Here is a 115,343-nt window from a genome sequence, read left to right on the forward strand (position 1 = left end):
CGGGTGCCGCGCCCCTTGTCCTGGTAGTTGCGCACCGCGTGCGCCATCTCCTTGCCGGAGAACTCGGCGTTGTACGTGTCGACCGGCGGGAAGTGCGTGAAGATGCGGGTGCCGTCGATGCCCTCCCACCAGAACGTGTGGTGCGGCAGCTTGTTGGTCTGGTTCCAGGACAGTTTCTGAGTCAGGAACCATTCGTTGCCCGCGAGCTTGGCCAGCTGCGGGTAGCAGGCGTTGTAGCCGAAGGAGTCCGGCAGCCACACGCCCTTGGTCTCGATGCCGAACTCGTCCAGGAAGAACCGCTTGCCGTGGACCAGCTGGCGCGCGAGCGCCTCGCCGCCCGGCAGGTTGCCGTCCGCCTCCACCCACATGCCACCGACAGGCGCCCACTGACCGTTCCTGACGGCCTCCTGGATGCGGGTCCAGACGCGCGGATAGTTGTCGCGGACCCACGCGTACTGCTGCGCCTGCGAGCACGCGAAGATGAACTCCGGGTACTCCGCCGCCAGTGCCGTCACATTCGAGAAGGTGCGGGCCGTCTTGCGCTTGGTCTCGCGGAGCGGCCACAGCCACGCGCTGTCGATATGGGCGTGGCCGACGGCGGAGAGGGTGTGGGCGCTGGCGTGCGCGGGCCGCTCCAGGGCGGGCCGCAGCAGCTCCCGTACGTCCGCGGCTGTCCCCGAGATGTCGTCCAGCGCCAGGGCGTCCAGCGCACGATCGATGGTGTGCATGATCTCGTGGCGGCGCGGGTCGTGTCCGTCGAGTTCCAGCATCAGCTCGCGCAGCACTTGCAGATCGAGGGAGAGGTGCCACACCTCCTCGTCCAGTACGGCGAGATCGGCGCGGGCGAAGGTGTAGAGGGGCGCCTTGCCCGCCGTCGTCCTGTCGCCGAGCGGGGTCGGGCGGAAGCCGTGGGCCAGGATGTCCGGGTTCGACGCCGCCTCGACCAGATAGTCGATCCGCTCGCCGCCCGCCGCGGGGTTGGCGACGGGAACGTACTGGTTCCGCGGATTGACGGCCTTCAGTGGGCTGCCGTCCGCGGTGTGCACCAGCGCCTCGGCCTGAAAGCCGGGACCGGAGCCGGTGAACCCGAGGTCGAAGACCGCCTCGACGCGGCTCCCCGCCCACGCGGCGGGGACTTCGCCGCGCACCCGGAACCAGGTTGTGCCCCAGGGCGGGCCCCACGGGGTGCCCATCGCGAAGGGCGCGTACGTCTGCGCGGCGGCCTCCGCGAAGGGCACCGGTTCGTCGGGAGCCTCCCAGGCCTCGACCTCGCAGGGGAGGAAAGCGGCGTGGACGGCGGGCTGGATGCGCTGGCTCAGGACGCGCTCGACGCGCTCCTCGATGCGGCGGCGTTCGTCGTGCATATGCGGCTCCTGCCTCAGATGAGCGAGAGTGGGATGGGCACTGACTGCGAGTCGAGGACCGTCAGCCTCATACCCCGACCACCCTCACTCCCACTCAGCCGGCACCCACGCACGCTACCGGGATTGACCGCAGTGCGCCGGGCATCGGCCGGGCGGTGAAGCGATGGAGTCAGGGGCCGGTCAGCCGGTGCGCCAAGTCCGGGTAGTTGATGACCAGGCCGTCCGCGTCGAACTCCACATCGCTGCGGTAGTCGCCCGACGCGAACCGGACGAGCCCGCCGCGTTCGGTGCGCGCGAGGTGGGTGTACGTCTGTGCTGACGGGTGCACCGTCAGGTCGGGCACCGAGACCCAGGCCGTCAGGAAGGTCCGCTCACCGGGCGTCAGATGGAGTCCGTGGCGCAGCAGCGGCATGGTGTTGGTGAGCGGGGAGAGCGCGATATCGCAGTCGAGTGCGCCGTCGACGTCGGGCAGCGGATCTCCGTCGGCTGTCCACCGGCCGTGGCCGTCGTGGAGCAGGCGGAGTTCGGACGAACCTGTGGTGGTCGCGGCGCGGATGCGCAGCTCACGGGTGACATAGTGCTCGCCGGTTTCGAGTTCGTACGAGATCCAGTGCGGGGCGGGCACGGTGGCGACGGCGCGCCCGCGGGCCTGCAGGGTCGTGCCACGGAGCTCGATCCAGGAGGTCTCGTACCCCTGGCTGTCGGTGACCGCCCAGGTAAGGACATGTGAGGTGACCATGTGCCCACCCAACAGGACGCGGACGCGACCGGCGGGCCGCCAGGAGGCGGCCCGCCGGTCGGTTCACCGAGTCGAGTCAGAAGTTCCAGACTGATGAGACTCTTGGAAGACTCTTAGAAGATGGAGACTCCGTAGGCGCTCAGCGCCTCAGGGACCGGCTGGAAGAACGTGGTGCCGCCGGAGGAGCAGTTGCCGCTGCCGCCGGAGGTGAGGCCAAGCGCGACGCTTCCGGCGAACATGGCGCCGCCGCTGTCGCCCGGCTCGGCGCAGACGTTGGTCTGGATCATGCCGTAGACGACGTCGCCGCTGCCGTAGTTGACCGTGGCGTTGAGGCCGGTGACCCGACCGCTGCGCAGGCCCGTGGTGGAGCCGCTGCGCTGGACGGACTGGCCGACGGTGGCGTTGCCGGCGGACGTGATGTCACGGTATGAGCCGTTGTAGAGGGAGACCCGGCCGTCCGCGGCCGAGGCGGTGGTGTGGCGGATGATTCCGTAGTCATTGTTCGGGAAGCTGGTACCGGCCCTGGTGCCCAGCGACGCGGTGGTGGTGGAGTTGGTGTACCAGGCGGAGGCGATGTTGGTGCAGTGGCCCGCGGTGAGCGCGTAGTACGTGGATCCGCTGCGGACGTTGAACCCGAGCGAGCAGCGTCCGCCGCCGCCGGCGTAGATGGCCTGGCCGCCCGCGATCAGCTTGTTGATCTTGCCGTTGGTGCGCTCGATTTCCAGGGAGCCGGCGCGAGCGCCCGCGGCCTTCTTGATCGTGGCGATCTCGGCGGCCGAGACGGTGGTGTCCGCCGTGACGACGAGCTTGCCCGTGGCCTGGTCCGTGTACCAGGCGGTGCCGGCGACATCCGCTTCGAGTACGGCGTCGCCGACCTCGGCCAGCTGGGCGGTGGTGGCCCGTGCGCTGGGGCTTGATTCGGCCATGGCGGTCGGGGCGGCAAGCGCGGTGACGGTCAGGAGAGTGGATGCGACGGCGATCAGCCGCGCACGTCTCGAGACGCCGCCGAGGGGGGAGAGGCGCTTGATGTTCACTACATCCTCCGGTGGGGGATACGGGAGCCCGCTGGGTGGACGGGCCCGTCATGGCGCGACTGCCGGGGTTGCGACGGTGTGGGTTGTGACGGTGTGGGTTTGCCGTCATGACCCTGACAATCGTGCTGGGGGAATCCTGGCTTCGTACGGAGGTTGCAGCAAGATCGCCTTTCGGCCGGTCTACGCGCGTCCAGCGTGGGTGTGTGAAGGCGTATGCCGGCCGGGTGCCGATGCCGGGCGTGCGGCGGCGGTGAGGGACGGTTTACTGAGGTGCTGTCAGTTATGCACGAATCAGGAGTGCCGGAGTGGGACCTGTGGGGCTGGGGAGGTCCGTACCGGCGTGAACTTCGCCATCTGCGCTGTTCAGGTGCGGCGGCAGGCGGGCGGTGCGTCAACCCGGTCCGATGCGGGCCGGTGCATGCCTATCCGGGCGCGGGAGTGGTTCCCGCACACAGGAAACCGTGGCCCCGGACGTTGTGCGCGGGTCGCCCAGTGGCGGTGCGGCACCCGGCCGAGGCATCCGATGGCCCCTCAACGGCCCGCGTCCCGCCGTGTTATGTGCCGTTCGCCACCGTTCGCCCACCGCGCCCGGGTGGCTGGTTTTCGCCCTACGGTCGTACGGCCGACCGGCTGCTCACCAGCCGCGGGCCTCGCGCACCAGACGGTCACGGACCAGCGTCAGGTGCGGGTTGTCCGACGTGCCCGGACGCTGAACCAGATAGCCGGTGTTGATCGGCGGGTCGTCGGGCGTGAGCAGCTCCACGAGCGTGCCCGCCGCGAGCTCGCCCGCGCAGAGATAGCGGGGGAGCACACTGATCCCCGCCCCGGCGGTGACCGCCGAGAGCACCCCGCGCAGATCCGGCACGGTCAGCGCCGCCTGACCGCTCAGCCGCCTGCCGAACACATGGCGCCAGTACCGGCGGGCGATGGGCAGATCCTCGGCGTACGTCACCAGGGGTACGGCCCGCAGTGCGGCGGGGCCGTCCGCTCCGACCCGGTCCGGGCCGCCGATCCGCTCCGCCCACCGAGGCGAGGCGACCAGCACGAACTCCTCGTCCATCAGCGGTACGGCGGTGAGCGAGCGCCCACGCGGGCGGCTGGTGGAGATCACCAGGTCGTAATGGCCGGCGCGCAGGCCGTCGAGGAGCTCGTCGGTGAGACCCGTCGTCACGCGCAGCCGCACCCCCTGCTCGATCAGGGGCGCGAGGGCGGGCACCGCGCGTACGCAGAGCAGCTCGGCCGGGCCCGCGAGGTGCACGGGATCGGCGGCGGCCCCCTCGCCGGGCGCGCCGCGGTCGGCGACCGCCGCCAGAGCGTCCAGCGGGGCGGCGATCCGGTCCGCGAGGTCGTCGGCGACCGAGGTCGGAGCGACACCGCGCGGCAGCCGCTCGAAGAGCTCGCGCCCCAACTGCCGCTCCAGAGAACGGATCTGGTGGGTGACCGTGGGCTGCGACAGCGACAGCAGCCGGCTGGCCGCGGTGAAGGATCCGGCCCGGTGCACAGCGAGGAACGTCCTCAGCAGCGTGAGGTCCAGCGGACCTTTCGAGGCCGCCTCCGGGCCACCGGGCAACCCATTGCCTTTCCTATGGCTCATGATGAAGAGCCTATTGGATACCAATGGCAAAGCGGTCTAGGTTCAAGGGCATCGGCGAAGAGTTACCGAACAGAGAGTTGTTGTGAGATGGCGAAGATCCTTTTTGTGGTGACCGGCGCGGACCACTGGACGCTGGCCGACGGCAGCCGGCACCCGACCGGCTTCTGGGCCGAGGAGGTAGTGGCCCCCTACCGGGCGCTCACCGAGGCGGGACACGCCATAGTCGTCGCGACCCCGGGCGGCGTCGTACCGACCGTGGACCCCGGCAGCCTCGCACCCGAGGTGAACGGCGGCCAGGAGAACGCCGACGCGATCAGCGCGGAGCTCGCCGAGATCGCGGCCCTGCGGAAGCCGCTCAAGCTGACGGACGCCGACCTCGCCGACTACGCCGCGGTCTACCTCCCCGGCGGCCACGCTCCGCTGGAGGACCTCGCCGTCGACGCCGAATCCGGCAGGCTGCTCACCGCGGCCCTCGACTCCGGCAAGCCCCTCGGCGTCGTCTGCCACGGCTCGGCGGCGCTGCTCGCCGCGGTGCGCGAGGACGGCACCTCGCCGTTCGCGGGCTACCGGCTGACCGGCTTCACCAACGTCGAGGAGACCCAGGCGGGCTTCGCGCCCAAGGCGAAGTGGCTTCTTCAGGACCGCCTCGTCGCGATGGGCGCGGACTTCCAGGAGGGCGCGCCGTGGGCCCCGCACGTGGTCGTCGACCGCAACCTGTTCACCGGCCAGAACCCGGGCTCGTCCGCCGCGCTCGCCGCGGAGCTGGTCAAGGCGATCGGCTGACAACGGTCACTGGCTGACAGCGCGTCGGTCCCTCGCCAGGGCTCCGCCCCCTGCTACCTGGCGAAAGCGTCCAGAATGCGCTCGGCCGCGAGCGTCGCCGTCAACTCCCCGTCCCGGACCAGTTGTTCCAGACGGGGAGCGAGCGCCCGCACCTCGGGATGCCCGCGCAGCCGGTCCCGCAGCGCGTCGTGGACCATCGTCCAGGCCCAGTCGACCTGCTGGTCGCGGCGCTTGGCGGCGAGCGAGCCGGTCGAGGCGAGGAGCGCCCGGTGCTGCTCAAGACGCTCCCAGATCACGTCGAGCCCGCTGCCCTCGCGAGCGCTGCAGCACAGGACCGGCGGCGTCCACGCGGCGTCCGCCGCATGCATCAGACGCAGCGCGCCCGCGAGCTCGCGGGCGGCGGAGCGGGCGTCGCGCTCGTGCGGCCCGTCCGCCTTGTTCACCGCGATCACATCGGCCAGCTCCAGCACACCCTTCTTGATGCCCTGGAGCTGATCGCCGGTCCTGGCGAGGGTGAGGAACAGGAAGGAGTCCACCATGTTCGCGACGGCGGTCTCCGACTGGCCGACCCCGACCGTCTCCACGAGCACCACGTCGTAGCCCGCGGCCTCCATCACCATCATGGTCTCGCGGGTCGCCTTGGCCACCCCGCCCAGCGTCCCCGAGGTGGGCGACGGCCGTACGAACGCCGCCGGGTCCACGGCCAGCCGCTCCATCCGGGTCTTGTCGCCGAGGATGGAGCCGCCGGTACGCGTCGAGGACGGGTCCACGGCGAGCACCGCGACCCGGTGGCCGAGCCCCGTGAGCATCGTGCCGAGCGCGTCGATGAAGGTCGACTTGCCGACGCCGGGCACCCCGCTGATGCCCACCCGCCGCGCCTCACCGGCGTACGGCAGCAGCTCGGTCAGCAGCCGCTGCGCGAGGGCACGGTGATCGGCGCGGGTGGACTCGACGAGCGTGATGGCACGGGCGATGTACGCCCGCGAACCCTCACGTACGCCCTGGACATAGCGGTCGATGTCGACCGTGGGTGGGGGCACCGTCTCACCGCTCGTGGCCGAGCGAGGCGGCCAGGGTCCGCACCAGATCCCGCGCCGCGTCCGGGATCACCGTGCCGGGCGGGAAGACCGCGGCGGCACCGGCCTCCCGCAGCGTCTGGACGTCCTGCGGCGGGATCACCCCGCCCACCACGATCATGATGTCCTCGCGTCCCTCGGCGGCCAGTTCCTCGCGCAGCGCGGGCACCAGCGTGAGATGCCCGGCGGCCAGCGAGGACACGCCGACGATGTGCACATCCGCCTCGACCGCCTGCCGGGCGACCTCGCCCGGAGTCTGGAACAGCGGGCCGACATCCACGTCGAAGCCGAGGTCGGCGAAGGCGGTCGCGATCACCTTCTGGCCGCGGTCGTGGCCGTCCTGGCCCATCTTCGCGACCAGGATGCGCGGGCGGCGGCCCTCCGCCTCCTCGAACTCCCCGACCAGCGCGCGGGTGGCCGCCACCGCCGGGGACGTGCCTGCCTCGTTCCGGTACACCCCGGAGATCGTACGGATCTGACCCGAGTGGCGCCCGTACACCTTCTCCAGAGCGTCGGAGATCTCGCCGACGGTCGCCATGGCGCGCGCCGCGTTCACCGCCAGCGCGAGCAGGTTGCCGTCCACCCCGCTGCCCTCGCCAGAGCGTGCGGAAGCGGTCAGGGCGCGCAGCGCGTCCTGGCAGGCCGCCTCGTCGCGCTCCGCGCGCAGCCGCCTGAGCTTCTCGATCTGCTGGGTGCGCACCGAGGAGTTGTCGACCTTGAGCACATCGATCCGCTCGTCGGTCTCGACCCGGTACTTGTTCACGCCGATCACCGGCTGCCGCCCGGAGTCGATGCGCGCCTGCGTACGGGCCGCTGCCTCCTCGATCCGCAGCTTGGGGATTCCGGCGTCGATGGCGCGGGCCATGCCGCCCGCCGCCTCGACCTCCTCGATGTGCTGCCAGGCGCGGCGGGCCAGATCGTGCGTCAGCTTCTCGACGTACGCGCTGCCGCCCCACGGGTCGATGACCCGGCAGGTCCCGGACTCCTGCTGGAGCAGCAGCTGAGTGTTGCGGGCGATGCGCGCGGAGAAGTCGGTCGGCAGGGCCAGCGCCTCGTCCAGCGCGTTGGTGTGCAGCGACTGGGTGTGCCCCTGGGTGGCGGCCATGGCCTCCACGCAGGTGCGGGTGACGTTGTTGAACACGTCCTGGGCCGTCAGCGACCAGCCCGAGGTCTGGCAATGGGTGCGCAACGACAGCGACTTGGGGTTCTTCGGCTCGAAGGACCTGACCAGCTTCGCCCACAGCAGCCGCGCCGCCCGCAGCTTCGCCACCTCCATGAAGAAGTTCATGCCGATGCCCCAGAAGAAGGAGAGCCGCGGTGCGAACGCGTCCACATCGAGCCCCGCGCCCAGACCCGCCCGCAGATACTCCATCCCGTCGGCGAGGGTGTACGCCAGCTCCAGATCGGCCGTGGCCCCGGCCTCCTGGATGTGGTAGCCGGAGATGGAGATGGAGTTGTAGCGGGGCATCTTCTGCGAGGTGTACCGGAAGATGTCCGAGATGATCCGCATCGAGGGTCCTGGCGGATAGATATAGGTGTTGCGGACCATGAACTCCTTGAGGATGTCGTTCTGGATGGTCCCGGCCAGCTTCTCCGGCGGTACGCCCTGCTCCTCGGCGGCCACGATGTACAGCGCCAGAACGGGCAGCACGGCCCCGTTCATCGTCATCGACACGCTCATCCGGTCCAGCGGAATGCCGTCGAACAACTGCCGCATGTCGTAGATGGAGTCGATGGCCACACCCGCCATGCCGACGTCGCCCGTGACCCGCGGATGGTCGCTGTCGTAACCGCGGTGCGTCGGCAGGTCGAAGGCGACCGACAGGCCCTTCTGACCGGCGGCGAGGTTGCGCCGGTAGAAGGCGTTGGACTCCTCGGCGGTGGAGAACCCGGCGTACTGACGGATGGTCCACGGCTGGTTGACGTACATCGTCGGGTACGGGCCGCGCAGATACGGCGCGATCCCCGGGTACGTGTCGAGGAAGTCCACACCGGCCAGGTCCTGCCCGGTGTACAGCGGCTTGACGGGAATGCCCTCAGGCGTGTCCCACACCAGCTCGGCGTCGTCCTTGCCGGTGTTCGCCTTGACGGCCGTACGCCACTGTTCCTCGGCGACCCCGCCCGTGCCCGCGGGCCCGAGCTCGATTCCTGAGAAGTCGGGGATTGTCCCGGGGATTGTGCCGGGGATTGCCATCACGCCACTCCGATGTGGTCGAGTACGGAGGTGAGGACGGCGACCGCGTCGCCGCCCGCGACGAGGAACCCGTCGACACCGGCCCGTTCGTACGTCTCACGCCGCTCGCCGGGCCGCCCCGCGAGATACACCCGCAGCGCACCGGCCGCCTTGAGCGCCTCGGCCACCGGCGCCGCCTGATCGGCATACAGAGCGTCGCTGGAACAGAGGCACGCCACGCTCGCCCCACTGGCGGTGAACGCCGCGGCGGCCGAGGCGGCGTCGACCGAGACCGGTTCGTGGACCGGTTCGATGCCGCCCGCCGCGAAGAGGTTGGCGGCGAACGCCGCGCGCGCGGTGTGCGCGGCGGCCGGGCCCAGAGCCGCGAGGAAGACCCGCGGCCGGGCGCCGGTGGCCACCAGACGCGCGTCCGAACGGGCCCGCAGCACCTCGTACGCCTCGTCGCGGCGCACCCGACCGAGACCGCCGGACGGTACGGCGGGCGCGGGGTCGCGCTCCACCGGCGCCTGGGCGAGCAGCGGGAACTCGCTCACACCGGTGACCACCTCGCGCCGCGTGGCCAGGTCCTTCTTACGGCTCTCCCAGGTCGCGCCGATCCGCTCGGACACGAGCCCGCCGCGCAGCGCGGCCTCCTGGCCCCCGGCGCGCTCCAGCTCCTGGAACCAGGCCCACGCCGCGTGCGCGAGCTCGTCGGTGAGCCGCTCCACGTACCAGGAACCGCCCGCGGGGTCGATGACCCGGCCCACATGCGACTCCTCGACCAGGATCGTCGAGGTGTTGCGAGCGATCCGGCGGGCGAAGGAGTCCGGCAGCCCCAGCGCGTGATCGAAGGGCAGTACGGTCACGGCGTCGGCGCCGCCCACGCCCGCCGCGAGCGAGGCGACCGTCGTACGCAGCATGTTCACCCAGGGGTCGCGGCGGCTCATCATCACCGCGGACGTCACCGCGTGCTGGCGCTGCGCCCCGGCGGCGGGCTCCGCGCCGCAGGCCTCGGCGACCCGCGCCCACACCCGGCGCGCGGCCCGCAGTTTCGCGATCGTCAGGAACTGGTCGGCGGTGGCCGCGTACCGGAACTCCAGCTGCCCGCAGGCCGCCGCCACGGACAGGCCCGCGGCGGAGAGGTCCCGCAGCAGCGCGACGCCGGTGGCCAGCGAGCAGCCCAGCTCCTGGGCCGCCGACGCGCCGGCCTCGTGGTACGGCAGCGCGTCGACGGTCAGCGCCCGCAGGCCGGGGTACTCCCGGTGGCAGAGCACCGCGAGTTCGGTGGCCGCGGACGTGTGCGCGGCGAGGTCCCCGTACCGGCCGGTGCGCGCGGAGTGCCCCAGCGGGTCGGCGCCGAGGTTGCCGAGCGCCGCCTCCGGAGCCACGCCCCGCTCCCCGTACAGGCGCAGCAACTCCCGCGCGGCGGCGTCGAATTCGCCGCCCGCGTCGAGTACGACGGGGGCCAGGTCGAGCAGGACGCCGTCCAGGGCCGTGGCCAGCCCGGAGACCGGTATCCCGGCCGGGCCGAGGGACAGCCAGATCGAGGTGACCCCGTTCTCCAGGTCCGCGAGCACGGCTTCGTTCGTACGCACGGGATCGGGCCGGTCGTGGCGCTGGCGTACGTCCCAGCCGGAGACCGCGCCGCCCTCGGGCCTGCCGCCCCGGGTGAACGGAGCGAAGCCCGGATACCCGGCGTCGTCGGAGTCGGAGTCGGCTTCGGCGTTGGCCGTGCTGTCGCCCGCGGTGTAGAGCGGACGGGCGGTGAGCCCGTCGTCCAGGGCAGTGGACAGCACGTCCTCGGCCGCCGAGTCCGGGACGTCCTTGCCCGCTTTGCGCAGTACACCGGCCACCAGGGCCTGCCACTGCTCATGGGTCGCATCCGGGAATTCGGCGGCCAGTGAGAACCCGTCATAGGGGAGGACCGTCATGCTCGGATGTTAGGTCAAGCGCTCAATGGTTCAGCAGGGGACCCGGTTGTGACCTTCCACTCCCGGATCCGCTGTTGATCCTTCGCGCGCGATGCCCTATCCGGATCCGGAACCGTCAACTGAGCCTGTCGGCGGAAAACTGAGCCCCTCCCGAAAGCCGGCGCCCCCGACAAGAGCCGGAACGGGTTTGCCCGGCGACCAGCGCGGCCGGCACGACCAGCCCGCCGACCGCCTGCACCGCGCTGAGCTCCTGGTCGAGGACGAGCCATCCGGGCGCGCGCCGTGGGCGGCGGGCCTTCCACGAGCAGGGCGGCCGCGCCTCGGCCGGCAGGACGAGCAGGCTGACGCCCGCCGCACCCACGATGCCGGCGAGCACGGTACGCCGGGTCAGCCGCTCACCGCCCAGCCCGAAGGCGAGCCCCGCGACCAGCAGGGGCGAAGAACGCCCCGACATTGAGCGCGCCCAGCACCAGCGAGCGCCACCACCAGATCCCCCTGCGGCAGGCGGCGGGTGACGGCGACGAGTACAAGGCCCGCGGGAAGGGCGCGTACGGCCGCCGCCGAACGCGACACGTTCGCGGAGGCGCTGCGCAATCTGCTGGAATCCCTCGGCGACACCGCGGACTGACCGGCCCGCGCCCGCACGCGATACGTTGACTGCCATGTGCTGGAGCGCGACGGCCGACCTCGTGGCGGGCGCCTCCATCTCCGCGATCGGGACGCTCTGCGTCGCCCGCGTACGCCGGGCCCGCGAACTGCCGCTCGCGGCACTGCCATTGCTCCTCGGCGCCCACCAGATGATCGAGTCCGAGGTCTGGCGCACCGGCGGCGGCTCCGGCCCCGCCACCATGGCCTGGGCGGTCATCGCCCTGCCCCTGCTGCCGGTCTGGGTGCCCCTGGGCGTGCTGCTCGCCGTGGACCCGCGGATCCGGCGCGGGCTGCTGCTCCCGTCCGCCGCCGGGCTCGCCACCGCCGCCGCACTCGCGTACTGCCTCGCCACCGGCTCCGTGACGGCGGAAATCCGCGGCCACACCCTCGGCTATGTCCTCGACCTCCCGCTGTTGCCGCTGATCATCGCGGGGTATCTGCTGGCCACCGTCGGTTCTCTGCTGCTCGCCGGTGATCCGGTGCTGCGGCTCCTCGGCGTCCTGGCCGGGGTCGGGTCGGCGGTGTGCGCGGCGCTGTGGCGGCTGGAGTTCGTCTCCACGTGGTGCGCCCTCGCGGCGGTGGTCTCCGTGGTGATGCTCGGCTGGACGGGGCGGCCCGCCCTCTCCAGCCCCGCCGGCGATTGAGGCGCGGGGTGCGGGGCGGAGCCCCGTACCGCCCTTCGGGCGGGTGTCCTCAATCGCCGGACGGGTTCTAAAGAGCCCCGCCGGCGATCGAGGAGCGGGGTCCGGGACAGCGCCCCGGCTACGCGACGTGGGTCAGACGTTGGGCACCTTGAGCTTGTCCCAGCTCGTCTTGCCCGGAATGCCGTCCGCGTCACTGCCCGAGTAGCCCAGCTTCCGCTGCCACGCGGCGTACGACTTGCGGTCCGCGTCCGACCAGTCCGGGCTCGGCCCGACCTCGTACCGTCCACAGCCCTCGGCCACGAGTCTCTTGCCCATCGCCGTGACGATCGGACTCTTCCGTCCGTCCCGGAAGAACGCTGTCCCCGGGAATGGCTCGAATTTGACCGGCGGCTTCGGCGCGGGTGGCTTGGAAGGGCCGCTCGGCTTGCCCGTCAGACGCTCCTTGATCCGGGTGCGCATCGCATCCATCGTGAACCCGCGCGGATCGATCTTCCCCGGCTGCCACTCCTTGTGCCCGATCACCGAGCGGTAGGACCAGCCGTGCGCCCGGCAGATCGCCGCCGACGCCTTTTCGATGGCCTCCAGCTGAGCTGCTGGCCACGGGTCCTTTCCATCGCCCATGTTGACGCATTCGAAGCCGTAGAAATGACGGTTGCCGTCGGTGTTGGCCTCGTTGTCGGTGGGCAGCGCCGCTTCGTTGATCACGGCGCGCAGCACCTCGTCATCCCCGAGTCCGGCGTGGTTGGCCCGGCCGTTGCCGACCAGATGCACCGAGCCGTCTTTTGCTATGACCCCGTGGCACAGCGGCCCAGGCAGGCTCGAGTGGCCGTTGTAGCAGATGTCCACGGAGTTCTGGGTTCCCGAGGTCACCGTGTGATGGATCATCACTCCGTGCATCGGACCCCACGGACCTTTGTGGTTGCGGTTGTGTGTGCGCCAGCTGCGGTGCTCGACGACGTGCAGCCCTTCGTCACGGAGGACTTTCAGCAGCGTGGAGGCGGTAAGAGGCGTTGCCATCAGTGGTGCTCCTTCCCAGGTGGTGCGTCAGTTCTCAAGCGGCCCTGCGTCGTCCTGCCCTCCGCCCTGTGCGTCCGGACCGGCGGCCGGTGGCGCGGCGTCGGCCCTCTCCGCCGCCGTGGCTTCCGCCTCGGCTGAGGCCTCGGCGGCCAGCGCCTCCTCGTCCGCGGCCGGGATCCCCGCGGCCAGTTGACCAAACGTCATACGTAGATCCACGGCCGAACCCTCACCCAGCACCCACGCCAGTGGCGCGTAATGGACCTGGATTCCGGCCGGAGCCTGGAGCAGCGGCCGGCGCGCCGCGTCTGTCGGCCACTCGACACTGCCTGTCGCCGTACGTGCCGGAACAGTCCAGAAGTCGCCAGATCGGTACGACTTGCCCGGCTCGAAAAAGACGAACACGCCGTCCTCCAGCGGCAGCCAGCCGCCCTCCTCGATCCGGACCGCGCCACCCCGCAGCTTCGGCGCGCCCGGCTTCGTACGACCGGGCCGTCCCGCGTGCCGGGAACCCGTCCGGTGGTCCCATCGCCGCAGGAACGGGTGGAGCGCGGGGCGCCGCCCGACCGACGGATCCGGCTCGCCGGAGAGCCGCACCCGGCGGCCCGGCAGGTCGAGCTCCTCGACACGCAGCAGCGGCAGCGGCTCGCCGCGGCTGGTGTAGGCGGTGTCCACGAACTCCACCCAGTCGCCGACGTTCAGATCAAGCTTGTCGTCGCTCCCCAGCGAGGCCAGCTCCACCCACGTACCGTCGAGTTCGTCGACAGGGAAGGTCACCGAACCGTTCTCCCTGGACCACTTGAACGTCGCGTCCTTCGCCGTGCCGCCCTCGTGGATCTCCACCCGGTACATCTGGTTCTCCGGGCCCCGGTAGCGGGCGTCCGGCTTCACCAGGCACGGGTCCTCGTCCGCGTGGTCCGGGCGTTCGCTGCGCGCCGCCATCCGCGCGCTCGAGGCCTGCGCCGCCGCCCACTGCCCGAACGCCACGCGGACCTGGTCCTTGGTCGCCCCGTCCGCCACCTCCAGCCGCGCGCCCGCCAGCGGCAGCACCTGCCAGACGACTTTCAGCCGCGCCGCCGTGTCGGGCATCGCCGAACCGAGCGCGACCTCACGCAGCAGCGGGTCCTCGGCCGCGGTCACCGAGCGCTCCCACACCTTCAGATACGCCAGATACGGGAACTGGGCGGGCAGCCGGTCGCCGGGCCGCTCCGGGTCCCGATAGCCGTCCGGCTGATCCCAGTACGTCCAGGTGACAGGCGAGGCCGGGGCCGCGGGGGCCGCGGGAGCGTCGCTGTCCTCGGCCGTGTGCCCGTCCTCGGCCACCGGGACGCCCGGCCCCGGACGCGCCGCGTCGACCAGGATGCCGTCCACGTAGTAACGGCCGCCGCCGATGGACAGATCGTCCAGTTCCCGGCCGCCGCCCACAAAGGCCAGCGCGAAGCCGGTCGCACCGGCCGGGCCGCCGTGCTGCCCGATCAGGTCGGCCGCGGTCGTACGGGTCTGGAGCAGCTGGATCGCGGCCTGCTCATTGGCGTCCGCGTCGAGCTGGACGCGGCCCTGCTGTGCGATCACCGCCGAGTAGTGCCGGTCCGGCCGGAAGGTGATGCGGGAGATGTCTGCGTGCATGGGAAGGGGTCCCCCTCGTTCGGTGTTCGGTGTCAGTGGGTGTCAGGTGACGGGGATGATCCCGGTGTCCGTACCGGCCGGGGTGTACTCGGCCAGCCGGGCCCGCAGGCTGTCCTCGCGCTGCGGCTGGTAGAGGTCGTGGAAGACGCCCAGCTCGGCGCCGTCCTCGGCGCCGCGCCTGATCTCCTCGGCGCAGCCCGCGGCCAACTGCCCGTACGCGGGTGTGCCGTACCGCTCGCTGGTGAACACGGGCCGCACCAGCCGCGCGTCCTCGCTCCCCACCAGATCCGGCTGACAGCGATGGCGGCGCGGCGTCCGCGATCCCGGCTCCACATACGAGAACCGCACACATCCGATGCCCCGCCTGGCCACCCGGAGCCGCCCGGCGAAGATGCTGTTCTCGGCGATCCGGACCGCGTGGACATGGATTTCGCCGATGACGGTGGTGCGGTGCGCGTGCAGTACGGCATGCGCGTGGCGGCAGTCCGGCGCGGACAGCGCGGCCCGGTCGCGGCCGGTGGCGTCCAGGACGCTGTCGCGGATGTGGACGGGCAGCGGGTCGTGGTTCACCTCGTCGCCGATCACCTCGATGGTGCCGAGGATGGACCGCTCGATCGACACGCACGCGGTGGTGCGTTCCAGTACCAGGCTCGGTTCGTCGGGGGAGCGCGGCTCGCACTCCGGCTCCAGTGACCAGCCCGGTACGAGCGTGCAGTGGCGCAGCACGACCGCCCCGACCGGTCCTGACACATGCAGCCCGCGCCCCGTGACCAGCAGACCGTCCAGCACGATCCGCGGAGGGTCTCCCGCACAGTCCTCCCGTGCGCGGATGTTGAGCGCGTCGGGCCGGTTGCTGTACCAGTCGAGCAGCCGGATCACCGGCCGGGTGCCCTCGGCGGCGCGCAGCTCCAGGCGGTCGCCCGGATCCAGCTCGAAGTCCAGCTGTTCCTGATATGCGCCACTGTGCGTGATCTCGATGATGCCGTCGGGACCGCAGTGCCCCGCCCGCCGGTCGCGCTGCCAGTCGCCGTACGCGTCCATGATCCGCTGATACGTCTGGCCGGGACCGACCCGGTACACCGTCTGAGCCGTCGGCGTCTCACGGTCACGCGGATACTCGCCGCCGCCCGTGTCGTCGCCGAACGCGTAGTGGTAGGTGACCCACACGCCCTGCCGCGGCGCCGAGCGCGCGCCGAACGCGATCCGGCCGAGCGCCGGATCGACGGCGATCTGCCCGCGCTTCGGCCTATAGCGCCAGTCCGTCAGATCCGTCACCACCAGGTCCGACAGCTCCACCGGCTCGTCCTGGCCGTCGCGCCAGATGGTGAAACTCTTGCCCGGACCGTAGTAGTCCGCGAGCCGGTCGGCGAGCTGCCTGCGCCGGATGTACGCGGGGACGTTGTCGATCGTCGCGATGTGCGTCGTAGAGGGCTCCGGCACCGGCTTGGTCACCAGCGGGGTGTCATTGCCCAGAATCGAGAAGGTGTAGAGGTTGCGGGCCCGGTCGACGCAGTACGCGGGCGCCCTGGTCACGTGGTACGGCCGCAGCCGCCATACGAACAGCCCCACGCCGGCGGGGGAGTAGCCCCCCTGCGTACGCGCCGAACCCGCCCGCCGCACATTTACCGACTGCGCGACCGTGCCGAACGGACCGCCCGCCAGATCCAGCGCCGACCCCTCCCGTACGTCCACGAGGCGGCCCCGCTCCAGTCGGCGCGCGTTCGCCGCCCCGGCCCCTGCCCCCGGCCCGTACAGCTTGACCGGCTGCTGATGGGAGACCAGCCGGGAGAACTCCACTGCCCGCGAGGGCCAGCCCGCGATCTCCTGCGCCAGCTCCTCAAGGAGCGCCAGGGTGCCCTTGCGCCGCCGGTTGGCGACGGTCGCCGCGACATCGCGGCGCGGCGCCAGGGCCTCGGCGAGGCGACCGCGCGCACCGTCCCCCGGGCCACCGAGTCCATCGTGCCCATCGAGTCCCTTCGCCTGTACGCGTTCGTAGCCCGGCAGCGGCCGGTAGCCGACCAGATCGCCGAGGTACGGCAGCACCCAGGGCGCGGCCGTCTCCACGAACCAGTCCTCGTAGCTCTGCTCGACACCGTCCCGTACCAGATCGACCTGTTCGGCGATCACGGCGAGCAGCGCGCGCAGCGGTTCTCCGCCCTCGGCGTCCCGAAGGCGGTGCCACTGCGGGAGCAGCTCCGCGAGCCCGTCCGGTTCCCTGCTCGGGAAGCTCATGCGGTGACCTCCGTCAGAATCAGCGTGTCCGCGACATGCGGTGACAGCAGGGCGAGCTGGGCGGGGCGGATGCCGCGGAAGACGGACACCACCCGGCCCTTCTCCAGCCGCCGGGTATCGGTGATGTCCGGGTTCAGCCGCAGCAGTTCGGCCAGGGAGATCCCATGCCGTCCGGCGATCGCGGTGAGCGTCTGCCCGTCCGCGGCGGCGACCCGGTGCACGTCCTCGTCGTACGTGGCGAGCCGGGCGGGAACCCCGGTGCGCGGCTCGGTGAGCCGGCCCCCCAGTGCGGTCAGCTCGCCGGGGGTGACGGACGCCGGTACGCCGGTGAAGACGTCCACGTCCACGTAATCCACGCCGGGCACCGTGTGCGCGACCGCCAGCACCTCGGACAGGAACGCCGGACGGCCCAACTCCCGTTGCCCGCTGCCGAACGCCCGCAGCAGCGCCCGCCGCAGCCGGGGCTCGACCACCGTCCAGGTGTGGTCAGGGGCGACCTTCACCCGCGCCGCGAGGATCAGCAGCACCAGCTCACGTACATCGACCCGGACCGGCAGCCGTGAGTCGCCGTACTCGGCGAGCGAGGAGCGCAGCGCGCGCATCACGTCCGAGTCGTCGGCGATCGGGATGTCGTCCACGCCCGCGACCGTCACATGCAGCACCCGCCGCCGCCCGTCGAACACCTCGCGCGCCGCCGCCCGGCCGATGCCCGCCCGCGAGCGCGCGAAGTGCTCGTAGTCCGCCAGGGACACGAGCCGGTCGAACGCGGAGACGGAGAGCGGGATCGTACGGCGGGTCAGTCCGGGGCCGTCGGCGTCCGCGCCGCCCGTGGCGGGCAGCGGATTGGTGACCGCGGTGACGCCCAGCGGCCGGGTGACGGCCTGCGTGACGCGGTCCGCGCGGACGTTGGCGGCCCTGCCGGTGCCGAACCGGTAGCGGGCCCGGACGTTCTCGTGGCCGGTGGGCAGCCGTGCGCCGTGCACCCCGTCGCCGAAGGTCACGGTCGTACGCCCGTCCCCGGCCGTCCCCGAGACGTAGATTCGCTCGGTCGGGCCCCGCCCGGCCAGGCTGCCCACCTCGTGCCACAGCAGGCCGTCGACGCGCACCTCCAGGGTGGGCGTCGCACCCAGGGGGTTGTCGGCGGGCAGCCAGGTCAGCGGCCACTGCCAGAGCGCGAACGTCTGGTTGGTCCGGCCCGCATCGCCGCTGCCGATCGGCTCGTCCCGGCTCTCACCGTGTGTCGCCGCCACCACATTGCCCTGGACGCGGACCGTGTCACGGCGGTAGCGGTAGGCCAGGTCCGCGGTGAGCGTCAGCCGCGTATGGACATGGCCGCCGGGCAGCAGCGGATCGAGGTGCTGCTCCACCGAGGCGATCACGGCAGGCTCGGTGGCACGCACCCCCGCCGCATTCGGCACGTCGGTGCGCTCGCCCGACACGATCAGCTGCCGGCCGGGACGCAACCCGTCGTACAGCTCGGCGAGTTCGAGCACATTGCCGTGCACATCCTCGCCGAGCGGCTCGTCGGCCGGGCGCAGCGCCGCCCCGCCCGCGTGGATGGTGGCGTCCCGGATCGTGGAGAGCAGTACGTCGTGCTCGTCCAGCCACGGATCGGCGAGCGTCAGCTCGGTGCCCCGGCCCGTGATGCCGTAGTTGGTGTAGGCGGCGGTGCGTACGGCGGTGACCCGGGTGGTCACCGACCGGAGCTTCTTGTCGCCGGGGATGCCGTCCGGGCCCTCCCCGCCCTTGCGGGGCCGCTCGATCGCGACCCAGCTGCCGACGGTGACCGAGTCCTGCACGGTATCGAGCGACAGGACATGGCGGTTGGCATCCTCCGGCAGCGTCGCGACACCGACCTCGACATTCGCCGGCTCGCTGCCGACCGTGTAGCGCATGGTGACTTCGTATCCGTCGTGCTGGATCTGCCGGTACTCGCCGGGAGCCAGCCACCGTTCCAGCGGCGCGCCGTTCTGTACGGCGACCCGCACCCGGCCGTCGTCGGCGGGCCGCGACACGAACAGCTTCACGCTCGGCAGGCCGTCCAGCAGCTGGGCGGTCACCCCCGGATCCTGGGAATCGGTGGGTCGCCTGGCGAGCCAGCCCAGATCGTTGTCCTGGGCGGCGCGGGATTTCAGCATCACCCGGCCGGGCGGCAGGTCGAAGGTCAGCTCGGCGGGCAGCTGCTCCGACCGCTGCACCGAGGAGCCGGTCTCCGTGTGCTGGAACTCGGCGCGCACCGGCACCCTGCCCGCCGTGTCGAACACGATCCGCATGGTCGTCAGCGAGGAGCCGGTCAGCGGCCAGTCCGTCTGCCGTACGACCCGGCCACGGTCGTCCTGTACGGGCTTGAGCGGCGCCGTCGACCCGAACGGCGCGGCGGTCACCAGCAGCGCCTGCACCTCGCGCAGCAGCGACGGCACCGGCGGCACCGGCGGGGCCGCCTGCCGCCACGCCGCGTACATGCCGTCGGCGATCCGGGGATCCAGCGCGGACAGCAGCCGCGCCCCGAGATCGGAGCCCGGCGCGAAATACCGGGCAGCCGGGTCGTGGGTGCCGGACGGGGGCCTGCCCGCTCGGGTGCGCAACGCGGGCAGTACGGCGCCGAGCGCCCGCATGGCCGGAGCGTCCACGGCCGTCGGGTCGGGCTGCACGGGCTGGGAGGGTTCCAGGTCGGCCGCCCGCTCCATCAGCTCGCCGAGTACCGCCTCCAACTGCTCGAACCAGGCGGCGACCTCCTCGTACGCGGCGGCGACGGCCTGTGCCTCCGCGAGCCGCTCGTGCGGGTCGGCGAGCCGTCGTACCAACTGCGCCGGGGTCTTGATCCCGTCCAGATCCGCCCGCAGCCCGGCCAGCACCTGCGCGTCGAAATCCTCGATGAGCATGCTGATGGGGCGCGGGTTGGGGTTGTCGGGGGCGGGGTCACCCTCCTCGACCTCCCGGGCGTCCTTGGTGATCCACTCGCGTACTTCCGCGATCAGCTCGGCCAGCGAGGGGGGTGCGGACTGTGCCAGCCGGATGGCCGTCACCTCGTCGTCCCGGTCGATCCGGACGCGCGTCACCGGCAGCAACAGCCGCTGGGCCCCGGTCCCTTCGCTCGCCCCGAAGATGAACAGCAGCCTGTCCCCGGTCTGGAGCGAGGTGTCCGTCCCGGAGACGAGGAACTCGGACCGCTTGCGCAGATCGTCCGGGGTCAGCAGCGCGGGCCTGCGGCGGCGCACCGCCAGCTCGTTCCAGGCCCAGCGGGCGATCAGGTCCTCGCTGGTCTCGAAGGCCTGCGACTCCTCGTCCGAGGTGGTCGGCACGCTGTTGCTGCGCGCGCCGCGCGGGATCAGCACCGGCACGTCCTCGTCCCGAGGATCGCGGTCCAGGGTGTACGCGAGGTGCGTGCCTGCGGCGATGCCGGGCCGCGGGCGGTGCCCCACAAGACGCCCCAGCAGAACCAGCGACCGGTGTTCGTTGGCGGTCCGCAGATAGCCCTCGTCGGCGATCCGCTCGGAGTGGAAGGTGAGCAGGTCGCCGACCACCGCCCACGAGTCGAGCAGCCCGATCGCAGGGTCGTCGGGGGTACGGACGGTCAGCCCGCGCAGCGCCGGATGGGCGGGCGACGCGAGCCGGTCCAGCATCGCCGCCAGGAACGAGCCGTAGTCGCCCACCCGGTAGTCCAGGGCCGTGCGGCCCGGCGGGTTGTACAGGGCCTCGGGCGCGTGGCGCTCATCGTGACCACCACAGCCGCAACCACAGCTCATCGCATACCTCCGCCGAGCTTGATCGAGAGGCGGCCGTTCTCGGGCCGGTCGGGGTCGTTATCGCAACGCGCGATCTCCAGCGGGCCGAGCCGCAGCACGCCTGCCTCCAATGCCGTGTCATCCAGGTCATCCACGTCGTCCACGTCATCGGGCGGGCTGCCGTGGAAGAGCCGCCTCAGCCGGGTCACCCGTACGCTCTCCACGCCCTGTACGGCAGCCGCCGCGGCCACCAGACGGCTCAGCCGCACCGGTTCGCCGAAGGTCAGCGCGTCGGGGTGGAAGAACCCGAGCCGCCCGCCGGACAGCCGGCGGCTGCCCAGCAGCGCGTACAGCTCGGCCAGGATCTGCCCGTGCTGGTGACCGGGCGCCGCGCACACCGCGAGCGCTAGGTCCAGCGGCACGTGCCGGGCGGGGGAGACCACCAGGTCGTGCCCGATCCGGCGGTAGCTCTCCAGGGCGTACGCCACCGAGTCGAGCAGCTCGGGCGAGGGCTCGCCGTTGCCCAGCACGTCGACGGCGATATGCGCCTCCTGCACACTGCCGGTCCACCGGATCTCCGCCGACGCCCGCTGCACCCCCGGGAGCCCGGACGCCAGCTCCGCGTAGTCGGCGGCCGTGACCGCGCGCAGCCGCGAGCGCCTGAGGTCGAGCGGGGCCAGCTGGCGGACCTGCTCGATGGGCTCGGGCTCGGTGCCGCCGACGGCGGGCAGCGGATTGCGCACCCCAGCCACGGGCATCGGCTCGGCGGCGTCCGACGCGTCCGACGCGTCCGGTTCGCGGCAGAGCACCAAATGGTTGATGGCCTCCGCGCCGACATTGCCCGCCGTGCCGCCGCCGAGCCGGTAGTGCAGCTCCAGCCGGGCGCCCGGCCGAGGGCGCGCGCCGTGCCGCCCGTCCCCGAAGCGCAGCGCGATCCGGCCGTCGTCCTCCAGCTCGCCGACGAAGTGCCGGTCCCGCGGACCGCTGGCGAGCAGATCCCGCCGCGGTGTCCACGACTCGTCGCCGTCCATGACGCTCACCGCGGGCAGCGCGGCCCGCGGATCCTGTACGAGCGCGGTCGCCGGACCCCGCAGCACCGGCTCGTCCGGGTGCAACCCGGCCGCGTACGACGGACCCCAACTCTGCGCGATCTCCCAGGCGACACCGGCGTCGAGCACCGTGCCCGCACGCGCCCGCGCCGTCAGCACCTCGACGCGGCGCAGCTTCGCGGCCAGCAGCCGATCGGCGCGGTGCAGCAACTCCCGCAGCGCCCGCACCGGGTGCCTGCGCAGTTCCAGGCGCTCCAGCACCCACAGCCCGAACACCACGGCCAGTTCGGCGATCTCCGGGTCCGTGAGCCCGTCGCGGTCCCTGGCGCTGCGCCACAGCTCCACCAGACGCTGCCGGACCCGGCCGGGGACGGCGGCCAGCCTGTCCGCCTGCCCGGCCGAGACATGGCACGCCTGCGGGAACGGCACCGCCTGGACGACGGGCGAGCGCGGCAGCACCGGCCGGAAGCGCGCCGGAATGCCCGGGTAGACGGACTGCGCCAGCAGTGTCCCCAGCGCGTCGGCCTGCGCGTACGCGGTGGAGGGCACGACCTTCTCTCTTCGCCGGCCCGCGAGTTCCAGGCCGATTCCGGCGCGTACGGTCGGGTCCTCACCGACGACCGTGAACAGCTCCCGCACCTGATCAGCCGTCAGCAGCCGTCCGGAGCCGGTCTGCTCCAGCCGGGCGTTGATCAGATCCGCCGTCGGTCCCCCTGGGCCTGGAGGCCCGGGAGGTGCCCCCACCGCGTCGCGGTCCCAGCAGCCGAAGCCGGACGGCTCGCACGAACCGAGAACGGCCGGTGCGGGCGGCACGGTGACCGTCTCGGGCGTCGTACCGCAGACGGTCAGCGACCGGCCGTGGTCCACCAGCGCGACATTGCCGCGCGCCACACTCACATCCTCGACCGGCCCGCAGCCGGGGCCGCCGCGCGTGGACACACAGACGGGGAAGGCGAGCGCGTCCTCGTCCGCCCAGGTGACCTCCAGGACGGGCTGGTCAGCCAGCCGGTCCACGAGCGGGGTGACGGAGGTCAGACGTACGGCGTGGCGATGGGCCGGGTCGGCGTCACCGGGCGTACCGGACCGCGCCCCCCGCACCTCCTCGATCAGCAGCAGATCACCGGGCGACAGCTCCAGCGCCCTGGCCGCGCACTCCTCGTCCGTCCCCTGGTCCGCCCACTCGTCCCGCAGTGTCGCGCCGGTCGCCCCGGCGGGCAGCGAGCACACCTCGTCGCCCCAGGTCCAGAAGCGGATGGTGTTGTGCGCGGGCCGCAGCACCAGCGGTTCCGTGCCGACGACCGGTTCGAACACCTCCACCGACCCGCGCTCGTCCAGCGCGGCGAGGTCCCGGTCGTCGATGACCGTGCCGGGCGCGGGCCGGTCGCGCGGCCCCAGCCTGCGGATGTCGACGGCGGCGAAGCGGAACGTGCCGGGCGCCAGCGTCAGCGGCCGTACCGTCTCGACGGCGACGAACGCGCGGGCGTTGACACCGTCGTGCATCGGATAGTCGATGAGCCGCACATGACGGCGTACGGACACCCGGCGGCGGGCCGTGTCGAGGTACGCCTCCGTCGCCACCGCGTCCTGGTGGTAGCTGATCCGGTCGGCGGTGTGGGCGAGGAGCTCGACCAGGGTGGTGCCGAGGTCGGCGGCGTTGCGCTCGATCCAGTCGGGGGTGGTCAGCGCCAGCCGGTCCAGGATCAGTTGGCGGATCGTGTCGTAGTCGCGCGCCGTGTAGTCGATGACGGGCGCGGGGACCGGGCGGGGCGGGCAGCCGGGCTGCTCGTCCTCGCAGTCGAAGGGCGTGGGGCAGTCGGGCCGGAAGTCGAAGTCGGCTGAGAAATACCGCTGGTCGAAGCCCGGGAAGGGCTCGATACCCGGACGGCCGTACGGATCGGTGTCCACGACGGAGAGCCGGTAGCGGGACGTGTCTCCGGTGCGGTCGAGGGTGACGAAGAGCCGGTCGTCGAGTTCCGGATCCTCCTCGCGTTCGACGGACACCTCGACCGCTTCGATGCCGGTGATCCGGCGCCCGCCGTCGATGCGGACGTTCTGCGGGCACAGCCCGTGGGGGGCCTTGCCGAGGAAGGTGACGGTGAGGGTCAGCCCGTCGTCGCCGACCTCGACCGCGTCCACGCCACCGAGTCGCGCGGCCCGTACCTTCGCGCGCCTGCCGCTCTGAGTGCTCACTGCGCTCGCTGTGCTCATGCCGGTCCGCTCCCCTCGAACACCTCGTCGCGCCGGCTCCCGGTGGAACGCACCACATAGCGCAGATACACCCAGACCACGTTCTCCTCGCTCACCACGTCCAGGGTTTCCACCTCGATCAGCTCGCCCAGCCACCGCTGAAGCGAGGCCTGCACCGACAGCTCCAGCGCGGAGGCCAGTTCGGGGCTGTTGGGCGTGAAGACCAGGTCGAGCAGCCCGCAGCCGAAGTCGGGGCGCATCACGCGCTCGCCGGGGCTGGTGAACAGCAACTGCTCGATCAGGTCCCGTACATGCTCGTCGTAGGCGGCGTGCGCGGTGCGTCCCCGCCGGTCGGTCCGGAAGGGAAAGGCGATATCGGTACGGGTCCTCATCGGGACGACACCCCCCGGGCCGTCGCGCCGACGACCGGCGGGCCCTGCGGCAGCAGCGCGGCGCTGAAGCAGAGCGCGGAGGTGCTGTCGAGCAGCACCGGAGACCCGTCGATCAGCACGCTGTCACGGCCGGGGGTCCAGCGGACCGTGACACAGGGATGCGGTACGCGGTCGACGGTGTGGCGGCAGCCGCTGACGGTGAAGACGTCCGTGGCGGTGGGTACGGGCATGCCGTCGATCCGTACGCCGGACGACGGCGAGGAGGCGGGCGTGACCCGGCCGCCGTGCGGGCAGCTGATCGCCGACCCGCCGTTCACGAGATTCCCGGACAACACGACTTTCCCCGTTCCCTTGGTCGTTCGGTCGTTGTGCTCATCGCTTCCTCGGCACGATCAGACGGCCCTCGTTGATGGAGACCTCATCGCCGATCAGCACGATCGACGCTCCCTTGCCGTTGCCGATGGTCACGCCCTTCTCGTCGATCTGGACGTACGCCCCGCCCCTGGCCTCCAGCAGGATCCCCGTGCCGCCGGGCACGTCCGACATGACCAGCTTGTGCGCGCCCGGGGTCTGGATCACGACAGGCTGCGACGCGGGCAGTTCGGCCTCGGCCCGGGGCGGCAGCTCGGAGCTGTCGCCGTACCAGCACCCCGTCCAGACCGGGAAGCTGGGATCCCCCTGCTCGAACTCCATCCACACGCCCGCGCCGATCGCGGGGACGACGTACTGGCCTGCCTGCGGCCCGGTGAAGGGCAGACAGGGCAGCGCCCAGGTGGAGGCCTCCGGGCCGAGCACATCCGGGACCTCGGCGGTGATCCTGCCGATTCTGAGCGGATCTCTGTTGTCGGTCACCCGCCCCCGGAACTTGCCGAGAAACCGGTTGTTCGGTCCTGCAGCCATGCGGTCTTCTCCGGTCTTCCGTGCTTTTCTGTGCTCTTCACGGTCGTACGGTGGAGCTCCGGGCGATCAGCCCCTCGCGCGAGAGCGTGAAGTTCTGCTGATACGAGCCGGGCCTGATGTTGTGGGTGACGGACTTGACGTAGTAGTCGCCGTCGTACGTCACCCCGGCGCCGCGCACACCGACCAGCTCACGCGGCCGTAGTACGTATCCGTGGCGGTTGACGTCGAGCGACCCGGAGCCGGAGATCGCGTCGGCGGAGGTCGCGGCCCTGGCCAGGATCTCGGCCTGGGCCTGCTGCAGGGACTTCTTGGCGGTGCCCGAGAGCGTCTTCCGCTTGAGGGCGGGGCTGGCGCGTCTGCCCAGTGGCGGGCGCAGCGGGTCGATGTCGGGCTGGGGCAGCAGCCGCGCGTCGCGCGTCCGGGGATCCTGCCAGCGGGCCTGCGGCTCCTCGCGCGCCGTCCCGTCATAGGCGAACGTCAGCTGGTCGACGGTGGAGTTGACGTCCATGTTGACGTTGAGGGCGTGCTGCCGTCGCCCCAGCCGCATCTCGGGCCCCCAGTAGGCGGAGGACTGACCGATGCCGGGCCCGGGGTCGAGGTAGAAGGTGTAGCCGTTGGCCCGGGCCAGGTCGTTGACGTAACTCAGATCGGTCCCGGTCTGGTAGTCGACGCGCAGCTGCTCGCGGGGCGGCTGGTGCACCTGTTCCTGGCGCACCCGCGGGACGATGCCGTAGTCGGCGTACTTCGCCAGGATCCTTTTCACCCGCTCCCAGGGCGGCAGATTCGGATACCGGTCGGTCCGTTCCTCAAGGTCCATGAGGAGTGTCAGGTCTTCGCCGGTGACGGTGAGGGTGGTCTGGCCGGGCACATTGCTCGCACCGACCTCCTGCCGCACGATCAGCCCGTCGAGGATGACGGTCGGAGTCCCCTTGATCGAGGTGATGGCGATGACCCGCGTCTTGGGGTCGAAGAACCCCTCGGGCAGCAGCCGCCGGCTGAGCAGCCCCTTCTTGGTGAGGTCGAACGCCAGCTGGAAGCCGCTGCGCTCCCCGGCGGTCATGGTGATCTGCGCGGACAGCAGCGCTTCGGTCACCTCGGCGGGGACGGGGCGGGTGAGGTGAGGCCCCATGTGCAGGGTCAGATGTACGGGCCCGCTCCCGATCGGCTCATCAGCCATGACCGGACCCACCACCCGCCAACGGAACATCGATCTCCCGGCCCGGCTCGGCCGTGAGCTCGCGCGGGTCGAGGACGGGGTTCGCGTCCGCGATCTGCCACCACTGGCCCGGGTCGCCGAAGTAACGCTGCCCGAGGTGGTCGGGCCGCTCACCGCTGCTGACGGTGTGCGGCGTGGTGTCGTCGGCCTCGCTCGCCTGGTTGCCGATCGGCGGCAGCAACCGCCGTTTCGTGTACCGCACGTCGGTGCCGTCCGGCTGGGTGTGCACCCCGATCTCGGCGTCGTGGTAGCGACTGGTGCGCGGGTAGGGGTGCGAACCGGGGATCGCGTCCAGCACGCTCTGGCTCTCGCTCTCGTAAGGCTCCATCACGTCCTACAGCCCCGTCCCAGCCCGAGATCGGCCAGTCGCCCGCTTCGTGTGGCCCTGGCCAGCCGTTCTTTCTGTGCCAGATGCGCCAGATACAGGTCGGCCCCTCGATGCCCGGCGGGCAGATCGCTGACGCTGAGGACCTTCATGCCGATGGACAGCGCGGCCCGTATCGGATTGAGATGGACGTCGAACGCCGACTCGTTGATGGACAGTTCGGTGAGCCGTACGGGCATGACGCGCTTGCTGCCCCAGGTGAAGAGGGTCAGCGGCATCTCGATCGGGCTGATCTCGATGGTGCCCTTCTTGGTCTGCCGGGCCGCCTCGCGGAGTTTGTCGGTGGTGGGGTGCACCAGCATCTCCAGGGCGGCCAGTTCCGGGTGGATCCCGTCGGGCGCGGCGACCTCGAACTGATCGGTGGCGTCGATCTCGGCGGTGAACTTCCACGTCTCCTCGGCGGGGCCCTTGAGCCGCAGCGCCTCGTTTCTGTCCCCTCCGCTGCCGCCTCCGCCGGCGTCACCGCTGCCGCCGGCGGCCTGGGGCGCGAGGGAGCGTTCCAGGGTGTCGGGGTTGAACTGGAGGACGATGATCCGCTGAGGGGTGCCGCGTTCGGGGTCGACGACGACGATGCCGGAGCGGATGGGCTTGGGGATGTCGGCGTAGCGGGTCATGCGTCACCGAGCCCGGCTCGACGGTATACGGTCATGATCTTCTCCGCTTCCGCTCGTACGCGTTGGTCCGTGTCGTTCTCCGCCATCGTCTGGAGGACCGGGAACAGCTCCGGCCACTCCATATAGGCGGTGGTGCGGGTTGCCCCGGCTCGCACCATGGGGTTCTCATGCGCGAGGGCGCTCGCCAGCGGAGGCATGAACTCGGGGGAGTGGACCGGTGGCGCGCCCAGGCCCAGCCGGAAGACGCACTGCAGCAGCCTGCGCGGTTCGGTCTCCTCGTAGGGTTCAGCCAGGAGTTCGGGGATACGCCAGACATCCAGTTCCCGCTCCGCTTCGGCGAGCAGCCGCACGAGTTCCGCGCGGTCCGAGCCGTAGAAGAAGCAGCAGAATTCGCCGGAAGTGCGGTCACGGGTCACCTGGAACACGGTGTCCTCATCGACGGACCAGACCCTGGACTTCCTTCCTGTTCCACTGTCCTCCGTGGGCTCCTCGGGCCATCCGCGCTTTTCGGCGAAGCCGCTGGCCTCCGCCCAGTCGCGCTCTTTGAGCACGAGGCGGCGAGTACGTGTCGAGTCATTGGCCGGCATGGTTTCACCCTGTTCATGTGCGATGTGTGTGGGCAGCCGCCACCGGGGCGGTGTTGTCTCAGTTCAATCCGTGAGCGTCGAGGATCTCCTTTCGGAGCTTCGCGAACACATCCTTCCTGACCTTTTCCGGTGATACGTCGTCATCGAAATCGAATTTATAACCACTGAGGAACATCTTGATATAATTTGCCTCGCGCTCCGCGAGCTCCTCGCCGCCGATCAAGGGCTTCTTCTTGCGGTTCGGTGCGCCTTTGATCCCGGTCCTCTCCTTGGTCTGCTGTTTCTTGAGGTTTTTGACCTCGGTGCCGTCCTGGGCCGCGTCCAGGCGTTGCTCGTACTTCGCCTTCAAGTCCTTCAGCTGGTCGTCCCTGCTCTTGCCGGCGACCCAGGCGTCCTTGCTCGGAATCGCATTCTGCGCGCCGCCGGGAGCGACCGGATAGTCCTGAAGAGCGGATTTGAGCAGCCCCGTGTCGCCATTGGCGGACGCGCGCGCCAGCATCTTTGCCAGCATGGCCGAATAGACTCGTGATGATTCGTCCCGGCGCTTCTCACTGTAACTGGTGATCGTCATCAGAGTTCGCGCCTTGTTGCGCTCCACATCCCCCATCGTGCGGCCTACTTTGTCACCCCGGAAGAGCTTCAGATAGTTTTCTCCGTGCTGCTCCAGGTATGAATATCCGTGAACTCCTTCCGGGCTTGCCAGCTTCGTGTACGGCGGGGCGTCCCCCCTTTTCTGTCCTTCTTGGCGCATATGGGCCACGGTATTGACGCCGCCGGGCATCTCGTGCATTTTTACGCCGCCGCTCTCGCCTTCCCAGTCCAGGTCCCACTCGCCGGGAAGATCGTATTCCTTCTGTTGCCCCGTGGGTACCTTCTTTCCTGTCTCGGGGTCCTTCTTGAGTACGTCCTTCGTCCCTTTCCTGGCGCCGTGTTCCGGGAATTCGCCGCCCGATTGGAGGTCGTCCAGGTCCGCGATGACTTCGCTCATACGCGTCCCCTCGCTCACCTTTACCTGGCTCACCTTCCCGTTCTCCGGATCGCGGACAACCTCCGCCGGGCTGTTGCGGTTCGCCTTGTCGGCGGACTTGATCCGCACCTCGTCCGCGAGTTCCCGGACGAAGGCGAGCGCCTCGCGGGGCTCGATGGTGACCGTGGTGCCGGGGACGACGATCTTCGGTGGGCTGGCCCATGCCCGGACGGTGAACTTCCGGGCGCCTTCGGCCGCCACCCGGGACAGCCGGTACCAGGCCCGCATCGCACTGAGGGTGGCGTCGCGTAGGCGGGGCGGCACTCCTTTACGCAGCATGGCCTTGAGGATCGGACGCATACGGGCGACGGCTTTGGCCAGCCGGTCGTCGTGCCGCTGGTCCTTCTTCTGCTTGTTCTGGTCCTTCTGATTCTTCTGCTGCCTCTGGCGGTCCTTCTTGTGGTCGCGCAGATTGTCGCGCTTCTTCTTGAAGACGTTGCGCAGCTTCGACGCGCTGTTCTTCAGCGCCTTGCCGACCTTGCTCTTCTTGAGCTTCCTGCCCAGTGTCTTCGCCGCGTTGCGCACCTTCTTCAGAGCGGACTTGACGGCCGACTTGGCCTGGCCGAGGGCCTTCCCCGCCAGGGACTTCGGCTTCTTGGGCCTGGTGGGCTTCGGGCCCTCGATCTCCTTTTTCTTCTTGGGGGTATCGGGCGTACTGTCCTTTTCCTTCGCGGGACTGTCCTTCGCGGGACCCTGGCTCTTGTTGTCGGGTGTCTTGTCCTTCGGCTTCGGCGGGGCCTTCGGGTTCGGGGAGGGTTTCGCCTTCGGCTTGGGCGCCACGGGGGGCCTGCGCACTGCCTGCGTGGCATTGCGGATCGCGCCCCGCGCCTTGTTGACCGCCGAGCCCGCCGCTTTCTTCGCGCCCCCGCCCGTCTTTTTCAGGCCCTTCATGATCTTCTCGGACATGGCTTTGAGACGTTTGCCGATGCCCTTCGTCGCCGACTCCAGGCGGATCATCAGGAAGTTGGCGATGAAGTCCAGCAGCGCCACGATCCCCGCCGCGACCGCCTCCGCGAACAGGCAGGCCGCCGGGCCCGCCTTCACCGCCTTCAAGTACGCCCAGAACTTGCTGAACGCGGCCAGGATCGAGCTGATGCTCTGCCAGGCGGCCATCAGACCCTGAACGATCGTCAGGATCGCCCCCGCCGCGGGGACGATCATGGAGACGACCTTCTCGATGACGATCGAGGCGATCATCATCGGCAGCGACGCGATGATCGCGTCCCACGCCATCTTCCCGATCTGCTTGAGCGAGACGCAGCCCTTCACGAGAACATCGATCACGGCCTTGCCCAGGCCCAGAATGCCTTCGACCTTGGTGTCGAACCACCGTTTGACGCCCGTCTTGATCGCGCCCCAGAGGTGATCGGTGATGCCCGCCTTCGCCGAACTGCCCGCCTTGCTGATCCAGCCGCCCGGGTCCGGCGCGATGTCGGCGATCAGCGCCGCGAACTTGCCCAGCGCGTCGATCGCCGCCTGCGCGAACTTGATCGCCCCGAGAATGACCGCCTGGTAGATCTTGATGACGGCCTTGATGCCCGACTCAAGGACGTCGAGGAGTTTGTTCAGTCCTGCGGCCAAGGCGTCCAGCAGCGCGTTGACAGCCGCTTTCAATCCGTCCGCCAGCGCGTTGACCGCGGCGATCGCCTTGTCGCGCATGCCTTCGATCGCCTTGCGGAACTTGTCGCGCAGTTCGGGGAAAGCCGCGAGCAGCACGTCCCCGATGGCGATCAGCGCGTCCGCCAGCACGTTGATCGCCTTGATGGCGAGATCACGTACGAAGTCGATGGCCTTGTTGGCCCACTCCTTGAACGTGTCGATGATGCCGTTGACGAGACTGCGCGCGGCATCGAAGACCTTCGTAACCGCATCAAGAATGGCGTTGAAGGCGCTCTTCACCTTGTCGGCGACCCAGCCGAAGAAGCCCCCCGAGGGCTTCTCCTCCTCCTTCTTCTTCTCGGCCTCCTTCTCCGCCTTTTCACGTTCCGTGTCGATCTGCTGGTTGTCCTTCTCCTTCCGGTCGCTGACCTCCTTGTCCTTGTCGTCGCGGCCCTTGACGATTTCCTTGTTCTTCTCCGTGTGCTCCTTCTCGGAATTCTTGTCCGCGTCCTCGATCTTCTTGTCCTGCTCACCGCGCCAGCTCTCCCGCTCGCGCTGAGCCTCTTCCGCCGCACGGCCGCGCTCGGCCGTCTGCTTCTCCGCGTTCTGACTGACCTCGCGGTCGACCTCGTTCTGCTTCTCCTGCTTGGCCTGCTGCTCGCCCTGCTGCTGTTCCTTCTCCTTGGCGACCAGATCCCCCTGCGCCTGGCCCCCCGCGCCCTGGATCTCGCTGCCGCGCTCCTGCTTGGCGACCGCTCCGACGCCCGGCTTCGGCGCGGACGCCCGCAGGGCGCCGCCGCCGCCCTTGCCGCCGGCGCGGCCCGTGGCCGTGCCGGTCAGCTGCTCCCGGGGCGCGTCGGGGAAGATCTGGTCCTCGCCCATCGGCTTGGCCGCGTCGTCGCGACCCGTGCTCTGGATCGTGGACTGTTTCTCCTTGAGCGCCTCCGCCTGATCGTCCGTGCGCTTGGGGTCGCTCTCTCCCTCAAGCTTGATCTTGGGGGCGGGGCCCACCGTCTTGTTCCGCAGTTCCGGGTCGACGGTCGGGACCGCGTCGGCCGCCGCGTCGACGTTCTTCGCCTGCTCGTCGGTCAGCTCCCCGGCCACGGGCGCCGGCGGCGGGGGAGTACTGTCCGTGGGCTTCGGGCCCTGCGCCTTCTCGCTGCCCTTGGCCTGCTGCTTCTCGACCCGCTCCGCGGGCCCCAGCTTCTCGACATGCCCCGTCACCTGCTCGGCGGGCGCGGCGGCCTCGGGCGGGCCCGACTGCGTACGCGGCGCACCCGAAGGGCGCTCCCGCTTCGGGGGGTTGGCGTCCAGCCGCTGCTGTTCCTCGCCGATCTTCTTGTCCGCAGCGGTGTCCACACCGGGCATCGCGGCCAGCGCCTGGTCCGGAGCCAGCTTGCTCACCGTGGAGACGGCGGCCTTCGGGTCCTGCCCCGATACGTCCGGCGGCTCCGCCTTCTCCTCCTCCTTGACCGCAGCGCCGCCACCGCCGCCACCGCCGCCACAGCTGCCGCCGCCCTCGTCTTTCTCCGCGGCGGGCTCCGGCGGGGCACAGCCGCCGCCGTCCTTCTCCAACGACGCCTCCGGCTGGGCCTGAGCGCCCTCCGGGGCGGGAGCGCCGAACTTGCCAGGGCTTTCGGCCTGTTCGCCGACAGGGCCGACCGCCGCCTGCGCCGCGGACGGCGCGGCGCCCGGGCCCGCCGCGGTGGTCGGCCCGGCCGGCTCGCTGCCGCCGACCGTGCCGCGAGGCGCCGCGCCGGGCCCGGACTCCTTGGGGATACGGCTCCTGGGCCCGGCGGCCTCCCGCTCGGACCTGGGCGGCTCGGCGTCGCGCCGGGCGGCGGGCGAGGGATTACGGTCCTCGACGGGCGCCTTCTGCGTCTGCGCGCCCGCGGGGCGCCTCGCCGCCGGGCCGGGTGACGACGCGTCCGGGCTCTTGTCCGGACTCGTACCGGCGCCCCCAGACGTGGCGGCCGAGGCGTCCGGCGCGGTGCCCTGCTCCTGTTGCGCGCGCTCCTTCAGCTCCTGCTGTTCGTCCTGCGCGTCCTTGGCGTCCGGCTTCTCCCCGCCGTCCGCGGACTGCTCGTCCTCGTCCTCCTCCCGCCTGGCGTCGTCGTCGGTGTGCCGTTCCTGCTGCTCGGCCTCCGGCTCCTGCTGTTCCTTCTCCGTGGTCTCCGGGTCGGGACCGACCTCCTGGTCCGTCGGCTTGTCCGGCTGGAGGTCCTTGGCGCTGCGGTCCTGGGCCTCCGCGGCCGGACCGCCCTCGGGCTTCGGCGCCTCCCCCTCGACGGGACCCTCGTCCTCGCCCGGAGCCTTCGCCTCCGGGACCGCGGAGTCGTCGTCCTCCTCCTGAGACTCCTTCTCGCGTTCCTGCTCGACCCGTTCGGCCTTGGTGGGCGGCGGTGCCGGGAAAGACGGCAGCGAGGGCTCCGCCCCACCCGGTCTCACCTCATCGGCGGTCGGTACGGACGACACGTCCAGGTCGGTGTCCGGCAGATAGTCCTCGGGCTTCAGTTCGGCCTCGCCCTTCGCCCCACCGCCCTTGGCCTTCTCGCCCGCCGCGCCGCCGATCTCGTTGTCCGCGCCCGCCTCAAGACCGAGCGGCTTCTCCTCCTCGCGCGGTTCGTCCCCGTCCTCGTCCTTCTCGTGCAGGCCGTGCTCGGACAGCGCGCTGTCCCGCTGCTCCGCCCGCTCGTCCACCTTCTCCGGACGTACGGGACCGGGCTGCCCCTTCGCCTTCGGGTCGAGGTTCTCCCGCTTCGACCCGTCGGCGGGCTTCTTCGCGTCGTCCTTGCGCTTGCGCTTGTCCGCTCCGGGCGCATTGGCCTGCTCGGGGTCCTGCTCCTCCCGGTCGCGCTGCGCCTTGCGCTCCTCCTTCGCCTCCTCGGCGCCCTCCTGCTGCCCCTGCGCCCGTTCGTCGGCGGCCTTGTCGACCCGCTGCCGGTCCTGGTCCTGCTTCTCCTCTTCCTGCTGCTGCTCCTGCCTGGCCTGCTCGCGGGACTGGGCGCGCTCGTCCTCCTGCTCCTTGCGCCGGCCGGCCTCCGCCTGCTCGGCCGACGCGTCCGACCGCGCCCGGCTCTGCTCGCTGCCGCGCTTCTCGTCGCGGGCCCTGGCCTCCCGCCGCTCCTCGCGGGCGTCGTCGGCCTGCTTGCCCTTCGCCCCCCGCTCACCCTCTTCCTTCTGCTTCCACTGGGTACGTTCGACCCCCAGCTCCTCGAAGAGGTCGATCTCCGGCTCCGGCACCCCGGCCGACTGGAGGTCCTCCACCGGCAGGACCTCCGCCGTCTCGGCGAGGTCGAGCAGCCGGTCGTACTCGTTCGAGAGCAGCCGCACCTCCAGCCGGTCCAGCACCGATTCCCGCAGCCGCGGCGACATCCGGGCGAGTTGGAGGCGTACCCGGTGGGAGAGGTCCGCCGGGTCGCCGCGCAGCGAACGCAGTACGCCGTTCGCCAGCCGGTCCACCAGCGTCGCCGGGTCCAGCTGTTCCATACGGTGGCGGTCCGCGTCGACCGTCGCGTACCGCAGCCAGCCGGGCGCCGACCGGTCCGGCTCCACCTGAGGGGCCTGCTCCCCGTCCCGTACGAGCGCTCGCGCCGCCGACTCGGCCTCGCGCTCCATCGCCTGCTGCGGCAGGCTCACCGCACCCAGCTCGCGGCCCGCGCGCAACGCGCCCAGACCGTCCGGACTCTGCACGGTGTGCAGCAGCTCATGGGCCAGCAGCCGCTGCCCGTCCGCCGTGCCCGGCCGGTAGGCGCCCTCGCGGAAGAAGATGTCCTGGCCGACCGCGACCGCGTCCGCGCCCAGCAGCTCCGTCAGCGCTCCCGCGTCCCGGTCGGTGTGCAGCCGCACCTGGCTGAAGTCGTGGCCGAGCTGCTCCTCCAGCTCCCGCCGTACGCTCAGGTCCAGCGGCTGCCCGGCCCCGCTGACGATGTCCTTCGGCTCCGGCGTACGGGACGTGGCCCGGTCCTTGCGCTTGCGCCGTTTCGCCTCCTGCGTGGAACGGGCGTCCTGCGACGCCGCGTGCGAACTCATGCCGACCCCCCTCGCGTCGGTCCCGCCGCTGGGGTGTCGACCTGGCCCCGCCCCGAAAGGCCCGCGTGCACGGCGCGCGCGAGTGCCTCGCCCAGCCGCCGCGGCGAGGCGGTGGCGGGCAGCGGCGGCAGCCCGGAGAGCGCGTCCATCGCCCGGCCGCCCTCCGCGGCCAGCGGGACACCCCGTTCCCGTACGAGCCGGGTCAGTTCAGCCTGGAAGGCGGCCGACACCCGCTCGGAATTTTCGGGATTCAGCCGCTCGAAACCGTCGAGCACCAGCTCACCGATGTCCACGCGCACCGTGCGCGGCCCCTCGTTCACACCCATCCGTGGACCTCCGAGGGCGTCAAGGAGCGGTCCAGCTTGAGATATTCGGTACGCGCCGCCTCCAGCATGTGCCGCATCTGGAGCCGGTCGCCCTCCTCCGCCGCGAGGAACGCGCCCGACAGCGCGATATTGCGGATGGACCCGCCCGCCACCGTCAGCCGGGCCAGCAGCTCCGGATCGACGCCCTTCATCGGAGCCCGCGCGGGCAGCACCCGCCGCCAGATCTCGGCGCGCTCGCTCTCACCGGGGAAGGGGAAGTCCACCACGAAGCGGATCCGGCGCATGAACGCCGTGTCCAGCGCCTGCTTCATATTGGTGGTCAGGACCGCCAGACCGCGGTACGCCTCCATCCGCATCAGCAGATAGCTGACCTCCAGGTTCGCGTATCTGTCATGGCTGTCCTTGACCTCGCTGCGCTTGCCGAACAGCGCGTCCGCCTCGTCGAACAGCAACAGCGCGCCACCGCGCTCGGCCGCGTCGAACACCTTGCGCAGGTTCTTCTCGGTCTCGCCGATGTACTTGCTGACCACCTGGGACAGATCCACGATGAACAGATCAAGCCCCAGCTCCCGCGCCATCACCTCGGCGGCGAGCGTCTTGCCCGTGCCGGAGCTGCCCGCGAACAGCGCGGTGACGCCCAGGCCCCGGCGCAGCGTCGCGGCGAAGCCCCACTCCTGATAGACCGTGGCCCGCTGCCGTACATGCGCGACGATCTCGCGCAACACGCGCAACTGCCGCTCCGGCAGCACCAGATCGCCCCAGGACGCCTGCGGCTCGATCCGCCGGCCCAGTTCGTCCATGCCCATCCGGGCCTCGGTGAGCCCGGCCCGCCAGGCCAGCCCGGTGGCGTCCAGCTCCTCCTCATGGGGCAGATCCCGTACGACTGTGGCACCGGCGGACCTGATCAGATGCGGCGGCAGCGAGAACTGCTCGACCAGATCCTTCAGGTCGTCGTCCGACACCTCCGGTACACCCGCGAAGGCGTCCGCCCACACGCCGTACTGCTCTTCGGCGTCGAGCACCGGCACGGTCACCCGCTCCCCGCGCGGACGGGCGGTCTGGCGCGGATCGAGACTGGAGACGACGAGCGGCACGGCCGCGCTCTCGATGAACGCGTCGGTCGCCGCGGCCTGTTCCCGGTCCAGCTCGCCGACCTCCACCAGGAGCGCCGCGGGCAGCAGAATCGCCTCACGCTGCCAGAGCCGCGCCAGCCGGTCGCGCTCGGCCGGGTCGGTGGGCAGGTCGTCGGCGGCCGTCGCGTACAGGCCGAGCCCCGAGCGGCGGGCGGCCACGGCGGCGATGTCCGCGCGGGAGCGCAGATCGCCGCCGACCAGCTCGACGCGGAGCGGGGCGTACGGGCCACCGCCGCCCGACCAGCCCGCGGCGACCTTGCTCGCGGCGAGGTCGTACGAGGCGGGCAGGGAGTCGGGAACGGTCGTACGGCGCAGCAGTCCGTGCAGCCGGGAGTCCAGATACGGCGAACCGACCAGGAAGTGCAGGATGCGCTCGTCGAGCCGGAGCCGGGAGGTGGTCAGCCGCGTCTTGTCGTCCAGCTCGATCAGCCGCCAGCGGCGGAGCGGGGCGACGGGAGTGAGCGCGCTCCAGTGCGGGTCGGCGAGCGCGGCGAGCGCGAGCGAGAACGTGGGATGGGCGCGGTCGGGGTCACCGCTCGCGGCGGCGCAGCGCCCGGCGGCGGTGGGGTCCAGCTCCGCGGCGGCGGCGAGCAGAACCACGTCGCGCTCGAAGGGGCTGAGCCCGAAGCAGGCGACGAGCGCGTCGAGGGTCGCGGGCCCGGGGGAGGGGCGGGGCGGGGCGGTGAGCTCCGGAGCACCCGAGCGGGTGCGCGGCCGATCGGGGTTGGGGACACCTTGCGGCGCGCGGTCCGGTCCGCTCGCCGGTGGGGGTCCGTGGTCGGGTCCGCCGGCTGGTGGGTGTGGCTGTGCGGTCTGTGAGGTGCCGGTGTCTGCGGGCTTGTTGGCTGGGGCGGCTGTATCGCCTTGGGGCGTGTGGTTCGGCCTGTTCGCCGGCGGGCGTGGCTCACTGGTGCCGTCGGTCGCGGCGACTGCGTCCCCGTGCGGCCCACAGTCGGGCCCGCTCGCTGGTGGGTGCGGCCGTCCGGCCCGGGAAGCGCCGGTGCCTGCGGGCCCGTCGGCCGGGGCCGTTGCGTCGCCTTGGTGCGGGGTTCCGGCCGGTCCTGCCGCCGTGGGGCGTCGGTCGTCGCCACCGGACGACGGCTGCGCCCGGCGCGCGTGGGCGTCGATGCGGGCGAGGACCGAGCGTACGGCCGCGGCCAGCGCCCTGCCGTCCGCACCGGCGGTCTCCTCGTGCGTGGCCATGTCCTCACCCGCCCCCGTCTCGCGCACCGTGCCTCAGCTCTCCTTGCGGGTGCGGGCGGGCGCGGTCCGCTTGGCCGGGGCCTTCGCCGCAGCCTTCGCCGGACTCTTCGCGGTCACCGCGCGCTTCTTCGCGGGCGCGGCGGGCGCGGCGGGCTCGATCTCCGTCTGCGGCTCCGCCACCGGCGCCCCGGGCGCGCCGAACGGCAGGACCCGTACCGTCCGCTCCTGCACCGGCTTCGCCGGGACCGGCCGCTCGCGGCCCTCGATCAGGACCAGCGACGCCTGGTACGCCACGGACAGCGCGTACGGCGTCTGGTGGAGCATCCCCCAGAGCTTGGACGTCTCGTCGATATCCATCACCGTCGGCGTGAAGCGCACCTTCTGCGGCGACGCGGCCAGATCGCTGCCCCGCAGATACGGACGTTCGGCCGCGAGCTCGATCAACTCCGTCGGCAGCTCGGGGATTTCGTGCAGCGTGCGGATCACGCACCCGATGAGCCGCTGCCCGACCAGCTCCGCCTCCTCCCCGTACGCGCTGATCAGATAGTGCAGATCCAGCGCGGCTGCGGGGCGCTTGAGCAGCGTGCCGTCCGAGGCGCGCGTCGGCAGGTCGTTGTGGCGCATCGAGGCGTTCGGTGTGACCTGGTAGAGGAAGACGTTGATGGTCGGGTCGGTCGGCGGCTCGGCCGGTGGCTTACGGGTTTCCACCTTGACCGCGATGTCCATCTCGGGCCCGAGGTTGTTCGCGATCAGGAAAGCCAGAGCCTGGGTGACCGTCGCGAGGGCGAGTGCGTTGCTCATGGCGTCAGTCCCTCTTCTCGCCGCGCGACAGGTAGTCGTCCAGGGTCAGCGCGGGCGCGCGCCGCGCCGGCGCGGTGTCGGCGGCGGCGGGACGGCCCGCGCCGGGTGGCGGTGCCGCGCTCACTTCCAGTCGGCCGATCTGTACGTGTACGACGCGCTCCGCGGGCCGGGGCGCGCGCCGCCCCACCGAGCTCAGGGCCGCCCCCCGGGCGGTGGCGGCGTCCGCGCCCCGGGGCCGTGCCGGTGCGGCGACGGCCGGGGGTGCGGGCTCCGCGGCGCGCATCGCGGGCGCGGGGACGGCCCGCGCCGCGTCGGAGGCGGCGGGCGCGGGGGAGCGCCGCGCAGGACGCGGGCGGCCGGCGGCTGCCGGGTGTTCCACGTCGGACGATGCCGCAGCCGAGGGCGGCAGGGGTTCCGTACGGCGCACGGCCCCGTCGCCGGACCGCTCGGGCGCTCCGGCCGGTGGCGCCTCGGTGCGTACGACCGTGTGCCGGTCCGTCCGTACCTCGCGCTCGTAGCGGACGGGCTCGGCGGCCGGTGCGAAGGCAGGCCCCGACACGGACGGCACAAGGGCGGCGGGCTCGTCGGGCTCAGGCGGGCCGGTCCGCACCGCCTCGACCCGCTCGAACGGGCCGGGCAGCCGCGGCCGGACCCGTACCGCGCCATCGGCTGTCACCGGCACCGGCGTGTACCGGGCGAGCAGCCGGTCGAAGTAGTCAGGGTCAGGCATCCGCGCACAGCTCCAGGTAGTAGCGACGCCGCAGCGGGCTGAGCGCCAGAATCTCCGGCTCGCTCCACCCGTAGGCGGTGGCGAGCAGATGGACATCGAGCATCAAGTCCCGTGCCCAGGTGTCGAGTTCGGTCCACAGATAGGACGTGATGTCCAGCTCGGCCACGGTGGCCTCTCCGCACTCGGGGCAGCCGACGTTCAGCGTCACATCGGCTGCGGGGTCCGCCTCGGCCGCCGTCTCGGCGAGCCGCTGCCGCACCCGCTCCGGCAGCAGGGACGCCAGCCGCTCCGCCGGAACGGCCTGTCCGCCCCGTACGGCCGAAACCGTGCAGCGGGCGAAGAGCAGTCGACGGGCCTCGTCCGGATCGAGCGCCGTGTCGGCCGCCGCACCGACCGCCGCGAGGTCGGCGACGGTGGGGAGCCGGAACTCGACCACCCACTCGCCCTCCGCCACGCGAAGCGTCTCCGGTGTCCCCTCCGGTGTCCCCTCCGGTGTCCCGTCTGGTGTTTCCGCCCGGTCGCCCAGCCGCGTCGCGTCGAGGTCGAACTCCATGGCCTCACCGCACGACGCGCACTCGGCGCGTACCTGCATGCGCTCGCCGAACAGCGCCCGGCGCAGCGCGAACAGGTCCGCCTCCCGCGCGCCGACCGGCATGGACAGCAACTCCTCGGCGCCCGCGGCCGGGCGGGCCGCCCGGTGCAGCAGCAGGGACCTCCCCGCGTCGTGCTGTGCCAGCCCGGCCTCCCAGGTGGCGAGCAGCTCGGCGGGCCCCGTCGGCGTCATCGCTCATACCTCCGGCGTGCTCAGGCCGGGTGGGTGAACGAGGGCTCGACCGGCTCCTCCACCTCGTAGTCCCGCTCCCAGCCCTCGCATTCGAGCTTGACGCTCTGGATGGCGACCGCGTTGGCGTTGGCGTCCAGCTCACCGAGGACCTGGTACTCGCTCACCCAGGCGCGGTACAGCTTGTGCGAGACGGCCACCTGCCCGGCCTCGTTGAGGACCTGGATGATGATGTCCTTACGGAAGTCCCGCAGCGAGACCTCCGCGCCGAGCCCCGCGCCGACCTGCCACACCTTGTTGGCCCAGCGGTCGAACTCCGGATCGTGGGTGACGCCGCGTTCGAGCGTGACGCCCTCGAACTCGGAGCGGCCCGGCGACTTGCGCGGCGTGCTCGGGTCACCGCCGTGGCGGTGCTTGACCACCTCGGTAGTGCGCTTGAGAGGACTGATCTTGCTGATGCCCGCGACCGTTCGACCGTCCCACAGGACAAGGAACTTGAAATTCTTGTAGGGGTCAAAGCGATGGGCGTTTACTTGGAACTCAGCCATCGGTTTCCTTCGTGTTCCTTTACCTGGCCTACTTACCTGGCGTACTTATGAGAGGTCGAACTGTCCGGCGATCTGCTGGATCTTCACGATCACGAACTCCGCGGGCTTGACCGGCGCGATGCCGATCACGACATTGACCACTCCCGCCTCGATGTCGGCTTCGGTCGTGGTGTCCTTGTCGCACTTCACGAAGTACGCCTCACGCGGCGTGCCGCCCTTGAACGCGCCCTGCCGGAACAGGTCATTGAGATACGCCGATGCCTTCAGCCGGATCTGCTGCCACAGCTGCTCGGCGTTCGGCTCGAAAACGACCCACTGCAGACCGCGGTAGAGGCTCTCCTCGATATGCAGCGCGAGCCGCCGCACCGGCACGTATTTCCACTCGCTGTCGAGCGCGTCCGCGCCTTCGAGTGTGCGCGCACCCCATACCAGCGGACCGACCACCGGGAAGGTGCGCAGACAGTTCACGCCCAGCGGGTTGAGCAGACTGGTCTCCCGGTCGGTGAGTTTGACCGTCAGCGACCGCACACCGGCGAGCCGCGCCTCGGTCCCGGCGGGCGCTTTCCACACGCCGCGCTCGCCGTCCGTACGGGCGATGACGCCGGCGACGGCGCCCGAGGGCGGGAAGGCCCGCAGTCGCCCGGTCAGCGGGTCGGTCAGCTGAAGGTGCGGGTAGTAAAGACCGGCGTGATTGCTGCGTACGGGGTCGAACGCGCCGATCCCGGCCCGTGCGGCGTCCACGCTGCCCCAGACGGAGGGCGAGTCGACGAGCAGGAAGATCCGCCGCTCGCGACAGAGCTGCTCGGCCGCGGACAGCACGGTGACCATGTCCTCGGTCGATTCGTACGCCGAAAGCTCCGGCAGGGCCAGCAGGTTGACGTCGTCCACATCCCGCAGCGCCTGTACGCCGGTCTTGCCCGCCTCGCTGCCGATGAGGTCGCGCGGTCCGGGCGGGTCACCGTCCTTGCCGCCCGCCAGCGGGAAGACGGGCGGGTTGACCGACCCCTCAAGGCCCAGGTCGTTGGCGCACTCGCCGATGAAGCGGACCACGTCGTCGGGGTCGACGGACCCGGCGACGACCTGGACGCGGCGGCCGAAGGCGGTGACCTCGGCGCCCGCGTAGGCGTGCTTGCCCGGCGCGTCGGGCAGCGCGCGCAGCTTGCGCTCCAGCAGCAGGGCGAGCTCGGTGACCTGGACGGGGGGCTCGCCGTCGTGGTCGGGCTCGTAGAGCGTGAACTCCCGCTCCACGTCGCCGATCTTGACCTTCAGCTCGACGTTCAGGTCGGGAAGCTGGGCGGCGAAGGGCTTGGAGACCGTGCCGGACGGGTCGGGCCGGTCCTCAGCCAGGGCCTTCACGCGTACGAGGGAGGAGCCCGCGTTGACGACGGTCTCCACGAAGCGGCCGTGGCCCGCGTGCGTCGACAGGCCCGTGAAGGACTCGCGGGCGCCGCCGCGCGCGTCGAGGATCTGGAGGTTGAAGGTCTTGTCGGGGGCCGGGGTGTCGTGGTCGACGGCCACCCGCAGGCCCGAGCCCCAGACGCCCGGCTCCTTGGCGTGCACTTCGAGGACCGGGCACTCGCTGTGCCCCTCGGTGGACTGGAGTGTGACGCGGGCTTCCTCACCGGTGCCTGCCTTGGCCACGCGGACGATGACCGCGACGGTGCCGCCGTTGCCGAAGAACTGGTGCACCGCGTAGCCGACGGCGCTCTGCGAGGTGAGCCCGCCGAAGCGGCGCTCGAAGTCGGCGAAGCTGGTGACTCGCACGGGTTGATTGAGCGGACCCCGGCGGGTGTGCCCCACGAAAGCGGTCACCGAAGTGGTGACCGAGGCGATGGTTCGGACGCTGCTGGGAAGCTCTTCGATGTAAACGCCGGGATAGCCCATGTGCGTCGGCATTCCCCCTCCATTCCCTTCGCGCACCAAGAGATGAGGAGGAGAGGTGAAGGAACTCTGCGCATGCGTGCAGGCTGCTTGCGCGCTCCTTGCCGTATTCCCCCGTTGCATACCCCGTGCGATATCGGTCTCGCAGGACCGTCGGCCTGCGCCTGTACCTGAGGCCCCCGGTGCACGAGTGCCTCTATTGATGCATGAGTGCCTGGTTGCAGTCTGGTTCGCGGCCGAAGGCATGGTCAAGATGTCAATTCAGTCATCCGACGATCTTCCCCTGTGGAGATATCCGGTGGTGATATCGCGTGGTCACAGCGGTATCACCGATCGGATATGAAGGGGAATTCACCGTGGCTTCACCGAAAGCAGCCGGCCAGGGAAAGAATCAAGCCGATCGTGAGCTATTCCGGCGCGTCGCCTTGTGTTGATCGTGTTCAGGTTCGAACCAGCCGCCGCCGCCCGGTTGCTCGCTCGCGGGTTCGAAGGGTGACTCCAGTGGGCGCGTACGGGCGTCCGGGTCGATCCAGGTGACGGGCAGCGGATCGAGGAACCGCTCGGCGTGGGAGACGTATCCGCGCTGCTTCACCGACGGCGGCAGCGGATCGCGGATGAGCGAGCCGGGCGGCAGCCCGCGTTCGTGGAGCAGCTCGGCCGTCTCCTGTACGAACATCGCCGGTCCGCACAGATAGACGGACTCCTCAGGCCAGTCCCGGCGCGAACTCAAATGGTCGTGCAGCCGCTCCGCCGCCCTCACCTTGCCCTCGCCCCGCTCCTGGTACCACCAGTAGGCGCTGAGGCAGGGCTGCGCCCGCAGGAGTTCGACGAGCGAGTTCGCGTCGTAGAAATGGGCCTCGCCGCGTGCCACGACGTCGATACGGATGCGGGGCGCGGGCCTGCGCGCGAGTAATTCGCCGAGGACGGCCTTGACCGGGGCCCAACCCGTCCCGGCGGCGATCAGCGTGACGGCGGGGGTGCCGGGCGGCGGGGCGAGCGCGGAACCCGAGGCCGGGCCCAGCCGCAGGACCTGGCCGGGCGATGTGCCGTCACACAGCACCGTGGAGAGCAACCCGTCCGCGACCCGGCCGATATGGAATTCGAGTACGCCGCCACGGCCCGGGCGGGCGGCCACGGAGTAGGGCCGCCACACACCCGGTAGGCCGGGGTGCTCGATCGTGGCGTACTGGCCGGGCAGAGAGGGGAAGCCGGCGGACGGGAGGACGTGGATGACGGCCGTGTGGCCGCCGTGCAGCCGGTGCGAGAGGACTGTGGCGTCCCACCACGCGGGCTCGTCCGCGAGGACGGAGCTGTGTGCCCCGCCGGTCATGGCCGCCGCCATGACTCCGTACACGCGCAGCCATGCCTCCTCGGTCCGGTCGTCCCAGGAGCGCGCGCTGTGGTGGCGGATGGCGGCCACCAGGCTCTCGCCCACCGCGGCGTAGTCGGCGTCGCGGATGCCGAACTTGCGGTGGTCCCGGCCGAGCCGGGCGAGCCGGGCGGGGAGCCCGGGGTGGCCGAGCTGGTCCACGAACTGCACCAGCGCGGTGAACAGCCGTTCGTACTGGTCGTCCATCACCGCGGGGAAGAGCGGGCGCAGCCGCGGATGGTGGCTGAACAGGTGCGCGTAGAAGTAGCGGACGACGTGACCGGCGCGCCGTCCGACCCGTGCCAGGCTCGCTGTGACAACGGTTATGTCGCTTGTGTCGCTGTCCATCAAGTCCCCCGCGCGCCCTTGTGGTGCACCGGCCTGCCGCGCAGGGGGGAGCGGCGGGGCTGCGCGCAAGGTGAACGCGTGTCACAGTGCTGAGGGAGCGCACCGTACCAACTGGTGTGCGGGGTTGAGCTGTTGTGTGCGGAAGTTTGTTTTACGGCTTGCGTGCCGGAGACCTTAAAGGCCCTGCCAGGCGGGCTTGGCCGCGTACGTGGCGCGGAAGTAGTCGGCGAGCTTGAGGCGGGAGGCCGCCGCCTCGTCCACGACCACGGTGGCGTGCGGGTGGAGCTGCAGGGCGGAGGCGGGCACCAGCGCGGACAGCGGGCCCTCGACGGCGAGCGCGACCGCGTCGGCCTTGGCCTCGCCGGTGGCGAGCAGGACGAGGTGGCGGGCCTCCAGGATGGTGCCGATGCCCTGGGTGATGACGTGGTGCGGCACCTCGTCGATACCGTTGAAGAACCGGGCATTGTCCTGCCGGGTCCGCCGGGTCAGGGTTTTGATCCGGGTCCGCGAGGCGAGCGAGGAGCAGGGCTCGTTGAAACCTATGTGCCCGTCGGTGCCGATGCCCAGCAGCTGGAGGTCGACGCCGCCCGCTTCGGTGAGTGCGCGGTCGTAGGCGAGGCAGGCGGCGGCGATGTCCTCCGCGGTGCCGTCGGGGCCCATGAAGGAGGCGTCGGTCAGGCCGAGGGGTTCGAGGACCTCGCGCAGGACCACCGAGCGGTACGACTCGGGGTGGCCGGACGGCAGGCCGACGTACTCGTCCAGCTGGCAGACGCGGGCGCGGGACGCGTCCACTTCCGAGGCGCGCGCCTTGGCCGCGAGGGCGTGGTAGACGGGCAGCGGGGTCGAGCCTGTGGAGACGCCGAGGAGCGCGTCGGGCTTGCGTCGCAGCAGGTCGGCCACTGCTTCGGCGATGAGCTCGCCGCCGGCGGAGGAGTCCGGAACGATGACAACTTCCACGAAGATCCCTGTTCCCTGTCTCTGGCAGCGCCCATCCGAAGGCGCAAGTGGTGTAGACCAATCTACCGGGTGAGTGGCGGTGCTGTCAGAGGGGTTCAGAAGAGTTCAGAAGAGAGGGAGCTGGCCCGGAAAGTCGGATACGACGGCGCCGTCGAGCGTGGGCTGCAGCGCCGGGTCGTGGCGCGCGTACCGGCCCGCGACAACGGCGATTTCGCGGCGGCAGACGGGGCAGAGACGGCGGGGAGCGGACATGGGCCCAGTCTGCCAGGCGATCAGTGGTGAGCGTTCCCCGGTCATCGCTCCCCGGTCGGCGCAGCCCGGTCAGCGCTCTCCGGTCAGGCGGGCGAAGGTCACCACGTTTCCGTCGTACCCGGTCTTCTTCGTGTAGCCGCCGCCACAGGTGATCACCCGCAGTTCGGGGACCGGGCCGTCCGCGTACACCCGGCGCGCGGGGAAGTCGCGCTTGGCGAACAGCTCGACGCCGTAGACGGTGAACACCGCCGTACGGCCGTCCGCGCGCGGGATCTCGATGCGGCTGCCGCGCTTGACGGCGCCGAGCCCGTAGAAAACGGCCGGACCTGCGGTGTTGTCGACGTGGCCGACGATGACGGACGTGCCGCGCTCGCCCGGGGTGACCCCGCCCCGGTACCAGCCGGCGAGGTTGCCGCGGGTCAGCGGCGGGGCCTGAATCCAGCCGTCGGTGTCGAGGCCGACCTCGGTCAGAGGGGCGTCGACCGTGAGCGAAGGGATGGTGATCCGCCGGGGCGAGGACGGGGGCAGCGGGGCGGGCGCGGGCGGTTGGGGGGCGGTCGTGGCGTGCCGGGCGGCGAGGGCGGGGGCGGGCCGGGGCGGGCCGTCGGTGGAGTCGGCGGAGCCGGCGGATCCATTGCGCAGGAGGAACAGCCCGAGAAGAAGGACGCAGGCGAGGGTGAACCAGGCACCGCGCCTGTCGGACGTAGGCATGGGGCCGGGTCTCCGTCAGCCGCCGGCGTTGGCGTGCGTGCGGTGGCGCAGGAGAAGGACGACGGCACCGCCGAGCGCGCCCGCGACGAGTACGGAACCGGCGGCGAGCTGCGCCGGACTCAGCTCGGCGAGGCTGCCGCCGGCGCCTGCCTTGACGCCGCCGCCGGGCTTTGTCATGCCTGTCGTCGGACCTGTCACGGTGTGTGAGCCGGAGTCGGGTACGAGCCCGGGCTGGGGCGGGGGCTCCGGCTTGAACTCGGCCTCGGGTTTGGATTCGGGCTCGGATGCGGTGACGGGTCCTGAGTCGAGCTTGGAGCCGGGTACGTCGGGTACGTCGGGTACGGACTCGAGCGCGGGCTCGGATGCTGGCCCGGGTGCGGTCTCCGGCTCTTGCTCCGACTCGGATCCGGATACGGCTCCGGCGCTGGGCTCGGACTTGGAGCCGCCCGTGATGGCGAGGGCGCTGGTGCCCTTCTCACCCGCGCAGTCGAAAGTGACCTGGTGCTCCGCGCCCGGCTTGGCGTCCTCGGAGACCCGCGCCGTGGCGGGGCGGCCCGCGGAGAGGGTGACGGTGTCGAAAACATCCGAGGAGGCCGTCGCGGCCGTGGCCTCGCACTCGGTGGCGCTGAGGGTCACGGTGCCGCCGGGTGCGACCGTCGTGGGAGTGACGGTGAAACCGAAAGGCGTGACGGTGTTCCCCTCATCGGCGGCGAGGGCGGCCGGGGCGCCGAAGGTCAGCGCGGCGGTGCCGATCAGGGCGAGGGAGGCGACACTTGTCGCACGCATGGTCAGTACTCCGAGTTCCCGAGGCGCAGTCGCGGAGGAATACCGCGAAACGCGAGGAGTGCACCTCGCTGGAGTTGACGCTATGAGGGTCGATGGGCGTGTCGCATGCGGCGCGGGCGGCGGGAGCTCGGCGTGTCGCCACCCTGTGCCGCCGTGTCACGCGGGGTCGTGCCAGGTCACGCGGTATGGCCGGGCGCCCGGCCGATCCGTCGCGCAGGCAACGCCGAAGGGGTGACGGTGTCACCCCGGTTGCTCTGGTTGCCTTGCTTGCCGCGGGTGCCGGGGCTCAGTCCTCCGGGCTGAGCAGACCGCGCTCGTACGCCTTCGCCAGCCGCTGCGGCACCTGGTACACGGAGCCGTCGATCGTGACGGGGACGAGCTGCGGGGTAGTGGCCTTCCACTGGGCGCGGCGGTGGCGGGTGTTGCTGCGGGACATCTTGCGCTTGGGCACGGCCATGGGACCGGGAGCCTCCTCGGTAGGGGTGGGTACGAAGAGGAGGCTATATGAACATGGTTACCATTAACAATTGACGCAGCCTGGCGGTCCACTCCGGCGTCAGACTTTGCGGTAGTCGTACGCCTCCGATGCCGCCGCCTGGACCTCGTCCAGTCCGCCGCCCGCCGAGGCGGTCACCACCGCGGCCACCGCGCCCTCCACGAACGGCGCGTCCACCAGCCGCGCCCCGTCGGGGAGTTCGTCGCCCTCGGCCAGCAGCGCCTTGACCGTGAGCACGGCACTGCCCAGATCGACGAGTACGGCCACCCCGGCGCCCCTGTCGACCGAGGCGGCGGCGGCCGTGATCAGCTCCGAACTGGTGCCGAGGCCACCGTCGGGAGTGCCGCCCGCCGGGGCGACAGGCGCGGTCACGCCGCCGCCTGCGAGGGCCTTGGCGAGCTCGGCGACGGCCGAGGCCACCTCCTTGCTGTGCGAGACCAGCACGATCCCGACCAGCTTGTTTTCCGCGCTCATCCCGCCGTTCCCGCCGCCGCCGCGGTTTCGGCGAGTGCCGCGATCAGCAGCGCGGAGGAGGTCGCGCCCGGATCCTGGTGCCCGATGCTGCGCTCACCCAGATAGCTGGCCCTGCCCTTGCGCGCCTGCAACGGCACGGTCGCCAGCGCGCCCCGCTCGGCCGCCTCGCGAGCCGCCTCACACGCCGCCGCGAACGGTGCGGTGGCGGAGCCGAGCGCCTCGACCGCCGGCTCCAGCGCGTCCAGCATCGTCTTGTCCCCGGCGGCGGCGCCGCCGAGCTGCGCCACCGCGGTCACGCCCGCGCGCAGCGCCTCCGCGAAGGTCTCGGGCGTGACCTCGCCGTCCTCGCCGAGGGCTTTGCCTGTACGCCGCAGCAGCGTCCCGTACAGCGGGCCGGACGCGCCGCCCACCGTCGAGATCAACTGCCGTCCCGCCAGGATGAGTACGGCCCCGGGCGTCCCCGGCGACTCTTTCTCCAAGACCGCCGTCACCGCCGCGAACCCCCGCTGGAGGTTGCTGCCGTGGTCGGCATCCCCGATCGCCGCGTCCAGCTCGGTGAGGCGGTCGGCCGAGCGGTCCACACTGACCGCCGCGGTGGTCAGCCAGCGGCGGAAGAAGTCGGCGTCGAGCACATGAACTCCCTGTGGTGGGTGGTGGTGCCGTGACGGTCCAGGTCCAGCCCAGGCGAGGCCCGGTTCCAGGGCCGGCCTCAGCGACCCCAGCGGAGCGCGGCGGTCTGCACCGGCGCGTCCCACAGCCGCAACAACTCCTCATCGGCCTGGCACAGCGTCACCGAGCAGCCCGCCATGTCCAGCGAGGTCACATAGTTCCCGACGAGGGTACGGGCCACGGCCACCCCGCGCTCGGCGAGCACCCGATGCACCTCGGCGTTGAATCCGTACAGTTCCAGCAGTGGAGTCGCCCCCATGCCATTGACGAGTACGAGCACCGGGCCCGTGGGCGACAGGTCCTCCAGCACCACGTTGACCGTGTAGTCCGCGATCTCCCGCGATGTCATCATCGCCCGCCGCTCGCGCCCGGGCTCGCCGTGAATGCCGATGCCCAGCTCCAGTTCGCCGGGCGGAAGGTCGAAGGTCGGCGTGCCCTTCGCGGGTGTGGTGACGGCGCTCAGAGCGACACCGAAACTCCGGGAGCTCTCGTTCACCTGCCGGGCGATCGCCTCGACGCGTTCCAGCGGGGCGCCCTCCTCGGCCGCCGCGCCCGCGATCTTCTCCACGAACAGGGTCGCGCCGGTGCCGCGCCGGCCCGCCGTATAGAGGCTGTCGGTCACCGCGACATCGTCATTGACCAGGACCTTGGCGAGCCGGACCCCCTCGTCCTCGGCGAGCTCGGCGGCCATGTCGAAGTTGAGGACGTCGCCCGTGTAGTTCTTCACGATGAACAGCACGCCCTCGCCGCTGTCGACGGCGGTGGCAGCCCGCGTCATCTGGTCGGGGACGGGGCTGGTGAACACCTCGCCGGGGCAGGCGGCGGCGAGCATTCCGGGCCCGACGAACCCGCCGTGCATCGGCTCGTGCCCCGACCCGCCACCCGAGACCAGCGCCACTTTCCCGGCGACGGGCGCGTCACGCCGTACGATCACGCGGTTCTCGACATCCACGGCCAACTCGGGGTGCGCGGCGGCCATGCCGCGGAGCGCGTCCGCGACGACGGTCTCCGGTACGTTGATGAGCATCCTCAACGGTTCCTCCTGGGAAGCGGACCCTGCGGTCTATGGCGGCGTTCGGCGGCGTCTGACGGTGTCTGACGGTGTCCGGCGGGGCTGATACTGAGGAGCAATCCGATCCTGTCGTTGCTGGTGGCTCCGATGTCCAGTATCGAAGAGACACGCGCGATCGGGAAGCGACGCGTCGATCGGAGTGCCTTCGGTGTCGGCGCGGCACTGGTCTCCGAGGGGGACGAGTCCGGTGGTGCGGCCCGGGGGCGTCGGCCCGCGCGGGGGATTTGAGGTGACGGAGAGCGAGTGAAGGACGGAATAGTCTGGATCGCGGACGCATACGAGACGTACTGCCTGACGTGCGTACGCGGAGTCACCGGAACGGAACTGGTGACAGCCCTTGGCGGCGACCCTGCCCACGTCATCGACGCGGCGGCGGAGACCGACCTCCTCAGACTCGAGGACGACTGGGGTGGGGCCGCTCGCTTCGGCGAGGACAGCTCGTGGGCATGGGTGCTGGAGCGCTGGAGCGCAACCGGCCTGGACCGGCCGCGGCTGCTGGCACTGTCCTCGGGGACGGACGCCCTCGTCGTCCTGGAGCCCGGAGCTTCACCGCGGTGGTTCGTGCACGCCCGCGACGGGCGGACAGCCGCCGACTTCGAGCCGGGGGTCGAGCCCGACCAGTGGGCCGGACACGCCCGCGAGCCGATGGTGACCGCGCTCCGGGAGGCCGGAGCGCTGCGGCCTGACGGCACGGCGGTGGAGGACTGCGACGTACAGCGGTCTCTCCTGCGGGCGGTGGAGATCGCCTTCGGAGTCTCGCTGCCCCGCAACGCACTTCTCCACGGGGCCACTGCGGCCGTGCCGCTCGGCCACCCCTAGCCGGTCCGGCGTAACCCTCGTACGAGTTGACCCCGAACCGGGCCGGTGGTGCGGCGGCGACCAGGCGCCTTCATGTGTCTTCATGCCGGCGATCGCCTGCCGAGCAGCCTTGCTCGCGCGGTGCGCCGGGCGCAAGCTTAATAACATGGGTTCTTTGGACGGCCCTACGCTCATCACCTCCGTGCAGCGAGCCTTCCGCTTGATGGAAGCCGTAGGGGCACACGAGGGCGGCGCCCCGGCGAAGCAGCTGGCACGCGAGGCAGGGCTGCCCCTGGCCACCACCTATCACCTGCTGCGGACGCTGACCCACGACGGATACCTGCGGAAGCTGGACGACGGCGGGTTCGTGATCGGCGACAAGCTCCACCTGCTGCATGCCGGAAGCCGCGGGCAGGCGCTGCTCACCCGTATCCGTCCCACGCTCGCCGCTCTGCGGGACGAACTGTCCGCCGCCGCCTACCTGACCTTCTACGAGGACGGCGAAATCCGGGTCGCCGAGATCATCGACGGCCCCCGGGCACCACGCGTCGACCTCTGGGTGGGGTTCGAGGACGCCGGGCACGCCACCGCGCTGGGCAAGTGCGTGCTGCGCGAGCTGGACGACGAGTCCCGGAACGACTACCTCTCCCGGCACTCCCTTGCCGACCTGACACCCCGCACCATCACCCGCCGCTCCGAACTGCTCCGGCAGCTCGACGCGTCACACCCCGCGCCTGGCATCACGGACCTGGAGGAGTACTCCCTCGGTACGGTCTGCGTCGCGGTGCCCGTGTACAGCGGGGACAGGCTCGGCTCGCTCGGCGTCTCTCTCCCGGCAGACCGGCTCTCCCGCATCGACGAGGTCCGGGCCCGGCTGGTGCCGACAGCGAGCCGCGTGACCAGGGGCCTTTCGCTCACTATCTGAAAATCGTGTCCTTGCGGCCCTTGCCCGGTTACCTGTTCCCTGGGTAGGGACGAAACGGACATTCAGGCGTACGCGTCGTGAGCGGGAAAGAGTTGCGGAACAGGATATGTGCCACGCCCGGGATCATCAGCGCGACCATCGGCCGACGTGGCAGCCCGACAAGGGTTTCACCAAGCGCCGGTCCGGTTCTGGGTCCCGCGCCGCTGCGCACCTCGCCCCCGGCGTGCCCATACTGCTCATCTGTGCCGTAGCGCTGGTCGCCTTCATCAGCGGAGCCTCCGCGAGCTGGTTGCCGCTGCTCGCGGTCGGACCCGCGCTCGCCGCCGCCACCAGCAGGCCCTGGGGAGTCCTCCGCATCGGCTTCCTCGCCGCGGCGCTGGGAGCCGTGCTCGGGGCCCGGGGCGGTGCGCCGGGTCACGAGCAGTCGATCGCGCTGTCGGCGCTGGTGGCCGTCACCCTGGCGAGCGGCCTGGCCAGCGCGTTGCGTGACCGCCGCGAACGCGTACTGGCGGACGTCCGCTCGGTCGCAGAGGCCGCCCAGCACGCTCTCCTCGAGCCGGTGCCCCCGACGGTCGGCCAGTTCCAGGTGGCCGTCCGCTACAGCGCGGCCGCGGCGGAGGCCCGGATCGGCGGGGACCTCTACGCGCTGGTGCCCACTCCGTACGGGGTCAGGCTGATCGTCGGCGATGTGCGCGGCAAGGGGCTGCCCGCGGTGGGCACCGCCGCTCTGGTGGTCGGTGTCTTCCGCGAGGCCGCGTACGACGAGCCGGACCTTCTCGACGTCGTCGGCAGGATCGAGCGGAGCCTGGCGCGCAACCTGGGGCCCGACGACTTCGTCACGGCCGTGGTCGCCGGGTGCTCCGGGCCCGGGCGCATGGAGATCGTCAACTGCGGACACGCCCCGCCGCTGATGGTCCGCGATGGCGAGATCCTGGCCGTCGAGCCGACCCATCCGGCCCCGCCACTCGGGTTGCATGCCCTCACCGGCGAGGCCCCGACTCTCCAGATACTGTCCTTCGCCGACGGCGACCAGCTGCTCCTGTACACCGACGGTGTCACCGAGGCCCGCAACCACGGCCGTGAGTTCTACCCGCTCGCCGAGCGGATGGCGCGGCACGTGTCGGACCAGCCGTCCCATACCCTCGACGCGCTCCACGACGACCTGCTGGCGCATGTCGGCGGCCGGCTCGACGACGACGCGGCGCTGCTCCTGCTCCGGAAACCAGCGGTAGTCGGCTCGGCTTCCGGCCCTGAGGCCCCGGCCGCCCTCGCTGAGACGGCCGCTCGACCGGCACACTGAGTAGAGCGTTCGTTCTAGAGCTGTCACCTTGTGCAACGGCACGGCACGGCATCTCGCGCGGATGCCCTGGTGGCCCGCGGCGCGGTGCTCGCGCCGCATAGCCGCACCTACCCGCGTGCCGCCGGGGCGGCCGAGCAAGCCTCATCCGCGTTGCCGGGCCCTTCGAGGAAGGGCCCGGCAAAGATTGAGTCTGGTGCCACGCGGTGAGGTCACCGTGTCACCCTCGTCGGCTTGCCACCCCGCATCAACCGCGACCCTCTCGACGTCGCGCTGGAGGCGGACGATGTCGAGAGGGTCGCGGACTGAGGACGTCCAGGCCGGCCGGCGCGGGCCGGCCTGGACGTCGTGATCAGACGAGGTCGAACCGGTCGAGGTTCATCACCTTGTCCCACGCCGCGACGAAGTCGTTCACGAACTTCTCCTTCGCGTCATCGCTCGCGTAGACCTCCGCGAGCGCGCGCAGCTCGGAGTTGGACCCGAAGACGAGGTCGGCACGGCTGCCGGTCCACTTGACCTCGCCGGTGGCGGCGTCGCGACCCTCGAACGTGTTCGCGTCCTCGGACGTCGCCTTCCACGTTGTGCCCAGGTCGAGCAGGTTGACGAAGAAGTCGTTCGTCAGGGACCCGGGGGTCGTGGTGAAGGCGCCGAGCGGCGACTGCTGGTAGTTCGCGCCCAGGACGCGCAGGCCACCGACCAGGGCCGTCATCTCGGGGGCGCTCAGGGTCAGGAGATTCGCCCGGTCGGTCAGCAGGTACTCGGCCGGCAGCCGGTTGCCCTTCCCGAGGTAGTTGCGGAACCCGTCGGCGGTCGGCTCGAGCGCGGCGAACGACTCCACGTCGGTCTGCTCCTGCGACGCGTCGACGCGGCCCGGCGTGAAGGGGACCTGAACGCCGAAGCCGGCGTCCTTGGCGGCCTGCTCGACGGCGGCACCACCGGCGAGCACGATCAGGTCGGCGAGCGAGACCTGCTTGCCGCCGGTCCGGTCGGCGTTGAAGGTCTCCTTGATTCCCTCCAGGGTGCGCAGCACCGTGGCCAGCTGGTCGGGGTTGTTGACCTCCCACCCGCTCTGCGGCTGGAGGCGGATGCGCGCACCGTTGGCGCCGCCGCGCTTGTCGCTGCCGCGGAAGGACGAGGCCGACGCCCACGCGGTGGACACGAGCTGGGACACCGACAGGCCCGAGGCGAGGATCTGGCCCTTGAGGGAGGCGATGTCCTCGGCGTCGATGAGCTCGTGCGTCACCGCGGGGAGGGGGTCCTGCCACAGCAGCGTCTCGGCCGGAACCTCCGGGCCGAGGTAGCGCACGATCGGGCCCATGTCGCGGTGGGTCAGCTTGAACCACGCGCGGGCGAAGGCGTCGGCGAACGCGTCGGGGTTCTCCAGGAAGCGTCGCGAGATCTGCTCGTAGGCCGGGTCGATGCGGAGCGCGAGGTCGGTCGTCAGCATCGTCGGGGCCTGGCGCTTCGACGGGTCGTGGGCGTCGGGCACGGTGCCCACCCCGGCGCCGTCCTTCGGCCGCCACTGGTTGGCACCGGCGGGGCTCTGGAACAGCTCCCACTCGTAGCCGAACAGGATCTCGAAGAAGCTGTTGTCCCAGGTGATCGGGGTGTTCGTCCAGATACCCTCAAGACCACTGGTGATCGTGTCGCCACCCTTGCCGGTGCCGAAGGAGTTCTTCCAGCCGAGGCCCTGCTCCTCGATGGAGGCGGCCTCCGGGTCGGCGCCGACGCTGTCCGCCGGGCCCGCGCCGTGGGTCTTGCCGAAGGTGTGACCGCCCGCGATCAGGGCGACCGTCTCCTCGTCGTTCATCGCCATCCGGCGGAACGTCTCACGGATGTCGCGGGCCGCGGCGATCGGGTCCGGGTTGCCGTTCGGGCCCTCAGGGTTGACGTAGATGAGGCCCATCTGGACCGCGCCGAGGGGGTTCTCCAGTTCCCGGTCGCCGGTGTAGCGCTCGTCGCCGAGCCAGGTGGTCTCGGGACCCCAGTAGACGTCCTCGTCGGGCTCCCAGACGTCCGCGCGACCGCCGCCGAAGCCGAAGGTCTCGAAGCCCATCGACTCCAGGGCGACGTTGCCGGTGAGGATCATGAGGTCGGCCCACGAGATGCTCTGGCCGTACTTCTTCTTGACCGGCCACAGCAGGCGGCGGGCCTTGTCGAGGTTCCCGTTGTCCGGCCAGCTGTTGAGGGGGGCGAAGCGCTGCTGGCCGGCCCCGCCGCCGCCGCGGCCGTCGCTGATCCGGTAGGTGCCGGCGCTGTGCCACGCCATCCGGATCATGAACGGGCCGTAGTGGCCGAAGTCGGCGGGCCACCAGTCCTGCGAGGTCGTCAGCACCTCCGCGATGTCCCGCTTCACTGCCGCGAGGTCGAGGGTCTTGAACGCCTCGGCGTAGTCGAAGTCCTCGCCGAGCGGGTTGGCCACGGCGGGGTTCTTGGCGAGGATCTTCAGGTTGAGCCGCTCCGGCCACCACTGGCGGTTTCCGCCGCCCTGAGTCGGGTGCGGGGCGCGCCCGTGGGCGACTGGGCAGCCACCTCCGCCCTCCGTCTTCGCGTCTACGACGATTGCATCATGGTTCTCAGTCATGGGAATCCTTCCGGACCAGGCGGATCGCGGTGCTCAGAAACTGTGGGCGGTGGGACAGGCGGGGCACAGGCCCCAGTAGATGACCTCGGCCTCGTCGATCGAGAAGCCGTGGTCGTCGGACGCGGTCGGGCAGGGGGCTTCGCGGACCGCGAGTTGACGTCAATGACGACACAACGCGCCTCTCGAACCGGTCCAGGCTCCCGGCCGGTTCAGTGCGGCGTACGCATACCGCCGCGATGAGCGTGTCGAGGGCCTCACACGCGACTTGAAGGCAAAATGGCCCAGGCGATCGCGCCCCCCGGAGGTAATCGCCTCGACGCCGAGGGTGGTCACTGTCCCGGACGGTCTCGAGCAGCGCGACGCGGGCGGCCGTCACCCGCAAGCCGGCACCTCGCAGCTCTTTGGCGGCGGTTCCGTCACGTCCACGTCTCTGTCTCCTGCCGTACTGGAGTCTTCCTGTCCCTTGGCTCTCGCCGGAACTAATCCTACGATGGACAGAGTCCAAGTCAAGAAGGACATCAAACCCGTACCCAATCGGCACCCGGACGTCCACCGGTGAACTTCGCGTGTCCCACCGAACCTGAATGGGTGAACCGATATGAGTGACCTGCTGGAGCGACTGCGGGGGCGTGGCTGGCGGATGACCTCCCAGCGGCGTGTCGTTGCGGAGGTCCTCGACGGCGACCACATGCATCTCACGGCCGACGAGGTGCATGCCCGCGCGGTCCAGCGGCTGCCCGAGATTTCCCGGGCGACCGTCTACAACGCATTGGGGGAGCTGGTCTCCCTGGGTGAGGTCATCGAGGTCTCCACCGACGGCCGCGCCAAGCGCTACGACCCCAACGCACACCACCCGCACCAGCACCTGGTGTGCTTCCACTGCGGCACCATCCGCGATGTCCACCCGACCGGCGATCCGCTGGCCGACCTCCCGGCGGAGGAACGGTTCGGCTTCACGGTGTCCGAGGCCGAGATCACCTACCGAGGGCTGTGCCCATCCTGCGCCGAGGCAGTGGTCCGGGTCGCCTAGGCAGGAGACGCCTTCCTCGCGGAGCAGGATGCGCAAGCCGGCCTGCTGTCCCGGCTTGCGATCTCCTGGGAGACGGTCGAGGAGATCCTGGGCGGCGCGGCGCCAGACGGTGCGCGCGACAGCGGGGACGCGACCGTGTGTGGCGAAACAGGTGGCCAGATCGGTCAGGAATCGAGAAGCACGGGTCACGGAGCCGCACCTAGCATCATCGTTATGGACATCACCATTCACACGACCTTCCTCCCGCATGACGACCCGGACGCGTCCCTGGCGTTCTACCGCGACATCCTCGGCTTCGAGGTCCGCAGCGACGTCGGACAGGGCAAGATGCGCTGGATCACGGTCGGCCCCGTCGGCCAGCCCGGCACGTCCATCCTCCTGGCGCCGCCGGCCGCCGACCCCGGGGTCACCGAGGACGAGCGCCGCACCATCACCGAAATGATGGCCAAGGGCACCTACGGCTGGATCCTGCTGGCCACCCGGGACCTCGACGGCACGTTCGAGAAGGTGCAGGCCGGCGACGCCGAGGTCGTCCAGGAGCCGACCGAGCAGCCGTACGGCATCCGCGACTGCGCCTTCCGCGATCCCGCGGGCAACCTGGTCCGCATCCAGGAGCTTCGCTGAGCCGTCCGGTCATCGATCCGGCCATGATGGCCGGCGCCGTGACCACCTGCGGAGAGTACGGCGGCCAGCGCTTCCAGGCCGCGCCGAGACCCGCTCGACCGGCTTGTCGACTCCGGCAACCCGGTCATCGCCATCGAGCGCCTCGCTGCCCACCTCGGCATGCAACCCCAGGTGCTCGCGGACATCGATGAAGAGGAGTTCTCTCATGTGTCACGCCTCGTGGGGGCGCGCACGCACCGCGACGCAGCGCCTGAGCGACCTCGCGCGACTGCGCCGCGTCCGCGACCGGATCGACCGGGAGTACGCGCAGCCGCTGAACGTCGAGGCGCTCGCCCGCGGCGCGAACATGTCCGCCGGGCACCTCAGCCGCCAATTCCGGCTGGCCTACGGCGAGTCGCCGTACAGCTACCTGATGACGCGTCGCATCGAGCGCGCGACGGCGCTGCTGCGCCGTGGCGACCTCAGCGTCACCGACGTCTGCTTCGCGGTCGGCTGCTCATCGCTGGGCACCTTCAGCACCCGCTTCACCGAGCTGGTCGGCATGCCGCCCAGTGCCTACCGGCGCCGCGCAACGGGCCCTGCGGCGGGGATGCCGCCGTGTGTGGCGAAACAGGTGACAAGACCGGTCAGGAATCAAGAAGCACCGGTCGCCGAGCCGCAACTAGCGTGATGACCATGACATCCATCGAATCCGTCACCCTCGACGTGGCCGACCCCACGGCCGCCAACCGCTTCTACACCACCGCCTTCGGCTTGGACACGCAGATACGCCTGCGGGCCTCGGAGGCACCCACAACCGGCTTCCGCGGTTTCACGCTGTCGCTCGTGGTGTCACAGCCGGCCAACGTCAACGCCCTCATCGACGCCGCCGTGGATGCCGGTGCCGCGACACTGAAGCCCGCCACCAAGTCGCTTTGGGGCTACGGGGGCGTCGTACAGGCCCCGGACGGGACGATCTGGCAGGTCGCATCGTCGTCGAAGAAGGACACCGGCCCGGCCACCCGGCAGATCAACGACATCGTGCTCCTGCTGGGAGTCGCGGACATGGCCGAAAGCAAGCAATTCTACGTTGGCCAAGGCCTCGCCGTGGCGAAGAGCTTTGGCAGCAAGTACGTCGAGTTCGCTGCTGGGTCGGGTCCCGTCAAGCTGGCGCTGTACAAGCGCCGTGCCCTGGCCAAGGTTGCCGGCGTCTCTCCCGACGGCACCGGATCGCACCGGCTGGTGATCGGCGGCGATGCCGGGACTTTCACCGACCCGGACGGGTTTGCATGGGAGGCCGCATCGCAGGCACCCATGCTCTGATGTGTCACTGTTGCCTGCCTGCCTGCCCCGCCTGGTCGCCGATCACGAGACAGCCACCGGGCTGGGGGCGGTGCCGGGTGCCGAGCTGATGTGGAGCAGCGGCCGTCTTACGGCAGCCAGTCGCTGATGCTCTGCCCCGAAGCCCTCGATCGAACAGGGATCGGCGCGCAGTGTCTTCGCCACCTCGCCCTGCGAGAGACCCGCCCAGAGCATGGGCTCCGGCAACAGGGCTGACTCCCACTCAGCCTTGAGGAAAGGTTGCTTCCTGTGCCTGAACGTCACACAAACGCCTCCTCCCGGTTACTCGGCAGACCCCTCCTCCATGCGACGCTCCCGGTTGAACGAATGGTCAACACGCGTAGAACGCGGTGCCCTTGATCCGGTCGCCGCCTTCCGCCCGTGCCGTCCCCCCGGGAAAGGCCCCCCATGTCCGTTGCGCAGATAGGCAGATGGAAGGCGCTGGCGCTGGCCACCTCCGCCGTGCTCGTCGGCATCACCCTCCCGACCGTGACCGCGACCCCCGCCGCGGCCACCACCACCGCGTACGACAGCACGTACTACGCGAACGCGATCGGCAAGACCGGCACGTCCCTGAAGTCCTCCCTGCACACGATCACCAGCCGTCAGACCAAGATCTCGTACGACGCGGTCTGGAACGCGCTGAAGGTCACCGACCAGGACCCGAACAACAGCAACAACGTGATCCTGCTGTACGGCGGCACGTCCCGCAGCAAGACATTGAACGGCGGCAACACCGGAAACTGGAACCGCGAGCACGTGTGGGCCCAGTCCCACGGCAGCTTCGGCACCTCGGCCGGACCCGGCACCGATCTGCACCACCTGCGCCCCGAGGATGTGCAGGTCAACAGCATCCGCGGCAACAAGGACTTCGACAACGGCGGCAGCGCGGTCAGCGGCGCGACCGGCAGCTACACCGACTCGAACTCCTTCGAGCCCCGCAACGCCGTCAAGGGCGACGTGGCCCGCATGATCCTCTACATGGCCGTCCGCTACGAGGGCGACGACGCCTGGGCCGACCTGGAGCCCAACGACTCGGTCTCCAACGGCAGTGTCCCGTACCACGGCCGCCTCGCGGTCCTGAAGCAGTGGAACGAGCAGGACCCGCCGAACGCCTTCGAGGAACGCCGCAACGAGATCATCTACGGCACCTACCAGGGCAACCGCAACCCGTTCATCGACCACCCGGAGTGGGTCGAGGCGATCTGGTAGCACGCTTGGCTCAGGCCGGGCAGATCGCATCCGGCAGACCCCGGGGCACGCCAGAGCCCAGGGTCCAGCCGGAACAGGTCTGCCCGGCCCCCGGTTCAGCGCGCCACGACATCGAGACGGCTGATGCGCTGAGCCCCGTCGGGAGCGCCCGGATGACGGCTCGTCATGTCCAGCCGGAGCCGGGAGCCCCGTACGGGTTCGAAGGTGATTGCCGTCAGCCCGTCGGAATCGGTGGCCCAGGCCACGGCCGCGTCCCGAACCGGCGCCCACCGGCGGCCGTCCCACACCAAGACCCCAGCCGACGCCGGAAGGGTATGGGTGGCATCGACGGTGAAGCGCACCTCCACCCGCTCGAAGGTGAGCGCACGCGCCCAGGTGACCGAGACCCAGTCTGCGGACCGGGCGCCGCTGAAGGCGGGCAGCAGCGCGGTGGGCGCCTTGTGGAAGGCGTTGGACCAGCCGGTGGCCGGATCGCCGTCCAGCATCGCGGCGGGCAGCGTGTCGGGCCTCCCGGAGTAACTCGCGTCCGCGAGAGGGTAGACGGGGGCGGCCGGACCCGGGTCGGGGGTGAGGCGCGGTGCCGGCGTGGCCGCCGGCACCGAACGCGGCTCGGTGGCACGAACGGTGACAGCGGCGGTACGCAGCCCCTCCGCCCGTGCCGTGACGGTGAGCCGCCCCGCCCTGGTGCCGGACCGGACAACGGCCAGGGCCTTGCCGTGGAACGCGGTGCGGGTGCTCGCCTGGTAGCGTTCCGCGCTCTCCTGCCGCCCGTTGTCGACTCCGGCGAGGGAACCCCCGGCGACCTCGAAGGCGATCAGGTCATCGGCGCCCGGCACCGCCACGCCTCGCGCGTCGACCACCTCCGCCGTCACGAAGCACAGCGACCGGCCGTCGGCCGCCACCCTCCCGCGGTCCGCGGTCAGGCGCAGCGCGGACGGCCGGCCCGCCGTCCGGAGCGTGTCCGTGGCGACGACGCGCCCGTCACGCCGGGCCACCGCCTTCAGCTCACCGGGTGCGAACGGCACCGTCCAGGTGAGATGGAGCTTTCCGGCGCTGCCGTTCGGGCTGGTGCAACTCCCGGGCCAGGGTCCGCCGGTGACCGTCTTGTCGTCCCCGGTCGCCTCGGTGGTCTCCAGATAGCCGCGGCCGTCGGTGGTCTTCTTCTCGTCGAATGTCCGCACACCCAGGGACTCGCCGTTGAGGAACAGCTCGACGCTCGCCACATTGGAGTACGCCCAGACCTCCACCGTCTCGCCCGCACGGTGACCCGTCCAGTCCATAGGGAGCAGATGGACCATGGGCTCGTCGGCCCACTGGCTCCTGAACAGGTAGTACATGTCTTTCGGGAAGCCCGCCGTGTCCATGGCGCCGAAGAAGGAGGACTTCACCGGGAACACGTTGTACGGAGTGGGCTCGCCGATGTAGTCGATGCCCGACCACAGGAACTGCCCGGTGAACCACTTCCGGTCCCGGTCCTTCTTCAGACCGTACTCGCCGCTCATCGTCCAGGTGGCCAGGTTGTTGTCGTAACTGGACGTCTCGCGCCTGCCGGGTGAGTAGTTCTCCCCGGTGTTGAGGTGCTCCGGCTCCTGATACGTCCCCCGGGTCGCCGTTTCGGACGAGGACTCCGACTCGAACAGGAACAGCTGCGGGTAGCGGGCGTGCAGGGCGTCGGTCGAGGCGGCCGTGTTGTAGTTGAGGCCCAGCCCGTCGAGCTTGGCCAGTATGAGATCGGCCGGGGAGCCCGCGGCGGGCACGGAGCGGTGCCGGTCGGAGCCGATCACGATCGGCCGGGTGGTGTCCAGCCGCCGTACACCGTCGATGAGCCGGTCCGCCATGACCAGACCGGCTGTGGACGTCGAATCGGGGACCTCGTTGCCGATCGACCACATGATGACGGCGGGGGAGTTGCGGGCCGCACCGACCATCTCGGCGATGTCCGCGTCGGCCCACTCATTGAAGAACCGCCCATAGTCGTAGGCGTTCTTGCCGCGCTGCCAGCAGTCGAAGGCCTCCACGATCATCAGCAGCCCCATCTCGTCGCAGGCCGCGATCAGCTCCGGCGAGGGCGGGTTGTGGGAGGTTCGTACGGCATTGACGCCCATGGATTTCATCAGGTCCAGCTGGCGCCTGACGGCGTCGGGCTGAACGGCGGCACCCAGCGCACCGAGGTCGTGATGCAGATTGACCCCCTTGAGCTTGGTGTAGGTCCCGTTCAGCGTCATCCCGTCGGCGGGGTCGATGGTGACCTGGCGGATGCCGAACACCGTGCGGTGTACGTCGGTCGTCTCGCCGTCCACCCGCAGCTCGGTCCGCAGGGTGTACAGGCGCGGGGTGTCGGGCGACCACAGCCGGGGCCCCTCCACCCTCAACTCGTGCGAGACGGTGCCGGATCCGGTGCCGAGGCCGACGGCGGAGTCGGTACGGGCCACAGCGCGGCCACCGGGATCGAGGACCGTCGAGACGACGGTGACGGTCCGGTCCGCGCCGGACTCGTTGACGACCGAGGTCTCCACGCGTACGAGGGCATGTCCGGCGCGGAGGGTCTCGGTGAGCCCCGGAGTGGTCACCCGGGTCCCCCAACGCGCCACATGCACGGGGTCGGTGACGACGAGCCGGGCATTGCGGTAGATACCGCTGCCCGAGTACCAGCGGCTGCTGGGCAGCCGGTTGCGGACCTCGACGGCCAGGACGTTGGGGGTGACGCCGTCGGTGTGCAGCAGCTCGGTCAGGTCGAAGGCGAAGCCTGTGTAGCCGTAGGGGTGCCGGCCGACGAGGCGGCCGTTGCAGTACACGTGCGCGTCCATGTAGACGCCGTCGAACTCCGCGGAGATCCGCTTGCCGGCGAAGGCGGTCGGCACGGTGAACGTCTTGCGGTACCAGCCGAGCCCGCCGGGGAGAAAGCCCGTACCGCTGCTGGTGCGGTGGTCGGTGGTGGGGGTGAGCTCGATGCTCCAGTCGTGCGGAACGGCGACCTGCCGCCAGGCCGAGTCGTCGAACTCGGGGTCCATCGCCCGCGCGTAGTCGCCGGTGGAGTCGCCGGCCCCCACCGGGTCGGCCAGGGCGAACCGCCAGCCGTCCTGGAGCTCCACGCTCCGGCGCCCGGAGACCGGGGCACCGGGCGCGGCCTGCGCGTCGGCGGCCAGTGCGTCGGCGGCCGGGACCAGGGCGCCGGCCACCGGCGATGCGGTGCCCGCGATTATCAACGATCTGCGCGTGACGGCCATGGAGATCCCTCTCGTAGGAGCGAGTTCGGCTTTTCAGGCCTGTTCCGCATCATCAGCGCTCGGTGCAACACAACTGCGCATTAACAACCACAACCACTCGCGAACACACAGATTCCTATGGCGTGGCGCAGTTGCCCGTCAAGGCTTCGGCCGTCTCTCTCCGATCTTGGCGTCACGTTGGCTGAAAGTGGCAGTTAGGGGCGGTCGATCGCCGTCCGGCATGGTCGCGCGCTGCTAGCGGCCGGCCTCGGCGTTGGACCACGGACCCGGCCGGGAGCAGGCGGCAGGGTCCGGAGCAGGCGCACCGTGATCTGAGGGCTGATGAGGAGGTCCCCGGCCATGGCCGCTCTGACGCGGCCCGGCATACGGATGTCGGCGAGGACCAGATCCGGCTGGAGGGTACGGGCGAGTTGGACGGCTGTGAGGCCGTCTGCCACCTCGCCGACCACGGTCATGTCCGGCTGGGAGCCGAGGACGAGCCGAGAACCGCTGCGTACGTCGTCCTGGTCGTCAGTGAAAGCCGGCGGTCGCGAACAATGGCAGGACACCAAGGGCCGTGACGGCCGGGCCGGTTGATTCTCCCATGGTGATCAGCGTACGGGCTGGTCAGCGGCGGGTCTCTCGGCCGAACGGCACAGAGGCCCCGGGCCTGGTGGCGCGCTCTTTGCCGAACAAACGCCGTTCACCCGGCCGTTGTCGGGAGCGCCGACCGGACTGGCCACGGATGCCCGGGGCACGGTGAAGTTCTCCCACACCACCCCGGGTGGAGACGGGGGGTGGGCGGAGGCCCAGGTGGACTGCCTGGTCACCAGCGGGCGGACGGCGACCCTGGGAGAGCCGGGCCGGCTGGGCTTCTCCCGGGGCGTGGCGAGCGTCGAGCCCGAGCAGGTCGACGAGAACGGCGACTCGTCATGCCGAGGGTCGGCACGTGCATGGCTCCCGCGCCGTTCACGACCGTGGTCCATGCCGAGGTCGCGAAGACTCCTGCGCTGCCCGGGGCGGCGACCCGTCGTGGCTGACACCCTGACCGCCGGGACGTACGGGCCGCCGGTCGCGCCTCAGGTGCCGCGTTCCGTCCGCCTCGCGGCGCACGCGGCCGCGCTGACCCCTCCTTCTATCTGATCGGACTCGGTCGTACTGGGTGATGACCACCTGTTACGCGCCCCTGGTCGCCTGGGGGCCGCTGCTCGGGGTGGTCACGGTGGCCTGCTACCGCCGTCGGCGCCGCGACTGCTGAGTCCGCCCACCTCGCGGCCCCAGCCGGCGCCTAAGGCTTCTTCCCGACACCACAGAAGTGAGTCACATCGACAATCTCGTCCCTGCTCACGGCGTCAGGGCGCCAACGCGAGCACGAGACCACGCCCGGCTCGATCAGTTCCACCTTGTCGAAAAACCGCAGGACTTCTTCACGCGTGCGCAGTGTCATCCGAGCTGACCCCTGGCCGTTCCAGAAACGCACTGCTTCGGTCATCGCCTCGGCGTCAACCTCAGTCGTGGGATGGGAGATCGCCAGGTAGCTTCCGGACGGGAGCCCGTCCAGGAGCCGGTGCACGATGGCCTGTGCCTCATCGGTGTCGAGAACGAAGTTCACAATGCCCAGCATCGTGATCGCGACGGGTTGGCTGAAGTCCAGTGTCCGGGCGGCCATCTGCAAGATCTTTTCAGGGTCGTGCACATCCGCGTCGATGTAGGCGGTGGCTCCCTCAGGGGTGCTGGTGAGCAGGGCGTGCGCGTGTGTCAGTACGAGGGGGTCGTTGTCCACGTAGGCAATCCGGCAGGTCGGGTCGAGACGCTGGGCGACCTCGTGGGTGTTGTCGACGGTCGGCAGACCCGTGCCGATGTCCAGGAACTGCCGGATTCCCGCCTCCCTGACAAGGAATTGAACGGCGCGCGCCAGGAACTGCCGGTCCGCACGGGCCGACCGGACCAGTTCCGGCACAAAGGAGAGGATCTGTTCGCCGACTTCCTGGTCGACGAGGTAGTTGTCCTTACCTCCCAGCCAGTAGTTCCAGATCCGGGCGGAGTGTGACACATCGGTCCGGAGCATGGACACATGCCCAGTGCCGTCATCGCTGGTTGCTAAAGGCTTGGACACGTCTGCACTCTTTTCCTGGCGGTCGGCATTGATCAGGACACTCCAAACCTAGCCTTCCGCGGCTTCGCCGGCAGACGCTTCGTCATGCGGGACGGGCGGATACGGCGCGATGCGCTTGCTGTGCCGGCCTGTCGGCGGGGCGCCGCCGCGCTGAAACCCGGGCCGGTGCGCGTGTCGGCCCCGGAGCGGGGCCGGAGACCGTCCACTGTGGGCATGGTCGGTATTCGGGATGCACGGCAGACACAGCCAAGGACCGGTGTATGAACAGCGCAGAGGTTTTGGCGGACGCGTTCGGGCGCGTCCGGGAGGAAGTACACGCCGCGGTGGAAGGGCTGTCACCGGAGGAGCTCACCGCCCGGCTGGACCCCGACGCGAATTCGATCGCGTGGCTGGTGTGGCATCTGGCCCGGGTCCAGGACGACCATGTGGCCGATGTGGCCGAGCTGGAACAGGTGTGGCTGTCCCAGGGCTGGGAAGCCCGCTTCGGGCTCCCCTTCGGCCCGGAGGCGACCGGGTACGGCGACAGCAGCAGGCAGGTGGCCGCGGTGCGGGTCGAATCGGCGGAGCTGCTGCTCGGCTACTACGACGCCGTGCACGAGCAGACCCTGGGGTTCGTCGGCGGGCTCAACGACGCGGCTCTGGACCGTGTGGTGGACAAGGCCTGGTTGCCGCCGGTCACTCTCGGCGTCCGGCTCGTCAGCGTGATCGCCGACGACCTGCAACACGCAGGGCAGGCGGCATTCGTCCGAGGCGTCCTCCGGCGGCGGTAAATCCGTGGAGAACCTCGGTCAGGCTCTGGTCAGCGCCTGGTGTGGAGCCTGAGGTGAGCGGCGATCGGCAGATGGTCGCTGCCGGTCGCGGGCAGCGACCAGACCTTGGTGACGGTGGCCGAACGGGTCATGATCTGGTCGATCCGGGCCACGGGCAGCGACGCGGGCCAGCTGAACGCGAACCCTGGCCCCGCCGCGTTCATCCGCGAACTGACCGGAGCCAGCCCGCGATCGTCCACGGTGCTGTTGAGGTCCCCCAGCAGAATCACCGTGTCCAGCGGCTCGGCGGCGATCGCCGCCCCGAGCAGAGCGGCGCTCTCGTCCCGCCACCCCGAACTGAACCCGTTCCCCAGGCCGAGGCGTACGGAGGGCAGGTGAGCGACATAGACGGCGACAGCGCCCCGCGAGGTGGCGGCCGTGGCCCGCAGGCCGCGGTTCCAGCCTTCCCCGATGCCCGGCGGCTTGATGTCCACCTGCCGTACGTCCGCGAGCGGATACCTCGACCAGAGCCCGACCGTGCCCCGCGTCGCATGGTGGGGATAGTCCGGTGCCAGGGCGGCGGCGAAGGTGGGCAGCGCGGCGGGCGTCAACTCCTCCAGGGCGATGAGGTCCGCACCGGTCCTCAGCAGGGCTCTCGCGGTGCCCGCCGGGTCGGGATTCACATCGCTGACGTTGTGCTGCACCGCCGTCAGATCGTGTGGAGAGCGGTCCGACGCGGACGGCAGCAGGTCGCCGAAGAGGCTCATCCATGCCGCGACCGGCAGGAGTACCGCGAGCGACGCGACCGCCGAGCGGCGCCACCACGCCAGTCCCAGCAGTACGGGAACGGTCAGGCCGAGCCAGGGCAGAAACGTCTCCAGGAGGCTGCCGGGACGGCCGGCCATATTGGGCACGGCTCCATGAAACGCCAGCAGGCAGGCCACCAGGACGGCAAGCGCCGCGAGAACGTGTCCCCGCTCCCAGTCCGCGAGACTCGCGGTACGTGTCCCCAGTCCCGCACCGGCCGTACTCGCCGCACTGCTGTCTGTCCGTCGCACCGTCCGCCCCCGACCCGCCCACACCTCGCCCCGTCCTGCGTCATCATCCCAGGGTCAGCAGCACGATCGCGCATGCCGCTGCCACCAGGCCCACGGCCTGCGCCCACGTCACCTTCTCGTGCAGTACCACGAGACCGAGAACCACCGGAATGGCCGGATACAGGGAAGCCAGTACAACCGCCAGGGCAAGCATCTGCAGTTGCGTCGCCCACAGATACAGGATGAGGGCGAAAGCCGCCCCCGCCCCGATCGCGCCCGCCGCTCCCAGCAGTCGTACGGGCTGCCGGAAATGCGCGGCGTGCCGCCATGTGCTCGGCAGCAGGAACAGGACAGCGGCGACGCGCCCGGCGGCCACCGCCCACAGACCGCTCGCCGGGTCTGCCTGGGCGAGTCCGACGTACTGCACCGCGACCCCCACGCTGGCGATCAGGCCGTCCAGCGACGCCTGCCCGGTCGTCGCCGCTCCGTCTGAGGACCCGCGGGAGACGAGCCACAGCGCGGGCACGGTGACGCAGATGCCCAGCCAGGCCGGCGGTGTCGGCCGGTCGCCCAGCACCCACACCCCGCACAGCACGGACAGCGCAACCCCGGTCACGGCGCTCACCGGCACCACGATGCTCATGGCCCCATGGCTGAGCCCGCGGTTGAGGAAGTACATGGCCACACCGCTGCCGACCCCGGACAGGGCTCCCCACACCAGGTCGTCCCACCGGACCGCACCGGCCGGTACGAGGATCGCGGCGACCAGCGCGAGCAGCAGGCCGCCGAGCTGCCCCAGGAAGGAGACGACCGCGAAATGAAACCGGCGCGACAGCAGTCCGCCGAGGAAATCGACAACGCCGTAACAAGCCGCCGAAGCCAGTGCCAGCAGAGCACCCATCCGCGTCAGGGCGTCCTGTTCCCGGAGCGCAGGAACTCCGCGGCGCCCAGCGCGGCCCCCACCAGCGCGAAGGCGGCCAGGACAGGATGGCGCGAGACGGCCGCCTGCACCGAGTGCGCATGGGCGCGGTCGTCGAAGGCACCATGGGCCCCGTAGTCGTGCCCCTCGGGGCCGTCCACCGGCTCCCACAGATTGGCGGGCCGGGCGGCGGGCGCCCTGACGCCGGTCTGCTGCGAGGCGAAGCCCGTACGGGCCAGATAGCGGTCCAGCAGTGGCGGTGCGACCTTGCCGGCGAGGATGGTCGCCGCCGTGGAGCCATCGACGTAGTACTGCTTACGGCGTGGGTGGGCCGCCGCGTGCACGACGGCGCGCGCGGCGACCTCGGGCTGGTACATCGGTGGAACGGGCTGCGGCTGGTCCGGCAGCCGGGACAGCACCCACGAGAACTGCGGGGTGTTGACCGCGGGCAGCTGCACCACCGTGATGTTCACCCGACTGCGCCGGTGCATCAGCTCCGTGCGAACCGCCGAGGTGAAGCCGTTCACGGCGTGCTTTGCGCCGCAGTACGCCGACTGGAGGGGGATGGACCGGTCGCCGAGCGCCGATCCGACCTGGACGACGGTGCCCGCGTCCCGGGGCGCCATCCGCTTCAGCGCCGCCATGGTGCCGTACACACACCCCAGATACGTGACCTCGGTGACCCGCTCGAACTCCTCGGGTCCGATGTCCGTGAACTCGGCGAACACGGAGGTGAACGCGTCATTCACCCATACGTCGATCGGTCCCATGGCCTGCTCCGCCGCATCGGCGGCCGCTTCGACCTGCGCGTGGTCGGCCACATCCGCGGGCAGCACCAGGGCGCGGCCCCCGGCCGACTCCACCTCCGCCGCGGCGGCGTCGAGTCCGGCCCTGCCGTGGGCGATCAGCACGACGTTCGCGCCCTGCCGAGCGAACAGCCGGGCCGTCGCGCGTCCGACTCCCGCGCTCGCCCCGGTGACGACGACTGTCTTGCGTCGCATGCCATGCCCCTCAGATCTCGGTGAGTTCAGGCTGAGTTCAGGCTGAACTCAGGCCGGGCGGTACCGCTCCGCCGCATCCGCGCGCAGCGTCAGACCGTGCCCCGGCTCCCCGTCCGCCCCAGGGCGAAGGGAGCCCCCGGCCGGGTCCAGGACACCCGCGAAGAACTCCCTCTCGATACGTACGTGGTCGTGGAACCACTCCACATGCCGGAGGTTGGGCACCGACCCCGCCGCAGCGTGTCGCGTCCGCCTGGAGGCAGTCCACCGCGTGCGCGCCCAGCATGTGCTGGAAGTAGGCGAGCGTGTAGCCGTACTCCCCGGCGGTCACCTCCGGCGCGACAGCCGCGCGCAGCTGCGCCAGGCCGGTCAAGTCGTCGGAGGAGACGGGCTCCTCGAACCAGGTGACACCTTGGCCGTCGAGGTGAGCGGCCACACGCCTCGCCTGCTTGCGGGTGTACGCGCCATTGGCGTCGACATAGAGCTCGACACCATCGCCGACACCGGCCCGCGCCCGCCGGACGCGCTCCAGGTCCCGGTCCTCCGCCTGCCCCCAGGACTCACCGATCTTGATCTTGACACGGGGGATGCCCTCCTCCTCGCACCAGCGACGCAACTGCCTGTCCTGCCGGCCGTCGTCGTACGTGGTGAACCCGCCGCTCCCATAGACCGGCGCCTCCTCGTGGACGGCGCCGAGCAGCCGTACGAGCGGCAGGCCCAGCAGGCGCGCCTTGAGATCCCACAGCGCGATGTCGACGGCCGAGATCGCGCCCGCGACAAGACCGGGTCGGCCCGCGTTGCGTACGGCACGGCTCATCGCCTCGTTGGCGGCCGGGATGTCCCAGGCGCGCCTGCCGGTCACGATGCCGGCGAGCTGCCCGGTGACCACCTGCGCGGTGCCGGGCGCGCCGTAGGTGTAGCCGAGCCCGGTGGTGGCGCCGGAGCGCGCTGGACGAGGATCAGCGTCGTCGCGTCCCAGGCGAGTGTGCCGTCCGCCTCCGGTCCTTCGGTGGGGACCGTGCACTCCGCGGCCTCCACCGCCTCCACCACCGGCTCGTCCACCGCTGTTACTCCTTCTCCTTCCGGCGGGGGCCGCCCGGCAGCATCTCCTGTACCTTCGCCTTGAACCCCTGGCGGAGCACCGCGGCACGGTCGCTGTCGCCCTTCAGGATCGACGTCGCCGCGGCCTCGATCTGGTCGAGTGTCGCGTGCGGCGGGATCGGCGGCACCGCAGGGTCGGTGCGGAAGTCGATGACGAAGGGACGCTCGGCGTTCAGCGCCTCGCGCCAGGCGGCCTCGACGTCGCCGGGCTTCTCCACCCGTACCCCGCCGAGTCCGATGGACCGGGCGAAGTCCGCGTAAGGCACGTCCGGGATCGCCTGCGAGGGCAGGAACTGCGGGGCTCCGGACATCGCGCGCATCTCCCAGGTGACCTGATTGAGGTCGCCGTTGTTGAGTACGGCCACGACCAGCCGCGGATCGGCCCACTGCTCCCAGTACTTGGCCGCGGTGATCATTTCGGCCATGCCGTTCATCTGCATCGCCCCGTCACCCACGAGGGCGATCGCGGGACGGCCGGGGTGGGCGAACTTGGCGCCGATCGCGTACGGCACGCCGGGCCCCATCGTCGCCAGCGTGCCCGAGAGCGACCCGCGCATCGTGCCGCGCATACGCAGATGCCTGGCGTACCAGTTCGCCGCCGAACCCGAGTCGGCCGTCAGGATCGCGTCGTACGGCAGCAGCGCGTCCAGGGCGTGCACCACGAACTCCGGGTTGACCGGGTCCGCTTCCACGGCGGCGCGCCGCTCCATTACCTCCCACCAGCGCGCGTTTTCCTTCTCGATCTTCTTCCGCCACGACCCCCGCTTCTTCCGCTTCAGCTGCGGCAGCAGCCGTTTGAGCGTCTCCTGCGCCTCGCCGACGAGGTTGATCTCGAAGGGATAGCGCATGCCGATCATGAACGGATCGATGTCGATCTGCACCGCCCTGGCCTGGCCGAACTCCGGCATGAACTGCGTATAGGGGAAGCTGGAGCCGATGACGAGCAGCGTGTCGCAGCCCTGCATCAAGTCGTACGAAGGGCGGGTGCCCAGCAGACCGATCGCGCCCGTCACATACGGCAGGTCGTCCGGCAGCACGTCCTTGCCCAGCAGCGCCTTGGCCACCCCGGCGCTGAGTACCTCGGAGAGCTCCTCGACCTGGTCCCGCGCGCCGCGCGCGCCCTGCCCGATGAGGATGGCGACCTTCTCGCCCTCGTTGATCAGCTTCGCGGCCCGCGCGATGTCGTTGTCCGCCGGGACCGGCGCGTAGGACACCGCACCGAGGCTGGAGGGCACCATTTTGAAGGCGTGCTGCGGCGGTGTGTAGTCCAGTTCCTGTACGTCGGCGGGGATGATGACGGCTGTCACCGTCCGCTTGGCGTACGCCGTGCGCAGGGCACGGTCGAGGACGTTCGGCAGCTGCTCGGGGACGGTGACCATCTCGACGTAGTCCGAGGCCACATCCTTGTACAGGCTCAGCAGGTCCACTTCCTGCTGGTACGAGCCGCCCATGGCGCTGCGGTTGGTCTGTCCGACGATCGCGACGACCGGCACATGGTCGAGCTTCGCGTCGTAGAGGCCATTGAGCAGATGGATCGCGCCCGGCCCGGACGTCGCGGCGCAGACCCCCACGCGACCGGAGAACTTCGCGTAGCCGACGGCCTGGAACGCGGACATCTCCTCGTGGCGCGACTGGATGAACATGGGCTTGTTGTCCGCCCGGCCCCAGGCGGCCAGCAGGCCGTTGATGCCGTCTCCGGCGTACGCGAACACATGCTCGACGTCCCACTCGCGCAGCCGCTGGAGGATGTAGTCGGACACTTTGATCGACACGGTGATTCCTTTCATCTCGCCACGTGGGGCGGTACGGACGGGGTGCGGCGTCCCCGCAGACAGAGACCGACCGCCCCGGCGGCGACGGCGGTGAGGGCCGCCAGCGAGAACGCCGTGACGAGGCGGGCGTCGGAGCGGGAAGCCACCGGGCGGACGGAGAGTTTCTCCGGGTGGTGGGTGGGGACAGGCCCGTCGAGGCCGAACGCCAGCGCCTCGGCCAGGTGGACCGCGCGCCGTCCTGTCCCGCCGTGCTCCAGCTGCGTACGGCAGCTGAACCCGTCCGCGATCACGAGCGAGCTCGGGGCCGTCGCCCGTACGGCGGGCAGGACGCCCAGTTCGCCCACGGCCATCGAGACCTTGTGGTGCCCGCGCTCGAAGCCGAAGTTGCCCGCGAGACCGCAGCATCCGGCGTCCAGGACGTCGGCGTGGATCCCGGCACGGCGCATCAGCTCGCGGTCGGCGTCGGTGGCCAGTACCGCGTGCTGGTGGCAGTGCGTCTGGACGGTGGCCGTCCTGGCGAGTACGGGCGGCTGCCAGCCGTCGGGGGCTTCGTTGACCAGCAGCTCGGAGAACGTACGGAACTGCCGGGCCAGCCTGTGCACATCCGGGTCGTCGGGCATCAGCTCGGGCGCGTCCGCCCGGAAGACGGCCGCGCACGAAGGCTCAAGCCCGACGATCGGCGTACCGGCGTCGAGCCAGGGCCGCAGCACCTCGATCGTGCGCCGCAGCGCCCGCCGGGCGGTGACGAGCTGTCCGGTGGAGATCCAGGTCAGACCGCAGCACACCGGCTCGGTGGGCACGGCGACGCGGAATCCGGCGCTCTCCAGCACCTGTACCGCCGAGGTGGCGATGCCCGGGTGGAAGTACGTCGTGAACGTGTCGGGCCACAGCACCACCGCGCGCGGATCGGCCGGATCCGGCTCCGCCGAGCCGCGCGCACGCCACCACTGGAGGAACGACTCCCGTGCGAAGACCGGCGCTTCGCGCTTCGGGGTCACGCCCGCCAGGCGCTTGCCGAGCCGTGCCACTCCGGCGGCCTGGAGCACGGCGTTGACCGGCCGGGGGGCGAGCCGGGAAAGCCGCGCCCAGAGCGGCAGCCAGCCCAGCGAGTAGTGGGCGGCGGGCCGCAGCCGCCCCGCGTAGTGATGGGAGAGGAACTCCGCCTTGTAGGTGGCCATGTCGACGCCGACCGGGCAGTCGGACTTGCAGCCCTTGCAGGCCAGACAGAGATCGAGGGCGTCGCGGACCTCGGTGGAGCGCCAGCCGTCGGTGACGGGCGAGTCCGCGTGCCCGCCCAGCATTTCGAACAGCAGGCGCGCCCGGCCGCGGGTGGAGTGCTCCTCCTCGCGCGTCGCCCGGTAGGAGGGGCACATCACGCCGCCGCTCCGCGTACGGCAGTTGCCGATCCCGACACAGCGCATGACCGCCCGGGTGAAGGAGCGCTCGTCCTCCGGGTAACCGAAATGGGTGCCGGGCCGCGCCGGCTTCCACAGCGGGCCGAGCCGCAGATCCTCATCGAGCGGGCGGGGAGCGACGACCTTGCCGGGATTCATCCGGTTGTGCGGGTCGAAGACGCTCTTGACGTCGCCGAACGCGGCGACGAGCCGCTCGCCGTACATCCGCTCCAGCAGTTCGCCGCGCGCCTGCCCGTCGCCGTGCTCGCCGGACAGCGACCCTCCGTAGGAGGCGACCAGGTCCGCGGCGCTCAGCAGGAAGCCGCGGAAGTCCGCGACGCCTTCGGCGGTGGTCAGCTCGAAGGGGATACGGGTGTGGACGCAGCCCTGCCCGAAGTGCCCGTAGAGGGCGGGGCGGTCGTAGTCGTACCGCGCGTAAAGCTCTTTGAGGTCACGCAGATAGTCACCGAGCTTCTCCGGGGGCACGGCGGAGTCCTCCCACCCCTCCCAGGTCTCCCGCTCGCCCGGCGGGCGCGCGGTCACCCCCAGTCCGGCTTCCCGCGCCTTGAGCATGCGGCGTTCCCGCGCCGGATCGTCGGAGAACGCGACCGTCGGATCGTCCTCGCCGCGGCCCAGTGAGCGCAGCAGATCCTGCGCCTGGCCGTCCACCTCGTCCTGGGTGTCCCCGCTGAACTGCAGCAGCAGCCAGCTCTCGCCCTCCGGGAACATGTCCAGCGACTCCACATGGGCATGTTCCGCGCGCATCAGCTGCGCCATCCGGCCGTCGAGCGCTTCCAGCTGCGTCGGGCTGCTGTGCGCGAGCAGTTCCGGTACGGCGTCGGCGGCGGCGCGGATGTCGCCGTAGCCGAGCACCAGCATGGACTCGAACGGCGGCACCGGCACCAGGTCGAGTTCCGCGTGCAGGACCGTCACCAGCGTGGACTCACTGCCGACCAGCGCCCGCGCGACGTCGAACCCGTTCTCGGGCAGCAGCGAGTCCAGGTTGTAGCCGGAGACCCGGCGCGGGATACGGGGAAAACCGCGGCGGACCTCCGCCAGGTTCTGGTCGATGACCGCCCGCAGCGCCCCGTAGAGCTCGGCCCTGCGGCCGCCGGCGGCGACGATCCGCTCGTACTCCTCGTCGGAGGTGGGGCCGACCCAGCACCGCGTGCCGTCGTACGTCAGGATCTCCAGCCGCCGCACGTTGTCCACGGTCTTGCCGTACGCCTGTGCCGACGCGCCGCACGCATTGTTGCCGATCATGCCGCCGAGCGTGCACTGGCCGTGCGTGGAAGGCTTGGGGCCGAACCGCAGGCCGTGGCGGGACAGCTGCCCGTTCAGTTCGTCGAGCACGATGCCGGGCTCGACGACGCAGGTCCGCTGTCCGGGGTCGGCCATCACCAGCCGGTGGCAGTACTTCGTCCAGTCGATGACGACGGCGGTGTTGGTGCACTGGCCCCCGAGGCTCGTTCCACCGCCGCGGGAGAGCAGGGGCGCGCCGAACTCGGCGCACACCGCCGCCGCATCGGCCGCGGCCTCGACATGGCGCGGGACGACCACGCCGATCGGCACCTGCCGGTAGTTCGAACCATCGGTGGAGTACGTTGCGCGGCTCCCCGCATCGAACCGCACTTCGCCGTCGACGCGGTGGCGGAGAGCCTTCTCCAGGGCCGCCACGTCGTCCTGCGGCATGGCTCAGCGGCCGAGCGAACGCTTGAGCTCGGACTTGTTCATGGAGGAGCGCCCATGGATGTTGCGCCGCTGAGCCTCCTGATACAGCTCGTCGTAGGTGGGCTCCCCGCCGCCTCCGCCCCGGGACCGCTGGCCGCCCCGGCTCGCGGACGACGGCTCCTGCGTGGAACTCTTACTGGCCGTACGGGCCTCGCCGGAGCGCGCGCGTTCCTTGTTCACCGTGCGGCCGGCGATTTCCTGGGCGCGGTCCTCGCTCTCGCCCCGCTGTTCGGCGCTCTCCTTGATCTTTTCGTACTGACGTTCCCGTTTGCTGCTCGATCCTCTGGGCATTGCTCTCGCTCCTTCTGGCATCTGGCTGACACCTGGCTCGCACCTGGTGCGCATCAGCTCGGCGCCGCCTCGTCCACACTGCGTCCGGTATCCGATCACCGCAAACGCAGTGAGGCCGCGGCCGGACCGCTACGCGGCCTCCCGCAGGATGTCCTCACGCAGCCGTGAGCAGCAGCGGCTGATGAGCCGGGACACATGCATCTGCGATATCCCGAGATCGTCGGCGATACTGCTCTGCGTCATGTCGCGGAAGAACCGCATATAGAGGATCTTCCGTTCGCGTTCGGGCAGTTCACGCAGCCGGGGCTTGACGGCCTCCCGGTCGACCACGACATCGAGCGCCGGGTCCGGGCTGCCCAGTGAGTCGCTCAGCGAGTAGCCGTCGCCCTCGTCCGCGCCGGGCAGCTCGGCGTCGAGGGAGAGCGCCGTATAGCTGTCCAGCGCCTCCAGGCCCGCGATCGCCTCCTCCTCGGTCAGACCCGCCTTCTTGGCGACCTCGGAGACGGTGGGCGCGTGGCCCCCCACCGTCTGTGTGAGCTCCTGGCGCGCGGTACGGACGCGGCCCCTCAAGTCCTGTACGCGGCGGGGCACATGGAGGGTCCACATATGGTCGCGGAAGTGCCGTTTGACCTCGCCCGTGATCGTCGGCACGGCAAAGCTCACAAACGCGCTGCCGCGCTCCGGGTCGTACCGGTCGACCGCTTTGACCAGGCCGAGCGCGGCGACCTGCCGCAGATCATCGAGCGACTCGCCCCGATTGCGGAAGCGGCCCGCGAGCCGGTCCGCCATGGGCAGCCACGCCTCCACGAGCTCTTGGCGCAGCGTGTCCCGCTCGGGCCCGTCCGGCAGGGCGGCCAGCCGGAGAAAGGCCGCGTCGGTGTCGGGGGCGTCGTCGTGCGGATGCTTCGTGTGAACACCAGTACGCATGATGTTTTTCAGCTCTCTCAACGGTGCTGACGGTTGGCTGACACCGTGGGGACGACACCTGTGCCCGGGCATACACGCCCGGAGCGGATACCGCTCCCACGGGCGTGCCTCCGGTCCGAAGCACGACAAGCGCCTGCCCGGGGCCAACAGGGGCAAACGTGCCAGACCTGCTTTATGCGGCGTGTGTGGTCGCGACCCGGGCAACCTTCGGGCGCGGACCGCCGTCCGCGCCCGAAGTTCCCATTCATCCCATGGCCGCTCGGCCGGGACATCGGGTCCCCTGCCGCGGCGTGTTCAAACCTCCAGGCCAGGGGTACTCCGGCGGCGTGACCTCATGAACAAACGGAAGCGCAGGTGAACACACATGGCACAGCTCGTGAGAGACGTCATGACCGCCGGTGTGTCAGCGGTGCGCCCCGACGCCTCGCTGGTCGAAGCGGCTCGCCTGATGCGTGCCCTGGACATCGGAGACGTCCTGGTCGCCGACGGCGACCGGCTGATCGGGGTCGTCACCGACCGGGACATCGCCACGCGGGCGGTCGCGGAGGGCAGGGACCCGCTGGCGGTCAGCGCCGAATCGGTGTGTACGCCCAACCCGGTGTGCATCGGCCCCGAGGAGGAGGTCGGGGAGGCGATCAGGCTGATGACGACCCATGCCGTTCGACGGCTGCCGGTGATGGAGGACGGCCGCCCTCTCGGAGTGGTGAGCCTCGGGGACCTCGCCGTCACCCAGGACCCGGACTCGGCGCTCGCTGAGATCAGCATGGCGGAGCCGAACAGCGAACGGGGCGGAACGCCGGCCTGACCACCCACCTGACCACCCACCCGACCACATCTGATCACGCAAAGGAGCGGGCTTCATGCGGATCGCATTCCTGACAGCGCCCGAGGGCGTCGAACAGATTGAACTGACCGACCCCTGGCAGGCGGTCATGGACACGGGAGACACGCCACGGCTCATCTCCACGCGCACCGGGAGGGTGCAGGCCTTCAAGCACCTCGACAAGGCGGACACGTTCCCGGTGGACCAGGTGGTGGCCGACGCCTCGGTGGACGAGTACGGCGGCCTGGTGCTGCCCGGCGGGGTCGCCAACCCCGACGCGCTGCGCTTGGACGAGAAGGCGGTCGCGCTCGTCAAGGCGTTCTTCGACGCGGGCAAGCCGGTCGCGGCGATCTGCCACGCCCCATGGACACTCGTCGAAGCCGACGTCGTACGCGGCCGTACGCTGACGTCGTGGCCCAGTCTGCGTACGGACATCCGCAACGCGGGGGGCACGTGGGTGGACGAGCAGGTGATGATCGACAGCGGGCCGAACGTTCTGATCACCAGCCGGAAGCCGGACGACCTCAAGGCCTTCTGCGAGGCGTTCACCGCCGAGTTCACGGAGAAGGGATAGCGCAGTAGCGCATGACATGAGGAGACGGCACCCCCACTACGGGGTGCCGTCTCCTTTCAGGTTCAGGACCGTTTTAAGGGTTCAGGACCGTTCGTTTTCGCTCTGGGGTTCCTGACCGGCGATGTGCATCGCGGCCTCCTCCGCGGACGCGGCTCCGCCGTTGATCCCGACATCCTCAGCCAGCACGTCGTTGCGCCGCGGCGGCGCGATCTCGTCCGCCGACGCGAGCCGTCCCGCGCGCGCGTCGCCGACCTCCTCGTCCATGGGTTCACCGTCGTCGCCGGGCTGGTCACCGATGCCGTCGCCTTCCGGCGGTTCGACGTCCGGGGTCTCCTGAGCGAGCCGCTGATCAAGGGATTCTCCCCGGAGCTGCTCCTCGCCCGTCGTGCCGTACTTGCTGACGCCCAAGGGCCGCTCCGGCGGCGAGTACCCCTCCGCCATCATCTCGTCCAGGTCCCGCTCGCCGATCGCGTTCTCCATGTCGAGATCGCCGCTCGGGCGGTTCTGCACGTCGGAGTTCTCGGGCTGGTAGACGTCGTCGCCTCGCGCTTCGTCGGACATGTCTCGTTCCCTTCGTGTCCTTCGTGCGTTCCGCACCCCGCGAGTGCCCCGCCAGAGGCGAGTAACACGCGTCTGAAATGTTCCCCTCGGCTGTGAGGGGAAGGCCGCTGCGGGCACCTGAGCACAGTGAACGAATCGAGGACCGCCAACAGTGAGGTGACCGAGCCCGTACTGCCGGAAGGCCGGGGAGAACTGTCGTACGCGGTGGTGCGCGCCCTGCGCGGCGGCCCCGGCCGCCCGCTGCCCACCCCCCAGGACCAGGACCTGGTGCAGCGGGCGACCCCCTACGGAGAGGATCTGCAGCTCGCGCTGTACCTCTGCTACGAACTGCACTACCGCGGGTTCTCCGGCGTCGACCCGGCCTGGGAGTGGGACTCCGGGCTGCTCGGGCTGCGCGGCGCGATGGAGCGCCGCTTCCTGGCCACGCTGCGCGCGGACGCCCACCGGCACGCCTCGGTGGACGACGCGCTCCAGGAGATCCTTGTGGAGCCGGTCAAGCCCAGCGGGATCTCGGAGTTCCTCAAGGGGGAGGGCAAGCTGTGGCAGCTTCGCGAGTACGCGGCTCAGCGCTCCCTGTACCACCTCAAGGAGGCCGATCCGCACGCCTGGGTCATCCCGCGGCTGCGGGGGAGGGCCAAGGCGGCCATGGCGGCGGTGGAGTTCGACGAGTTCGGCGCGGGACGCGCCGAGCGGGTGCACGCGCTCCTCTACGCCAAGCTGATGGCCGACCTCGGGCTGGACACCACGTACGGGCGCTATCTGGACGCGGCCTGCGCGGAGATGCTGATGAGCGTCAATCTGATGTCACTGTTCGGGCTGCACCGTTCGCTGCGCGGCGCTCTGGTGGGGCACTTCGCGGCGGTGGAGGTGACGTCGTCGGCGGGCGCACGGCGCATGGCGCAGGCCATGCAGCGGGCCGGGGCGGGACCGGCGGCCGTGCACTTCTACACCGAGCATGTACGGGCGGACGCGGTGCACGAGCAGATCGTCCGGCGGGACGTCATCGGCGGGTTGCTCGAGGAGGACCCCGGGCTCGAAGGAGATGTCACGTTCGGCATCGACGCCACCGGCTGGGCCGAGGACCGGCTCGGTGCGCGACTGCTCACCGCATGGCGGCAAGGGCTGTCGAGCCTGCGTACACCCCTGTCATGAGGAAACCGCTCCTGGGGCGGGTCGGCACCCGGCGCAGCGGGATCGTCAGGTCCTGATCCGGCACCACCTCGTACTCCATCCGCGCCAGTCGCGGGGCGAGAGACCGCAGCAGAGCGACGGTGATGTCCTCACCCGGGCACCGGTGTCCCCCCGCCGCGTCACCGCCACCCTGTGCGATGAGCTCGTCGCCCGCCGGTTCCCTGCCCAGGAAGCGTGTCGGGTCGAAGGTGTAGGGGTCGCTCCACAGCTCGGGATCGTGGTGGTGGCCGTAGACATCCAGCAGTACGACGGACCCCTCGGGAATCGTGGTGCCCTGCCACGTCAGTTCGCCGGCGGCGAGACCGGCCACGAACGGCACGAAGGGATAGAAGCGCCGCACCTCGTGGGCGAATGCCTCCGCGTACTCACGGTCGCCGTCGCGCAGGGCCTCCCGCAGACCGGGCCGCCGGTGCAGCGCGTGCGCGGTGAAGGTCATGAACCAGGCCACGGCCGCGGTGGGGCGGATGATGTTGAGCACCTCGACCGCCGCGGTGTGCGGGTCGAGCAGCTCACCCTCATGATCGCGGTGCAGGGCCACCGCCCGCAGCGCGGAATCCTCCGTTATTTCGCTTTCCGTGCCGCCCTCGCGCGCGTGCTCCCTCTCCATCTTGCGTACGCCCTCGACGAGGCCCATCAGCTGTTCCTCCTGGCGTACGCGCGCACGCCGGGCCCGCCAGTGCCGGGGCCCCGCGGTGGCGAATCCGTCGACCATGGCCAGCAGGTCCGCCGCCGTCTGCCGAGCCTCGCTGCCGGTGAGGGGGATGCCGGCCCAGGCGCACACGGCGCGAGTGATCGCGACGCCGGCTTCGGTGAACAGCTCGATCCGCGGTTCGGCTGCCCACAGGGCGGTCGCGTCGTCCCACTCCGCGCGGGCGCGCTCCTCCAGGGCGGCCACCCCGCCCCCGTCCTTGAGGAGCGACATGAACAGAGCCTTGCGCGCCGCGTGCGCGCGCCCGTCGAGGGTATGTACCGCGCCGCGCCCGAAGAGGGTGTCGAGGACCGGCCCCGGCAGCGCCGACTGGCGCTTCACATGCTTCTCGTCGTAGAAGAACCGGACCGCCTCACGGCCGTGGAGGGCGGTGGTGTGCCGCCCCAGCAGCCGGGTCGTGACCGCGGGCCTGCCCGCGTTGCGCCGCCTGAGGTCGGGAAGCCAGCCATAGCCCTTGGCTCCCAGAGCGAGGGTGTTGTCGAGAAGGATTCCTTCGTGTGCCGTCATGCGAGGCCGAGTGCCCCACTCGCCAGGGCCCACGCCCACGCCTACGCCCACGCCTCGGGCCGATCAGCCCTCGACGCCGGTGGTGTGGTGCGACGAGCCGACGGGCTTGGACTCAGGGGAACCGCGTTGGCGCAGGTAGACGGAGAGAATGACCATCGACGCCACCGCGAGGAACTCGGACTGCCAGTTCTGCAGCGTACGGCTCCAGAACTCGGCCGAAACCAGGTACTCGCCCCAGCCGATGGGGGCCCGGAGCTGACGCAGCCGCTGCTCGTCGTAGGCGGCGACGCCGGCGATCGACTGCGCGAGCCAGGACAGCACGAACAGCGCGGCCATGACCAGGCCGAGGGAGTGCGAGAACAGCAGTCGGCGCCAGCCGCGGGAGCGCGCCCAGCGCGGTGAGTCGGACCGGGCGTACTTGCCCACCCGCTGTTCCTCGTCGGTTTCCAGCCCTGCCTTGTGCATGACCTTCGACTCCGGTGAACCACGCTGGAGCAGCCAGACGGTGCCGAAGATGTAGAGGAAGAACTGCAGGTACTCCGACTGCCAGTTCTCGGTGACGTCGACGGCGAAGTCCGAGGACGTCACATACGTGCCCAAGGAGACCGGGGCCAGGCCGTCGGTCACGAGCTGCTCGTTGAATTCGGCACGCCCGACGAAGGCCTGTCCGGCGAGGGCGAGCAGGAAAGCCGCGCCGAATGCGAGGGTGAGTGAGTTGTCACGTAGGAATTTGCGCACCACGGCCTCCACGGTGGCGTCATCGGCGCACGTCATCGGTGCACGTCATCGGTGCATCAGACCCAGCGCGATGAAGTAGGCCAGACCCGACAGCACGAGGACAAGGCACAGCGTGAACAGCGCCCTCATGGTCGCTCAGCCGCCCTTGACCGCGCACTTGTACGGCCTGTCGGCTCCGTCGGGGCGGCATCCGGCGGCGACCACCTTCCAGCCGCCGGGGAACCGGGACAGGAACAAGGTGTCCGCATCGAGGACGACCCGGGCCTGCCGGCCGTAGACATCCACCGTGCGGGGCGCGCCGCCGGCGGGGAGCTCCTCCGCCGTGATCGAGCGGGTGCACGGGGCCTTCGCGGAGGCCTCCAGCTCATCACGCGTACCCGGGGCGAGGGCCGCGCACAGGGCGGTCGTGTCTTCGGCGGCCAGGGCCCTCTCGAAGGCGGCCGCGGCGGCTCGCGCGGCGGTGTCGCGGTCGTCGTCGGCGCCGCCGCAGCCGACAGCCAGGGCGGCGGACGACAGCAGTGCCACCGGCAGCAGCACGATCCGCAGCCCGGCACGTCGGCATGGACCCCGGCATGGACCCCGGCGTGGACACCGCATCCTGCCTCCACTCGCCGCTCGGCACTGTCGGGCATTGTGCAGCACCATCCTGAGCGGCGCACGGCGACCGGGAGGGACTCGACACGCCCAAGGCGTGACCCGGCGTCCCGTGGGTACCCGCGAAGTCGCGGTGCTTCTGCCGCCGTACTTCATTCCAGATTCGAGATTCGAGCCATGGGACCGCGGGAAGGCCGCCGTCCCGAGTAATGGTCAGAGGAGTTGTCAGCCGTGAATACGCGGACCGACAGTCAGCCTTCCAGGACACATCCGGCCAGGCATCTGCCCAGCCTCCGGCCCGTCGACGGTGGCGTGCGCACCTGCCGCCCCGCGTCGGCCGAGGACGAGGGCGCGCCGCCGCCGAGGAAGGACCAGGCGGACCCCGACTGGAACATCGTGCGCGGCGAGGACTGAAAGCGTCCCCGCCCGGCCCATCAGTGGCGGAGCCCGATTCGGGCTCCATTCAGCTCGCTCCGTTCAGCTCCATCCAGGAGGAGAGTCCGATGGGGACCAGCGCCGTCCAGGGCACCGGACAGGAGCATGACGCAGGCCCGTACGTCCCCCGGCGTGGCGGGCTCCCGGCGCTCCGGCGTGCCGCCGCTGACTGCCAGGGGTGCCCGCTCTTCCAGAACGCCACCCAGACGGTGTTCGGAGCGGGCAACTCGTCCGCTCCCGTCGTGGTCGTCGGCGAGCAGCCGGGCGATCAGGAGGACAGGCGCGGCGAGCCGTTCGTGGGGCCCGCCGGGCGACTGCTGCGCGACGCGCTCGCAGAGGTGGGCATCGACGAGGAGCAGGCGTACTTCACCAACGCCGTCAAGCACTTCAAATTCGCCCAGGCCGAACGCGGCAAACGCCGGATACACAAGCCGCCGAGCCTGCGGGAGATGACGGCCTGCCGCCCCTGGCTGGCGGCCGAACTGCGGGTGATCGACCCCGACGTGGTGCTGGCGCTGGGTGCGACGGCGGGCAAGGCGCTGCTGGGTCCATCGTTCCGGGTGGGGGAGCAGCGCGGCGTACTGCTGCCGATGCCGTCCTGGGAGCAACTCGACGGGGGAGGCGACGGCGGAGGCGAGGCGGCGCACGGGCACGGGCACGGGCACGGGCACCTTGTCGGTACCGTCCACCCCTCGGCGATTCTGCGCGCCACGGACCGCGAAGCGGCGTACCGGGGACTGATCGCGGACCTCAAGGTCGCGGCCGAGGCCCTTCGGGCCGAGCAGCACTGAGCCGCGCTCGGTGTCAGTGGTGCCGCTTAGCGTGACGTCATGACACACCTGAGCTTCGACCGCTGCTGCGCCGAAATCGTCGACCAGGCAGCTCTGCTGACGTCCGGCATCAAGGGCGCCGACCTGACGGCGCCCGTGCCCTCCTGCCCCGGCTGGAACCTCGGTCAGCTGCTCCGCCACCTCGGCGGCGGCCACCGCTGGGCGGAATCGATCGTACGGACCCGGGCGGCGCAGCCACCCTCCGACGACCATTTCCGCGACCTCTCCCGGTACGCCGACGAGGATCCCGCCGTGCCGCTTCCTGCACGAGACCCTGATCCACCGGGCCGACGCGACCCTGGCCGTCGGCGCGGAGTTCACCGCCGACGAGGACGTCGCCATCGACGCCATCGACGAGTGGATGGAGCTCGGCTCGCTGCCGCAGCTGCTGGACGTGCACCCCCAGCAGCGGGAACTGCTCGGCCCCGGCCGTACCCTCCACTTCCACGCCACCGACACCGCGCCGGAGGCATCGGCCGAATGGCTGGTGGACCTCACCGGCGACACCATCGTCTGGCGGCGCGCGCACGAGAAGGCCGCCGTCGCCGCGCGCGGCCCGCTGACCGACCTGCTGCTCACCATCTATCCGGCGGCGCCCCCTCGACAGGGAAGACAGGGGGCGCGTCGAAGTCCTCGGCGATGCGGAACTGCTCGACTTCTGGTTGCAGCGGGTCAGCTTCGGCTGACTGGCGACTGGCGCCAACCGGGTTTTGGGGCGCTCCCGCCCTCACCTGTCCGGCTGCGGCTGCTGAGTGCCGCACAGCAGCCGGTCGCCGCGTACGGGAGCTCCCTCGACGCTGCTCCGGTCGTGGACGATCCTGGCGACCGCGGCGCCGTCGGAGCCGACCGCGACATCGAAGGTCTCGCCGTGTCCGGCCACGGGACGCAGCTCAGCGCCGGGGAGCACGGCGGTGACCGTGGGCACATACCGCTCCCAGTACGGGTCGTAGGTGATGACAGTCCCGCCCCGGGGCCGCGCCGCGCCCAGCTGACCCGTGGCGGCGGACTCGACCGCGAAGCCCTGCGCGCGCAGCGCGCGAGCGACCTCAGGATCGGAGACCCGTAGCCGGATCAGGGCCGGGTCATCGGCGACCGGGATGTCCTCCTTGTTGGGCTGGATACGACGGTCGTCGGCGATCGGCCGGTCCTCGCGCAGCGCCGCCCACAGCGCGGCGGACCGCTGCGGGTGCCAGAGGAGCGTGGAGCCCCACTGAGGTACGCGGTGGTCGAACTCCTCCATCGGGACGGTCACGAACTCCGTCTGCCGTGCGGTCAGCCTCCCCAGTGCCCCGCCCAGCCGGATCAGGTCGTGGAAACCGGTGTCCGCGTCCACGCGTACGGATTTCAGCAGCCGGTAGGCGGTGAGCGCCGCGGCGGCCCGGTTCGCGAAGGCCCCTTCGGCGCGCAGCCGGGACACCAGCTCGTTGAGCAGGCGCTGCTGACGGCGGACCCGGCCCAGATCGCCGGGCGGGGACACATGCCGGGTGCGTACGTACTGCAGCGCGCCCCGGCCGTCCAGCTGGTGGGTCCCCGCCGCCAGATTCAGCCCGGAACCGGCATCGTTCAGGGGCTTGTCCGTGCACACCCGCGCGCCGTCCAGCCGGTCCACGGTGTCGGCGAAGCCGGTGAAGTCGGTCTCCAGGTAGTGATCGATCCGCAGCCCGGTCGCCTGTTCCACCGTCCGTACGGCCAGCTCGCCACCGCCGTGCTGATAGGCGCCGTTGATCTTCCCGGCGTGGCGGGGATGGGCGTGATCGGCGAACTCCACGTACGAGTCCCGGGGAATGGAGACCACGCTCAGGCGCCGGCGGTTCTCCGCGAGGTGCGCAATCATTATCACGTCCGTGCAATTGCATTCCTTGCCGCCGACGTGAAGACGCTTCCGGTCCTCGGCGGAAATGCCGGTCCGCCGATCGATTCCGACAAGGAGGATATTGGTGCCGTCGCCATGACCTTGAGTGGATCCGTTGGCGCTGTTCGCCACCCAGATGGACCCACCCGACGCGAGAGCGGCGATCAGAACAGCCGTGACGGCGAAAGTGCGCACAGAGGACTCCTCCGATATCGGACCGTGATCATATGAAGAAGGAAGCACGGATTCCGCGCCAGGGCACGTATTTGAGGGCGAGTCTGCCGAGAGGTGTCGGACAAGGGGTGAGGCGTCGGACAAGGACGGACGGCGGCCCGCAGGCCGCCGTCCGTATGCGATTCTCGTCTACCACCGATACCAGCGGGACCTCGTGCCGGTCGTTGTGGTGCTCCGCATCAGGAAACCGAGAAGCCAGATGACGAGCACCGCGAGCGCGATCCACCACAGCACCTTCAGGGCGAAACCGGCTCCGAAGAGCACGAGCGCCAGTAGTAGAACGAGCAGGATGGGAACCATATTCTGCACCTCCACCCCGCCGGGTGCCCGGGATATCCGCGGATACACGCGACGTTTGACGCAGGTCGCCCCGGGCAGGCGCGTTCAAGTGCCCGCGGCGCATCATGCGACACATGGGAGGTAACCCGGTGAGGCAGGAAAGCGACGGTGGCGGCCTTACTCGCGGTCGGCACGAGACGGAGGAAGAAAGGGCCGACCGGCGGTGGGGTGAACTGCTGCAGGAACTCCGGGTCGCCCAGACCGGTATGCAGATCCTCTTCGGCTTTCTGCTCACCGTGGCATTCCAGCCCCGCTTCACTGATCTTTCCCAGACCGACCGGCACATCTATATGGTCACCGTGTTGCTGGGGGCGGCGACGACCGGCGCTCTCGTCGGTCCGGTGTCGTTCCACCGCCTTGTCACCGGCAGGCGGCTGAAACCGCAGACGGTCGAATGGGCCTCCCGCCTCACCCTTCTTGGGCTGGTGCTCCTGTTGTGCACGATCACGTCGGCGATGCTGCTCATCCTGCGGGTGATCGTGGCCGACTTTGTCGCCCTGTGGCTGGTGGTGGGAACGGTCATCTGGTTCATCATCTGCTGGTTCGTTCTCCCGCTCTGGGCACTCGCCGCCGCCCGCGCCCGGCATATGACCGAAAAGTGATGCGGGCCGGTCCGTGAGACCAGTTGTCCCGTCAACTCTGTGGTGCGGGGCGCGTGTTGGCCTTGAAAGTTGTGACGATACTGTGCGCGCACCGCCACATGAGTGGCGTGGCAACCATGGAGGAATTCGTGACAGCAATCAACAGATCGTGGCGGCGTTCGGGGGCGCTCATAGCGGTCGCGACGGTCGGCGTCCTGGGCGCCGGCGGTGTGACCGCCGGTCCCGCAATGGCGCACACTCCGGTGTGGTCCGTGACCTGCACCGAGGTCAAGGTCGATCTGACCAAGTACACCACCAAAGCAGACAACACCGTGAACATCACTGTGGACGGCAAGGACCTGCTGCCGACCGAGACGTTCAAGGGCGAGTTCCACAAGAAGCTTGAGCTTCCCCAGCACGACAAGGAGCTCACCGTCCACCTCATCGTGAAGGCGGGCGACGGCGACCAGTTCTCGCGTGACCTGACCGAGACGGCTCCGGTGTGCGAGGGCACCACCCCGTCCCCGACGCCGCCGACTTCGCCGCCGGTCACGCCGTCGCCCTCGGACACGCCGAGTACGACCGCGCCCACCCCGAGCAGCACGCCGAGCACGCCGAGCACGCCGGGCACATCCACGTCCACCTCTGCCGCGGTGCCGCCGCCGGCGGAGCCGAGCGCCAACTCGGGCGATGGCGACCTCGCCGAGACGGGCTCCTCCAGCTCCACGCCGCTGATCGGCGGCGCCGGCGCGCTCGTCATCCTCGCGGGTGGCGGCATCGTCTGGGCCGCGCGCAAGCGGCGGAGCGCGTAGCACTGACCAACTGACCAACTGACCCGATACGCAGGGCGGGTGGGCCGCGGGGAACCGGCCCACCCGTCTTCCTTTTGCGCCTAAACCGGCGCCGCTCTCGCGGAGGTGGCTGATCTGCGTGTGGGTTGCTCAATTGATGATTGCGGTGCTCTCCAGGAATCGCCGCACGGTCTCAGGAGTCTGTCCATGAAGACGATCGACGAACTACTTACCGAAGTGTGCGTGCTCAGCGCGCGCCGTTCAGTGCGCGCCGTTCGGTGCGCTCGGCGCGCTCCCTAAAGGCCTGAACGCCCCTCGCCATCCTGCCGGTTCCCGCTGTTCTCCCCGACGTTCCCACTACCCCCTGGTGCGTTTGATCGAGCACCGCGATGCTGTCCGCGGACAGGGCTTACCGCGCTGTCGGCGTTCTCAATCAGCCGTACTCCAGGAGTAGTTGTGGGCCTTGGCCTAGCAAGACGGTCCGTCGTGCTGTTCGCGGCGGTTTCCGCACTGACGGCGGCGGGGCTGTCCCCCGCCGTCGCCGATTCCCATCCCGACCCCCGTCCCCGAGACTCCACCGAAGTGCTGCGCCCCGTCGCGCCGCCACCCGCCAGCGCCCCGGCCGGACGCACCGAATCCGTCGCGGACGGCGACGGAATCGAGACCGCGCACAGCTCCCGGCCGATCGCCCCGGGCATCAGCCTCACCTCGTACGACCGCCTCGAATCCGACAAGTGGCTGCGCGTCGACGCCCTCTCGGTCGACCTCGACGGCAGCGGCGTACAGGCGGACTACCTCTCCTCCGGCAAGGTCGCCGACCGCCGCACCGTCTCCGAACTCGCCGCCGGGCACGACCCCGGCAAGGGCAGACGCACGGTCGCCGCGATCAACGCGGACTTCTTCGACATCAACGAGACCGGTGCGCCGCAGGGCCCCGGCATCAAGGACGGCAAGGTCACCCACTCGCCCGGCCCCGGGGCCAACCGGGCCGTCGCCATCGGACCCGAGAGCGCCGGACGCGTCCTGCGGCTCTACTTCGACGGCACGCTGACACTCCCCTCGGGCCCGCACCCCCTGACCGCGTACAACGCCGCGAACGTCCCGGCCGGCGGCATCGGCGCCTACACCGCCGCCTGGGGTACGGCCGCCCGCGCCCTGACCGTCGACGGCGCGCTTCCCGTAGCCGAAGCGCTCATACGAGACGGCAAGGTCGTCGCCGTCACCGACCGGCCAGGCACCGGACCCATCGCCGCGGACACCACCGTCCTGGTCGGCCGGGAAGCCGGAGCCGCACTGCTGGCCGCCCTGCGCCCCGGCGACCCGGTCGCCCTGGAGTACCGGGCGCGCACCGACAGCGGCCCCGTGCCCCGTACCGCCGTCGGCGGCCGTGAACTCCTCGTCGTCGACGGCGTATCGCAGAACCACGAGGGCCAGAGCAACAACACCGCCGCCCCCCGCACCGCCGTCGGCTTCTCCCGGGACGGCCGCGCCATGCAGGTCATCACCGTCGACGGCCGCCAGGCCGACAGCGGCGGCGTCACCCTCACCGAACTCGCCGTGATGATGAAGGAGGCCGGGGCGTACAGCGCGCTCAACCTCGACGGCGGCGGCTCCTCGACACTCGTCGCCCGCGAACCGGGCAGCGACGCCCTCCAGGTGGAGAACAGCCCCTCCGACGGCAGCCAGCGCACGGTCCCCAACGGCCTTGCCCTCACCGCCCCCGACGGCAGCGGACGGCTCCGCGGCTTCTGGGTCGAGACCCGCGTCCCCGCCGGTGGCGCGCCCACCGCGGACCCGGTCAAGGGCGGTCACCCCGAGCGCGTGTTCCCCGGCCTGACCCGCGGCCTCACCGCCGCCGGTTACGACGAGACGTACGGACCGGCCGCGGGCACCCCGCACTGGCGGGCCGTACGCTCATCGGTCGGCCGGGTCGACGACCGGGGCGTGTTCCGGGCGCGGCACAGCGGCACCACCGAGATACGCGCGGAACGCGCGGGCGCGCACGGCTCCACCGAACTGACCGTGCTCGGCGAGCTGGCCCGGATCGAGCCGACCACCCGGCGCGTCGGCCTCGCGGACACGAGCGCCACCGGCGCCTTCGGCCTCCTCGGATTCGACGCCCAGGGCAACAGCGCGCCCATCGAGCCCTCCGATGTGAAACTCGCCTACGACCACACGCTGTTCGACGTCCGGGACGACGGCAAGGGATCATTCACCGTCAAGTCCCTCACGGGCAGCGGCGGCGGCCAGATCACGGCCACAGTCATGGGCGACGGCACCCCCCGCACCACGGTCCTCGCCGTCGGCGTCGGCCTCGCAGAACAGCCGGTCTCCGCCTTCGACGACGCGGCCTCCTGGACCTTCAGCCACGCCCGCGCCAGCGGCTCGGTCGCGGCCACACCCGAGGGCCAGAGCGGCTCAGGACTGGAACTGAGCTACGACTTCACCCTCTCGACCGCGACCCGGGCCGCATACGCCACTCCGCCGCAGCGGATCGCCGTCGCGGGCCAGCCGCAGTCCTTCACGCTCTGGATCAACGGCGACGGGAAGGGCGCCTGGCCCACCCTGCACCTCAAGGACGCGGCAGGCTCCGACCAGTTGCTGCGCGGACCGTACGTCACCTGGACCGGCTGGCGGCAGGTGACCTTCGCCGTACCGCCGGGCGCCGCGATGCCGCTGGCGGTGCACCGCTTCTATCTGGCCGAGGCCGTTGGCGCCAGGCAGTACACCGGGAAGATCGTGATCGACGGCCTGGCCGCGCAGGTGCCGCCCACCGTCGTACTGCCCGAACAGCCGCGTACGGCCGACCCGCTGATCGACCCGGCGGCCGAGACCGAGGCCAGGGACTGGCGGTTCGCGGTCATGTCCGACGCGCAGTTCGTCGCCCGCACCCCGGACAGCGCGATCGTGGCGCAGGCGCGCCGGACCCTGCGCGAGATCAAGGCGGCCCGGCCGGACTTCCTCATCATCAACGGCGACCTCGTCGACGAGGGCTCGCCCGCGGACCTCGCCTTCGCGCGCCGCGTACTGACCGAGGAGCTGGGAGATGAGCTGCCCTGGTACTACGTACCGGGCAACCATGAGGTGATGGGCGGGAAGATCGACAACTTCGTCGCCGAATTCGGCCCGGCACAGCGCACCTTCGACCATCGCTCCACCCGCTTCCTGACCCTGGACACGTCCAGCCTGTCCCTGCGTGGCGGCGGCTTCGGACAGATCAAGGAGCTGCGGGCGCAGCTCGACGCGGCGGCGAAGGACCCGGACATCGGATCGGTGCTGCTGGTCGAGCACGTGCCGCCGCGCGACCCCACGGTCCAGAAGGGCAGCCAGCTCGGGGACCGCAAGGAGGCGGCGCTCATCGAGCAGTGGCTCGCCGAGTTCCGCCGTACGACCGGCAAGGGCGCGGGGCTCGTCGGCAGCCATGTCGGCGTCTTCCACGCCGAGCACGTGGACGGCGTGCCGTATCTGATCAACGGCAACTCGGGCAAGGCACCCGCGGGCCCGGCCAACGAGGGCGGCTTCACCGGCTGGTCGCTCGTCGGCGTCGACAAGGTGTCGCGGGGCGAGCAGGCGGTCGGCAGGCTCAAGCCGTGGGAGGGCCGCCCGGACTGGGTCTCGGTCCAGACCCGCGCGCACGTCGACGGCCTCACGCTGGACGCGCCGGCGGTACTGAGCCCCGGCCACACGGCGTACGCCCGTGCGACGGTCACCCAGGGGACGCGGCAGATCCCGGTGGCGTTCCCGCTCAGCGCCGACTGGACGGGCTCGCCGAACCTGCACATCGGCGCGGTGCGGGACGCCAGGCACCGCCATGTGGCTGTGTTCGACCCGGTGACGGGGCGGCTCACGGCGCTCCGGGCAGGGACGGTGACGCTGGCGGTGACGGTGGGCGGCGTCACGCAGCGTACGCAGATCCGCGTCGCGGCGGCAGGGACGGTGTCGGGCATGGCGTCGGCGGGCGCGGTGGCGTAGCCGCGCGGGGCCCGCGTCCGCTCCGGACGCGGGCCCGGCCCTCCAGGCGCACTTGACCGTCACTGTCCCAACGGTTGTGCGAGTTGTTTACAGAGGTTCAAGTCAGCGCTACGTTCCGAAGTGGGTGGTGGGAGCGCTCCCACCACCGTCGCGCGATGAACCCCACTCGCCCCACCGAAGGGAATCAGCGCCATGCCACGAGGATTACGGTCCCCATCGAACCCGAACCCACCGAACCACCGCAGATCGATCCTGCTCATCCTGCTCGCCGTCCTCACCTCCCTGCCCGCCCTGGGTCTGATCGCCTTCTCCGAAGGCACAGCCGCCGCCCACGGCACCCCGATGAAGCCCGCCAGCCGCACCTTCATGTGCTGGCGCGACGGCCTCACGAGCACGGGGGAGATCAAACCCAACAACCCCGCGTGCAAAGCCGCGGTGGCCCAGAGCGGCACCACCCCGCTGTACAACTGGTTCTCCGTGCTGCGCTCCGACGGCGCGGGCCGCACCCGCGGCTTCGTGCCCGACGGGCAGCTGTGCAGCGGCGGCAACAGCACCTTCTCCGGCTACAACCTCCCGCGTACGGACTGGCCGCTGACCCATCTCACCTCGGGCGCCACGGTCAACTTCTCGTACAACGCCTGGGCGGCACACCCCGGCTGGTTCTACGTCTACATCACCAAGGACGGCTTCGACCCGGCGAGGACACTCACCTGGAACGACGTGGAGGAGCAACCGTTCCTTTCCATCGACCATCCGCCGCTCAACGGAACCCCGGGCACGGTCGAGGCCGACTACCGCTGGAGCGGCGCGCTGCCCTCCGGCAAGAGCGGACGCCACATCATCTACATGGTGTGGCAGCGCTCGGACAGCGCCGAGACCTTCTACAGCTGCTCCGACGTCGTCTTCGACGGCGGTAATGGCGAGGTCACCGGCGTCGGACCCGACGGCAGCGACCCGGGAGACCCCACCGACCCTCCGACCGGTGACTGCACGGCGGCCCAGCGCACCGTCTCCACCTGGAACGGCGGCGGCCAGACCGAAGTGACCGTCACCAACACATCTGACCACCCCATCCTCGGCTGGATGACCGAGTGGACCTTGGGCGACGGCAGGCGCATCGACAGTCTGTGGAACGGTTCCATGACCGCTCAGGGCCAGAAGGTGATGGTGCACAACGCCAACTGGAACGGCTCGCTGGCGGCCGGTGCGAGCACGACGTTCGGCTATGTCACCGCGGGCGGCCCGCCGGAACCCGGCACGGTGCCGGTCTGCACCGTCCACTGACCGGCGCCGCGTAACCCCCCACCCGAAGGGCACTCGCATGCCACATCAGCACCGACGGCCCGGATTCAGAAAGAAGGCGAGGACCGCGCTCGCGGTCGGCGTCGCGCTCGCAGCCGCCTCCACCGTTACGGTCGCGTACGCCGGCGAGCAGGCCAGGACGTGTACGGCGTTCTCCACCATCACGATGGGCAAGTACTACCGTCAACAACAACCTCTGGGGCCAGGACAGCGGCACCGGCTCCCAGTGCGTATGGGACACCTCCCAGAACGGCGACACCATCGCCTGGGGCACGGACTACACCTGGTCCGGCGGACAGTACAACGTGAAGTCCTACGCCAGTTCGGTACTCGGCTGGCACTGGGGCTGGAAGGTCGACAAGCCCAGAACCGAGCTGCCCGTACGGGTCGGTGACCGCAGGCGCATCGACACCACCTGGGACTTCACGGTCAGCTCCAACCCCGGCGTCATGAACGTCGCCTACGACCTGTGGCTGCACAGCAAGAACAACGCCGACTGGCCGGATCAGCCGACCGACGAGGTCATGATCTGGCTCAACCGCCAGGGCGGCGCGGGCCCACTCGGCTCGAAAGTCGGCTCGGTCAGCCTCGGCGGCGCGATGTGGGACCTCTACGAGGGCGACATCGGCTGGAAAGTCCACTCCTTCGTCAGGGTCGCCAACACCTCAAGGGCCACCCTGAACATGGACGACTTCCTCCAGGCCCTGGTCCGTCGCAACTACCTGTCCAACGACAAGTATGTGTCGGGTATCGAGGCGGGAACCGAGGTCTTCACGGGCACCGGCCGCGTGGACACCAGGGCGTACTCGGTCGACGTCGGCTGAGCCGCACGGCGGTTGGCTGAGTCGCACGACGGCGGCCGGGCCGTGTCATGTGTGTGGCATCAAGCATGTCGGTTCGGCCGTCGTCGGGCCCGCCGTCGTCAGGCCCGCGCGGAGCTCTTCCGGTAGGTGTGCGGGGCCACCCCCGTGACCTTGTGGAAGACCCGGCTGAAGTACGCGCGGTCGCGGAAGCCGACCGCGCGGGCCACCGTCTGCACGCTGTCGTCGCTCTGCCGCAGCCGCTCCTTGGCCCGCTGGATGCGCAGCCGGATGAGGTAGTCCCACAGCGGCAGGCCGAGCCGCCGGTGGAAGAGCCTGCTGAGATGGTCCTCGCTGACCCCGGCGGCCTCGGCCACCTGCCAGCGCGAGATCTGGTGCCGGTAGTGCTGCTCCAGATACGCGAGCGCGACATGCACCGGTGCGTCGGTGTACCGCGCGCCCTGCGGCGTGGGACGTGTCATGGCGGCGAGCAGCCGGGTGGTCTCCGTCTCGGTGAGGATGTCCCGGCCGAGCAGGACAAGACCGGGGTGCGGCTCGGCGCGCCGGGCGTCGGCCGCGGTGAAGTCCCGGTCACCCAGCATCAGAACCGGGATCCTCTCGTGCCCCTCCTTGGTGCGCATCCGCTCGACCACATCGAACCCGGCCATGTCCGGCAGCGTGCGCGAGACGATGAGCAGACAGGGCACGGCCTCCGCGAGCACGGCGAGCGCCGTCATGCCGTCGGGCGCGGTACGCACCGCCCGGCCGGGCAGGGCGTGGGCGACGGTCTGCCGCAGATGTTCGCGGGACCGGGCGTCGGGGTCCGCTATCACCACGGGTTCGGTCGGCCCCGAGGGGCGCAGAGCCTGCACCGCCTGGGCCAGAGTGTCCCCGTACACCGGGCCGTAGAGCAGGAACGGGGTCCGGCGCAGCGCGGGATGGTCGTGCAGCCGCTGGAGCGAGTTCCAGTCCTGCGGGTGCGCGGTGTCGGTGTCCCAGGCGATGGCGACGGGCTGGTGGGCAGCGACGAGGGCGGTGAGGTCGTCGTCGGGGCGCAGCCACCGCACCAGCAGACCGCGCTGCCTGGCCATGTCGTCCATCTCCCCGCGCGGCGCTCCCGCCCCCGCGACGAGCAGCGTGCGGGAGGTGCCCGGGGAGGGGTGCGGTGGCTCCGCGGGGGTGGGCAGCGGCAGGTCGAGCCGTAAACCCCGGTGGGCCGGGCCGGTGTCCAGGCTGACCGAGCCGCCGTGCAGCGCCGCCAGCCTGCGGGCGATGGCCGGGCCGAGGCGGGTGCCGGGTTCGCCGGGGGCGAAGGGTTCCAGCAGCTGTTCGGCGTCCTCGGGCGCGAGATCGCGGTCCGGGCAGGCGATGCGTATCCGCAGCAGCGTCGGGTGGGGGTCGGCGGTGAGCAGTAGCCGGTGGGGCGGTCCTGAGGAGCCCGAGGGCGCGGCGGCGGCGATCAGCAGGTTGACGACGATCTGGCGCAGCCGGTCGGGGTCCGCGCGTACGGCGGGCAGCCGGCGGGGGAGGCAGAGCCGGGTGATGTACGGGCCGAAGCCCGTTGCGCGGCCCGTCGCGGAGGCCGTACGGACGGCGTCGTGCAACGCCTGCACCAGTACGGGCCGGGGGTCCAGCAGCGTCAGGGAGAGGTCGAGGCCGTCGGACTCGGCGCGGGAGAGGTCCAGCAGATCGTCGATCAGGCGCAGCAGCCGGGCGGATTCCTCGTGCGCGCGGCGCAGCGCGACGGCGGGGGAAACGTTGTCTTCGGGCGACTGCGTGAGCCGCAGGATCGCCTCGACCGGGCTGCGCAGTTCGTCGGTCGCGTTGTCCAGCAACCGGGTCTTGAACCGGCTGGCCTGCTCGGCGGTGTCCCGGGCCCTGCGTACCTCGTCGAACAGCCGGATCCCCTTCAGCGCCGCGCTGATCTGGTCGCCCAGCGCCCCGTACAGCGCCCCTCGCCGCGCTGCCTCCTGCCGGGAGCCCCCGTCGAAGAGCGCGAAGCCGAGGTGCTCGTCGCCGACGTGGAGAGGCTCAAGGACGAGCGTGAAACGGCGGTCGCGCGGCAGCAGTTCGTCGGGGAGCAGCAGCCGTACGGGATAAGGCGCGCCGAGCGCCCCGGCGCCGCCCCGGTCCAGCGGGGCGCGCTCCTCGCGGGAGAGCACCGGCCTGGCTGTGCCCGCGCTTCCGGCGGCGCCGGGGGCTCCGCCCTCGTCGTAGAGCACCAGCCGGCACTGAGGCACCGCGGAGGGCAGCCGGCGCGCGAGGGCTCCGGTGAGCGCGTCGATGTCGGTGACGGTCGTCAGGGTGGTGCCCAGTTCGCGCAGCCCGATGGATTCCTGTTCGGCCTCCCAGCGCTCGTACTCCAGCAGCCGCCGCGCCTTGTCGGCCACCATGAGCCGTGCCTGGCCCAGGAACCGCTCGGCCACCGCGCGGGACTCCGCCGACAGCCGGGGCACCACCAGCGTGCGGACGCGCAGCAGGGCACGGTCCCAGTCGACGGCGTCCGTGGAGGAGTGGACCTGGGTGGAGATGAGGGCCTCCAGCAGCTCAAGGAATCCGGCCCCGTCCGGACAACCGGCCCCGTCCGGACAGCCGGCCTCGCCGGAGCCCGCGCCCACATCCGCGAGGAAGGCCGCGGCGAGTTCCGGACCGGCCCCTGGCAGGACCGTGAAGACGTCCACGGGCACCGCGTCGCCGCACTCGGGCTCCGCGGTGTCCTTCGGCCGGCCCTGCGTCACCAGGGGCGAAGGGCAGCCGCAGGAGCGGCGGATGACCAGCGACCCCGGCACGGCCGTACGTTCGGGCGGGCGGCTGCCCCGTAATCGCGCGACCAGCGTGTCCACCGCCAGTTCGCCGAGTTCGGCGAAGGGCAGCGCGACCGAGGTGAGCGCCGGATCCGACAGCCGGGCCTCCGGCGAGTCGTTGAAGCTGACGACCGCCACGTCCTCCGGCACTCTGATGCCTCTGCCCGCCAGAAACCGCAGGGCGTCGGCCGCCAGTACGTCGCTGCACGCGACTACCGCGTCGAAGTCCCGCACGGGGCGCAGCCCCCGCGCGTCCAGCAGCACGCGCATCGCCGCCGCTCCCGCGCCGTCGCCGAACCCCATGGCACCGCCGACCAGATTGCGGTCGTGGGGGAGGCGGTGCCGGGCCAGGGCTTCGAAGTAGGCGCGGCAGCGGCGGCGGGACACGGGGTTGGTGAGCGGCCCGCGGATGCAGGCGAGGCGCTGTCGGCCGTGCTGCCCGACGAGATGCCCCACGGCCTCCCGCATCCCCGCGTCCGAATCCAGCGACAGGACCTCGTGCCCGCCGAGAGCCCGGTTGAGGCTGACCACCGGCAGCGTCCCGAGCCGCCGGAGGAGGCCCTCGGCACGGTCGCCCTCGGCGGGCAGCCCCAGCGTGGACGTCCAGCAGATGACACCGTCCAGCCGGTCGGGGCCGACCAGGTCGTACAGCGCGCTGCGGTGTGCTTCGCCCGGCCGCAGGGCGCCGCCGGGGAAGCACACCACATTGACGTTGTCGCGTTCCGCCGCCCGCAGTACCCCGGACCACAGGGTGGCACCCACTCCGAGATGGACGTTCGCGGTGAGTAGCCCCACCGTGAGCCGCTCGGCCATGGGCTGCCTCGCTCGTAGCAACTCGTCCCCGGAGTCGTGGAAGCTAGTCGAGGACCAGTGCCAGGGCAATAGCGGTGTCACACGGGTGTCAGATCTTTCCGACCCCCGCACCGGCCGTGACGGCAGCCTTTACGCCGGAAGCGGCGGCGGGCGTGTAGCTGTACGGGATCGACGCGACGCTGCCACCGGCCTGCCCGCCGCCGGAGTTGACGAAGTGGTTGTTCCTGGCCACCAGCGTGCCGGGGCCGGATGCCGCCTCGCCGAGGTGGAACGGGTCCTCCGTGTTCTCGAAGTAGTTCCCCTCCACCAGCACTCCCGCGTTCTCCGTGGAGGCGACACCGTAGCTGCCCACACTGCGGAAGTAGTTGTTCAGCACGTGCACCGGATTGCCGAAGCGGACCCGCGGATTGCGCTGGTTTGTGCCGTCGAAGTAGTTGTGGTCGAAGGTGACCTTCAACTTGCCGGTGTCTTCGGAAGAGTTGCTGTCCGAGTGGCCCAGCAGCATGTTCTTGTCCTGGTTGTGCGACCGGTTCCAGGACACGGTGATGTTGGTGGACGCGCGCTTGATGTCGACGCCGCCGTCGCTCGCGCCGGAGATGTCGTTGTGGTCGATCCACACCTTGGTGGAGTACTGCACGTTGATGGCGTCATCGTTGGAACCACTGAAGGTCAGGTTCTGGATGATGACGTTGTTGACGGAGGCCACGTTGAGCCCGCTGCCGGTGATACGGCCGGACGTGCCCACACCTACGATCGTCTTGTTCGAGGTCACCTTGGTCATGCTGCTCAGCGAGACGGTGCCGTTGACCCGTATGACCAGCGGCTCGCTCTTCTTGACCTCCGCGAGGAACTGGGAGGCGTTCGACACGGTGACGGTGGCCCCGCCCGCGCCGCCCGTGGTGCCGGCGCCGAAGCCGACCGGTCCTGCTGCTGCCACACCGCTCTGACCGGCTGCGGAACCGGTGGAGCTGGTGGCGCTGTTGGCTACGCCGGGTCCGGCGAGGGCGACCGTGGCTACGGTCGCCGCCGCCGTACCGATCAGCTTGAATCGTGCGCTCGTCCTGCGCATGATGTTCTCCGTCCGTGGGGTGTCTGGAGATGGCCCGCGCACATGTCCTCAGTGCATGTCCATGCCACGCGACCGCGATCATTTCCGAGGCTAGGGCGATCGCTGTGGTCGATGGCGGGCTCCATGTGGACTATGGCGTGCTGACCCGGACGGCGGTGTTCCGCGAGAGCTTCCGAGAGAGCCGTCCGAGAACTTACGAGACTGTGACGACCGATCGATTGGTAGCTCTGATGGGGCAGTTGCTGCCAAAGTGAACGCCGAACCGACCGGCGATGCGATCTGCGGCTGCCGGAAGACGAAGGGACCCTCATGGATCAGCGGCACAGGTTGAATCGCACCCGGCGGAACGCGCTCATCGCCGTCGCCGGGTTGGTGCTCGGTGGCGGCGGCCTGGTGGCTGTCAACGTCGCGGCCAACGCGGGCGGCTCAGGAGAACAGCGGGGCGGGAGTGTTGTCTGTCCGGCGGTGGAGGGGCAGCTGTCGGCGGTTCCCCAACGGGCGCGCGGCGAGGTGGACCGTAATCTCAGCATGATGCGGCAGCAGGTCGAGGAGGCCGACGCGAGGCTGTCCTCGGCGAAGGGCGAGTCGTCGCGCGGGGACCTCGGCCCGCTGTGGTCGAAGCGGTCGGCCGCGCTGGAGCGGATCGAGATCGCCGTCGAGCGGGCGGGTGGACAGCGGCCACAAGGGCTGCAGAGCCTGGCGGTCTGTACGGTCGGCGGCAAGGGATCCGCCCAGGTCAAGGCCGAAGGGGACACGCAGCAAGGCGGCCAGAAGAACGGCGGCCAGAACAACGGCCAGAACAATGGCGGCCAGAACAACAACGGCCAGAACAACAACGGCCAGGCGGTCGACAACGGCCCGTCACCGGACGACTTCGTCGACATCACCACCGTCGCACCCAACGTCCGGCGGCCCGGCCAGGGCCGTAACGCCTCCACCGGCACCTTCCAGTCGCGGTGCGGCGTGAACAAGCAAGGAGCGTTCAACTCAGACAACGTCATCGTCGCGCCCGGAGTGGACAACGGGGCACACCACACCCACGACTACGTGGGCGCGGTCGGCGTCGACGCCTTCACGACCAACGACTCGCTCGCCGCCGCCCGGACCACCTGCACCAATGGCGACCGGTCCACCTACTACTGGCCCGTGCTGCGTGACCGCGCCGCCGGCCAGGAGGCGGACGCCAACGAGCAGGGCGGGGGCGCCGAAGGCAACGTCGGAAAGATTCTGACGCCCGCCACCGTCCAGTTGAAGTTCGTCGGCAGCCCGCGGACCAAGGTGGCGGCCATGCCTCGCTTCCTGCGCATCATCACCGGGGACGCCAAGGCCAACGCCAACGGCGGAGGCAACGCCAACGCCCGCTGGACCTGCACCGGTTTCGAGTCCAAGGTCGAACTGACGGACAAGTACCCGATCTGCCCCCAGGGCAGCAAGGTTGTCCGGATCTCCAAGTTCCAGAGTTGCTGGGACGGCAAGAACATTGACAGTGCCAACCACCGGGACCATGTCGCCTTCGCCGACGCCCGGGGCAAGTGCCCCAAGGGCTTCCGGGCGATCCCGCAACTGGTGCAGCGCGTCACGTACAACGGTCTCGCCGGCTCCACCAGCTTCGCCGTCGACAGCTTCCCCGAGTCGCTGCACAAGCCCATCACCGATCACGGCGACTTCATCAACGCCATGTCGGACAAGCTGATGAGGCAGGCCGTGGGCTGCATCAACACCGGTCGCCGCTGCGGCTGACCACCCGCACCCGCCCTGTACGCACCCGCCCCGCACGCACCCGCCCCGCACGCACCCGCCCTGTACGCACCCTCCACCGCGACCGTCGACAAGGCCGATCAGGCCGATCAGGCCGATCAGGCCAACGTCGGCGGTCACCGCAGCCTCCGCCCGTCGCGCCTCTTCACGTCAGTCCGACCAGTCGGTACGTTCGACAGGGTCAGGATACCGACACGGCCCGACGCGACGGAGGCCCCATGACAGAGCCCGTGGCACCACGGATCGACGGCCACTGCGCCAGCCGCTTCGCGGCCGTCCGCGCCGCCTTCCAGGAGAACTTCCGCGACCGCGGCGAACTGGGCGCCGCCGTCACCGTCCTCCTCGACGGTGAGCCGGTCGTGGACCTGTGGGGCGGCTGGGCCGACTCCGCCCGCAGCCGGCCGTGGGAGCGCGAGACCCTCGTCAATGTGTGGTCGACGACCAAGGGTCCTACGGCCCTGTGCGCGCACCTGCTCGCCGACCGCGGGCTGCTCGACCTCGACGCGCCGGTCGCCGCCTACTGGCCCGAGTTCGCCGCCGCCGGCAAGGAGGCCGTTCTCGTACGTCATCTGCTCTCGCACCGCGCGGGCCTGGCCGGGCTGCGCGAACCGCACACGCTCGCCGAGCTCTACGACTGGGAGCTGACCACCGCACGCCTCGCGGCGACCGAGCCCTGGTGGCAGCCCGGCTCCGAGTCCGGCTATCACGCGCTGACGTACGGCTTCCTGGTCGGCGAGGTTGTCCGGCGCGTCACCGGGCAGCTCCCGGGAGAGTTCCTGCACCAGGAGATCACCGGCCCCCTCGGCATCGACTTCACCATCGGCCTGCCGGAGAAGGAGGCCGGGCGCGCCGCCGAGCTGGTGCACCCGCCGGCCGAGTCGACCAGCGAACAGGCCACCATCTTTTCCCAGTTGCGGCCGGTCGCCCTCGCCGCCCTCACCAATCCCGTCACCGGAGCCGCCGCCGCCAACAGCCCCGAGTGGCGCGCCGCCGAGCTCCCCGCCGTCAACGGCCATGGAACGGCCCGCGCGATCGCCGCGCTGTACGGCATCTTCGCGCGCGGAGAGCACGCGGGCCGGCGCGTGCTGTCGCCCGAGTCCGCCGAACGCGTACGCGAAGGCCAGGGCAGCTGCCGGGACCTGGTGCTGGGCGTGGGCTTCACGCACGACACGGAGGTGGCGCTCGGCCTCTGGCTGAGCGGCCGGAACGGCTCGTACGGCCCCAACCCGCGGGCCTTCGGCCACGACGGCTTCGGCGGCTCCTTCGGACTGGCCGACCCCGAGGCGGGCCTGAGCATGGCCTACGTCATGAACCGCATGGGGCCGCACATCGCCGACGACCCCCGCAAAATGGCCTTGATCAAGGCCGTGTACGAGGCGTAGGGGCCCCGCCGCTCTTCCGGATTCTTGCAACACGTTCTACTCTGTGCGCCGCGCCCGGTCGGTACGGACCGCGAGACTCCTGGAGGGGCCGTGCACCTCGAATACACACCTGAGCAGCTGCAGTTGCGCGCCGAACTGCGTACCTACTTCGCCGAACTCGTGCCGGACCGCGCCGCCGCCTTCCCCCAGGGCAGCGCCGCCATGGCCGACCCGGGCGCGCAGAAACGGTTCTACCGCCGGACGATCCGCCGGCTCGGGACGGACGGCTGGCTCGGCGTCGGCTGGCCCAAGGAGTACGGCGGTCGGGGCCTCGGCCCCATGGACCAGTTCATCTTCTTCGACGAGGCCGCCCAGGCGGGCGTACCCCTGCCGCTGATGGCGCTCAACACCGTCGGCCCGACGATCATGCGGTTCGGTACGGAGGAACAGAAGGCGTATTTCCTGCCGAAGATCCTCTCCGGGGAGATCGACTTCGCGATCGGATACAGCGAGCCCGACGCGGGCACCGACCTCGCCGCCCTCAAGACCCGCGCCGTACGCGAGGGCACCGAGGACACCGGCCACTACCTCGTCAACGGACAAAAAATCTGGACCACCAACGGCGACACGGCCGACTGGGTCTGGCTCGCGGTGCGCACCGATCCCGGGGCCCCGCCCCACAAGGGCATCACCATGCTGCTGGTCCCCACCTCCGACCCCGGCTACTCCTGCACCCTCATCAACACCCTCGCCTCGCACGACACCACCGCCAGCTACTACGAGAACATCCGGGTGCCCGCCTCCCGCCGCGTCGGACCGGAGAACAAGGGCTGGCGGCTGATCACCAATCAGCTCAACCACGAACGCGTCACCCTCGCCGCCCACGGCACCATCGCCATCCGCGCGCTCCACGACGTCCAGCGCTGGGCCGCCGACACCAAACTCGCCGACGGCCGCCGCGTCATCGACCTCGGCTGGGTACGCGGACGCCTCGCCATGACCCACACCCGGCTCGACGCGATGAAACTGCTCAACTGGCAAATGGTCAACGCCGTCGAGGAGGACACCCTCACCCCGCAGGACGCGTCCGCCGTCAAGGTGTACGGATCCGAGGCCCGCCGTGACGCGTACGCCTGGCTGATGGAGATCGTCGGCGCGGCGGGGCCCCTCAAGGAGGGCTCGGCGGGCGCGGTCCTGCACGGCGAGCTGGAGCGCGGCTACCGCTCCGCCGTGATCTTCACCTTCGGCGGCGGCAACAACGAGATCCAGCGCGAAATCATCTCCTGGATCGGACTGGGAATGCCGAGGGTACGACGTTGACAGAGAGCCGGCGGCTGGAGGCCGACATGAACGCTGACACGGACGCTGACACGGCCCGAGCCGACCCCGGGCTCTTCGGACCCCAATCCGTCACCTGGCAGCTGCACAGCGACCCGATCATGTGGATAGCCGGAGTACGCGCCCTCTACCTCCAGGCCCTGCACCCCCGCGTCGTACGCGGATTCATCGAGAACTCCGACTTCCGCAAGGACGCCTGGGGCCGGCTGATGCGCACGGCCGCCTTCGTCGGCACCCTCACCTATGACACCACCGAGGCCGCCGAGCAGACCGCCGCCCGGGTTCGCCGTGTGCACAGCCGCCTCAAGGGCACCGACCCCCTCACCGGGGAGCGCTACGGCGTGGACGAGCCCGAACTGCTGCTCTGGGTGCACTGCGCCGAGGTCGACTCCTACCTCCAGGTCGCCCGCCGCTCCGGCTTCCGTCTCAGCGACGCCCAGGCCGACCGTTACCTCGACGAACAGCGCGAGAGCGCGCGCCTGATCGGCCTGGACCCCGCCGAGGTGCCCGGCTCCGCCGCGAGCCTTGCCGCGTACTTCGAGCAGGCCCGCCCCGACCTCGCCGTCGGATCCGACGCCCATGACCTCGACGCCTTCTTGCGACGGCCCCCGATCAGCCCGGCGTTCGCCCCGGCGCGCGACCTGCTCTGGCGGCGTGTGGCCCAGCTCGCGTACAACGCGCTGCCCCCTTACGCCCATGAGCTGTACGGCAGATCCGCCCCCGGCCCCGAGCGCGTCACGCTTCAGCTCATTGCCGTAGGCAACCTGCTGCGCTGCGTTCCCGCCCGGCTGCGCTGGCGGCTCCCGCCAGGTCATATCGTGCGAGCGATGGCCCGCCTCGGTCCCGGCGCGCGCCCGGCCCCGTACAAACTCCGCAGCCAGGAGGCCATACTGGACGGGCCGGGGAGGGCGCAGCGAAGCGACGGGGGCGACAGCACGCGATGGCGGAATCCAGGCTGATCCAAGGCCGCTACCGGCTGCTCGATGTCATCGGGCGCGGTGGCATGGGCGAGGTGTGGCGTGCCCGCGACGAGTCGCTGGGGCGGCACGTCGCGGTCAAATGCCTCAAGCCGATGGGACCTCAGCGCGACCAGTCCTTCACCCAAGTGCTGCGGGAGCGGTTCCGCCGCGAGGCACGGGTGGCCGCGGCCCTCCAGCACCGCGGCGTGACTGTCGTCCATGACTTCGGCGAGTACGAGGGAGTGCTGTATCTCGTCATGGAGCTGCTGGAGGGCCACAACCTCAGCCAGCTCCTGGAGGAGAACAAACAGCATCCGCTGCCCGTGGCCGATGTCGTGGACATCGCCGGGCAGGTCGCCGACGCCCTCGCGTACACCCATGAACAGGGCATCGTCCACCGGGATCTGAAGCCCGCCAACATCATGCGGCTCACCGACGGCGCGGTGAAGATCTGCGACTTCGGCATCGCCCGCCTCGCCGCGGACATCGGCTTCACCTCCCGGCTCACCGGCACCGGCATCGCCATGGGGACCCCGCACTACATGTCGCCGGAGCAGATCGGCGGCGGCCATGTCGATCACCGCAGCGACCTGTACTCCCTGGGCTGCGTGCTGTACGAGATCGCCACCGGCGTTCCGCCCTTCGACCACGACGACGCCTGGGCGGTGCTCGTGGGCCACCGCGACACCACGCCCGCGCCGCTCCGTGAACTCCGCGCCGAGATCCCCGGCTTCTTCGAGGAGATCGTCCTCGATCTGCTCGCCAAGGCCCCGGAGGGGCGGCCCGGCGACGCCAAGGATCTCCGCCGCAGGATCGGCTCGGCCGCGTACCAGGGCCACGCGCATACGTCCGGGCTCACCATCGGGCCCGCGACCGGGCTCACGACCGGGCCCGAACGGCTGTCCTCCCGGGAGCCGCGGCTGCCGTTCTGGACCCGCGGTATGACCACCGGCCACAAGGCGACCGGCACGGCGAGCGCGCGGTCCGCCGTGCCCGAACTGCCCGATCCCACGGCGGGCCTGACCGGTGAGTGGACCACCAGCACGTGGAAGACCGGTCAGGTGACCACCGGAGACTGGACCACCACAGACTCGGCCACCGGTGCGCGCGGCGGCGGCCCCGCCCTGCCGTCCGCCAAGGACGGGCCCGAGCGCCCCACCCCTCCGCCCGAACTGCTCGCCGTCCTCGCCGGCAGACACAACGCGGGCCTCAGCCTCGGCCGGCTCGGCCGCTGGGCGGAAGCGGGCGAGGTGCACCGCGCGGTCGCCGCCGAACGCGAGCAGGCTCTCGGCCCCGACCATCCGGACACCCTCGCCAGCCGTTACGAGGTCGGCTTCACGCTGGGCAGGTCCGGCCGGGCCGCGGAGGCGCTGCGGGAGTTCGGGCGTGTCGCGGACGGACGCGAGCGGACCATGGGCGCCGACCATCCCGAGACCCTCGCGGCCCGCCAGGAGATGGCGTACGTCCTCGGCCGCCTCGGGCGCCACTTCGAGGCTCACGCGGTGTACGCGGCGGTCCTCGAATCCCGCGAGCGCACCATGGGGCACGAACACCCCGACACCCTGCGCTGCCGCCACAACCTCGCCTTCAACCTCAGCAGGCTCGGGCGTCTTGAGGACTCGTACCGCATGGCGTGCGAGGTCGCCGCCGCGCGCGCCCGCGTGCTCGGCGCGGGCCACCCCGACACCCTCGTCACGCGGTACGAGGTCGCCTACGCGCTTGGCCAGCTGGGCCGCTGGACGGAGGCGCTCCAGACCTACCGCGAAGTGGCCGCCGCCCGCGCCAGGACGCTGGGCCCCGACCACCCGGACACCCTCGCAGCCCGCTACGAGGTCGGCATCAGCCTCGGGCGGCTCGGCCGCAGCGCGGAGGCCCTGGAGCTCTATCGCGACCTGGTGGCCGACCGCACCCGCGTCCACGGCCCCGCCGACCCCGAGACGCTGCGCGCCCGCCACGGGCTGGGCGTGAACCTCGGCCGCCTCGCCCGCTGGGAAGAGGCACTCGCCGAGGCGCGCGACGTGTGCGCCCTGCGCGAAAACGCCCTGGGCGCCGACCACGCCGACACGCTCGTCAGCCGCCGCGAAGTGGCCGTGGGCCTGGGCTGGCTGGGCCGCTGGGCGGACGCGCTGACCGTCTACGAGCAGGTCGCCGAGGCGCGGGAGCGGGTGCTCGGCATGGACCACCCCGACGCGCTGGCCAGCCGCAACGACGAGGCGCACTGCCTGGAGCAGCTCGGCAGACACGCGGAGGCGGTGGAGCTGTACCGGCGGGTGGCCGCCCTGCGGGAGCAGCGCGACGGGCACAGCGGCTGATCGCTGGCTCCGGATGACCGGGGCGTGTTACGAAGGGCCATGCCCACACATGACACATACGACGCGGTGATCGTGGGCGGCGGTCACAACGGCCTGGTCGCCGCCGCCTACCTTGCCCGTGCCGGACGCTCCGTCCTCGTCCTGGAACGCCGCGCGACCACCGGGGGAGCGGCCGTCTCCACGCGCCCGTTCGCCGGGGTCGACGCCCGGCTCTCCCGCTACTCGTATCTGGTCTCGCTGCTGCCGGACAAGATCGTGCGCGAGCTGGGGCTGGACTTCGCCGTACGCAAACGCACGGTGTCTTCGTACACCCCGAAGGGCAGTGGCGGCCTGCTCGTCGGCGGGGACCGTACGCGGGAGTCGTTCGCCGCGCTCACCGGCGGCGAGCGCGAGTACGCGGCCTGGCAGGAGTTCTACGCGATGACCGGCAGGGTCGCCGAGCGGGTGTTCCCGACCCTCACCGAGCCGCTGCCCACGCGCGAGGCGCTACGGGCGCGCATCGACGACGAGACGGCATGGCGGACGCTGTTCGAGGAGCCCATCGGCGTCGCCGTCGAGCAGCGGTTCGCCGACGATCTCGTACGGGGTGTGGTGCTCACCGACGCTCTGATCGGCACCTTCGCCGACGCGCATGACCCCTCGCTGCTCCAGAACCGCTGCTTCCTCTACCACGTGATCGGCGGCGGCACGGGCGACTGGGACGTACCGGTGGGCGGGATGGGCGCGCTCACCGACGCGCTGGCGGACGCCGCCAGGGCGGCGGGCGCGGAGCTCGCGGTGGAGCACGAGGCGACCCGCATCGAGACCGACGGGGAACGGGCCGAGGTCTCCTTCCGCTCCACAGGCACCGAGGGAGTGGTCGCGGCCCGCCGGGTCCTGGTGAACGCCTCACCGCACGAACTGGCCACGCTCCTCGGCGAGGAGCCACCCGCCCCCGCCGAGGGCGCCCAGCTCAAGGTCAATATGGTGCTGCGCCGCCTGCCGCGGCTGCGCGACCGCTCCGTCGACCCGCGCGACGCGTTCGCCGGGACCTTCCACGTCTCCGAGGGGTACGGCCAGTTGGCGACCGCGTACCGCCAGGCAGCCGAAGGGAAGCTGCCGAGTGCGCCGCCGTCCGAGATCTACTGCCACTCGCTGACCGACCCCTCGATCCTCGGACCGGAGCTCGCGGCCCAGGGCTACCAGACGCTGACCCTCTTCGGGCTGCACACCCCGGCCCGTCTCTTCGCGGCGGACAACGACGGCACGCGCGCCCGGCTGCTGGCGGCCACCCTCGCCGAGCTGGACTCTTATCTGGAAGAGCCGATCGCCGACTGCCTCGCGCCCGACGAGAACGGCGAGCCGTGCGTCGAGGCGAAGAGCCCCCTCGACCTCGAACGCGAACTGCGGCTGCCCGGCGGCCATATCTTCCACCGCGACCTGGCCTTCCCCTACGCCGCGGAGTCCACCGGGCGCTGGGGCGTCGAGACGGCGCACGCCAACGTGCTGCTGTGCGGGGCGGGCGCCGTCCGCGGCGGCGGGGTCAGCGGTGTGCCCGGCCACAACGCCGCGATGGCGGCGCTGGGCCGGTGACGCGCTACAACCCGTCCTGGGTCCAGTCCGGGCGATCTTGTCGGGCCCGCGACGACAGCTACGGCACCTCGCTGTGTTGTCGGAGTCGCCCAAGTACTCCCCCAGAGCTTCGCCTGGGGGTGCCCCCACCGCCTTGCGATGCACCGCATCTGACGCCGCGGGCTGATCCTCGAAGATCGCCCGGACAGGACCTAGTCCCGGGACGCCGTCCAGCCGTACGCCTCGATCAGGGCGGCGTCCGAGGGCCTGGCCTCGTTGAAGACGGCCCGCCCGCGGTCCTCGACGCGGACGGAGTCGACGTACACCCCGCGGCCGGCATAGAGCCGGTCGGTCGCGTACCGCCAGCGCAGCCGCACCTCCGTGCCGCCCCATGCCGACAGGTCGGCCGACAACCGGTGCCAGACACGCCCCGACCAGCCGGTCACCGAGCCGTTCGGGTGCGGTCTTGATGGTTCCCCTTCGCTTACGGTCGTGAACGGCACCGGCTGCCAGGTCGCCCCGCCGTCCGCCGACGCCTCCAGGAACAGCGCGTCCGAGCCGGGCTCGGTGTCCCACCACAGCGAGGAACCGAGCCGCGCCCGCGTCCCGGTGAGGGTGAGCGGCGGCAGGGTCAGCGTGGCGGCTGTAGAGGCGGCCATGCCGGAGTACCAGGCGGTCCGGCCGCGCTCGGGGCGTACGGCGACGGCGCGGGCCAGGTTGTTGGCGGCGGCGACCCGCGGAGCACTGCCGGAGCGCCAGCTGCGTACCGGGTGCACGGAGTTGCCCAGCACGATCAGAAACGAGTCGCTGGTCCGGTCGAGGACCAGGCTGGTGCCGGTGAATCCGGTGTGGCCCGCGGTGCGCGGGGTTGCCATCGCGCCCATGTACCAGTGCTGGTAGAGCTCGAAGCCGAGGCCGTGTTCATCGCCGGGGAAGGCGGTGTTGAAGTCGGTGAACATCAGGTCCACGGACGCGGGCCTCAGGATGCGGGCTCGCCCGTACACGCCGCCGTTCAGCAGCGTACGGGCGAGGATCGCGAGATCCCAGGCACAGGAGAAGACCCCGGCGTGGCCCGCGACGCCGCCGAAGCTGTACGCGTTCTCGTCGTGTACCTCGCCCCAGACCAGGCCGCGGTCGAGCCCCGACCAGGGCAGCCGGGCGTCCTCGGTCGCGGCGATCTTCGGGCGCCACTCGGCGGGCGGATTGAAGCGGGTGCGGCGCATCCCGAGCGGAGCGGTGATCTCGTCGCGGAGCAGTACATCCAGTGGGTGACCGGTGATCTCTTCGAGGATCAGCTGAAGCGAGATCAGGTTCAGGTCGGAGTAGAGGTACTTGGTGCCGGGAGCGGCGGCCGGGGCCTCGTTCCACAGCAGCCGGAGCTTTCCCTCCCGGGTCGGCTCCTTGTACAGCGGAATCCAGGCGCGGAACCCGGAGGTGTGGGTGAGCAGCTGGCGCACGGTGATGTCCTGCTTGCCCGCACCCGCGAAATCCGGGAGGTACGAGGCGGCCGTGGCCTCCAGGTCCAGTTCGCCCCGCTCGATCTGCTGGACCGCGAGGATCGAGGTGAACAGCTTGGAGACGGATGCCAGGTCGAAGACCGTGTCCCCGGCCATCGCGATCTGCTGGTCGGCCGGGAACTCCACGGCCGTGTCCGTCTTCTCGTCGTACGCCGCGTAGCGCACCGCCATGCCGATCGGACGGTGCAGCGCGACCGTGCCGCCGCGCCCGGCGAGCAGCACGGCACCCGCGTACCAGGGGTACTTGGGCGAGGGGCCGAGGAACTTCTCCGCGTCGGTGACGAGTTGGTCCAGCGGTTCCGGCAGCAGTCCGGCACGCTCGGCGGAGCCGCGCCGCAGCGTCGGCCGCGCACTTCCGCCTCCGGAACCCGGCGCTCCCGCCCCCGCCCCCGCCCCTGCTCCCGTGCCTGCCGCCGCCGCCGCTGCAAAGGGAATCGGGGCCAGTGCGAGTGCCCCTCCCAGCGCCAGCACCCCCTTGCCCAGCCTCCGTCGAGTCATCGCTATGCCTGCCGCGTCTTCGGTCATCCAGCAGCCTCCTGAAAGTATCTTTCGGGATCTCGGTCGGCAGTGAAACTTTCTTGCAGGGCGTGGACGCTGTCAACCACCCCAGGAATCTGACACTGCATCAGAAAATCTCTTCCCTCGTCCGCCGGACTGCGGCATCCTGCCGCCCATGGAGACGGAGCTGAGCAAGAGACTGGGCATCGAGCACGCCATCTTCGGCTTCACGCCGTTCCCCGCGGTGGCCGCCGCCATCACCAGAGCCGGCGGATTCGGCGTACTCGGAGCGGTCCGCTACACCGAGCCCGAGGATCTCAAACGCGACCTCGACTGGCTGCAGGACCACACCGACGGCAAACCGTACGGCCTCGACGTCGTCATGCCCGCCAAGAAGGTCGAGGGCGTGACCGAAGCCGACGTCGAGGCGATGATCCCCGAAGGCCACCGGCAGTTCGTCCGGGAGACCCTCGCCAAACACGGCGTCCCCGACCTCCCCGAGGGCGAGGCCTCCGGCTGGCGCATCACCGGCTGGATGGAACAGATCGCCCGCAACCAGCTCGACGTCGCCTTCGACTACCCCATCAAACTGCTCGCCAACGCGCTCGGCTCCCCACCCGCCGATGTCGTCCGGCGCGCCCACGACCAGAACGTACTGGTCGCGGCGCTCGCGGGCAGCGCCAAACACGCCCGCCGCCACGCCGACGGTGACATCGACATCGTCGTGGCCCAGGGCTACGAAGCGGGCGGCCACACCGGCGAGATCGCCTCCATGGTGCTCGTCCCCGAGGTTGTCGAGGCCGTCGGCCCCCTCCCCGTACTCGCCGCCGGAGGCATCGGCAGCGGCGAACAGATCGCCGCAGGGCTCGCCCTCGGCGCGCAGGGGGCATGGCTGGGCTCCGTATGGCTCACCACGACGGAGGCCGATGTGCACTCGCGCGCCCTCACCGAGAAGCTCCTCGCGGCGGGGTCCGGGGATACGGTCCGCTCCCGCGCCCTGACGGGCAAGCCCGCGCGCCAGTTGCGCACCGAGTGGACGGACGCCTGGGACGACCCGAGCGGGCCCGGAGCGCTGCCCATGCCGCTGCAAGGACTGCTTGTCGCGGACGCCCTCTCGCGGATCCAGAAGTACGAGGTGGGCGCGCTGCTCGGCACACCTGTGGGCCAGATCGTCGGCCGGATGAATTCCGAGCGCTCCGTCCAGCAGGTGTTCGACGAGCTGACCAGCGGCTTCGAGCGGGCTGTCGACCGTATCAACCGCATCGCCGGAAGGAGCCAGTCGTGAACGAGCCGGCCATGACCGAACGGCCCAACGGCTTCTGGGCCCAGGCGGCCGTGGACCCGGACCGTACGATCCTGATCGCACCGGACGGCGAGGAGTGGACCGCCGGGCGGCTCCACACAGCCGTCAACCAGCTCGTCCACGGGCTGCGGGCAGCAGGGCTGGAACAGGGCGACGCCTTCGCCGTCGTCCTGCCCAACGGAGCCGAGCTCCTGACCGCGTATCTCGCCGCCTCCCAGGCCGGCCTGTATCTGGTCCCCGTCAACCACCACCTCGTCGGCCCCGAGATCGCGTGGATCGTCTCCGACTCGGGCGCGAAGGTGCTCATCGCGCACGAGCGGTTCGCGGACGCCGCGACGGCAGCCGCGGACGAGGCGGGGCTGCCCGCGACCCACCGCTACGCGGTGGGCGAAGTCGGCGCGGTCGCCGGATTCCGCCCGTACGCCGAACTCCCGGGCGGGCAGCCCGGCTCCGTACCCGCCGACCGCGCGCTCGGCTGGGTCATGAACTACACCTCGGGCACCACAGGACGGCCGCGCGGCATCCGCCGCCCGCTGTCCGGCAAGCTCCCCGAAGAGTCGTATCTCGGCGGGTTCCTGGGCATCTTCGGCATCCAGCCGTTCAACGGGAACGTCCATCTGGTCTGCTCGCCGCTCTACCACACCGCCGTACTCCAATTCGCGGCCGCTGCCCTGCACATCGGGCACCCGCTGGTGCTGATGGACAAGTGGACGCCCGAGGAGATGCTGCGCCTCATCGACGCGTACCAGTGCACCCATACGCATATGGTGCCGACGCAGTTCCACCGGCTGCTCGCGCTGCCCGACGAGGTGAAGGCGCGCTACGACGTCTCCTCGATGCGGCACGCCATCCATGGCGCGGCCCCCTGCCCCGACCACGTCAAACGGGCGATGATCGACTGGTGGGGCAACTGCGTCGAGGAGTACTACGCGGCGAGCGAGGGCGGCGGCGCGTTCGCGACCGCCGAGGAGTGGCTGAAGAAGCCCGGCACCGTCGGCAAGGCATGGCCCATCAGCGAACTGGCCGTCTTCGACGACGACGGCAACCGGCTCCCGCCCGGCCAACTGGGCACCGTCTATATGAAGATGCCGGGACCGACCGGCCGCTTCAGCTACCACAAGGACGAGGCCAAGACGGAGAAGAACCGCATCGGCGACTTCTTCACGGTCGGCGATCTCGGCGTCATCGACGAGGAGGGCTATCTCTTCCTCCGTGATCGCAAGATCGACCTGATCATCTCGGGCGGCGTGAACATCTACCCCGCCGAGATCGAATCGGCCCTGCTCACCCACCCCGCCGTCGCCGACGCGGCGGCCTTCGGGATCCCGCACGCCGACTGGGGGGAGGAGGTCAAGGCGGTCGTGGAGCCCGCCGGGGGCCACGAGCCCGGCGACGCCCTGGCGGCGGACATCCTCGCCCACTGCGAACGCCGGCTGGCGGCGTACAAACGCCCCAAGACGGTGGACTTCATCGAGGCCATGCCGCGCGACCCGAACGGCAAGCTCTACAAGCGCAGGCTGCGGGCGCCTTACTGGGAGGGGCGCGAGCGCACCGTGTGAGCGCCGGGGCCGAGGAGGGCGGGCAGCAACTGCTCCTCCTCGTACACGAAATGCTCCTCGATCTGCGTGGCGAGCTGGTCGAGCTCGCGCCGGAGCGCTTCGGGTACTGGGTCCGCGCCCTCCGCGGAGAGCAGCGCCTCAAGCCGGGAGAGGGCCACCGCCACGAACGTATGCTCCTGCCGGATCCGGTCGATCGCCGGGCCGAGCGAGGGAAACTGCTTCTGGAGCGCGTCGAATGCCCCGTCCTCGTTGGTGTGATGGGTGTGCAGCGCGCCGCAGAAGGTCAGGCAGTGCTGGGCGAGCTGCTGTCCGAGCGAGCGCGAGGGCTGAATGGCCGTGCGTACGGCGGCGAGCTCGCGGCGGAGTTCGTCATGGACGCGTACGACGTACTCGCCGATCGCCCGGTTGGCTTCGGCGTCCCCGAAGTCGACCGCGGTGAGCGCGACGACCGGGATGGTCCGCTCCGTAGCGGCCTGATAGGCGCCGAAGGCGGGGTCGCGCGCGCACTGCGCCGCGTACTGGCGGTCGCGCTCCTCGCCGGTGAGCGGCTCGGCCCGCGCCGGGTAGCGGGAGACTCCGCCGTCGCCGTCGGCGATTTCGACCATGACGCGCGGGTCGGCCAGCAGATTGTGGAACCAGTGCGGGTGCCTGGGCCCGCCGGCGTTGGAGGCGAAGACCAGGAGCCGGCCGCCGTCGTGTACGTAGACCGCGGGGTTGGTGTGGGGACGGCCACTGCGGGCGCCGGTGGTGGTCAGCAGGGCGAGCGGGGCGCCCTCGAACATCCCTCCCACCCGGCCGCCGTTCTCCCGGAACTCCTTCATGATCAGTTCATTCATGTCACGCAGGTCGCTCATGGCATCGCCCTCTCGTTAGCATCAGTACTGCCAGACCTGTTTGCTTTGTAAGCAAAATAGATTTGTTAGTAAAGGTATGGAGAGGGGTGGCGGGTGTCAACCGCCGATCAGACACAGGAGGGCTCCGGGCCGGGAGTCGACGACGCGGTCCGGACGCTGTTGCTGCTGATGCCGCGCATGGTCGGGCGGGTGAAACGGATCACGATCCCCGAAGAGCTGCAGTCGCTCTCCCTCGCGCCCCGGCATCTGTCGCTGCTCGCGTATCTGCTCTTCGACGGCCCGATGAGCGTCAATGAGCTCGCCGCGCGCCTTGAGGTCGCGCCGACGACGGTGAGCCTGATGGTCGGTGAGCTGTCCCGTAAGGGGGTCCTGGAGCGGCAGGAGGACCCGGCCGACCGCCGGCGGAAGATCGTGAGCATCGCGGACGGACGCAGGGACGCCATCGACGGCTGGCTGGGGCGCGGCGCGGTCGCCTGGCGCAAGGCGCTCGCACCGCTCACGGCGGCCGAGCGGAAGCTGTTCATCGACACGCTCGTGGCGTACGAGGACGGGCTCGCCGACAGCGAGTGACCGGTGCGACGAGCACGCGGCGCGGCGGAGCGGGCTCGGATTGATCAGCGGGGTGGCGCGTCCGGGCAGGCTGAGCGGCGAGGTCCGCAAGCACGAGCTGTGCGACGCCGGTTCAGCGATCGGTTCAGCGGTCGGTTCAGCGGTCGGTTCAGTGCTCCTTGAGCTCCCGGAGATCCACGATCCGTTTGATCTTGCCCACCGACCGCTCCAGCGTCCCGGGGTCGACCACCTCGACCTCGACCGACACCCCGATACCGTCCTTGACGGCCACCGCGATCGCCTGCGCGGCGGCAGTCCGCTGCTCGGCCGTTGCCGCCACCCGCGCCTCGGCCCGCACCGTCAGCGCGTCGAGGCGGCCCTGCCGGGTCAGCCGCAGCTGGAAATGCGGGGCGACATACGGCGTACGCAGCACGATCTCCTCGATCTGGGTGGGGAAGAGATTCACCCCGCGCACGATCACCATGTCGTCGCTGCGCCCGGTGACCTTCTCCATCCGCCGGAACGCCCGGGCGGTGCCCGGCAGCAGCCGTGTCAGGTCCCGCGTCCGGTACCGGATCACCGGCATGGCTTCCTTGGTGAGCGAGGTGAAAACCAGCTCGCCGAATTCCCCCTCAGGCAGGACCTCGCCGGTGAACGGATCGACCACCTCCGGATAAAAGTGGTCCTCCCAGATGTCCAGCAGACCGTCCTTGGTCTCCACGAACTCCTGCGCCACGCCGGGGCCCATCACCTCCGACAGCCCGTATATGTCGACGGCGTCGATCGCGAACCGCTCCTCGATCTCGCGGCGCATCTCCTCCGTCCATGGCTCCGCTCCAAAAATGCCCACCTGGAGGGACGTCGTACGGGGATCGACGCCCTGCCGCTCGAACTCGTCAAGAATCGTCAGCATGTACGAAGGGGTCACCATGATGATCTCGGGCCGGAAGTCCCGGATGAGCTGCACCTGACGGGCGGTCATCCCGCCGGACGCCGGGACGACCGTACAGCCGAGCCGCTCGGCTCCGTAGTGCGCGCCCAGCCCGCCCGTGAACAGCCCGTACCCGTACGCCACATGAACGGTGTGACCGGGCCGCCCGCCCGCCGCCCGGATCGAGCGGGCTACCACGTCCGCCCAGGTGTCCAGGTCCCGCTGGGTGTAGCCGACGACGGTGGGGCGGCCCGTGGTCCCGCTGGAGGCGTGGATACGCCGCACCTCGGACCGCTCCACCGCGAACATCCCGAAAGGGTAGTTGTCCCGCAGATCGGTCTTGGCGGTGAAGGGGAAGCGAGCGAGATCGGCGAGCGTACGGCAGTCCTCCGGCCGCAGCCCCGCCTTGTCGAAGGCCGCCCGGTAGAAGCCGACGTTCTCGTACGCGTGGCGCAGGGTGGCCCGCAACCGGTCGAGCTGCAGTACGTCGAGCTCCTGGCGGCTGAGCCGCTCCGCCGGGTCCGCCAGGTCCGTCATCCCATATCCCTCGCCCTCGCAGTTTCGGGGTCAGTAGTCCACTCCGTGCCGCAGGGCGTCAAGACATCGGCTCATATCTCAGTTCCGGTTCAGCGACCGGGTCACGCCGGCGAAGACGACGGTGGTGAGCAGCCAGCCCGCGGCGATGAGGGCGTAGGCCAGCCATTGCAGCGGACCGTCCCAGTACCAGAGCGTGCGCTGCCCGAACCCGCCGATCGGAATGAGCAGGTCCAACGTGTACACGAACGCGTCGAACGGCACTTTCTGGTCCTTCTGCGCGGCATGGGGCGTGCCCCGCTGGAACCCGGCGACCCCCAGCGCGATCAGTGAGACGAGCCAGAGCGCCGCCTGCCAGGGCCGGTAGCCGTAGCCGACGGTGACGTCCAGCATCCGCCCCCATGCCCGCCCCAGCGGGTGGAGGGTCCGCCGTCTGCGCCGCTGCTTGGCGAGCAGGACGCGCCTGGCGTCGTCGTCGTGCCCGATCCGCCGGTACCAGGTGGCCAGCTGCTCGTACGGCTGGGGGACGTATCCGGGGGAGTGTTCGATCCACCGCAGGCGCTCGGTGAATCCCAGCGGGCTCTGCAGGGAGGTGTACACGAAGCCGGTCAGCAGCGTGTGCTCCGGCCAGCTGTGTTCGTTGTCGTGGAGGACCGCGACCTGCGCCTCGCGCAGATCCACTGTCCCCTTGGGGCCGGCGGCGGGGGTCAGCCGGAAATCCCCGGCGGTCAGCCGGCCTGCGTCCAGTGCCGTGTCCGCGCCCGTCAGCACGGCCGCGTCCAGTGAGAGGACGCTGCGAACGGTCGCACCGGTCAGCCGTACCGTCCCGCAAGCGGTGAATCCGTCGCTGAGCGCCATCGTCGACACCGTCATGTCGTCGCCGGTCAGCGCGTCGCCGCCCGGGTTCTCGATGTGCGCGCCCTCCAGGAACAGGCCGCCGTTGAACTGGGCGCCGGGGAGCCGCAGTCCACCCCGGGAGCTGAAGCCGTGGCGGCCGAAGCACCCGCCGTCCAGGACCAGGCCGCCGGCCCACAGGGCCCAGACGCCGGGCGCGCAGGCGGGATCGTTGGGGGTGTCGCCGAGCAGTTCCCTCGCGGTGAGGCGGACGCCGGACAGGCGCAGCTCACCGGTGATGTGCGCGCGGGTGAGGGTCAGCCGGCCGTCCAGGTGGGAGTTCTCGAAGAACAGATTGCCCTCGACGCGGAGCAGCCAGCCGTCCAGGCCCGGTATCCGGCACCCGATGAGTTCGGTCGAGCGGAGTTCCGCGCCCCGCAGCACGACCTGGTGGTCGAATCCGCACCCCTCGATCCGTACGGGGTGGTCCACGCGGGCGCCGGCCAGGTCGAGCGGGCCGGTGATCCGCGCTCCGGCCAGCCGCAGCGCGCGCACCGCTCCGGTCGCGTCCCCGGGGCCGCTCAGCAGCAGCGCGGCGATCACCGCGGCACGCACGGTGCGCTCCTCGCCCCAGGACTCGGCGCCGACCGGGTCGTCCTGTGCGGGGTCGCCGGTCCGCAGATCGACCCATCTGCCGGTGGGGAACGCCGTCCACAATGCCCGTTCCGCAGCGGTCAGTTCCTCGAATTGCAGCACGCTGCCTCCCCCGGTTCCACGCGACCGGTGCAGCGTAACGTCAGCTGACGTCGCCGGGCGTCACCGGTCCC

General features: G+C 70.7%; 89 protein-coding genes and 5 pseudogenes. 31 read left to right on the plus strand and 63 right to left on the minus strand.

Features of this window, described 5'->3' with window-relative positions:
• From ACIHCQ_RS30310 to ACIHCQ_RS30325, 4 genes and pseudogenes are all read right to left on the minus strand, one after another.
• A pseudogene (locus ACIHCQ_RS30310) lies at positions 1–1,364 on the minus strand (alpha-mannosidase 2C1); the annotation flags it as partial.
• A 169-nt stretch (positions 1,365–1,533) separates the two neighbouring features.
• Positions 1,534–2,103 (minus strand): putative glycolipid-binding domain-containing protein, encoded by a 570-nt coding sequence (locus ACIHCQ_RS30315; RefSeq protein WP_399669254.1) that lies wholly within the window; start codon positions 2,101–2,103, stop codon positions 1,534–1,536.
• A 113-nt stretch (positions 2,104–2,216) separates the two neighbouring features.
• Positions 2,217–3,137, minus strand: coding sequence for a S1 family peptidase (locus ACIHCQ_RS30320; RefSeq protein WP_399669257.1), 921 nt, complete (start codon positions 3,135–3,137; stop codon positions 2,217–2,219).
• Positions 3,138–3,771: 634 nt separating this feature from the next.
• A complete protein-coding gene (locus ACIHCQ_RS30325) occupies positions 3,772–4,731 on the minus strand; it encodes a LysR family transcriptional regulator (RefSeq protein WP_399669260.1) in 960 nt (319 codons plus the stop codon).
• Positions 4,732–4,818: 87 nt separating this feature from the next.
• Between ACIHCQ_RS30325 and ACIHCQ_RS30330 the strand changes: the two genes are divergently transcribed.
• A complete protein-coding gene (locus ACIHCQ_RS30330; RefSeq protein WP_399669263.1) occupies positions 4,819–5,514 on the plus strand; it encodes a type 1 glutamine amidotransferase domain-containing protein in 696 nt (231 codons plus the stop codon).
• Positions 5,515–5,567: 53 nt separating this feature from the next.
• Here the strand turns inward: ACIHCQ_RS30330 and meaB are convergent, their stop codons facing one another.
• The 4 genes from meaB to ACIHCQ_RS30350 all read right to left on the minus strand — a co-directional run bounded on the left by meaB (position 5,568) and on the right by ACIHCQ_RS30350 (position 11,148).
• Positions 5,568–6,554 carry a methylmalonyl Co-A mutase-associated GTPase MeaB gene (gene meaB / locus ACIHCQ_RS30335; protein WP_399669266.1) on the minus strand — a complete coding sequence of 329 codons (987 nt, stop codon included), beginning with the start codon at positions 6,552–6,554 and terminating at the stop codon, positions 5,568–5,570.
• Between the two features lie 4 nt (positions 6,555–6,558).
• The gene (gene scpA, locus ACIHCQ_RS30340) at positions 6,559–8,784 is read right to left on the minus strand and encodes a methylmalonyl-CoA mutase (RefSeq protein WP_399669269.1); all 2,226 of its coding nucleotides are present in this window, start codon (positions 8,782–8,784) and stop codon (positions 6,559–6,561) included.
• The gene (locus ACIHCQ_RS30345) at positions 8,784–10,694 is read right to left on the minus strand and encodes a methylmalonyl-CoA mutase family protein (protein WP_399669272.1); all 1,911 of its coding nucleotides are present in this window, start codon (positions 10,692–10,694) and stop codon (positions 8,784–8,786) included. Before ACIHCQ_RS30345 ends, scpA begins: the two co-directional genes overlap by 1 nt.
• A 115-nt stretch (positions 10,695–10,809) precedes the next feature.
• Positions 10,810–11,148, minus strand: coding sequence for a hypothetical protein (locus ACIHCQ_RS30350; protein ID WP_399669276.1), 339 nt, complete (start codon positions 11,146–11,148; stop codon positions 10,810–10,812).
• 208 nt (positions 11,149–11,356) lie between these two features.
• Between ACIHCQ_RS30350 and ACIHCQ_RS30355 the strand changes: the two genes are divergently transcribed.
• On the plus strand, positions 11,357–11,986 hold the full coding sequence (locus ACIHCQ_RS30355; protein WP_399669278.1) for a DUF6629 family protein: 630 nt from the start codon (positions 11,357–11,359) through the stop codon (positions 11,984–11,986).
• Positions 11,987–12,118: 132 nt separating this feature from the next.
• On the opposite strand, the gene ACIHCQ_RS30360 is transcribed toward ACIHCQ_RS30355, so the two are convergent.
• The 29 genes from ACIHCQ_RS30360 to dhaK form a co-directional block, all read right to left on the minus strand.
• Entirely contained in the window at positions 12,119–13,003 is an 885-nt protein-coding gene (locus ACIHCQ_RS30360) for a peptidoglycan-binding protein (protein ID WP_399669280.1), read from the minus strand.
• Positions 13,004–13,030: 27 nt separating this feature from the next.
• Complete coding sequence (locus ACIHCQ_RS30365) at positions 13,031–14,626, minus strand: DUF6519 domain-containing protein (protein WP_399669283.1); 1,596 nt, start codon at positions 14,624–14,626, stop codon at positions 13,031–13,033.
• A gap of 42 nt (positions 14,627–14,668) precedes the next feature.
• Positions 14,669–16,858: a hypothetical protein gene (locus ACIHCQ_RS30370; protein WP_399669285.1), complete on the minus strand. Its 2,190-nt coding sequence runs from the start codon at positions 16,856–16,858 to the stop codon at positions 14,669–14,671.
• Complete coding sequence (locus ACIHCQ_RS30375; protein ID WP_399669288.1) at positions 16,855–20,604, minus strand: putative baseplate assembly protein; 3,750 nt, start codon at positions 20,602–20,604, stop codon at positions 16,855–16,857. Before ACIHCQ_RS30375 ends, ACIHCQ_RS30370 begins: the two co-directional genes overlap by 4 nt.
• A complete protein-coding gene (locus ACIHCQ_RS30380) occupies positions 20,601–23,840 on the minus strand; it encodes a putative baseplate assembly protein (protein ID WP_399669291.1) in 3,240 nt (1,079 codons plus the stop codon). The genes ACIHCQ_RS30375 and ACIHCQ_RS30380 overlap by 4 nt, the downstream gene beginning before the upstream one ends.
• Positions 23,837–24,211, minus strand: a complete 375-nt coding sequence (locus ACIHCQ_RS30385) for a GPW/gp25 family protein (protein ID WP_399669294.1) — start codon at positions 24,209–24,211, stop codon at positions 23,837–23,839. The genes ACIHCQ_RS30380 and ACIHCQ_RS30385 overlap by 4 nt, the downstream gene beginning before the upstream one ends.
• The gene (locus ACIHCQ_RS30390; protein ID WP_399669297.1) at positions 24,208–24,546 is read right to left on the minus strand and encodes a hypothetical protein; all 339 of its coding nucleotides are present in this window, start codon (positions 24,544–24,546) and stop codon (positions 24,208–24,210) included. Before ACIHCQ_RS30390 ends, ACIHCQ_RS30385 begins: the two co-directional genes overlap by 4 nt.
• Before the next feature lie 37 nt (positions 24,547–24,583).
• On the minus strand, positions 24,584–25,111 hold the full coding sequence (locus ACIHCQ_RS30395; protein ID WP_399669300.1) for a phage baseplate assembly protein V: 528 nt from the start codon (positions 25,109–25,111) through the stop codon (positions 24,584–24,586).
• A 37-nt stretch (positions 25,112–25,148) separates the two neighbouring features.
• Positions 25,149–26,288 carry a hypothetical protein gene (locus ACIHCQ_RS30400; protein ID WP_399669303.1) on the minus strand — a complete coding sequence of 380 codons (1,140 nt, stop codon included), beginning with the start codon at positions 26,286–26,288 and terminating at the stop codon, positions 25,149–25,151.
• On the minus strand, positions 26,281–26,655 hold the full coding sequence (locus tag ACIHCQ_RS30405; RefSeq protein WP_399669658.1) for a hypothetical protein: 375 nt from the start codon (positions 26,653–26,655) through the stop codon (positions 26,281–26,283). The genes ACIHCQ_RS30400 and ACIHCQ_RS30405 overlap by 8 nt, the downstream gene beginning before the upstream one ends.
• A complete protein-coding gene (locus ACIHCQ_RS30410; RefSeq protein WP_399669306.1) occupies positions 26,655–27,326 on the minus strand; it encodes a hypothetical protein in 672 nt (223 codons plus the stop codon). Before ACIHCQ_RS30410 ends, ACIHCQ_RS30405 begins: the two co-directional genes overlap by 1 nt.
• Entirely contained in the window at positions 27,323–27,913 is a 591-nt protein-coding gene (locus ACIHCQ_RS30415; RefSeq protein WP_399669309.1) for a HEAT repeat domain-containing protein, read from the minus strand. Before ACIHCQ_RS30415 ends, ACIHCQ_RS30410 begins: the two co-directional genes overlap by 4 nt.
• Positions 27,914–27,971: 58 nt before the next feature.
• Positions 27,972–34,571, minus strand: a complete 6,600-nt coding sequence (locus ACIHCQ_RS30420) for a DUF4157 domain-containing protein (protein ID WP_399669312.1) — start codon at positions 34,569–34,571, stop codon at positions 27,972–27,974.
• Positions 34,568–34,897, minus strand: a complete 330-nt coding sequence (locus ACIHCQ_RS30425; RefSeq protein ID WP_399669315.1) for a hypothetical protein — start codon at positions 34,895–34,897, stop codon at positions 34,568–34,570. The genes ACIHCQ_RS30420 and ACIHCQ_RS30425 overlap by 4 nt, the downstream gene beginning before the upstream one ends.
• The gene (locus ACIHCQ_RS30430; protein WP_399669318.1) at positions 34,888–37,260 is read right to left on the minus strand and encodes an AAA family ATPase; all 2,373 of its coding nucleotides are present in this window, start codon (positions 37,258–37,260) and stop codon (positions 34,888–34,890) included. Before ACIHCQ_RS30430 ends, ACIHCQ_RS30425 begins: the two co-directional genes overlap by 10 nt.
• 6 nt (positions 37,261–37,266) lie before the next feature.
• Positions 37,267–38,034 (minus strand): DUF4255 domain-containing protein, encoded by a 768-nt coding sequence (locus ACIHCQ_RS30435; RefSeq protein WP_399669321.1) that lies wholly within the window; start codon positions 38,032–38,034, stop codon positions 37,267–37,269.
• 4 nt (positions 38,035–38,038) lie between these two features.
• Entirely contained in the window at positions 38,039–38,764 is a 726-nt protein-coding gene (locus ACIHCQ_RS30440; protein WP_399669323.1) for a hypothetical protein, read from the minus strand.
• The gene (locus ACIHCQ_RS30445) at positions 38,757–39,548 is read right to left on the minus strand and encodes a hypothetical protein (protein ID WP_399669326.1); all 792 of its coding nucleotides are present in this window, start codon (positions 39,546–39,548) and stop codon (positions 38,757–38,759) included. The genes ACIHCQ_RS30440 and ACIHCQ_RS30445 overlap by 8 nt, the downstream gene beginning before the upstream one ends.
• A gap of 20 nt (positions 39,549–39,568) precedes the next feature.
• Positions 39,569–40,093, minus strand: coding sequence for a phage tail protein (locus ACIHCQ_RS30450; protein WP_399669329.1), 525 nt, complete (start codon positions 40,091–40,093; stop codon positions 39,569–39,571).
• A 45-nt stretch (positions 40,094–40,138) separates the two neighbouring features.
• Positions 40,139–41,989: a phage tail sheath family protein gene (locus tag ACIHCQ_RS30455; protein ID WP_399669332.1), complete on the minus strand. Its 1,851-nt coding sequence runs from the start codon at positions 41,987–41,989 to the stop codon at positions 40,139–40,141.
• Positions 41,990–42,365: 376 nt separating this feature from the next.
• Positions 42,366–43,691 (minus strand): globin domain-containing protein, encoded by a 1,326-nt coding sequence (locus ACIHCQ_RS30460; protein ID WP_399669335.1) that lies wholly within the window; start codon positions 43,689–43,691, stop codon positions 42,366–42,368.
• A 174-nt stretch (positions 43,692–43,865) separates the two neighbouring features.
• Positions 43,866–44,648 (minus strand): glucosamine-6-phosphate deaminase, encoded by a 783-nt coding sequence (gene nagB / locus ACIHCQ_RS30465; RefSeq protein ID WP_399669338.1) that lies wholly within the window; start codon positions 44,646–44,648, stop codon positions 43,866–43,868.
• 105 nt (positions 44,649–44,753) lie between these two features.
• Positions 44,754–44,900 carry a hypothetical protein gene (locus ACIHCQ_RS30470; protein WP_399669341.1) on the minus strand — a complete coding sequence of 49 codons (147 nt, stop codon included), beginning with the start codon at positions 44,898–44,900 and terminating at the stop codon, positions 44,754–44,756.
• Positions 44,901–44,969: 69 nt separating this feature from the next.
• Positions 44,970–45,611 carry a class F sortase gene (locus tag ACIHCQ_RS30475; RefSeq protein WP_399669344.1) on the minus strand — a complete coding sequence of 214 codons (642 nt, stop codon included), beginning with the start codon at positions 45,609–45,611 and terminating at the stop codon, positions 44,970–44,972.
• A 15-nt stretch (positions 45,612–45,626) separates the two neighbouring features.
• On the minus strand, positions 45,627–46,397 hold the full coding sequence (locus ACIHCQ_RS30480; protein ID WP_399669347.1) for a hypothetical protein: 771 nt from the start codon (positions 46,395–46,397) through the stop codon (positions 45,627–45,629).
• A 286-nt stretch (positions 46,398–46,683) separates the two neighbouring features.
• Positions 46,684–46,854: a 50S ribosomal protein L32 gene (gene rpmF, locus ACIHCQ_RS30485; protein WP_399669350.1), complete on the minus strand. Its 171-nt coding sequence runs from the start codon at positions 46,852–46,854 to the stop codon at positions 46,684–46,686.
• Between the two features lie 99 nt (positions 46,855–46,953).
• Entirely contained in the window at positions 46,954–47,367 is a 414-nt protein-coding gene (locus tag ACIHCQ_RS30490; protein ID WP_399669353.1) for a PTS-dependent dihydroxyacetone kinase phosphotransferase subunit DhaM, read from the minus strand.
• Entirely contained in the window at positions 47,364–47,999 is a 636-nt protein-coding gene (gene dhaL, locus ACIHCQ_RS30495) for a dihydroxyacetone kinase subunit DhaL (protein WP_399669356.1), read from the minus strand. Before dhaL ends, ACIHCQ_RS30490 begins: the two co-directional genes overlap by 4 nt.
• A gap of 77 nt (positions 48,000–48,076) precedes the next feature.
• Positions 48,077–49,063, minus strand: coding sequence for a dihydroxyacetone kinase subunit DhaK (dhaK, locus tag ACIHCQ_RS30500; protein WP_399669358.1), 987 nt, complete (start codon positions 49,061–49,063; stop codon positions 48,077–48,079).
• Between the two features lie 288 nt (positions 49,064–49,351).
• Between dhaK and ACIHCQ_RS30505 the strand changes: the two genes are divergently transcribed.
• The 3 genes from ACIHCQ_RS30505 (at position 49,352) to ACIHCQ_RS30515 (ending at position 52,131) form a co-directional block, all read left to right on the plus strand.
• The gene (locus ACIHCQ_RS30505) at positions 49,352–49,927 is read left to right on the plus strand and encodes a DUF6461 domain-containing protein (protein WP_399669361.1); all 576 of its coding nucleotides are present in this window, start codon (positions 49,352–49,354) and stop codon (positions 49,925–49,927) included.
• 145 nt (positions 49,928–50,072) lie between these two features.
• A complete protein-coding gene (locus ACIHCQ_RS30510; protein WP_399669364.1) occupies positions 50,073–50,831 on the plus strand; it encodes an IclR family transcriptional regulator in 759 nt (252 codons plus the stop codon).
• A 106-nt stretch (positions 50,832–50,937) separates the two neighbouring features.
• Positions 50,938–52,131, plus strand: coding sequence for a PP2C family protein-serine/threonine phosphatase (locus ACIHCQ_RS30515; protein ID WP_399669366.1), 1,194 nt, complete (start codon positions 50,938–50,940; stop codon positions 52,129–52,131).
• Positions 52,132–52,480: 349 nt separating this feature from the next.
• On the opposite strand, the gene katG is transcribed toward ACIHCQ_RS30515, so the two are convergent.
• Positions 52,481–54,712 carry a catalase/peroxidase HPI gene (gene katG, locus ACIHCQ_RS30520; protein ID WP_399669369.1) on the minus strand — a complete coding sequence of 744 codons (2,232 nt, stop codon included), beginning with the start codon at positions 54,710–54,712 and terminating at the stop codon, positions 52,481–52,483.
• Positions 54,713–54,745: 33 nt separating this feature from the next.
• Positions 54,746–55,088: pseudogene (locus ACIHCQ_RS30525) on the minus strand (transcriptional repressor).
• A gap of 222 nt (positions 55,089–55,310) precedes the next feature.
• Between ACIHCQ_RS30525 and ACIHCQ_RS30530 the strand changes: the two are divergent.
• From ACIHCQ_RS30530 to ACIHCQ_RS30545, 4 genes are all read left to right on the plus strand, one after another.
• Positions 55,311–55,742, plus strand: coding sequence for a Fur family transcriptional regulator (locus tag ACIHCQ_RS30530; RefSeq protein WP_399669372.1), 432 nt, complete (start codon positions 55,311–55,313; stop codon positions 55,740–55,742).
• Positions 55,743–55,955: 213 nt separating this feature from the next.
• Positions 55,956–56,366: a VOC family protein gene (locus tag ACIHCQ_RS30535; RefSeq protein ID WP_399669374.1), complete on the plus strand. Its 411-nt coding sequence runs from the start codon at positions 55,956–55,958 to the stop codon at positions 56,364–56,366.
• Positions 56,367–56,571: 205 nt separating this feature from the next.
• Positions 56,572–57,036: a helix-turn-helix transcriptional regulator gene (locus ACIHCQ_RS30540; protein ID WP_399669378.1), complete on the plus strand. Its 465-nt coding sequence runs from the start codon at positions 56,572–56,574 to the stop codon at positions 57,034–57,036.
• A 5-nt stretch (positions 57,037–57,041) separates the two neighbouring features.
• Positions 57,042–57,668 carry a glyoxalase gene (locus ACIHCQ_RS30545; protein ID WP_399669381.1) on the plus strand — a complete coding sequence of 209 codons (627 nt, stop codon included), beginning with the start codon at positions 57,042–57,044 and terminating at the stop codon, positions 57,666–57,668.
• A gap of 42 nt (positions 57,669–57,710) precedes the next feature.
• On the opposite strand, the gene ACIHCQ_RS30550 is transcribed toward ACIHCQ_RS30545, so the two are convergent.
• On the minus strand, positions 57,711–57,950 hold the full coding sequence (locus tag ACIHCQ_RS30550; protein ID WP_399669384.1) for a hypothetical protein: 240 nt from the start codon (positions 57,948–57,950) through the stop codon (positions 57,711–57,713).
• A 144-nt stretch (positions 57,951–58,094) separates the two neighbouring features.
• On the opposite strand from ACIHCQ_RS30550, the gene ACIHCQ_RS30555 reads away from it, so the two are divergent.
• Entirely contained in the window at positions 58,095–58,898 is an 804-nt protein-coding gene (locus ACIHCQ_RS30555; protein ID WP_399669387.1) for an endonuclease I family protein, read from the plus strand.
• Positions 58,899–58,993: 95 nt separating this feature from the next.
• On the opposite strand, the gene ACIHCQ_RS30560 is transcribed toward ACIHCQ_RS30555, so the two are convergent.
• The 3 genes and pseudogenes from ACIHCQ_RS30560 to ACIHCQ_RS30570 all read right to left on the minus strand — a co-directional run bounded on the left by ACIHCQ_RS30560 (position 58,994) and on the right by ACIHCQ_RS30570 (position 64,172).
• Positions 58,994–62,125: a glycoside hydrolase family 2 TIM barrel-domain containing protein gene (locus tag ACIHCQ_RS30560; protein ID WP_399669390.1), complete on the minus strand. Its 3,132-nt coding sequence runs from the start codon at positions 62,123–62,125 to the stop codon at positions 58,994–58,996.
• A 239-nt stretch (positions 62,126–62,364) separates the two neighbouring features.
• A pseudogene (locus ACIHCQ_RS30565) lies at positions 62,365–62,676 on the minus strand (response regulator transcription factor); the annotation flags it as partial.
• 716 nt (positions 62,677–63,392) lie between these two features.
• The gene (locus tag ACIHCQ_RS30570; RefSeq protein ID WP_399669660.1) at positions 63,393–64,172 is read right to left on the minus strand and encodes an SAM-dependent methyltransferase; all 780 of its coding nucleotides are present in this window, start codon (positions 64,170–64,172) and stop codon (positions 63,393–63,395) included.
• A gap of 308 nt (positions 64,173–64,480) precedes the next feature.
• Between ACIHCQ_RS30570 and ACIHCQ_RS30575 the strand changes: the two genes are divergently transcribed.
• Positions 64,481–64,990, plus strand: coding sequence for a DUF664 domain-containing protein (locus ACIHCQ_RS30575; RefSeq protein ID WP_399669393.1), 510 nt, complete (start codon positions 64,481–64,483; stop codon positions 64,988–64,990).
• A 29-nt stretch (positions 64,991–65,019) separates the two neighbouring features.
• Here ACIHCQ_RS30575 and ACIHCQ_RS30580 read toward each other — a convergent pair whose 3' ends face one another.
• The 8 genes and pseudogenes from ACIHCQ_RS30580 to ACIHCQ_RS30615 all read right to left on the minus strand — a co-directional run bounded on the left by ACIHCQ_RS30580 (position 65,020) and on the right by ACIHCQ_RS30615 (position 75,139).
• Complete coding sequence (locus ACIHCQ_RS30580; protein ID WP_399669396.1) at positions 65,020–66,027, minus strand: endonuclease/exonuclease/phosphatase family protein; 1,008 nt, start codon at positions 66,025–66,027, stop codon at positions 65,020–65,022.
• A gap of 43 nt (positions 66,028–66,070) precedes the next feature.
• The gene (locus ACIHCQ_RS30585; protein ID WP_399669399.1) at positions 66,071–66,907 is read right to left on the minus strand and encodes an EamA family transporter; all 837 of its coding nucleotides are present in this window, start codon (positions 66,905–66,907) and stop codon (positions 66,071–66,073) included.
• A 5-nt stretch (positions 66,908–66,912) separates the two neighbouring features.
• The gene (locus ACIHCQ_RS30590) at positions 66,913–67,926 is read right to left on the minus strand and encodes an SDR family oxidoreductase (protein WP_399669402.1); all 1,014 of its coding nucleotides are present in this window, start codon (positions 67,924–67,926) and stop codon (positions 66,913–66,915) included.
• Between the two features lie 48 nt (positions 67,927–67,974).
• Positions 67,975–68,970, minus strand: a pseudogene (locus tag ACIHCQ_RS30595) (enolase C-terminal domain-like protein).
• Positions 68,971–68,990: 20 nt separating this feature from the next.
• On the minus strand, positions 68,991–70,811 hold the full coding sequence (locus tag ACIHCQ_RS30600) for a thiamine pyrophosphate-requiring protein (RefSeq protein WP_399669405.1): 1,821 nt from the start codon (positions 70,809–70,811) through the stop codon (positions 68,991–68,993).
• Positions 70,808–73,882: an FAD-binding and (Fe-S)-binding domain-containing protein gene (locus ACIHCQ_RS30605; protein ID WP_399669407.1), complete on the minus strand. Its 3,075-nt coding sequence runs from the start codon at positions 73,880–73,882 to the stop codon at positions 70,808–70,810. Before ACIHCQ_RS30605 ends, ACIHCQ_RS30600 begins: the two co-directional genes overlap by 4 nt.
• Positions 73,883–73,885: 3 nt before the next feature.
• Entirely contained in the window at positions 73,886–74,212 is a 327-nt protein-coding gene (locus tag ACIHCQ_RS30610; protein ID WP_399669410.1) for a plasmid stabilization protein, read from the minus strand.
• 129 nt (positions 74,213–74,341) lie between these two features.
• Positions 74,342–75,139 carry an RNA polymerase sigma factor SigF gene (locus ACIHCQ_RS30615; RefSeq protein WP_399669412.1) on the minus strand — a complete coding sequence of 266 codons (798 nt, stop codon included), beginning with the start codon at positions 75,137–75,139 and terminating at the stop codon, positions 74,342–74,344.
• A gap of 364 nt (positions 75,140–75,503) precedes the next feature.
• Between ACIHCQ_RS30615 and ACIHCQ_RS30620 the strand changes: the two genes are divergently transcribed.
• Together ACIHCQ_RS30620 and ACIHCQ_RS30625 are read left to right on the plus strand one after the other, a co-directional pair.
• The gene (locus ACIHCQ_RS30620; protein WP_399669415.1) at positions 75,504–75,944 is read left to right on the plus strand and encodes a CBS domain-containing protein; all 441 of its coding nucleotides are present in this window, start codon (positions 75,504–75,506) and stop codon (positions 75,942–75,944) included.
• A gap of 55 nt (positions 75,945–75,999) precedes the next feature.
• The gene (locus tag ACIHCQ_RS30625; RefSeq protein WP_399669418.1) at positions 76,000–76,536 is read left to right on the plus strand and encodes a type 1 glutamine amidotransferase domain-containing protein; all 537 of its coding nucleotides are present in this window, start codon (positions 76,000–76,002) and stop codon (positions 76,534–76,536) included.
• Between the two features lie 81 nt (positions 76,537–76,617).
• Here the strand turns inward: ACIHCQ_RS30625 and ACIHCQ_RS30630 are convergent, their stop codons facing one another.
• Positions 76,618–77,097 carry a DUF5709 domain-containing protein gene (locus ACIHCQ_RS30630; protein WP_399669421.1) on the minus strand — a complete coding sequence of 160 codons (480 nt, stop codon included), beginning with the start codon at positions 77,095–77,097 and terminating at the stop codon, positions 76,618–76,620.
• 156 nt (positions 77,098–77,253) lie between these two features.
• Here ACIHCQ_RS30630 and ACIHCQ_RS30635 point away from each other — a divergent pair, with 156 nt between their 5' ends.
• Positions 77,254–78,249 (plus strand): iron-containing redox enzyme family protein, encoded by a 996-nt coding sequence (locus tag ACIHCQ_RS30635; protein WP_399669424.1) that lies wholly within the window; start codon positions 77,254–77,256, stop codon positions 78,247–78,249.
• Here the strand turns inward: ACIHCQ_RS30635 and ACIHCQ_RS30640 are convergent.
• The 3 genes from ACIHCQ_RS30640 to ACIHCQ_RS30650 all read right to left on the minus strand — a co-directional run bounded on the left by ACIHCQ_RS30640 (position 78,200) and on the right by ACIHCQ_RS30650 (position 80,779).
• A complete protein-coding gene (locus tag ACIHCQ_RS30640) occupies positions 78,200–79,504 on the minus strand; it encodes a cytochrome P450 (RefSeq protein WP_399669428.1) in 1,305 nt (434 codons plus the stop codon). The genes ACIHCQ_RS30635 and ACIHCQ_RS30640 overlap by 50 nt on opposite strands.
• Positions 79,505–79,567: 63 nt before the next feature.
• Positions 79,568–80,278 carry a DUF6766 family protein gene (locus ACIHCQ_RS30645; protein ID WP_399669431.1) on the minus strand — a complete coding sequence of 237 codons (711 nt, stop codon included), beginning with the start codon at positions 80,276–80,278 and terminating at the stop codon, positions 79,568–79,570.
• A gap of 99 nt (positions 80,279–80,377) precedes the next feature.
• Positions 80,378–80,779, minus strand: coding sequence for a hypothetical protein (locus tag ACIHCQ_RS30650; RefSeq protein WP_399669434.1), 402 nt, complete (start codon positions 80,777–80,779; stop codon positions 80,378–80,380).
• Positions 80,780–81,067: 288 nt separating this feature from the next.
• Between ACIHCQ_RS30650 and ACIHCQ_RS30655 the strand changes: the two genes are divergently transcribed.
• The 3 genes and pseudogenes from ACIHCQ_RS30655 to ACIHCQ_RS30665 all read left to right on the plus strand — a co-directional run.
• Positions 81,068–81,250, plus strand: a complete 183-nt coding sequence (locus ACIHCQ_RS30655) for a hypothetical protein (RefSeq protein ID WP_399669437.1) — start codon at positions 81,068–81,070, stop codon at positions 81,248–81,250.
• Positions 81,251–81,339: 89 nt separating this feature from the next.
• A complete protein-coding gene (locus tag ACIHCQ_RS30660) occupies positions 81,340–82,062 on the plus strand; it encodes a UdgX family uracil-DNA binding protein (RefSeq protein WP_399669440.1) in 723 nt (240 codons plus the stop codon).
• Between the two features lie 39 nt (positions 82,063–82,101).
• Positions 82,102–82,458 (plus strand): annotated as a pseudogene (locus tag ACIHCQ_RS30665) (maleylpyruvate isomerase N-terminal domain-containing protein); the annotation flags it as partial.
• 370 nt (positions 82,459–82,828) lie between these two features.
• Here the strand turns inward: ACIHCQ_RS30665 and ACIHCQ_RS30670 are convergent.
• Positions 82,829–83,935, minus strand: coding sequence for an LCP family protein (locus tag ACIHCQ_RS30670; RefSeq protein WP_399669663.1), 1,107 nt, complete (start codon positions 83,933–83,935; stop codon positions 82,829–82,831).
• A gap of 381 nt (positions 83,936–84,316) precedes the next feature.
• Positions 84,317–84,487: a hydrophobic protein gene (locus tag ACIHCQ_RS30675; RefSeq protein WP_399669443.1), complete on the minus strand. Its 171-nt coding sequence runs from the start codon at positions 84,485–84,487 to the stop codon at positions 84,317–84,319.
• A 128-nt stretch (positions 84,488–84,615) separates the two neighbouring features.
• On the opposite strand from ACIHCQ_RS30675, the gene ACIHCQ_RS30680 reads away from it, so the two are divergent.
• The 5 genes from ACIHCQ_RS30680 (at position 84,616) to ACIHCQ_RS30700 (ending at position 91,996) form a co-directional block, all read left to right on the plus strand.
• Positions 84,616–85,128, plus strand: a complete 513-nt coding sequence (locus ACIHCQ_RS30680; RefSeq protein ID WP_399669446.1) for a DUF6328 family protein — start codon at positions 84,616–84,618, stop codon at positions 85,126–85,128.
• A gap of 128 nt (positions 85,129–85,256) precedes the next feature.
• A complete protein-coding gene (locus ACIHCQ_RS30685) occupies positions 85,257–85,919 on the plus strand; it encodes an LAETG motif-containing sortase-dependent surface protein (protein ID WP_399669449.1) in 663 nt (220 codons plus the stop codon).
• A 435-nt stretch (positions 85,920–86,354) separates the two neighbouring features.
• Positions 86,355–89,870, plus strand: a complete 3,516-nt coding sequence (locus ACIHCQ_RS30690) for a phosphodiester glycosidase family protein (RefSeq protein WP_399669452.1) — start codon at positions 86,355–86,357, stop codon at positions 89,868–89,870.
• A gap of 192 nt (positions 89,871–90,062) precedes the next feature.
• Entirely contained in the window at positions 90,063–91,154 is a 1,092-nt protein-coding gene (locus tag ACIHCQ_RS30695; protein WP_399669455.1) for a lytic polysaccharide monooxygenase, read from the plus strand.
• A gap of 44 nt (positions 91,155–91,198) precedes the next feature.
• Entirely contained in the window at positions 91,199–91,996 is a 798-nt protein-coding gene (locus ACIHCQ_RS30700) for an endo-1,4-beta-glucanase (protein ID WP_399669666.1), read from the plus strand.
• Between the two features lie 98 nt (positions 91,997–92,094).
• On the opposite strand, the gene ACIHCQ_RS30705 is transcribed toward ACIHCQ_RS30700, so the two are convergent.
• Together ACIHCQ_RS30705 and ACIHCQ_RS30710 are read right to left on the minus strand one after the other, a co-directional pair.
• Positions 92,095–95,589 carry a substrate-binding domain-containing protein gene (locus tag ACIHCQ_RS30705; RefSeq protein ID WP_399669457.1) on the minus strand — a complete coding sequence of 1,165 codons (3,495 nt, stop codon included), beginning with the start codon at positions 95,587–95,589 and terminating at the stop codon, positions 92,095–92,097.
• A gap of 88 nt (positions 95,590–95,677) precedes the next feature.
• On the minus strand, positions 95,678–96,658 hold the full coding sequence (locus tag ACIHCQ_RS30710; RefSeq protein WP_399669460.1) for a polysaccharide lyase family 1 protein: 981 nt from the start codon (positions 96,656–96,658) through the stop codon (positions 95,678–95,680).
• Positions 96,659–96,967: 309 nt separating this feature from the next.
• Between ACIHCQ_RS30710 and ACIHCQ_RS30715 the strand changes: the two genes are divergently transcribed.
• From ACIHCQ_RS30715 to ACIHCQ_RS30740, 6 genes are all read left to right on the plus strand, one after another.
• Complete coding sequence (locus ACIHCQ_RS30715; RefSeq protein WP_399669463.1) at positions 96,968–98,398, plus strand: DUF1996 domain-containing protein; 1,431 nt, start codon at positions 96,968–96,970, stop codon at positions 98,396–98,398.
• Between the two features lie 236 nt (positions 98,399–98,634).
• Positions 98,635–99,798 carry a serine hydrolase domain-containing protein gene (locus tag ACIHCQ_RS30720; protein WP_399669466.1) on the plus strand — a complete coding sequence of 388 codons (1,164 nt, stop codon included), beginning with the start codon at positions 98,635–98,637 and terminating at the stop codon, positions 99,796–99,798.
• 90 nt (positions 99,799–99,888) lie between these two features.
• Positions 99,889–101,097: an acyl-CoA dehydrogenase family protein gene (locus tag ACIHCQ_RS30725; RefSeq protein ID WP_399669469.1), complete on the plus strand. Its 1,209-nt coding sequence runs from the start codon at positions 99,889–99,891 to the stop codon at positions 101,095–101,097.
• Positions 101,098–101,123: 26 nt separating this feature from the next.
• A complete protein-coding gene (locus tag ACIHCQ_RS30730) occupies positions 101,124–102,074 on the plus strand; it encodes an oxygenase MpaB family protein (protein WP_399669471.1) in 951 nt (316 codons plus the stop codon).
• The gene (locus ACIHCQ_RS30735; RefSeq protein WP_399669474.1) at positions 102,056–104,386 is read left to right on the plus strand and encodes a tetratricopeptide repeat protein; all 2,331 of its coding nucleotides are present in this window, start codon (positions 102,056–102,058) and stop codon (positions 104,384–104,386) included. Before ACIHCQ_RS30730 ends, ACIHCQ_RS30735 begins: the two co-directional genes overlap by 19 nt.
• A 39-nt stretch (positions 104,387–104,425) precedes the next feature.
• A complete protein-coding gene (locus ACIHCQ_RS30740) occupies positions 104,426–105,958 on the plus strand; it encodes a phytoene desaturase family protein (protein WP_399669477.1) in 1,533 nt (510 codons plus the stop codon).
• Positions 105,959–106,149: 191 nt separating this feature from the next.
• Here ACIHCQ_RS30740 and ACIHCQ_RS30745 read toward each other — a convergent pair whose 3' ends face one another.
• A complete protein-coding gene (locus ACIHCQ_RS30745) occupies positions 106,150–107,979 on the minus strand; it encodes a serine hydrolase (protein ID WP_399669480.1) in 1,830 nt (609 codons plus the stop codon).
• 148 nt (positions 107,980–108,127) lie between these two features.
• On the opposite strand from ACIHCQ_RS30745, the gene ACIHCQ_RS30750 reads away from it, so the two are divergent.
• Both ACIHCQ_RS30750 and ACIHCQ_RS30755 read left to right on the plus strand, forming a co-directional pair.
• Entirely contained in the window at positions 108,128–109,237 is a 1,110-nt protein-coding gene (locus tag ACIHCQ_RS30750) for an NAD(P)H-dependent flavin oxidoreductase (RefSeq protein ID WP_399669484.1), read from the plus strand.
• Positions 109,238–109,248: 11 nt separating this feature from the next.
• Positions 109,249–110,814, plus strand: coding sequence for an acyl-CoA synthetase (locus ACIHCQ_RS30755; RefSeq protein ID WP_399669669.1), 1,566 nt, complete (start codon positions 109,249–109,251; stop codon positions 110,812–110,814).
• Here ACIHCQ_RS30755 and ACIHCQ_RS30760 read toward each other — a convergent pair.
• The gene (locus tag ACIHCQ_RS30760) at positions 110,784–111,668 is read right to left on the minus strand and encodes a nitroreductase/quinone reductase family protein (protein ID WP_399669487.1); all 885 of its coding nucleotides are present in this window, start codon (positions 111,666–111,668) and stop codon (positions 110,784–110,786) included. The two genes, ACIHCQ_RS30755 and ACIHCQ_RS30760, sit on opposite strands and share 31 nt — an antisense overlap.
• A gap of 168 nt (positions 111,669–111,836) precedes the next feature.
• Here ACIHCQ_RS30760 and ACIHCQ_RS30765 point away from each other — a divergent pair, with 168 nt between their 5' ends.
• Positions 111,837–112,238, plus strand: a complete 402-nt coding sequence (locus ACIHCQ_RS30765) for a MarR family winged helix-turn-helix transcriptional regulator (RefSeq protein ID WP_399669671.1) — start codon at positions 111,837–111,839, stop codon at positions 112,236–112,238.
• 148 nt (positions 112,239–112,386) lie between these two features.
• Here ACIHCQ_RS30765 and paaK read toward each other — a convergent pair whose 3' ends face one another.
• Positions 112,387–113,685 (minus strand): phenylacetate--CoA ligase PaaK, encoded by a 1,299-nt coding sequence (paaK, locus tag ACIHCQ_RS30770; RefSeq protein ID WP_399669490.1) that lies wholly within the window; start codon positions 113,683–113,685, stop codon positions 112,387–112,389.
• Between the two features lie 78 nt (positions 113,686–113,763).
• Complete coding sequence (locus ACIHCQ_RS30775) at positions 113,764–115,272, minus strand: oxidoreductase (RefSeq protein WP_399669493.1); 1,509 nt, start codon at positions 115,270–115,272, stop codon at positions 113,764–113,766.
• Positions 115,273–115,343: the final 71 nt, after the last annotated feature.

This window comes from Streptomyces sp. NPDC052236 (assembly GCF_044548015.1).
In the GTDB taxonomy this organism is placed as follows: Bacteria; Actinomycetota; Actinomycetes; order Streptomycetales; family Streptomycetaceae; genus Streptomyces.

What these genes read in the sequence shown, in the direction of transcription:
- ACIHCQ_RS30675 (WP_399669443.1), bottom strand. Translation starts at nt 84,487, where the DNA reads ATGGTTCCCATCCTGCTCGTTCTACTACTGGCGCTCGTGCTCTTCGGA.
- ACIHCQ_RS30640 (WP_399669428.1), bottom strand. Translation starts at nt 79,504, where the DNA reads ATGACGGCACACGAAGGAATCCTTCTCGACAACACCCTCGCTCTGGGA.
- ACIHCQ_RS30730 (WP_399669471.1), top strand. Translation starts at nt 101,124, where the DNA reads ATGAACGCTGACACGGACGCTGACACGGCCCGAGCCGACCCCGGGCTC.
- ACIHCQ_RS30350 (WP_399669276.1), bottom strand. Translation starts at nt 11,148, where the DNA reads ATGTCGGGGCGTTCTTCGCCCCTGCTGGTCGCGGGGCTCGCCTTCGGG.
- ACIHCQ_RS30470 (WP_399669341.1), bottom strand. Translation starts at nt 44,900, where the DNA reads ATGTCCGCTCCCCGCCGTCTCTGCCCCGTCTGCCGCCGCGAAATCGCC.
- ACIHCQ_RS30745 (WP_399669480.1), bottom strand. Translation starts at nt 107,979, where the DNA reads ATGACCGAAGACGCGGCAGGCATAGCGATGACTCGACGGAGGCTGGGC.
- ACIHCQ_RS30575 (WP_399669393.1), top strand. Translation starts at nt 64,481, where the DNA reads ATGAACAGCGCAGAGGTTTTGGCGGACGCGTTCGGGCGCGTCCGGGAG.
- dhaK (WP_399669358.1), bottom strand. Translation starts at nt 49,063, where the DNA reads ATGCTCATCAACGTACCGGAGACCGTCGTCGCGGACGCGCTCCGCGGC.
- ACIHCQ_RS30585 (WP_399669399.1), bottom strand. Translation starts at nt 66,907, where the DNA reads ATGGGTGCTCTGCTGGCACTGGCTTCGGCGGCTTGTTACGGCGTTGTC.
- ACIHCQ_RS30345 (WP_399669272.1), bottom strand. Translation starts at nt 10,694, where the DNA reads ATGACGGTCCTCCCCTATGACGGGTTCTCACTGGCCGCCGAATTCCCG.
- scpA (WP_399669269.1), bottom strand. Translation starts at nt 8,784, where the DNA reads ATGGCAATCCCCGGCACAATCCCCGGGACAATCCCCGACTTCTCAGGA.
- ACIHCQ_RS30540 (WP_399669378.1), top strand. Translation starts at nt 56,572, where the DNA reads ATGTGTCACGCCTCGTGGGGGCGCGCACGCACCGCGACGCAGCGCCTG.
- ACIHCQ_RS30530 (WP_399669372.1), top strand. Translation starts at nt 55,311, where the DNA reads ATGAGTGACCTGCTGGAGCGACTGCGGGGGCGTGGCTGGCGGATGACC.
- ACIHCQ_RS30450 (WP_399669329.1), bottom strand. Translation starts at nt 40,093, where the DNA reads ATGGCTGAGTTCCAAGTAAACGCCCATCGCTTTGACCCCTACAAGAAT.
- ACIHCQ_RS30740 (WP_399669477.1), top strand. Translation starts at nt 104,426, where the DNA reads ATGCCCACACATGACACATACGACGCGGTGATCGTGGGCGGCGGTCAC.
- ACIHCQ_RS30370 (WP_399669285.1), bottom strand. Translation starts at nt 16,858, where the DNA reads ATGAGCTTCCCGAGCAGGGAACCGGACGGGCTCGCGGAGCTGCTCCCG.
- ACIHCQ_RS30590 (WP_399669402.1), bottom strand. Translation starts at nt 67,926, where the DNA reads ATGCGACGCAAGACAGTCGTCGTCACCGGGGCGAGCGCGGGAGTCGGA.
- ACIHCQ_RS30765 (WP_399669671.1), top strand. Translation starts at nt 111,837, where the DNA reads ATGCCGCGCATGGTCGGGCGGGTGAAACGGATCACGATCCCCGAAGAG.
- ACIHCQ_RS30630 (WP_399669421.1), bottom strand. Translation starts at nt 77,097, where the DNA reads ATGTCCGACGAAGCGCGAGGCGACGACGTCTACCAGCCCGAGAACTCC.
- ACIHCQ_RS30420 (WP_399669312.1), bottom strand. Translation starts at nt 34,571, where the DNA reads ATGAGTTCGCACGCGGCGTCGCAGGACGCCCGTTCCACGCAGGAGGCG.
- ACIHCQ_RS30490 (WP_399669353.1), bottom strand. Translation starts at nt 47,367, where the DNA reads ATGAGCGCGGAAAACAAGCTGGTCGGGATCGTGCTGGTCTCGCACAGC.
- ACIHCQ_RS30705 (WP_399669457.1), bottom strand. Translation starts at nt 95,589, where the DNA reads ATGGCCGAGCGGCTCACGGTGGGGCTACTCACCGCGAACGTCCATCTC.
- ACIHCQ_RS30615 (WP_399669412.1), bottom strand. Translation starts at nt 75,139, where the DNA reads ATGCGTACTGGTGTTCACACGAAGCATCCGCACGACGACGCCCCCGAC.
- ACIHCQ_RS30375 (WP_399669288.1), bottom strand. Translation starts at nt 20,604, where the DNA reads ATGAGCTGTGGTTGCGGCTGTGGTGGTCACGATGAGCGCCACGCGCCC.
- ACIHCQ_RS30620 (WP_399669415.1), top strand. Translation starts at nt 75,504, where the DNA reads ATGGCACAGCTCGTGAGAGACGTCATGACCGCCGGTGTGTCAGCGGTG.
- ACIHCQ_RS30425 (WP_399669315.1), bottom strand. Translation starts at nt 34,897, where the DNA reads ATGGGTGTGAACGAGGGGCCGCGCACGGTGCGCGTGGACATCGGTGAG.
- ACIHCQ_RS30410 (WP_399669306.1), bottom strand. Translation starts at nt 27,326, where the DNA reads ATGACCCGCTACGCCGACATCCCCAAGCCCATCCGCTCCGGCATCGTC.
- ACIHCQ_RS30660 (WP_399669440.1), top strand. Translation starts at nt 81,340, where the DNA reads ATGGGGACCAGCGCCGTCCAGGGCACCGGACAGGAGCATGACGCAGGC.
- ACIHCQ_RS30715 (WP_399669463.1), top strand. Translation starts at nt 96,968, where the DNA reads ATGGATCAGCGGCACAGGTTGAATCGCACCCGGCGGAACGCGCTCATC.
- ACIHCQ_RS30365 (WP_399669283.1), bottom strand. Translation starts at nt 14,626, where the DNA reads ATGCACGCAGACATCTCCCGCATCACCTTCCGGCCGGACCGGCACTAC.
- ACIHCQ_RS30625 (WP_399669418.1), top strand. Translation starts at nt 76,000, where the DNA reads ATGCGGATCGCATTCCTGACAGCGCCCGAGGGCGTCGAACAGATTGAA.
- ACIHCQ_RS30455 (WP_399669332.1), bottom strand. Translation starts at nt 41,989, where the DNA reads ATGCCGACGCACATGGGCTATCCCGGCGTTTACATCGAAGAGCTTCCC.
- ACIHCQ_RS30330 (WP_399669263.1), top strand. Translation starts at nt 4,819, where the DNA reads ATGGCGAAGATCCTTTTTGTGGTGACCGGCGCGGACCACTGGACGCTG.
- ACIHCQ_RS30605 (WP_399669407.1), bottom strand. Translation starts at nt 73,882, where the DNA reads ATGCCGCAGGACGACGTGGCGGCCCTGGAGAAGGCTCTCCGCCACCGC.
- ACIHCQ_RS30735 (WP_399669474.1), top strand. Translation starts at nt 102,056, where the DNA reads ATGGCGGAATCCAGGCTGATCCAAGGCCGCTACCGGCTGCTCGATGTC.
- ACIHCQ_RS30415 (WP_399669309.1), bottom strand. Translation starts at nt 27,913, where the DNA reads ATGCCGGCCAATGACTCGACACGTACTCGCCGCCTCGTGCTCAAAGAG.
- ACIHCQ_RS30325 (WP_399669260.1), bottom strand. Translation starts at nt 4,731, where the DNA reads ATGAGCCATAGGAAAGGCAATGGGTTGCCCGGTGGCCCGGAGGCGGCC.
- katG (WP_399669369.1), bottom strand. Translation starts at nt 54,712, where the DNA reads ATGACTGAGAACCATGATGCAATCGTCGTAGACGCGAAGACGGAGGGC.
- rpmF (WP_399669350.1), bottom strand. Translation starts at nt 46,854, where the DNA reads ATGGCCGTGCCCAAGCGCAAGATGTCCCGCAGCAACACCCGCCACCGC.
- ACIHCQ_RS30720 (WP_399669466.1), top strand. Translation starts at nt 98,635, where the DNA reads ATGACAGAGCCCGTGGCACCACGGATCGACGGCCACTGCGCCAGCCGC.
- ACIHCQ_RS30360 (WP_399669280.1), bottom strand. Translation starts at nt 13,003, where the DNA reads ATGGCAACGCCTCTTACCGCCTCCACGCTGCTGAAAGTCCTCCGTGAC.
- ACIHCQ_RS30760 (WP_399669487.1), bottom strand. Translation starts at nt 111,668, where the DNA reads ATGAGCGACCTGCGTGACATGAATGAACTGATCATGAAGGAGTTCCGG.
- ACIHCQ_RS30560 (WP_399669390.1), bottom strand. Translation starts at nt 62,125, where the DNA reads ATGGCCGTCACGCGCAGATCGTTGATAATCGCGGGCACCGCATCGCCG.
- ACIHCQ_RS30750 (WP_399669484.1), top strand. Translation starts at nt 108,128, where the DNA reads ATGGAGACGGAGCTGAGCAAGAGACTGGGCATCGAGCACGCCATCTTC.
- ACIHCQ_RS30515 (WP_399669366.1), top strand. Translation starts at nt 50,938, where the DNA reads ATGTGCCACGCCCGGGATCATCAGCGCGACCATCGGCCGACGTGGCAG.
- ACIHCQ_RS30480 (WP_399669347.1), bottom strand. Translation starts at nt 46,397, where the DNA reads ATGCGTGCGACAAGTGTCGCCTCCCTCGCCCTGATCGGCACCGCCGCG.
- paaK (WP_399669490.1), bottom strand. Translation starts at nt 113,685, where the DNA reads ATGACGGACCTGGCGGACCCGGCGGAGCGGCTCAGCCGCCAGGAGCTC.
- ACIHCQ_RS30755 (WP_399669669.1), top strand. Translation starts at nt 109,249, where the DNA reads ATGACCGAACGGCCCAACGGCTTCTGGGCCCAGGCGGCCGTGGACCCG.
- ACIHCQ_RS30710 (WP_399669460.1), bottom strand. Translation starts at nt 96,658, where the DNA reads ATGCGCAGGACGAGCGCACGATTCAAGCTGATCGGTACGGCGGCGGCG.
- ACIHCQ_RS30400 (WP_399669303.1), bottom strand. Translation starts at nt 26,288, where the DNA reads ATGGCTGATGAGCCGATCGGGAGCGGGCCCGTACATCTGACCCTGCAC.
- ACIHCQ_RS30545 (WP_399669381.1), top strand. Translation starts at nt 57,042, where the DNA reads ATGACATCCATCGAATCCGTCACCCTCGACGTGGCCGACCCCACGGCC.
- ACIHCQ_RS30695 (WP_399669455.1), top strand. Translation starts at nt 90,063, where the DNA reads ATGCCACGAGGATTACGGTCCCCATCGAACCCGAACCCACCGAACCAC.
- ACIHCQ_RS30645 (WP_399669431.1), bottom strand. Translation starts at nt 80,278, where the DNA reads ATGACGTGCGCCGATGACGCCACCGTGGAGGCCGTGGTGCGCAAATTC.
- ACIHCQ_RS30555 (WP_399669387.1), top strand. Translation starts at nt 58,095, where the DNA reads ATGTCCGTTGCGCAGATAGGCAGATGGAAGGCGCTGGCGCTGGCCACC.
- ACIHCQ_RS30510 (WP_399669364.1), top strand. Translation starts at nt 50,073, where the DNA reads ATGGGTTCTTTGGACGGCCCTACGCTCATCACCTCCGTGCAGCGAGCC.
- ACIHCQ_RS30380 (WP_399669291.1), bottom strand. Translation starts at nt 23,840, where the DNA reads ATGAGCACAGCGAGCGCAGTGAGCACTCAGAGCGGCAGGCGCGCGAAG.
- ACIHCQ_RS30670 (WP_399669663.1), bottom strand. Translation starts at nt 83,935, where the DNA reads ATGATTGCGCACCTCGCGGAGAACCGCCGGCGCCTGAGCGTGGTCTCC.
- ACIHCQ_RS30460 (WP_399669335.1), bottom strand. Translation starts at nt 43,691, where the DNA reads ATGGACAGCGACACAAGCGACATAACCGTTGTCACAGCGAGCCTGGCA.
- ACIHCQ_RS30355 (WP_399669278.1), top strand. Translation starts at nt 11,357, where the DNA reads ATGTGCTGGAGCGCGACGGCCGACCTCGTGGCGGGCGCCTCCATCTCC.
- ACIHCQ_RS30600 (WP_399669405.1), bottom strand. Translation starts at nt 70,811, where the DNA reads ATGAAAGGAATCACCGTGTCGATCAAAGTGTCCGACTACATCCTCCAG.
- ACIHCQ_RS30610 (WP_399669410.1), bottom strand. Translation starts at nt 74,212, where the DNA reads ATGCCCAGAGGATCGAGCAGCAAACGGGAACGTCAGTACGAAAAGATC.
- ACIHCQ_RS30440 (WP_399669323.1), bottom strand. Translation starts at nt 38,764, where the DNA reads ATGCCTGACCCTGACTACTTCGACCGGCTGCTCGCCCGGTACACGCCG.
- ACIHCQ_RS30445 (WP_399669326.1), bottom strand. Translation starts at nt 39,548, where the DNA reads ATGACGCCGACGGGGCCCGCCGAGCTGCTCGCCACCTGGGAGGCCGGG.
- ACIHCQ_RS30570 (WP_399669660.1), bottom strand. Translation starts at nt 64,172, where the DNA reads ATGCTCCGGACCGATGTGTCACACTCCGCCCGGATCTGGAACTACTGG.
- ACIHCQ_RS30435 (WP_399669321.1), bottom strand. Translation starts at nt 38,034, where the DNA reads ATGAGCAACGCACTCGCCCTCGCGACGGTCACCCAGGCTCTGGCTTTC.
- ACIHCQ_RS30385 (WP_399669294.1), bottom strand. Translation starts at nt 24,211, where the DNA reads ATGAGGACCCGTACCGATATCGCCTTTCCCTTCCGGACCGACCGGCGG.
- ACIHCQ_RS30315 (WP_399669254.1), bottom strand. Translation starts at nt 2,103, where the DNA reads ATGGTCACCTCACATGTCCTTACCTGGGCGGTCACCGACAGCCAGGGG.
- ACIHCQ_RS30395 (WP_399669300.1), bottom strand. Translation starts at nt 25,111, where the DNA reads ATGGCTGCAGGACCGAACAACCGGTTTCTCGGCAAGTTCCGGGGGCGG.
- ACIHCQ_RS30535 (WP_399669374.1), top strand. Translation starts at nt 55,956, where the DNA reads ATGGACATCACCATTCACACGACCTTCCTCCCGCATGACGACCCGGAC.
- ACIHCQ_RS30475 (WP_399669344.1), bottom strand. Translation starts at nt 45,611, where the DNA reads ATGCCTACGTCCGACAGGCGCGGTGCCTGGTTCACCCTCGCCTGCGTC.
- ACIHCQ_RS30405 (WP_399669658.1), bottom strand. Translation starts at nt 26,655, where the DNA reads ATGGAGCCTTACGAGAGCGAGAGCCAGAGCGTGCTGGACGCGATCCCC.